Consider the following 107,690-nt stretch of genomic DNA (forward strand, 5'->3'; position numbering starts at 1 on the left):
TGCGGCCGGACGCGCACGCGGTGGCTGCGAAGCCGCACGCGCGTCATCGTCTCGAGGCCCGACTCCGCGGCGTCGACCCAGCGCACCGCCTTGATGGCTCGCGCTGGCCCATCCGCGACCCACCGTTCGAGCTCGTCGCGCGTGGCCAGTCGCAGGTGCAGCAACGAGTCGGCGACGACCACGATGTCCTCCCGGGTGCCGCAGCCCAAGAGGCAGCGGAAGGCGGTCTCGACGTCGTCGACGCCATGCTCGACGGGAGGCTCCACTCCCAGAACGCGACATGCGGCTCGACCGCCGGACCGAGCGCGACGGCTGCGTCGGACGTGACCCCGGCCGAGCGACTCGGGTACCCAGGCGCCGTGCAGTCGCAGCGCGTCGGCGCAGGAGACGCACCCGCCCGCAGCCACGGCCGCGACCACGCTGGCCTCTGCACCCTCGCGAGCGAACCAGCCGCGTCGCACGCGATGGAGCGTCCCGGCTGCGATCGCCTGCTCGACGTGCTGCCTCGTCCATCCCTGCGAGCGCAGGAAGGACGTCGACACGACACCGAATCGGTCGGGACTGCGTTGCCTCATGGGTCGGAGGGTTGCGCACCGTCGACGCCACGGATGCGGTCATGTGGAGTGCCGGGCGCACTGTGCGCCTGTGGAGCCTCATGTGGCGCTGAGCGCCGCGAGAGGCTGAGATCGCGCACATTCCAGAGATCGCGCCACGATTCAGCCATTGCTGTACTGTTCAGCACATGCTGACCCATCCCGCGCCCACCGACCGCGACCGCGCCGTCGACGCCATGGTGCGCGTCGGGCGGGCGATGGGGGATGCGACGCGGGCGCGCATCCTGCTCGCCCTGGTCGAGGCGCCGCAGCACCCGAGCGGCCTCGCCGACGCCCTCGCGCTCACGCGCCCGAACGTCTCCAACCACCTCGCGTGCCTACGCGGCTGCGGTCTCGTCGTCGCCCAGCCCGAAGGGCGGCGCACGCGCTACGCGCTCGCCGACCGCCACCTGGCCACGGCGATCCAGGCGCTCACCGACACCGTGCTGGCCGTCGACGCCGGCACGACGTGCGACGACCCCGACTGCCTGCAGCGCGGATGCTGCGCATGAGCGCCCTCGCCCCGGTCCGCCGCGCCATCCTCGAACGTCGCGTGCGCATCGTCGTCGCCATCACGATCACGTGGAACGTCGTCGAGGCCATCGTGGCGATCGCCGCGGGCACCGTCGCATCGTCGGCAGCGCTCGTGGGCTTCGGGCTCGACTCCATCGTGGAGGTGCTCTCGGCCGCCGCCGTCGCGTGGCAGTTCTCGGCGCGCGATCCCCAGCGGCGCGAGCGGGTCGCGCTGCGCGTCATCGCCATCGCGTTCTTCGCGCTCGCGACCTACGTCGGCATCGACGCCGCGATCGCCCTCGTGATGCAGGAGCGCCCCGACCCGAGCCCCGTCGGCATCGCCATCGCGGCGCTCAGCCTCGCGGTCATGCCGTTCCTCAGCTGGTTCGAGCGCCGCACGGGCCGCGAGCTCGGCTCGGCCACGGCCGTCGCCGACTCCAAGCAGACGCTGCTGTGCACGTACCTCTCGGCCGCGCTGCCCGTGGGCCTGCTCGCGAACGCGCTGCTCGGCTGGTGGTGGGCGGATGCGGTCGCGGCGCTCGCGATCGCCGTGATCGCCGTGCGCGAGGGCGTGCTCGCGTGGCGCGGCGAGGGATGCTGCGCCGTGCCTGGCGGGCACGGGCGCGCCGACGACGTCGACCATGAGCATGACGGCGACCAGGCGGCGCCGACATGCTCCTGCTGCGCGGTCGCCGACCCGCGTTGACGCGCTCGGCTCGGCAGTCGCCGCGTCAGGGCTCGCGCAGCAGCACGATCGCGCCGACGTCGAGCCGGTCGACCACGAGCGCGCGGATGGCGTCGACGTCGGCGGGGGAGCAGTCGAGCAGCACCTTCACCTCGGCGTCGCGCTTGCCGAGGTCGACCGACACCGTCACGCCGACGACGCCGGCCCCCGACGCCGAGCCGCGGAACACGTCGATGCCATCGCCGTCGCCCGCGGTCGTGCCCTCGAGGTAGCCGTAGTCGACGGGGTAGACGACCTCCGCGTGGCGGGGATGCGTCGAGCCCTTCGGGCGGTCGATGACGATGCTCGACGACTCGACGAGGGCGTCGAGCGTCGCGAAGAGGTCGGCCATGCGCCCATGCTGGCACGCCGAGGCGCGCTGGGCCGATCAGCGCAGCAGGTCGTCGAACGGCGCGATCGGCACGATGCCCTCGGCTGCCGCGATCAGCGCGGGGTCATCGGTCACGAGCGCATCCGCCTGCAGCCGTGCGACGGCGAGGTGCTCGGCATCGCCGATCTCGGAGCGCCCCTGCTCGAGCGCGATCGCCCACGCCGTGCCGCGAGACACCCGATCGCCCAGCAGTCGCACCTTGAGCGCCGTCACGCGATCGAGCAGCGCCTTCGCCTCGGACTCGGAGCGCGTGCCGGCGCGCACCTCGCGGTAGAGGATGGCCATCGCGTCGCTGCGCAGCGAGCCGCGGCCCACGAGGGCGTGGCCGTCGGCGGGCGGCGTCTCCGACGCCGCGAGGCGCAGCAGCGCGGCGCCGTCGAGCGCGAACCTCGTCACGCGGCACCACCCAGCGGCGAGCCGACGACGTCGAAGCGGAAGCCGCCCATGTCGCCCGACAGCAGCGGCATCGCCTCGTCGATCGCCGCGCGCACCGACGGCAGGCCGAGCGATGCGTGGTGCGACTCGGCGTCGACCCACAGCTCGACGACGAAGACGGTGTCGGGGTGCTCGGCCGAGACGCCGACGTCGTACCGCAGGCAGCCGGCGGCGGCGAGATCGGCGCTCGGGCGCGTGAGGATGGCGACGAGCGCGTCGCGCGAGCCGGGCTGGGCACCGAGGGTGCCGACGTTCGCGAAGGTCATGCGGGCAGCGTAGGCGCGACCGCCGACGCCGCGCCCGCGGTCGGAGGCTGCGTGGAGGCGGATGCGGCACGCGAGCGCGCGCGTAGCACAGCTCGCACCGCGGCAAGCGTTACCTGTTCGTTACCTTCGCGCTCGAATCCCCGGAAAGACGGGGCAGTCGGTGGCGCTGCACCGCTCGTGAAGATTCCTCGCCGCTCGACACGCGCCGCGTCGGCTGGCAGCGTCGAACGCGGCCCCCGCATGCCGGGGGTCGCGTCATGTCGGTCGGAACGAGTGGAGCACGTGGACATCTGGCAGTTCATCGCGTCGCGATGGGAGGAGATCCTGTTCGCGTCGGCCCAGCACCTGAGCCTCGTCGCCCAATCCCTCGTCGTCGCGACCCTGATCGCGATCGCCGTCGCCGCGCTCGTCTACACGAGCCCAGGTCGCAGCGGCGTCGCGAACGCCGTGAGCGCCATCGGCCTCACGATCCCCTCGTTCGCCCTCATCGGCCTCATGGTGGCCCCCTTCGGCTTCGGCGTCGCGCCCGCGGTCGTCGTCATCGTCTTCTTCGCCGTCATGCCGATCCTGCGCAACGCCGTCGTCGGCCTCGCGGGCGTCGATCGCAGCCTCGTCGAGTCGGCGAAGGGCATCGGCATGAGCCGCATCGCCACCTTCGCTCGCATCGAGCTGCCGCTCGCGTGGCCCGTCATCCTCTCGGGCGTGCGCATCTCGGCGCAGATGGTCATGGGCATCGCGGCCGTCGCCGCCTACGTGCTCGGCCCCGGCCTCGGCGGCTTCATCTTCCAAGGGCTCTCGCGCCTCGGCGGCGCCGGCGCGCTCGAGTCGATCGTCGTCGGCACCGTGGGCGTCATCATCCTCGCCGCCATCCTCGACCTCATCCTCGTCGGCATCGGCCGGCTCACGACCTCGAAGGGCATCCGTGTCTGACACCGCCACCACCGACGCCGCAGCCGCTGAGATCACCGGCAAGGCCATCCGCCTCGACAACGTCACGAAGCGCTACCCCGGCCAGGCGCGCCCCGCGGTCGACGGCATCACGCTCGAGATCCCCGCTGGCCAGATCGTCATGCTCGTCGGCCCGTCCGGCTGCGGCAAGACGACGACGCTGAAGATGATCAACCGCCTCATCGAGCCCACCGAGGGCTCGATCATCCTCGGCGACGAGGACGTCACGACGATCGACGGCGACGATCTGCGCCGCCGCATCGGCTACGTCATCCAGGCCGGCGGCCTCTTCCCGCACATGACCGTCGCGCAGAACGTGGCGCTCGTGCCGAAGATGCTCGGCTGGAGCAAGGAGAGGATCGAGGCGCGCATCGACGAGCTGCTCGACCTCGTCTCGCTCGACCCCGCCACGTACCGCGACCGCTACCCGCGCGAGCTCTCGGGCGGCCAGCAGCAGCGCGTCGGCGTCGCCCGCGCGCTCGCCGCCGACCCGCCCGTGCTGCTCATGGACGAGCCGTTCGGCGCCGTCGACCCCATCACGCGCCAGCGCCTGCAGGACGAGCTCATCCGCATCCAGCACGAGGTGCGCAAGACCATCGTCATCGTCACGCACGACTTCGACGAGGCCGTGAAGCTCGGCGACTGGATCGTCGTGTTCCGCGAGGGTGCGCAGATCGTGCAGTACGACACCCCCGAGCGCATCCTCGCCGAGCCCGCCGACGAGTTCGTCGAGGACTTCATCGGATCGGGTGCCGGACTCAAGCAGCTGAGCCTGCGCCGCGTGCGCGAGGTCGAGCTCGCCGAGGCCGTCGTCGTGCGCGCCGGCAGCGACGCGAAGGATGCGCTCGCTCGCATCGAGCGCGCCGGCCACCACCACGTCGTCGTGACCGACGACCGCGACCGGCCCGTCGCGTGGCCGTCGCGGCGCGAGCTCGGCCGCATCCAGACGCTGCCGACGTCGCTCGTGCCCGACACCCCGATCATCGGCTCGGGAGCGACGCTCAACGACGCGCTCGACACGATGCTCGTCTCGAGCGCCGGCGCCGCGCTCGTCACGGGGCGCGGTGGCGCGTTCATCGGCGTCATCACGGTCGAGACCGTCATGGAGGCCATCACGGCCGCCCGCGAGTCCGCCTCCGAGCGCCCCGAGGGCGCTCCGGTGGGCATCAACACCGGCACCCTCGCGGTGCAGCAGCCGGCAGGCTCGGATGAGTGAGGTCGCCACGGCCGCAGCCAGCACCGGCGAGGCGACCCAGCCGTCGCGCCTGCGCGCGTGGCGACCGCTCATCGTGCAGATCGCGGTGCTCGTCGGCATCCTCGTCGCGTTCGCGATCTGGCTCGCCGTCGCGCCGCTGAGCGCGACCGAGCGCAACACGCTCAACCCGGGCACGCTGCTCGAGCTCACGGGTCAGCACCTCGGCCTCACGTTCGTGGGCGCCGTGCTCGTGCTCGTCATCGCGATCCCGCTCGGCGTGCTGCTGACCCGCAAGCCCTTCCGCGGCGCTGCCGGCCCCATCCTCGCCGTCGCGAACTTCGGCCAGGCCGCGCCCGCCGTGGGTCTCATCGTGCTGCTCGCCGCGCTCGTGCCCGACGGGTTCCAGGCGTCGATCATCGCCCTCGTGCTCTACGCGGTGCTGCCGGTGCTGCGCAACACGATGATCGGCATCCGCGGCGTCGACGAGCGCCTCGTCGAGGCCGGCCGCGGCATGGGCATGACGTCGTTCATGGTGCTGCTGCGCGTCGAGCTGCCGCTCGCGGTGCCCGTCATGCTGTCGGGCGTGCGCACGGCGCTCGTGCTGCTCGTCGGCACCGCCGCGCTCGCGGCCTTCGTCAACGGTGGCGGGCTCGGCCTGCTCATCACGACCGGCATCAACCTCTACCTGTTCACCGTGCTCATCGCCGGTGCGCTGCTCATCGCGGTGCTCGCGCTCATCGTCGACTGGCTCGGCCGCGTCGTCGAGCACGTCGCCCGACCGAAGGGACTGTGATGGCTCGCCGCCGCATCCGCCCCACCCGCATCGTCGCGGCCCTCGCCGGGCTCGGCATGCTCGCCGTCACCGGCTGCGGCCTCCAGCCCGCGACGGCGTACGTGCCCGCCGTCGCGCCCGGATCCATCGAGCCCATCGAGGGGCTGCCGGAGGGCACGCCGCTCACGGTCACGAGCAAGAACTTCACCGAGCAGCTCATCCTCGGCAAGATCGGCGTGCTCGTGGCGCAGGCCGCTGGCTTCGACGTCACCGACATGACGAACGTGCCCGGCTCCGTGCCGGTGCGCGAGCTCATGACGTCGGGCACCGCCGACATGACGTGGGAGTACACCGGCACCGCCTGGCTCACGTACATGGGCGAGGAGGAGGGCTTCGACGACCAGCAGGAGCAGTACGAGGCCGTGCGCGACGCGGATGCCGAGATCGGGCTCACGTGGCTCGAGCCGGCCGCGCTCAACAACACGTACGCCATGGCGGTGCGCACGGAGGCCGTCGAGGAGCTCGGTGGCGTCGCGACCCTCTCGGACCTCGCGGCCCTGCCCGTCGAGGACCGCACGATCTGCGTCGAGCCCGAGTTCAACTCGCGCGCCGACGGCCTCGGCCCCATGCTCGAGCTCTACGGCATCCCGCGCGGCTCGGCCGACGGCGTGCCCGACGAGAACATCTCGATCTACGACACGGGTGCCGTCTATACGGCGACCGACCGCGGCACGTGCAACTTCGGCGAGGTCTTCTCGACCGACGGCCGCATCGACTCGCTCGACCTCACGCTGCTCGAGGACGACCTGGGCTACTTCCCGGCGTACAACGCGGCAGCGGTCATCAACTCGGAGACGCTCGCCGAGCATCCCGAGCTCGAGCAGATCTTCGGTGCCGTGTCGGAGGCGCTCACCGACGAGGCGCTGCGCGAGCTGAACCTGCGCGTCGACGAGGGCGGCGAGCTGCCTGCCGACGTCGCGCTCGACTTCCTCGTGCAGGAGGGGTTCGTCACGGCCCCGTGACGCGCGCCGAGCGACGCTGAGAGGCCCTTCGTCTGCGATGTGCAGACGAAGGGCCTCTCCGCGTCGCCACGCGCCAGCGGTGCGGGTCAGACGAGCGCAGGCACCGCCTCGACGCCGAGGGCCGTCGCGACGCCCACGTTCGTGATGGCGCCGGCGTGCACGTTGAGGCCGCGGGCGAGGGCGACGTCGCTGCGCGCCGCGGCCTCCCAGCCGAGGTCGGCGATGCGCGCCACGTACGGCAGCGTCGCGTTCGTGAGCGCGCGGGTCGACGTCTCGGGCACGGCGCCCGGGATGTTCGCGACGCACGAGTAGAGCGCGTCGTGGACGGCGTACACGGGATCGGCGTGCGTCGTGGGGCGCGAGCCCTCGAAGCATCCGCCCTGGTCGATCGCGATGTCCACGAGCACCGAGCCGGGGCGCATCGCCGCGACCATGTCGTCGGTCACGAGCTTCGGGGCGGCAGCGCCGGGCACGAGCACCGAGCCGATCACGAGGTCGGCGTCGGCCACCTGGTCGGCGATCTCGAGGCGCGACGAGTGGCGCGTCTGGATCGTGGTGCCGAAGGATGCCTCGAGCTGACGCAGGCGGGGCAGCGAGAGGTCGATGACGGTCACGTCGGCACCGAGGCCCACGGCGTTGCGGGCCGCGTGCTCGCCGGCGACGCCGCCGCCGATGACGACGACCTTCGCGCGGCGCGTGCCGGGCACGCCGCCGAGCAGGATGCCGCGGCCGCCCGCCGGGCCCATGAGGTGGTGGGCGCCCATGACGATCGACAGGCGGCCGGCGACCTCGCTCATCGGCGCGAGCAGCGGCAGCGAGCGGTCGTCGAGCTGCACGGTCTCGTAGGCGATGGCGGTCGAGCCGGCGGCCATGAGCGCGTGCGCCGTGTCGGCCGCGGCGGCGAGGTGCAGGTAGGTGAAGACGACCTGGCCGTCGCGCATCCGCGAGAACTCGGGCTGGATGGGCTCCTTGACCTTCAGCAGCAGGTCGCCCTTCGCCCACGCCTCGTCGGCGTCGGCGGCGATGCGTGCGCCCGCGGCGACGTATGCCTCGTCGGAGATGCGCGAGCCGATGCCCGCGTCGTGCTCGACCCACACCTCGTGGCCGCGGGCGACGAGCGCGTCGACGCCTGCGGGGGTGATGGCGACGCGCTGCTCGCTCGCCTTGATCTCTGCGGGGACGGCGATGCGCATGGGTGGGGCCTCTCGTCGTAGGGGGCGCTGCGGTGCGCCTGCGATGCCACCCATGATGGGAGGAAGTGGCAGGATGCACGAGAGCAGCCGAAGCATTGCCCGCATCGGTGGCTGATTCCGTCGAATCCTTCGGCGGATGCGCGAGCACGGCCGAGAGGTGACGCGGATGCTGCAGGACCGAGGCGACCTCGACGAGGTCGACGCCCAGATCGTGGGCGTGCTCGTGCGCGACGCGCGCGCATCCAACCGGCAGCTCGCCCGCGCCGTAGGGCTCGCGGAGTCGACGGTGCACGCGCGCGTGCGCAGGCTCGAGGAGCGCGGCGTCATCGACGGCTACGAGGCCGTCGTGCGGCAGGAGCGCGTGGGCCACGGGCTGCAGGCGCTCGTGCACGTCACGCTGCGGCCCGGCGCGCGGCAGACGAGCATCACGGCATTCTCGGAGCGCGTGCGCGCGCTGCCCGAGGTGAGCCAGCTGTTCTTCCTCGGCGGCGTCGACGACTTCATCGTGCACGTCGCGGTGGCGGACTCGTCGGGGCTGCGCCGCTTCGTCGTCGAGCACCTGTCGGGCGACCAGACGGTGGCGTCGACGCGCACGAGCATCGTGTTCGACTACCGCCGCAACGTGTCGACGGCGTCGTTCGGCTGACCCGGTCCCCCGCTCCGTCCCCACGCAGCTGGTCGAGGAGCGCGCGAGCCCTTGGGCGAGCCCGCGTCACGAGACCACGTGACGTGCCCGCGGACGCGACCATGCGCATGGCTGGACGGGAGCGGCGCTCACGTGGTCTCGTGACGCGTGCTCGCTACGCTCGCGCGCTCCTCGACCAGCTGGTGGGGAAGCCACTCAGGACGCAGGCAGCGCCACCGCCACCACCGCCTGCGGCCTCCCGGCCACGGGTACCTCGCGCTGCTCGAGCGTCGCGAGGTCGACGATCGTGAGCCCGTCCCACCAGCCGTCGCGCGTGTAGCCGCCGGCGAGCACCGCCGACCACGCATCCGCATCCGTCGCTCGCCACGTCGCCACGGTCTCGTGCAGGCGCGTGAGCGGCACCACCGCATCCGTGCCGTCGGCCGACACGATCTCGAGGCTCGGCCCCTGCGTCGCCGAGCCGAACGCGCCGGTGCCGACGACGAGCGTCGCGCCGTCGAGCGCGTCGCCGGGCGAGCGCACCTGCGCGGCGCCGTGCTGGTGCGTCTGCGCCGTGAGCGGCGTCGAGGTCGTCGCACCTGAGACGGGATCGACCTCCACCATCACCTGCCCCTGGAACGGCAGCAGGATCGTGCCGGCAGCGGTGACGACGCCGTAGTGCGGCTTCTCCCACGAGTCGAACCCGAGGTCGCCGAACGGCGCGACCTCGATCGTGCGGGCCGCGAGCGTCGCCGTGTCGACGATCGTGACGCCGTACGTGTCGTGGTCGACGGTCGCGACCCACGCGCCCGCGGGGTCCATGAGCACGTCGAAGGGGCGCACGCCCACCTCGACGGATGCCGTGAATGCGCCGGAGGCGACGTCGAGCACCTCGAGCCACGCCGGGTCCGGCCAGCGGTGCACCGCGACGTAGACCGTGGCGCCGTCGGGCGAGACGGCGAGGCCGAGCCCGCCGTCGCGGTACTCGCCGTACCCGATCGTCGTCGGCTGATGCTGGAACGGCACGAGCGCCGTGCGCGTCATCGTCGCGAGGTCGACGACCGCGAGGCCCTCGGCGGTCGCGACGAACGCGCGCTCGTGCGCGGCGTCGGCGACGACGCCCCACGGAGCCGTGCCGACCTCGATCGAGGCGACGACGGGCTCAGCCGCCGTCGGGTCGACGACGGCGAGGGCGTTCGACGCCGCGAGCGTCGTGAGCAGCAGCGAGCGCTCCGGCTCGGGCTCCGGCGTCGGTGCGGGCGTCGTCGACGGGGATGCCGTGGGCGAGGGGGAGGCGGTGAGCGCGCCGGGTGCGCAGCCGGCGAGCGCCGCGGTCGCCGCGACGAGCGCGGCGGCGCGGGCGAGCAGGCGGCGGGTGGGCATCCGCGCATCGTACGCCCGGCGCGCATGCGCATCCGATGCGCCCGCACGCGACGACGCCCCGCGACCCGAGGGCCGCGGGGCGTCGAGCGGTGGAGGCGTCAGCCCTCGAGCGTCGCGCTCGCGAGCGTGATCTCGATGCCGGCGAGCGCCTGCGAGACGGGGCAGCCCGCCTTCGCCTCGTTGGCGATGCGCTCGAACTCGGCCTGGTCGAGGCCCGGCACCGTCGCCGTGACGGTGAGCGTCGAGCCCGTGATGCCCTGGCCGGGCACGAAGCCGACCTCGGCGCTCGTCGAGATCGTCGACGGCGTGTGGCCGGCCTCGCCGAGCGCGTGCGACAGCGCCATCGAGAAGCACGACGCGTGCGCGGCGGCGATGAGCTCCTCGGGCGTCGTCTGGCCCGTGCCCTCGGCGCGCGCCTTCCACGTCACCTGCGTCTCGATGCCGGACTTCAGCGTCGTCGTGCCCGATCCGTCGGCGAGGCCACCGTTCCAGACGGTGCTCGCGCTGCTCGTGACTGCCATGGATGGCTCCCTTCGTCGGTCATCCCAGGCTACGTCGGGTCGCGCCCGACACGTCGGGGCTAGCCTCGAACGTGGGAGGCCGACATGGAGCAGCACCTCGTCGAGGAGATCACGATCGTGGCGGTGCTCGGCGTCGTCATCGTCGGCGCCGTCTCGGCCGTCGCGGGCCGCATCGGCGTCGCGGCGCCGCTGCTGCTCACGGTCGTCGGCATCGCGCTCGGCTTCGTGCCGGGCGCTGCCGAGGTCGTCGTCGATCCCGAGATCATCCTCACCGTCGTCCTGCCGCCGCTGCTGTACGCGGCGGCGCTGCAGGTGCCGTTCGTCGACTTCCGCCGCAACCTGCGCGTCATCGCGCTGCTCGCGGTCGTGCTCGTCATCGTGTCCGCCCTCGTCATCGGCGGCATCGTCGCCTGGATCTGGCCCGCCGTGGGGCTCGCGCTCGCGGTCGCGCTCGGCGCGGTCGTCGCCCCGCCGGATGCCGTGGCGGCGACGTCGCTCGGCAAGCGCCTGGGCCTGCCGCCGCGCATCGTGACGATCCTCGAGGGCGAGGGGCTCGTGAACGACGCGACGGCGCTCGTGCTGCTGTCCACCGCCGTGGGCATCGCGGCGGGCGCCGACGACGGCGGCGGCGCCGTCGAGCTCGGCGACGTCGCCGGCACGTTCGCGTGGGCGGTCGTCGGCGCGATCGCGCTGGGCCTCGTCGTGGGGTTCCTCGCGGTCGCGGTGCGCTCGCGCATCCACGACATCGTGCTCGACACCGCGCTGTCGATCGTCGTGCCGTTCGTGGCGTTCCTCGCGGCCGAGGAGGTGGGCGCCTCGGGCGTCGTCGCCGTGGTCGTGGCGGGCATCGTGGTCGGCAACGCCGGCCCGGGGCGCATCGGCGCGCGCGAGCGGCAGAGCGAGCGCACGAGCTGGCAGACGTTCACCATGGTGATCGAGCACGCCGTGTTCCTCTACATGGGCCTGCGTCTGCGCCCCGTCGTCGAGGCGGTGGAGTCGGCCGAGCAGTCGCTGTGGGAGGTCGTGGGCGTGGGCCTGCTCGTGACGGGCGTGCTCATCGCGCTGCGCTTCGCGACCATGCCGCTGCTGCTGTGGTCGATCCGCTTCCGCGCCCGCAAGCTCGAGCAGCAGCAGCAGCGCGGCGAGCAGCGGATGGCGCAGGCCGACGAGCGCTTCGGCGCCATCGAGGACGAGCGCGTCGTCGGCAGGCTCGAGCAGTTCCGCAGGCGCCTCGAGTCGCAGGCGAACGACGTGACGGCCGAGCGCGACCAGGCGCTGTCGTGGCGCGACGGCACGGTGCTGGGCTGGGCGGGCATGCGCGGCGTGGTCACGGTCGCGGCGGTGCAGACGCTGCCGCACGACCATCCGTACTATGCGGCGCTCGTGCTCGTCGCGTTCGTCGTCGCCATCGTCACGCTGCTGTCGCAGGGCCTCACGCTGCCCGCGCTCGTGCGCGGCCTGCGCCTGCGCAAGGACTCGACGGTCGAGGAGCGCGTCGAGCTGCTCGAGCTCACGCGCCGCTGCGCCGACGCCGGCAGCGCGGCGATGGCGAAGGAGATGGATGCGCTCGACGCGCCGCTCTCCGACGACATGCGCGACGAGATCCTCGCGATGCCCGCGCGCCGCGTCGAGCGGGCGGCGACGATGCTCGGCGTCGGCGAGGACGTCGACGAGGAGCAGACGCGCGCGTTCGTGCGCGTGCGCCGCGTGCAGCTCGCCGCCGAGCGGGCGGCGCTCAAGGCCGAGCGGCAGCGGGGAGCGTTCTCGTCGGAGACGCTCGCGGCGATGCAGCGGCAGCTCGACGTGTTCGAGGTGCAGCTCGACGCGATGGCGGGCGACGACACGGGCCACTGACGCCCCGTGCGGCCCGCGCCGTCAGTCGCGGCAGTCGGCGTCGACGAGATCGCGCACGTGCGCGAGGAACGCGGCGAGGCGCTGCGCCTCGGCGGGGTCGAGGTCGGCGGCGGCGGCGCGGATGGAGGGCGCGAGCGCGTCGGCGGTGTCGGGGGCGTTGCGCGAGGCGGGCTCGAGCAGCTTGCTGCGCCGGTCGTCGGCGTGCTGTCGGGTGGAGATGAGGCCGCCGTCGAGCAGGCGGCGCACGATCGCCGAGACCGAGGGCGTCGTGAGACCGAGGTGGGTCGCGAGCTCCGTCGGCGTCACGGGCCTGCCCGCATCCGCGCGCTCGGCGATGAACCGCATGGCCTCGCGCTCGCTGTGGCCGGGGCCGCACGAGGTCTGGCGCCGGCGCGAGAGGCGCGACTCCGCGAGCCGCAGCTCCTCGACCGCCCACGTGAGCTGCGTGACGGGATCGTCGCCCGGCACGTCGGGCTCGACGTCGAGCGACACGTGCGTCGTCGAGGTCGCCATGCCCATCGCCTCCGATTCCTGCATGTCCAAGGGATTGCTAGAGACTCTAACCACATGTCCGGGCGACGGTCACGGGGCTTGGCGTCGCGGCTCGATCGTGCTGGGGGGGGGTCAGCCCGCCATGAGCGGCGCGAACGGGCTCGCTGCCAGCAGGTCGTCGGATGCGGATGCCGCGCGGGCGTCGCGGAAGTGCGCCGCGACGGCGTCGAGCGAGGCGTCGGGCACGTCGTGCATCGCGTAGCCGGCGTCGAGATCGACGTGGCTGAGCTCGAGCCAGGCGAGCTGCTCGCGGGCGTGGGTTGCGGCCTCGGCGGCCGTGGGGTCGGCGACGACCGTCGCACCCGTGTGCTCCTGCAGCGCGCCGAGCACGCTGCCGAGCGCGGCAGTGAGGGCCGCGAGCAGGTCGGCGGGGGAGAGGTCGTGCAGGCGGTCGGCGGGCTCGACGCCCGACGCGTCGCCCTCGATGGCGCGCGCCGTGCGGTCGGCGTGCCGCGTCATGCGCGCGATGACGTGGCGGCGCGTGCCGAGTCCCGAGCGTGCGGGCACGACGAGCTCGGCGTCGCCGAGCCGCAGCACGGCCGTGAGCAGTCGCAGCGATGCGGCGCGCAGCTGCGGCAGCAGCATGTCGACGGTCGCGTCGGTGCGCGGCGTCGCGGCGGAGGCGATGGTCATGATGCGGGTCCCTCGTGGTTCGTGGTGCCGTGGCGCAGCGTCGACGGCGCGACGAGCGCGGCGTCGACCTCGTCCCATGCGTCGGTCATGGCGATCCTCAGGCGGCTGCGGCGAGCGCGCCGACGGCGTGCAGGGCTCGGGCCTCGCAGCGCACGGTGAGGCCGGTCGGGCGGTTGGTGTCGACGACCATCGCCTCGAGGCGGGCGCGGTCGAGGTCGATGGCGGCAGGCGTCTCGTAGCCGTAGACGAGGGTGCTGGCCTCGTGGATCCAGATCGACTGCCGCGTCGTCTCCGAGCGGCACGTGAGCAGGAACGGCTCGCGGCGCCGGAGCTTCGCGGTCACCACCGCCGCGAGGTGCGCCAGGTCGACGTCGTCCATCGTGAACGTCGCGTCGTCTCCGTTGCCGTACTTGAGCGTGCCCATCGCGATCTCCTCGCTCTCGCTCGACCGGTTTGCCCAGTCGATCTGATTGCTAGTTCATCAAGCAAACTATCCGACTCGTGGCATCGAAGCAAACCGATCTGACTCCAGCGGTCCGTCCGACGACGCTCTCGAGCCTCGCGCAGGGTGCTTCGAAGCGCCAGCACCCCAGGGATTGCAGGAGATATCCAGGTTCGATGGCCAGCATGGCCTGTGGCGGAGATGCGGTCGACTGCCGTCATCCCTGCGCGTCCTCGACCGTCGCAGGTGAACGAATCGCGTCGATCTGCCGAATCATCTGCCATCGACGTACGATGCTCGGCATGGGGAACGACGACCGCGCGCGCGGCTCCGGGTACTGGTATCCCGAGCGCGACGGCGCATCGACGGTCGACGTGCTGAACCTGCTGCGCCGCTACCGCGCGGCCGAGACGCGCATGCGCGCCCGCACCCGTGCGTCGATGGAGATGGGCGAGACCGACCTGCTCGCGCTGCGCACGATGCTCGCGGCGCAGCGGCGTGGCGAGCTCGTGCGGCAGCGCGACCTCGCGCAGGTGCTGGGCATCACCTCCGCATCCGTCACGGTGCTCGTCGACCGCCTCGAGCAGTCCGGCCACGTCGAGCGGAAGCCGCATCCGACCGACCGTCGCTCGACGATCGTCGTCGCGACCATCGAGACCGACCACGAGGTGCGCGAGACCCTCGGCGCCATGCATCAGCGCATGATCGCCGTCGTCGACGACCTCACGCCCGCCGAGCTCGAGGTCGTCGCGCGCTTCCTGTCGGGCATGGCCGCCTCGGTCGAGGAGGCGAGCGACCTCGACGCCGAGCTGCGCGACGTCATCCGCGACGACGCAGGCGACTGACGCGGGATCGTCCGCGAGGACGAGGGGATGCGGCCGCCAGGAGGACGCGGGCGAGCGGCGCGACGCGATGGGCTTGGCAGCATGCACTCCAAGACCCTGCTCGTCGCCGCTTCCGCCGCCGGCATCCTGCTGCTCGCCGGCTGCTCGTCGATCTCCGACGGCCTCCACGACCTGCACACCGAGGCGTTCGTCGACCGCGACGCCGCCGCGGCCGGCTGGGTCGGCGTCGACGTGCCCGAGTGGCTGCCGGTCGACGCGAGAGAGATCCGCACGACGGCGACGAACGACGAGACGCACGCCGTCATCGCGGTCACGAGCGACGACGAGCCCGTCGGCTGCGTGACGGCGCAGCGGGTGGCGCTGCCGTTCGACGGCCGCTACGGCGGCTTCGAGGCGGGTGACGCGCTGCCCGACGAGGTGCTGCGCTGCGGCGCATACGAGGTCGTCGCGACCGACGACGGCTGGCTCGGCTGGTTCACCGCGACCGAGCCCGGCCAGACGCCCGACGACGTCTGACGCGAGCCTCAGCCCTCGAAGACCTTGCCGGGGTTGAGGATGCCGGCGGGGTCGAAGACGGCCTTGATCTCGCGCTGCAGCCGCAGCTGCGTGTCGCCCAGCTCGAGCCCGAGCCAGCGGCGCTTCAGCACGCCGACGCCGTGCTCGCCCGTGAGCGTGCCGCCCATGGCGAGCGCGCCCTGGAAGATCTCGTCGGCGGCGGCCCACACCGCATCCGTCGGCTCGTCCTCGTCGAAGACGAACGTGGGATGCAGGTTGCCGTCGCCGGCGTGCGCGCTCGTCGCGACCGTGACGCCGTAGCGGTCGGCGACGTCGGCGCACAGCGCGAACATCTCGGGCATGCGCGTGCGCGGCACCGACACGTCCTCCACGAGCACGGTGCCGAACGAGTCGAGCGCGAAGTGCACCTGCCTGCGCACCTCGACGAGCATCGCCGATCGCTCGACGTCGTCGGTGAGCTCGGCGTCGCCGCCGTGCGCCTCGACGATCGCGAGCGCGTCGCGGGCGATGGCCTCGGCGCCCACGTCGTCGAGCTGCAGCAGCACGAACGCGCCCTGCATGGGGCGGCCCGTGTAGGCCGACAGCATCCGCACCGACACCGTGCCGACGAGCTCCATGATCGCGGGGCGGATGTGCGCGGCCGTGATCGCGGCGCACGCGGCGGCGGCGGCCACCTCGTCGTCGAAGAACGCGCCGATGGTCCACACGCCGCCCGGCACCGCGGGGCGCAGGCGCAATGTCGCCTCGACGATGATGCCGAGCGTGCCCTCGCTGCCGATCATGAGCGCGGCGAGGTCGAGGCCCGTGACGCCCTTGACGGTGCGGTGGCCCACGTCGATGCGCTCGCCCGACGCGAGCACGACGCCGAGCGCGAGCACGGCCTCGCGCGTGACGCCGTACTTGGCGCACAGCAGGCCGCCGGCGTTCGTGGCGATGTTGCCACCCACGGTCGAGATCGCGCGGCTCGCGGGGTCGGGCGCCCACCACATGCCGTGCTCCTCGAGCGCGGCGTTGAGGTCGGCGTTGAGGATGCCCGGCTCGACGACCGCGAGCTGGTCGGCGGCCGAGACCTCGAGGATGCGGCGCATGCCCGAGACGTCGATCGACAGCTCGCCCTCGCCGGTGTTGGCGCCGCCCGCGAGACCCGTGCCAGCGCCGCGGGGCACGACGGGCACGCCGTGCTCGCTGGCCCAGCGCATCGCTGCCTGCACGTGCTCGACCTCGGTGGCGCGCACGACCGCGATCGGCCGTCCCGTCGCCCGGTGCCCCGACTTGTCGGCGCGCGCGGCCTCGAGGGCCTCGTCGGTCGTGTCGACGACGATCCCGGGCGACGCTGCCCGGAGCGAGTCGAGGTCCATCAGACCAGCACCATGCCCTCGCTCGGCACCCAGGCGCCGGGCTCGCCCTCGAAGCGGATCGACTCCGCGTTGCGCGGCGTGCGCGTCTCGAGCCCCGTGACGGCGTCGGCGAACGCGCGGATGAAGGTGCCGTGCGTCACGATCACGAGGTGCTCGACCCCGTGGCGGGCTGCGACGGCGTCGACGGCCGCGACGGCGCGCTCCTGCAGCGCCTCGTACGACTCCTCGCCGGGCCACTCGGTGCCGAAGCGCTCGGTCGCCTGCGCCTTCGTGAGGCCCTCGACCTCGCCGTACGCGCGCTCGATGAGGGCGACGTCGCGCTCGAGCACCGGCATGCCGAGCCGCTCGGCGATGATGTCGGCCGTCACCGCTGCGCGCGAGAGCGTCGACGACACGATGGCGTCCCAGTGCTCGTCCGACAGCAGCACCGCCGCCTCGAGCGCCTGGCCGCGGCCGGTCTCGTTGAGCGGGATGTCGCTGGTGCCCTGCATGCGCAGGGTCTTGTTCCAGTCGGTCTGGCCGTGTCTCACGAGGGCGATCTGCACCCACCGAGCCTACCGGCGCGGTGCATGGACGCCTGGCGGGTCGGCGGGCGCGGATGCGACCGTGGGGCATGCGATTCGCAGGCGTGCTGCCCGAGGATGCACCCGATCCCGGCGTCGCGGCGATGGCGCAGGCGCGGGCGCTGCCCGTGCCGGTGCGCACGCTCGTCGCGCAGCCGACGCTCGCGCGCATCGCGCATCCGTCGCTCATGTCGACGGGCGAGCCGCCGACGGCGGCATCCGTCTCGTGGTCGTACACGCTGTGGCGCGTGCCGGGAGCGCCCGACGACCCCGCGAACCTCGCCGACCTCGACGACGCGACGCGGGAGTCGCTCGACGCCGAGCCCCCGTGGCCGCGACCCGCGTGGCTCGTCGCCTCGCTCGAGTGGATGCGACGCCCGATGCTGTGGGAGGCGGTGCGCACGACGTGGGATCCGCCGCTCGTGGCGCGCGCCGCCGATCCGCTCGCCGACGCCCTGCGGCAGCACGTGGCGTACGTCGCGGTGAATCGCTTCGACGAGGCACGTGGGCCCGATGCGCGGTGGGATCGGCCGGAGCTCGAGGCCGCCTCCGCATGGAACCCCGCCGAGGTGCTCGTCGACGGCGTCGCGGTCGACGGGGTGCGGCTAGACGGCGACCCGCACGTGCTCGGCCTCGGCGCCGTGCTCGCCGACGGCGCGATCCTCACGGCGGCGCTGCCGCGCGCGGAGCTCGCGCACGTGCGCGTCGCGTTCGAGACCGTCGCGTGGTGACGCGCGGCTGGTGCGTCCCTCACAGATGATCGACGTGCGCACCTCACATTCCGCGGCGCTCGTGCGTCAGCAGGGTGTGAGAGGAAGTGGAGCCATGACCGACACCAAGCACGCCATCGTCGACACCCCCGTCGGCGCCATCACGATCGTCGCCGGCGCCGCCGGCATCCAGGGCCTGTACTACGCCGAGCATCGCCCCGCGCCCGACGAGGCCGGCTTCGGCGACCGCGACGACGCGGCGCTCGCCGACGCCGCCGAGCAGCTGCGCGCGTACTTCGCGGGCGAGCGCACGACCTTCGACCTCGCGCTCGACCCCGTGGGCACGCCGTTCCAGCTGCGCGTGTGGGAGGCGCTGCGCGAGATCCCGTACGGCGAGACGCGCACCTACGGATGGATCGCCGAGCGCATCGGGCAGCCGACGGCCGTGCGCGCCGTGGGGCTCGCGAACTCGCGCAACCCCATCTCGATCGTCGTGCCCTGCCACCGCGTCGTCGGCTCGACGGGCAAGCTCACGGGCTACGCGGGCGGGCTCGTGTGCAAGCGCACGCTGCTCGACCTCGAGTCGGGCGCGCTGCTCGACGTGGTCGCGCGAGAATCCATTGCGTGACGCTCCCTCCCTTCGACCGCGTCGTGCAGCAGCACGGGCCGACGGTCTACCGCGTCGTGCGGGCGGTCGTGGGGCCGTCGGATGCCGACGACGCGTGGAGCGACGCCTTCCTGGCGGCGCTCGAGGCGTACCCGCGGCTCGACGCCGAGGCGAACGTGGCGGGCTGGCTCGTGACGATCGCGCATCGCAAGGCGATCGACGTGCTCCGGCGCTCGTCGAGGTCGCTGTCGGTGGCGGAGGTGCCCGATCGGGCGGCGCCGCACCGCGACCCCGACCTCGACCTGCGGCGGGCGCTCGCGGCGCTGCCCGAGCGGCAGCGGTCGTGCGTCGTGCTGCACCACCTCGGCGGGCTGCCGTTCGACGAGGTCGCGGCATCGCTCGGCGTCTCGTCTGCGGCGGCGCGCAAGGCGTCGTCGGATGGCGTGCGCAGGCTGCGCGAGCTGCTGGAGGCGGGCGATGAGTGACCTGTTCTCGGCCGTGCCCGCCGGCGACGCCGACGCGCTCGCCGCGGCGCTCGCGGCGCGGGCGACGGATGCGGGGCTCGTCGACGTGCGGCTGCGCACGATCGACACGCGCGTGGGCACGCTGCTGCTCGCCGCGACGCCCGTGGGCCTCGTGTCGGTGACGTTCGACGGCGCCGACCCCGACGCCACGGTCGAGCGCCTCGCCGAGCGGCTCGGCTCGCGCGTGCTGCGCGACGTGCGCGGCCTCGACGATGCCGCTCGCGGCGTCGAGGCGCTCGCCGACGGCCGCACGCGCACGTTCGACGGCGACCTCGACCTCGCGCTCGCGATCGGCTTCCGCGGCGAGGTCGTGCGGGCGCTGCGCGACATCCCCTACGGCGAGACGCGCTCGTACGGCGACGTCGCCCGCGCTGTGGGCTCGCCCGGTGCCGTGCGCGCCGTCGGCACCGCGTGCCGCCTCAATCCGCTGCCCATCGTCGTGCCGTGCCACCGCGTCGTGCGCAGCGACGGCTCCCTCGGTCAGTACGCCGGCGGTGAGGCGGCGAAGCGCACCCTGCTCGCGACCGAGGGTGCGATCGCCCGCTGACCCGGGTCGGTCGGCGACGCCGGCGTCGACTACCGTCGCTGTGTGCCTGCAGCGACCGATCCCGCATCCGACGCCACCGACCTGCGCCTCGCGCGCACCACGACCATCGCGGTCGTCGACCGCGACGGCTTCGTGGAGTCGCGGCACGAGGGCATCGCCGCGGCGGTGGCGCCCGACGGCTCGGTGCTCGCCGCCATGGGCGACGTCGACGCGCCGTTCCTCGCGCGCTCGGCGCTCAAGCCGCTCTTCGCCGCGACGATCGCCGAGCGCCTCGGCCTCGCCGGCGTCGAGCTCGCGCTCGCGTCGGGCAGCATCGTCGGCCGTGCCGAGCAGGTCGAGGTCGCCACGGCCATGGCCGCGCGCCTGGGCGTCGACCCGACGACGCTGCGCTGCCCGCCGCGCACGACGCGCTGGATGGCCGAGCACTCGCGCCTCGGCGCCATCTGCGTCGGCAAGCACGTCGCCGTCGCGGCGGCCGCGGCGCTCGAGTCCGACGCGGGCGACCTCGCCTACACCGACCCGGCGCACCCCATCCAGGTCGAGCTGCGCGCCGCGATCGAGCGCCGCACGGGCGTCGCGTCGACCGCGGCCGCGACCGACGGCTGCTCGGCGCCCGTCTACGCGTCGTCGGTGCTCGGCATGGCCCGGGCCGTGCGTGGCCTCGCGGGCACGACCGACGACGCCGTGCTCGGCGCCGTCGGCGCGGCGATGCGCGAGCACGCGTGGCTCGTCGAGGGGCCGGGCACGCCCGACACCGTGCTCATGGAGCGCCTCGGCGTCACGGCGAAGTTCGGGGCAGAGGGCACGGCGGTCGTCGTCGCGCCCGACGGCACCGCGGCGGTCGTGAAGGTCGCCGACGGCTCGCGCCGACCCGGCGCTCCCGTCGCGCTCGCCCTGCTCGAGCAGGCGGGCGCCATCCCCTCGGGCTCCCTCGCGAAGGTCGCGGCGGAGCTCGGCATCCTGCAGCACGGCGGCAGCGCCGTCGTCGGCACGCTCCACCCCCTCCTCTGACCGAGAGAGTCGAGGATTTCGGCCCGATGTGACCTCGCATCGGGCCGAAACCCTCAACTCGGGTCAGAGGCGGGCGCGGCAGGACTCGGCGAACGCCGCGAAGCCCTGCTCGGCGACGCGGTGCAGGGTCGCGTCGGCGCGGTACGCCGCCACGAGGCCCGCGACGTCGCCGCCCGGCAGGTGCTCGCCGAGCGGCGGCTCGGCCACGATGCTCCACCGCCGCAGCACCTCGACGTCGACCTCGAGGTGGAACTGCAGGCCGAGCGCCGAGCCGTAGCGGAAGGCCTGCACGGGCACGAGGTCGTTCGTCGCGACGAGCGTGGCACCCGTCGGCAGGCCCACGACGTCGGAGTGCCACTGCATGGGGCGCAGCTCGCCCGTGAAGCCGCCGAGCCACGGATCGGCGGCGACGACGTCGACCGGCAGCAGGCCCGTCTCGTCGACGGCGCCCGCGCGGTGCTCGGCACCGAGCGCGACGCCGAGGATCTGGTGGCCGAGGCACAGGCCCAGCACCGGCACGTCGGCCTCGACGGCGCGGCGCACGAGATCGGTCGTGACGCCGATCGAGGGATGCGCATCCACGTCGACGGCGCTCATCTCGCCGCCGAGCACGACGATGCCCGCGATCGCGTCGAGCTGCGGCACCCGATCGGGGAAGGCGACGATGCGCGTCGGCAGGTGCGCCGTGAGGCGCGCTGCATGGCCGCCGGTCTCGAAGTCGAGGTGGTGGACGAGGAGCACGGATCGCTGCACGTTGCGATCGTCGCACGTCTCCGACGTGCCGCACGCGACCCGACGCCTGGCGCCGTCAGGCGTCCGAGGCGTCCGCCCGCGCGGATCGATCGTTAGGCGTCCGAACGATTCTGAGCGTTCCTCGCTTTCTCAGGGATCGAGGTCTACCCTGGTCCGATGCACATCGCCCCGGAGGTCCGCGAGGCGCTCGACGCGGGCGCCCCGATCGTCGCGCTCGAGTCCACGATCATCAGCCACGGACTCCCCAGGCCGCGCAACCTCGAGGCCGCTCGCGAGTTCGAGCAGATCGTGCGCGACGCCGGCGCCGTGCCCGCCACCATCGCCGTCGTCGACGGCGTCGGCCGCGTCGGCCTCGACGACGCCGCCCTCGAGCGCATCGCGGGCGAGGGCGTCGCGAAGGCGAGCGTGCGCGACCTCCCCATCCTCCGCGCACGCAGGGGCACGGGCGCCACGACCGTCGCCGGCACCGTCGCGATCGCGGCGCAGGCGGGCATCCGAGTCTTCGCGACCGGCGGCCTCGGCGGCGTGCACCAGGGCGCCACCTCGTCGTTCGACGAGTCCGCCGACATCCCCACGCTCGCGTCGCACCCAGTCGCCGTCGTCTGCGCCGGCGTGAAGTCTGTGCTCGACGTCGGCGCGACGCTCGAGCGCATGGAGTCGCTGTCGGTGCCCGTCGTCGGCTGGCGCACCGACCGGTTCCCGCTGTTCTGGCTCTCGTCGAGCACGCACGAGCTCGACTGGCGCGTCGAGACGGCCGAGGAGGTCGCCGCGATCCTGCGCGAGCAGGATGCGACGCGCGCGAACGCCGGACTCGTCGTCGCCAACCCGTTGCCCGAGGATCGGCAGTGGGATCCGATCGAGCACGACGCCGTCGTCGCCCAGGCGAGCGCCGAGGCCGAGCGCGACCGCATCCACGGCAAGGCCGTGACGCCGTACCTGCTGGGCCGCATCGTCGAGCTCTCGCAGGGCCGCAGCCTCGAGGTGAACCTCGACCTCGTGCGCTCCAACATCCGACTCGCTGCCGCGATCGCGACGGCCTACGCGGCCCGCTGATGCGCGCGCTCACCTTCGGCGACGTCATCGACGACGTGCTCGTCTTCCCCGACGGCCGCATCCGCCCCGACACCGACACCGACGCGCAGATCGTGCGCCGTCCGGGCGGCAGCGCCGCGAACACGGCGGCGTGGATGGCCGCCGCCGGCGTGCAGACGACGTTCGTCGGCCGCGTGGGCGCGTTCGACGTCGCCAGGCACACCGCGCTGCTGTCGGAGGTCGGCGTCGACGCGCGCATCGTCGGCGACCCCGATCACGAGACCGGCACGATCGTGGTGCTCGTCGACCGCGACGAGCGCACGATGCTCACCGACCGCGGCGCGAACGCGTTCGTCGACCCCGACGAGATCGGCGACGCGCTCCTCGGCGCCGTCGACGTCGTGCACGTCACCGGCTACTCGCTGCTGTCGGGGCACGCGGAGGCCGTCGGCCGCCTCGTGGATCGCGCGCACGCGCTCGGCACGAAGGTGTCGTGCACGATCGGCTCGGCGGGCTCGATCTCCGATCTCGGCGTCGACGTGGCGCTCGACGCCCTGCACGGCGCCGACATCCTCGTCGCGAACCTCGACGAGGGCGCGATGATCACCGGCAAGCAGGGCGCCGCGGCGATCGGTGCCGCGCTCGCCGATCTCGCGCCCGTCGTCGCGCTGACGCTCGGCCACACGGGCGTCGTGGTGATCGACCGCGGCGCGCGGCAGTTCGTGCCGTCGATCCCGGCGCAGCTCGTCGATCCGACGGGGGCGGGGGATGCGTTCACGGCGACGTTCGTCGCGCACGTCGTGGGCGGCGTCGACCCGGTGAACGCCGCACGACGCGGCGTCGAGATGGCGGCCATCGCGGTGTCGGTGCGCGGTGCGCGCCCGGCCCCGGCAGCGCACGCCGCCGCTGCCTGACGCGCCGCTCAGCGCAGGTCGAGCCGCATGACGACGCGCGGGAACCCGTCGAGCCGTGACGTCGTGTCGGCGGCCTTCTCGAACCCCGCCGCCTCGAACAGCGCGCGCGTGCCGACGTACGCCATCGTCATCTCGACCTTCTCGCCGGCGTTGTCGACGGGGTAGCCCTCGATCGCCGGCGCTCCGGCCTCGCGCGCGATGCGCACGGCACCGGCGAGCATCTCGTGGGCGATGCCCTCGCCGCGGTGCCCGGGTCGCACGCGGATGCACCACACGCTCCACGCGTCGAGGTCGTCGACGTGCGGGATGCGCCGGTTCGTCGCGAACGACGTCGACGCGCGCGGCGCGAGCCCCGCCCATCCCACGACCTCGCCGTCGTCGTAGCCGAGCGCGCCGATGGGCTCGCCCGCGCGCAGCAGCGCGGACACCTTGCGGCCGCGCGCCGTGCGTGTGAGCGCCTGGTTCTCCTTCGGGGTCACGCGGTACGAGAGGCACCAGCAGACGTTGCCGTTCGGATCCTTCTTGGGCCCGACCATCGTCGCGACGTCCTGGTAGTCGGTCGCGGGCAGCACCTCGATCGCCATGCCGTCACGCTGCCACGCCCCACCGACGAGCGGCAGGGGCTGGACGCCCTCCGCCGGAGCCGGGTTGCGTCGTGCAGGCGATTCGGGGGTGCCGAGGGACGATGCCCCTCCGCTCCCCCGAATCGCCTGCGATGCACAGATCCAGCCGCGGCGTCAGGCGAGCGCCACGAACGACGCGACCGCCGACGACAGCAACCCCACGATCGTCGTGAACCACTGGATGGCCGCGAGCCGCGCGTCGCGGTGGTCGAGGGCCTGCGGATGCGCGCCGCGCAGCCGACGCGCGTTCGCGAGATGCGTGCGCACGGGCGGGCGCACGCGACCGGCGAGGGTGCCGAGCACCGACACGAGGTCGACGCCGCGGTAGCGGGCGCCGTCGAGCAGCGCGAGCTGGCCGCCGTCGGCGGCGATGAGCGCGAGGTCGACGCGGCGCTCGGCGGCGTGGTCGCGCCACGCGACGGGCAGCACCTCGTGCACGTCGGCGACGTCGAACGCGGGCCATCCGGCCACGCGCACGCCGCCGTCGGCGACCGTCACGTCGCCCCGAGCGGCGCGCACGGCGGCGAGCGCCACGACGATGACGAGGCCGATCGCGGCGGGCGCGATCGTCCAGATCGACACGAGCGCCGCCTCCACGTGCACGCCCGCGAGGTCGAGCACGATCGGCATGCCCACGAGCACCGTCGGCAGCGCCGATCGCAGCAGCACGGGCCAGCGCACGGCACGCGCCGACGCCGCGTGCGTCGCGTCGTGCCGCGACCGACCCACCTCGGGCAGCACGTCGGCCAGCCGCAGCCGTCGTCCCGTGCGCCCGGCCTCGGGCGTCGACGTGCCGGTCGCAGCCATGCCGCCACGGTACTGCGCGCACCCGCCGTCGGGGAGGGGTGCGCACGGGGCCAGGATGGATGCATGCCCACCGAGCCCCGCCCCGCACCCGGCGTCGTCGTGGCCGACGACGGCACCCGCCTCGCGGTCCACGAGCTCGGCGACCCCGCCGGCTCGCCCGTGCTCATGGTGCACGGCTTCTCGTCGAGCACGCAGCGCAACTGGCTCGACGCCGGCTGGGATCGTCCGCTCGCCGAGGCGGGGCTGCGCGGCGTCGCGCTCGACCTGCGCGGCCACGGCAGCAGCGACCGGCCGGGCGCCGGCCACTACGACGTGTCGCGATTCCTGGGCGACGTGGATGCCGTGCTCGCCGCGACGGGGCTCGCGGGCGAGCAGCCCGGCTACCTCGGCTACTCGATGGGCTCGCGGCTCGGCTGGCGCTACGCGGCCGTGCATCCGGAGGCGTTCTCGGCGCTCGCGCTCGGCGGCCTGCCCGCAGGCGACCCGTTCCGCGGCCTCGACGGCGACCTGGCCAGGCGTGCGCTGGCCGGCGAGGCCGAGCCGACCGGTGCCGCGGCGTTCGTGGTGCGGCTCGCGACGGCGCTGCCCGAGAACGACCCGACGGCGCTCGTGGCGCTCGCGACCGAGGTCGCGCGCACGCCCTTCGCGCCCGCGGCGCACGCCCCCGACGTGCCGACGCTGCTCATGACGGGCGACCGAGACGACCACGCGCCCGACACCGCCTCCCTCGTCGAGGCGCTCGCCGACGGCCGCTTCGCGCCCATCCCGGGCCGCAACCATCTCAACGCCATCACGTCCCGCCACTTCAAGGAGCAGGCGCTCGCGTTCCTCGCCGCCCACGCGAGGCCTTGAGTCATGCTCGGTTCCGTGCCAGCGTGTGCAGGTGCACATCCCTCCCGGCGCCATCGCGCGCGAGTGGTCGGCGCTCGTCGAGACGGCGCGCGTCGACGAGTACCTCGCGCACATGCGCACGACGTCGTACGACGACTACGTGACGCTCGACGGCAACCTGCGCACGAGCATCCATGCGCGGGATCTGGGCGACGGGCGCACGGAGGTGCGGGTGCTGTCGGTGTGGCGCGATCTGGCGGCGATCCGAGCCATGTCGGGCGACGACCTGACGCGGCCGCTGTCCTACCCCGACGACGACGAGTACCTGCTCGCACAGCCGCAGCGCGTGCGGCTGTGGACGGTGCGGCACCACGAACGAGGAGATGGCGGCATGCAGACACCCGTGGGCGCCGTCGTGCGCGAGGCGATCGCGCTCGTCGAGACGGTGCGCGTCGACGAGTTCATCGTGCACATGCGCGCGACGAAGCACGACGACTACAGCGGCTCGCCCGGCATCATCCGCTCGGGCATCACGACGCGCGACCTGGGTGACGGTCGCAGCGAGATCCGCGTGACGTCGATCTGGGAGGACGTCGAGTCGATCCACCATCTCGTCGGCGACGACATCTCGATCGCGCTCGCCTATCCCGACGACACCGACTACCTGCTCGAGATGCCGCGGCGCGTGCTGCACTGGGTGGTGCGCTGAGCACGGCTGGCCAGATGTTCCACTAGCGGGAATATCGCATCCTCGGTACCGTACCTGCATGGCGCAGCGCATGACCGAGTCCACCTTCTGGATCCTCGCCTCTCTCGCGGAAGGCCGCAGGCACGGCTACGCGATCCTGCGCGACGTCGAGCGGATGAGCGACGGTGCCGTCGCGCTGCGGGTCACGACCCTCTACGCCGCGCTCGAGCGCATCGTGCGCGAGGGCCTCGCGGCCCCGGACGGCGAGGAGGTCGTCGACGGTCGCGCCCGCCGCTACTACGTGCTCGCGGACGCCGGCATCGACGCGCTCGAGCTCGAGGCCGCGGCCCTCGAGGCGCGCGCGAAGGCGGCGCGCGGTCGTCTCGCCTCGCGGGAGACGCGCACGGCACGAGAGTCTCACGCATGACGCTGCTCGAGGAGCGGATGCGTGCGCTGCTGCGCTGGTACCCGCGGTCGTGGCGCGAGCAGCACGGCGAGGTGATGCTCGCGACCCTGCTCGACGACGCCGAGGCGCGCGGGCTCGACGAGCCGGCGCGCGCGGACGCGTGGTCGATCCGCGTGCACGGCGTCGCGGCGCACGCGTCGCCGACGGTGGCGGCGGTCCTCGCCGCCGCGACGCTCGCGGTGGTGCTCGTGGCCCTCGGTCTCGCGCGGATCGACCCCTTCGCGGGCCCGAGCATCCCGATCCCGCCGGGATCGCAGGCGTTCGTGCCGATCCCGATCGTCGACCTGGCGACGCCGGTGCTCCTGCTCGCCGTCGCGCTCCCGCTGGTGGCGTGGAGCCTGCTCGCGCTCGTCGGAGCCCGCCGCGCCGTCGCTGCCTCCCCACTGCTGCTCGCGGCGGCCGGGCCCGCGATCGTGGGCGTCGTCCTCGCGGTCGCGAGCATCGTGGCGACGCTCTACCCGACCGTCACCGAGCACGGCGACGGGTCGACCTCCGTGTCGGGCCTGGCGCCGTCGTGGGTGACGGTGCCGGCATGCCTGCTCGTGGCCGCGTGCGCGGTGCCGCTGCTGGGCGACCTGCTGCCCGTCGGCATCGCCGCCTGGCTGCGCTGGCCGCTCGCGTTCGTCGGCGCCTGCATCGCCGGCGCCGTGACCGTCGGCCTCGCCCCGTCGACGCTGCTCGCGCTCGTCGCCATGGCGCTGCTGCTCGTCGCGTTCGCCGCGATGCGCGCGGACCGCGTCGATGCCGAGCCGTGCGCGTCGTGGTCGCCGCAGCTCGTCGGCACCCTCGGCGGCGTCGCGCTGTGCATCGGCGTGCCGACGACGGTCTTCAGCATCGTCGCCAACCTCGGCATGGTGCCGGTCGACGGCGGCGCGATGCGGCTCGTGACGGCGCTCGCGACCGCGGGGTCCATCGCGATCGTCGTCGCAGGCGCCCACATGGTGCGCTCCGTCGTCGGCGCGTGGGCGTGGGCGCCTGCCGCAGCGCTGCTCGTCGCCGTCCTCGGGGCCTGCTCCGCCATCGTGCTCGGCGAGGCCCGGCTCGCGTACGCCGCCGTCATCGCGGCATCTGCCGCGTGCGCAGGCGCAGCGCTCGCCGGCACGGCGCTGCTCGTGCTGCCGCGCGCGTCGTGGCGCCTGCCTGCGGCGCTCGCGACGGGCATCGTCGCCGCGCTGCTGCTGTCGCAGGCGTTCGCGTGGCTCGTGCCGGTGACGTGGATCGCGGGCGTGCCGCTCGTGGTCGCCGCGCTCGTGCGCGCACGCCGTGACGCGCGTGCGATCCCCGAGCCCGCCTACGGCTGACAGACGGGGCAGCGGTACGCGACGCGCTCCATCGTCGGCGGGCCGAGGTGACCGCGCTCGATCGTCGTGCCGCAGCGGCGGCACGCCTCGTGCTCGCGGCCGTAGACCCAGTACCGGTCGCGGCGCAGCGAGCCCGTGAAGGTGCGCTCGACGCGGGCGCGGTTCGCGCCGATGATGCGCCGGGCGAGCGCGACCATGCCCGGCAGGTCGTCGACCTCGCCGACCGGGCGCCACGGCGAGACGCCGCGCAGGAAGCACAGCTCGGCGCGGTAGATCGTGCCGAGCCCGGCGAGGTTGCGCTGGTCGAGCAGCGCGACGCCGATCTCGCGCTCCGGATCGCTCGCGAGGTTGGCGGCCGCGACCTGCGCATCCCAGTCCCGGCCGAGCAGGTCGGGGCCGAGGTGGCCGACGACCGTGTCCTCGTCGGCGGTGCGCACGAGGTCGACGACGCCCAGCAGGTAGCCGACCGTCTGCCACTCGGCCGTGTCGAGCACCGCCCGCACCGTGTACGCCGGGCGCTGCCAGCGCGACCCGGCGCGGTAGCGATGCCACGAGCCGTCCATCTTCAGGTGGGTGTGCAGCGTCCAGGCGTCGCCGCCGGGCTCGTCGATGCGGTGCAGGATGTGCTTGCCTCGCGCCACGACCTCGCGCACGGTCGAGCCGGCGAGGTCGGCCGTCGCGTGCTGCGGCACGCGCAGGTCGAACGTCGTGAGCGTCTGGCCCGCGAGCACCTCGTGCAGCGAGCGCGCCGTGCGCCAGACCGTGTCGCCCTCGGGCATCAGGCGCTCCGCATCCGCGAGCCGCTCATCCGAGCCGCAGCCCCTTGGGCGTGAGCGCGAAGCCCGCCTCGCGCAGCACGGGGTCGAGCGCCGAGCCCAGCACCGAGTCGCCGTCGACCCTGTGCACGGCGAGGCGGCCGAGCGCGGGGGCGACCGAGGCGAGGGATGCGGCTGCCGCGGCCAGGCGCGCGGGCTCGTCGTCGAACGTCAGCAGCGTGCGCCCGCCGCGCTCGACGAACAGCGTGAGCGCGCCGTCGACGATCGTCACGAGCGCGCCCGCCTTGCGACCCGGCCGGTGCCCTTCGTCGCGCTGCGGCCACGGCAGGGCGGCGCCGTAGGGATTCGCAGGGTCGGTCGCGGCGAGCGTGCGGGCGACGAGCGGCGGCGCCTGGTCGGGGTCCATGCCGAACGCGCGCAGCCGGTCGACGGTCGCGGGCGTCGCGAACTGCGCGGCGCCGAGGCCGAGCACGAAGTAGCCGCGGCGCGTCTGCCCCGCCTCCTCGAGCTGCGTCAGCACGCGGTACGCCGCCGCGAAGCCGCCGACCACCTGCTCCGACTGCACGGCGCCGCGCGTGACGATGCCGTGGCGCTCGAGCAGCTGCTCGGCGTTCGCGAGCCGCCGCACCGTCGCATCCGTCTCGGGCTCGGGCGTGAGCGTCCACCGACCGCCGACCTCGGGGGCCGCGGCCTGCGACGTGCCTCGCGGCCGCATGCGACCCCGGTAGGCGCGCGTGCGCACGGGCTGGCGCACGCGCCGCGACGCCGAGCCGGTGCGGATGCGCAGGGCACCGAGGGTGTCGTTCGTCACGTGGCCGCTCCACACGAGCTGCCACAGCGTCGCCGTGAGCTCGGCGTCGGGCACGTCGAGCGACTGCTGCAGCTGCCGGAAGAACCAGCCGCCGCCGTTCGCCAGCGCATCCAGGACGGCCTGCCCGGCGACGTCGGGCGCCTCGGACGGCGCGTCGATCGTGAGGTGCGCCGTGTCGGCGAGGTGCAGCCGCACCCAGCCGTCGCTGCCCGCGATCGTGCCGTCGCCGCTCCACAGCACCTCGCCGGTGCTCGTGAGCTCGTCGAGCATCGCCGGCTGGTAGTCGCGCACGCGGCTCGGCAGCACGAGCGACTCCCATGCGCTCGCAGGTACCGCGACGCCCGCGAGCTGCTCGACGACCTGCAGCACGCCGTCGACGCCGCGCAGCGACCGGTCTGCGTGCTGCCACACAGGCAGGAAGCGCGCGAGCTGCTCGGGCTCGACGGGCTCGACCTCCTTGCGCAGCGCCGCGAGCGACCGCGACCGCAGCCGCGTCAGCACCTCGGCGTCGCACCAGTCGGTGCCCGTCGACCCCGGCCGGAACTCGCCCTCGAGCACGCGCCGATCGCCCGCGAGGCGGCGCAGCGCGTCGTGCACGACGGCGACGCCGAGGCCGAGGGATGCTGCCGCGTCGCCCGGCTGGAACGGCCCGTGCGTGCGCGCGTACCTGCTCACGAGGTCGCCGACCGCATCGGGCACGGGCGCGAGGTACGCCTCGGGCAGGCCGACGGGCAGCGGCACGCCGAGCGCGTCGCGCAGGCGCGCGGCATCCTCGACGACCGCCCAGCGCTCGGCGCCGGCGATCTGCAGCCGCATGACCCGCTGCTCGCGGCGCAGCCCGTCGAGCGCGGCGTCGAGGTCGACGTCGGCGATCGACGCGGGCTCGAGGCGCTCGCGCAGGGCCGCCGTGTCCATGGGGCCGAGCAGGCGCAGCAGGTCGACGGCGCCCTCGACGCCCTTGAGGCGTCGCTCGGGATGCGTGCGCTGCAGCTGCGCCTCGGTCGTCGCGATGACGTCGGGGTCGAGCAGCTCGCGCAGCTCGGCCCTGCCGAGCAGCTCGGCGAGCATCGTCGTGTCGAGCGAGAGCGCGGCGGCACGGCGCTCGGCGAGCGGGGCGTCGCCCTCGTAGAGGAACGACGCGACGTAGCCGAACAGCAGCGACCGTGCGAAGGGCGACGCGTCGGCCGTCTCGACCTCGAGCAGGCGGATGCGGCGGCTCGCGATCGACTCGGCCACCTCGCGCAGCGCCGGCACGTCGTAGACGTCCTGCAGCACCTCGCGCACGGTCTCGAGCACGATGGGGAACGCCGGGTAGCGGCGCGCGACCTCGAGCAGCTGCGCACCGCGCTGGCGCTGCTGCCACAGCGGCGACCGGCGACCGGGGTTGCGGCGAGGCAGCAGCAGCGCGCGGGCCGCGCACTCGCGGAAGCGCGACGCGAAGAGGGCCGAGTCGCCGACGCGCTCGGTGATGATCTGCTCGAGCTCGTCGGGGTCGAACACGAAGAGCTCTGGCCCCGGCGGGTCGGCGTCGGTATCGGGCAGGCGCACGACGATGCCGTCGTCGGAGGCCATCGCGCCGCCGTCGAAGCCGTGCCGCTCGCGGATGCGGGCGGTGATCGCGAGGGCCCACGGCTGGTGCACGCGGTTGCCGTACGGCGAGTGCAGCACGACGCGCCAGTCGCCCAGCTCGTCGCGGAACCGCTCGACCACGAGGGTGCGGTCGGAGGGCAGCTGCCCCGTCGCCGCACGCTGCTCGGCGAGGAACGCCAGCAGGTTCTGCGCGGCGCGCGGGTCGAGCCCCGCATCCGCGAGCCGCGTCTGCGCCGCCTCGGGGGTCCACTGCCCGGCCTCGCGCAGGAATGCGCCGATCGCGGCGCCGAGCTCGGCGGATCGACCCATGGCGTCGCCCGTCCAGAACGGCACGCGGCCCGGTTCGCCGAACGCGGGCGTCACGACGACGCGGTCGTGCGTGATGTCCTGGATGCGCCAGCTCGTCGCGCCGAGCGCGAAGACGTCGCCGACGCGCGACTCGTAGACCATCTCCTCGTCGAGCTCGCCCACGCGGCCGCCGCGCTCGGCGCCGGCAAGGAAGACGCCGAACATGCCGCGGTCGGGGATCGTGCCGCCGCTCGTCACCGCGAGTCGCTGCGCGCCCGGGCGGCCCGTGAGCGTGCCCGAGACGCGATCCCACACGATGCGCGGGCGCAGCTCGGCGAACTCGTCGGAGGGGTAGAGGCCCGACACGAGGTCGAGCGTCGCCTCGTACGCCGAGCGCGGCAACGAGGCGAACGGCGCCGAGCGCCGCACGATCTCGAACCAGTCGTCGACGTCGACGGGGCCGAGCGCCGTGTGCGCCACGGTCTGCTGCGCGAGGATGTCGAGCGGGTTCTGCGGCACCGCGATGCGTTCGATGCGCCCCTCGCGCATCCGCTCGGTCGTCACGGTCGCGTGCACGAGGTCGGCGCGGTGCTTGGGGAAGAGCACGCCCCTCGACACCTCGCCCACCTGGTGGCCGGCTCGGCCGACGCGCTGCAGGCCCGACGCGACCGACGGCGGCGACTCGACCTGGATGACGAGGTCGACGGCGCCCATGTCGATGCCGAGCTCGAGCGACGACGTCGCGACGACGCAGCGCAGGTGCCCGCGCTTGAGGTCGTCCTCGATCTGCGCGCGCTGCTCCTTCGACACCGAGCCGTGGTGCGCACGCGCGAGCACGGGCTCGGCGCCCGAGGTCTGCCCCGACTGGCCCATCATCTGCGCCGGGATGCGGTCGGGCGCCGGCGTCGCATCCACGTCGCCCGCCTCGACCTGGCGGCCGACCCAGATCTCGTTGAGCCGCGACGTGAGGCGCTCGGCGAGACGTCGCGAGTTCGTGAACACGATCGTCGATCGCTGCTCGACGACGCGATCGACGATCGCCTCCTCGACGTGCGGCCAGATCGACTGCTGCTGCGGGCTCGTCACGTCGGTGGATGCGCTCGTCGCGCCCTCGCGCGGGGGAGCGGAGCCGAGGTCGCTCATGTCGTCGACGGGCACGACGACCTGCAGCTCGACGCGGCCGCGCGACTCGGGCGCGACGATCGTGACGGGATGCGGTCCGCCGAGGAACCGCGCGACCGCCTCGGGCGGGCGCACGGTCGCCGAGAGGCCGATGCGCTGCGCCGGCCGCTCGAGCATGGCGTCGAGCCGCTCGAGCGAGACGGCGAGGTGCGCGCCGCGCTTCGTGGAGGCGACGGCGTGGATCTCGTCGACGATGATCGTCTCGACGCCCGCGAGCGTCTCGCGCGCGGCGCTCGTGAGCATGAGGAAGAGCGACTCGGGCGTCGTGATGAGCACGTCGGGCGGCGTCTTCAGCAGTCGCCGGCGCTCGACGGGCGGGGTGTCGCCCGAGCGCACGCCGACCGTGATGTCGGGCGCGGGCAGGCCCAGCTCGGCGGCAGTGCGCGCGATGCCCACGAGGGGGCTGCGTAGGTTGCGCTCGACGTCGACGCCGAGCGCCTTGAGCGGCGAGAGGTACAGCACGCGCGTGCGACGCAGCGGGTCGTCGGGCTTCGGCTCGCTCGCCAGCCGGTCGATGGCCGTGAGGAAGGCCGCGAGCGTCTTGCCCGAGCCCGTCGGGGCGATGACGAGGGCGCTGCCGCCGCCGCGCGCCGCCGCCCACGCGCCCTCCTGCGCCGGCGTCGGCGCCGAGAACGCGCCACGGAACCACGCCGCGGTGGCGGGTCCGAGGGCGTCGAGGGCGTCGGGCATCCACCCATCCAATCCCACGCGTCCGACACGACGGGCGGGGTTGCGCGGCACCATGCCGCGGACATGCGCAAGGGCCGGTCGAGTTCACTCGACCGGCCCCAGTCCCTTGCACCAGAGTGGATCTCGGATCACACCCTCCGCTGATGGCCACAGCACAACCATCAACGTGTGCCCCACGCTATAACGGATCGGTAACGAGCGGGGCATCAGGAGCCTGTGATTTCTCTGTGGCTCTTCGGCCGCGGCTGCGAGAGGCTGGATGCCGTGGGCGAGCAGCGGATGCGATGGACCGTCGCAGCCATGCTCGCCCCGATCCGTCCGGGCGTGTCGTTCGCGTGCGCGGCGTGGCCCGCGCACGTGACGCTCGCGTCGAACCTGCGGCTCGACGACCCGACGACGCTGCCCGGCGTCGTCGACGACGCGCTGCGCGACGTCGGCTCGCTCGACGCACGGCTCGGCCGCATGGCCTGGTTCGGCGAGCGCGAGGACGTGCCGGTGCTGCTCGTCGCCTCGACGGGCATCGAGCGCGCGCACGAGCGGCTCGCGACCGCCCTCGTGCAGCTGCCCGGGTTCGCCGCCGACGCCCCGCGGCAGTGGCGCGCCGGCTACCGGCCGCACCTCACGCTCGGCGCCGCCGTGCCGATGCCGACGGGCGACCGCGTCGCGATCGCGTGCGTCGCCATCGCGCGGCTCGACGGCGCGGATGCCGTGGTCGAGGCGGTGCTGCCGCCGCCCGCCGCTCGGCGCGCCGCCTCCTGACGCCGCCGCGGCGTCCCCCACCCGCTCGGGCATGTGGCGCGCGGGTGGAGGATGCTCGCACGTCGCGTGCGGCATGCGCGCTCGCGACGCCTCCGACCGAGGGCGGACCCATGACGCAGACGACGAGCCGGGCCGACGCCGACCGCGCCCCCGAGCCCGAGCGGCCGACGGCCGACCTGCCCGCACCGCTGCGTCGCCTGCGCGACTTCGGCAGGCCACCGCGCGTCATGGGCATCGACGTCGCCCGCGGCGTCGCGGTGATCGGCATGATCGGCGCGCACGTCGGCATGACGGCGCCCTTCGAGTGGGAGCGCATCGAGACGTGGACGGCGCTGGTGCACGGGCGCTCGTCGCTGCTGTTCGCGCTCGTCGCCGGCATCTCGATCGCGCTGCTCTCGGGCGGATCCCGCAGACCCGACGTCGCCGACCTCCCGCGCCTCCGCCTCAGCCTCGTCGGGCGCGGCGCGGTCGTCTTCGCGATCGGCTGCGCGCTCGAGCTCGTCGGCACGGGCATCGCGATCATCCTCACGATCTACGGCGTGCTGTTCGTCGCGATCATCCCCTTCCTTCGGATGCGCGTGCGGTCGCTGTGGATCGCGGCGGGCGCGTTCGCGCTGCTCGGCCCCGTGTCGCTCGCGTGCGTGCGCCTGCTCTCGCCCGACGTCTACGGCGAGGGCATCGCGCTCGTGTTCGGCCCGTATCCCGTCACGGCATGGATGCCGCTGCTGCTCGCGGGCATGGCCATCGGCCGCACCGACCTGCTGCGCGTGCGCACGGGCGTCGCGCTGCTGCTCGGCGGCGCCGCGGTCACGACGGCCGGCTACGGCATCGGCACGCTGCTCGCCGGCCCCGCCGAGGCGCTCACGGCAGCGGGCGCGAACCCGTCGCCCATGCTCGAGCGGCTCGCGGCCCTCGGCATCCCGCTGCGCCCGCTGTGGGCGCTCATCGAGGTCGCGCCCCACTCGGGCGCCACGCTCGAGATCGTCGGATCGGGTGGGCTGGCCGCCGCGATCGTCGGCCTCTGCCTGCTGCTCGCGCGCCCGCTGCGATGGCTGCTGCTGCCGCTCGCCGCGCTCGGCAGCATGCCGCTCACCGCCTACTCGGCGCAGATCGTCGCGATCGCCGCGAGCGGCGGGCTCGCAGCGGCCGAGGCCAGGGAAGGGGCCATGTGGCCGCTGCTGACGGTCGTGCTGCTCGTCGCGACGACGGCGTGGATGGTGCTGCTCGGCACGGGACCGCTCGAGCGGGTCACGCGCGCCGCATCCGCATGGATGGCGGGTGCTGCGGGCGTGCGTCGCTCGTGACGGCCGCGCCGGGCGGCGGCGCGAGGACTAGAAGCGGTCGGGCGACGCGGCGTGCGGGGCGAGCACCGTGACGTCGGCGTGGCGGTCGAACCGGTAGCCGGCGCCGCGCACCGTGCGCACGATGTCGGCCCAGTCGCCGAGCTTCGAGCGCAGGCGACGCACGTGCACGTCGATCGTGCGCTCATTGGGGCGCGCCTCGTCGTCGGAGTCGGGCCACAGCGCGTCGATGATCTCGGTGCGCTCGACCGTGCGGCCCTCGCGGAGCACGATGAACTGCAGCAGCTCGAACTCCTTGTACGTGAGCGGCGCGATGTCGTCGCCGATCGCGACGCGCTTGCGCGACAGGTCGATCGTCACGTCGAGCGCGGGCTCCTCGACGGGCGTCTCGGCCTTGCGCAGCGACGGATCCTGCAGCGCACGGCGCACGACGTCGACGTCGCGACCGCCGGCGCCTGCCGGGGCGAGGGCGACGGCGGCGTGCGTCTGCGCCGACGGCGACAGGCGGGCCGTGAGGCGCTTCAGCTCGGTGACGAGCTCGGCGAGCTCGATGCCGTCGGCCTCCGACGCGTCCTCGCCGAGGCCGACGTAGAGCACGAAGCCGCGCGCCTCCGTGCCTGCGGGCACGGCGCGGACGGGGGAGCGGCGCTCGGCCTCGGGGGCTGCGGGCTGCGGCGCGAGGGCGAGGTTGCCGTCGGTGGCGAGGGTGGACTGCTTGGACTGGATGTGGGTGATGGCGATGGACATCGCGGTGCCTTCCGGCTGGGCGTGCGACCGACGTCGGTCTCGCACGCGGGGTGTCGAGGTTCTGCGGACCCGAGGAGACTCGGGCGAGCGACCGTTGGGGCGCTCAGCGCTGGCGGCAGCGAGGCTGCGGCCGGCGGGCGGGAGTGCGGGGCGGAACGAGCCTCACGCGCACATTCGACACATGGCGACGGCCGGCATCATCATGCCGGCATCTCCCCGGGCCACGAGCGTGGTCGAGAGAGCAAGGGTCGTCGTCATGCGCACGATCCTTGCACTGCACGCGCGAATCCGTCAACACGGGCGTGCCCCGCGCATGACGAAGTGTGACGTCATCGGGCGTCGCGGGGCGTCGCCCGGCGTCATCCCGGCAGGTCGCCCCGTTGCGAGGCGAGAGGGGTCGAGTCAGTCGACCGTGCCGTAGAGGCGGTCACCCGCGTCGCCGAGGCCGGGGACGATGTAGCCCTGCTCGTCGAGGCGCTCGTCGAGCGCGCCCAGCACGAGCGTCACGTCGTGGCCCTCGACCTCGCGCTCGACCTTCGCGATGCCCTCGGGCGCGCCGAGGATGCAGATGGCCGTCACGTCGACGGCGCCACGGTCGAAGAGGAACTGGATGGCCGCCGCGAGCGAGCCGCCCGTCGCGAGCATCGGGTCGAGCACGAAGCACTGCCGGTCGGAGAGGTCGTCGGGCAGGCGCTCGGCGTACGTGTACGGCTGCAGCGTCTCCTCGTTGCGCGCCATGCCGAGGAAGCCGACCTCGGCGGTCGGCAGCAGCTGCATGAGGCCGTCGAGCATGCCGAGGCCCGCGCGCAGGATGGGCACGACGAGCGGGCGCGGCTCGGCGATCGCGACGCCGGTCGTCTCGGTCACGGGCGTCGAGATCTGCTTCTCGACCACGCGCACGCTGCGGGTCGCCTCGTAGGCGAGCAGCGTCATGAGCTCGTTCGTCAGCGCACGGAACGTGGGCGACGGCGTCTCGCGGTCGCGCAGCACCGTGAGCTTGTGCGTGATGAGCGGATGGTCGGCCACGTGCACTCGCATAGGCTCAGGCTACCGATCCGCAGCACCAGTCAGGAGCGCGCGTGCGCCACGCCCCCGAGCACGAGGTCTGGATGCGGCTCGCGATCGCCGAGGCGCAGGCCGCCGCGGCCGCGCCGCAGGCCGACGTGCCCGTCGGTGCCGTGCTCGTCGGCCCCGACGGCGCCGTGCTCGCGACGGGCCGCAACGAGCGCGAGCTGCACGCGGATCCCACCGCCCACGCCGAGGTCGTCGCCATGCGCGCCGCGGCCGCCGCACGGGGCGACTGGCACCTCGACGACTGCACGCTCGTCGTCACGCTCGAGCCGTGCCCCATGTGCGCAGGCGCGATCCTGGCCGCCCGCATCCCGCGCGTCGTCTTCGGCGCCTGGGACGAGAAGGCGGGCGCTGTGGGCAGCGTGCTCGACGTGCTGCGCGAGCGGCGCCTGCCGCAGCGTGCCGAGGTGGTCGCGGGCGTGCTCGAGGCCGAGTGCGCGAGCCTGCTCACCGACTTCTTCGGCGAGCGCCGCTAGCGGTCGTCGCGGCCCGGGCGCTCGTCGTCGGAGGCGTCGGCGAGCTCGGGCGGCAGGTCGCCGTGCGCCCATTCGGGCTCGCCGGGCGCCTGCGACTCCTCGCCCGCCTCCTCGCGCTGCTCGCGCTCCATGCGCGCGGCGTGCTCCGTCGGCCGCCACACCTCGTCGACGTCGCCGAAGCCGCCCGGGATCGTGCCGCGCACCCGCTGCCGCTCGCGCTCGCGGCGGTGCAGGCGCGGCGCGAGCGCGATCAGCACGACGATGCCGACGGCCAGCACGACCCAGGCGACCCACTCCATCCGCTCGTCCGATCCGCGAGGGTGCGTCAGCGCCAGAGGGTGGCGACGAGCAGGTTCACGACCGCGAGCCCGCCCGCGACGTGGAAGAGCGGCTTGAGGCGCGAGTCGTCGACGACGCCGACGACGCCCTGGCCGGCCGAGACCTGCGCGATGCCGCCGTCGGCGGTCGCGACGAGGCCGGCGCGCGTCGCCTGCAGGCGGCGCTGCTGCACGAACGCGACGAGCGACGCGACGAACACCGCGACCGCGATGAGCGTCTTGATGCCGAGCTTCATGTGGTTCGGGTCGTCGAACGCGATCTGCAGCCCGTAGAGCGCGAGGCCCGAGACGAGCTGGATGCTCGCGCCGATGAGCATGAGCGAGAAGCGGAAGCCGAGCTTCGCGCGCATCTGCACGAAGAACGTGCCGACGAGCAGCGAGACGCCGATGAGGTGCGCTGCGACGAGCAGGCTGTAGACGATCTCCACGGTGGGCTCCTAGTTGCCGCTCTGGATCACGATGTGGTCGGTCGACGGCGCGATGTCGGGGCGCGCCACGTAGATGTCGGGCTCGATGTAGATGACGCGGGCGACAGGCACCGCCTCGCGCACGTGGCGCTCGAGCGCGTCGATCGAACGGGCGACGTCCTCGACGTTCGCCGACGGCGGGAAGGCGACCTTCGCCGCGACCATGAGCTCCTCGGGGCCGAGGTAGAGGGTCTTCATGTGGATGACGGCCTCGACGTCCTCCGAGCCGTTCATCGCGGCGAGGATGCGCTGGTGGTCCTCGGGCGTCGCGCCCTCGCCGATGAGCAGCGACTTCATCTCGACCGCGAGGATGATCGCGACGACGATGAGCAGCGCGCCGATCGCGAGGGTGCCGATGGCGTCGAACGTCGGGTCGCCCGTGACGACCGACAGCGTCACGGCCGTGAAGGCGAAGACGAGGCCCGTGAGGGCGGCGACGTCCTCGAGCAGGATGACGGGGAGCTCGGGCGAGCGCGACGTGCGGATGAACCGCCACCAGCCGGCGTTCCCCTTCACCTTGCGCGACTCGACGACCGCGGTGCGCAGGCTGAACGACTCGAGCACGATCGCGATGCCCAGCACGACGAGCGGGATCCACGCGTTCTCGAGCTCGTGCGGCTCCTGCAGCTTGGAGATGCCCTCGAGGATCGAGAAGAGGCCACCGACCGAGAACAGGATGAGCGCGACGATGAACGCCCACACGTACCGCTCGCGGCCGTAGCCGAACGGGTGCTCCATGTCGGCCTTGCGCTTCGCGAGGCGACCGCCGAGCAGCAGCAGCAGCTGGTTCACCGAGTCGGCGAACGAGTGGATGGCCTCGGCGAGCATCGACGCGGAGCCCGAGAGCAGCCACGCGATCAGCTTCGTGATGCCGATCCCCGTGTTCGCGAGGAACGCGGCGATCACCGCCTTCGTGCCATGCGATTCGCTCACGCGCCCACCATACGCTGGACGTCATGACCACCTCGCTGCCGTCCATCGCCATCCTCGGAGCAGGCTCGATGGGTGGTGCGATCCTCGCGGGCCTCGTCGCCGACAGGTCGGCGACGTCGCTCACCGCCACGAACCGCTCGCGGGCGAAGGCGGAGGCCGCCGCGGCCGACGGGGTGCGCTCGATCGCGCTCGAGGACGAGCCGGGCGGCAACGCGTCGGCGGCGGCCGAGGCCGACGTCGTCGTGGTCGGCGTCAAGCCGTACATGATCGCCGACCTGCTCACCGAGATCGGTCCGTCGCTGCGGCCCGGCACGATCGTCGTCTCGCTCGCCGTCGGCACGACGTGCGCCGCGATGGAGGCGCTGCTGCCCGAGTCGGTCGCCGTCGCGCGCGCGATGCCGAACACGCCGAGCCACGTGGGCCGCGGCGTCACGGGCGTCGCCGGCGGCTCGCGTGCGACGGCCGAGCAGGTGGCGCTCGCCGCATCGGTGTTCGAGGTCGTGGGCGAGGTGCTCGTCGTCGAGGAGGCGCAGATCGACGCGCTCTCGACCATCTCGGGCTCGGGCCCCGCCTACGTGTTCCTGCTCATCGAGCAGCTCACCGGCGCCGCCGAGCGCATGGGGTTCACGCCCGAGCAGGCGGCGACGATGGTGCAGGAGACGTTCGCGGGTGCGAGCGCGCTGCTCGCCGACGCGAAGGAGCGCGAGCCCGGCATCGAGCCCGCCGAGCTGCGCCGCCGCGTCACGAGCCCCAGGGGCACGACCGAGCGCGCCGTGGAGGTGCTGCAGGACGCCGGCCTCGGCGCGATCTTCGATCGTGCGACGGCTGCGGCCGCGGCGCGAGCCGCGGAGATCGCGGCGGAGTAGCGATCCGCGAGCGCGCTCAGAGCGAGGCGCGCACCGCCTCCTCGAGCTGCGGGTGACGGAACGCGAAGCCCGATGCGACGAGCCGCTCCGGCAGCACCCAACGGCTCTTGAGGATGAGCTCGGTCTCGGTGCCGATCGCGGCGGCGCCCACCTCCGACATCCACCTCGGCATCGGCGGGCCCACGCGCACGCCGAGCGCCTCGCGCACATGGCGCATGAACGTGCGGTTGTCGGAGGGGTTCGGCGCCGCGGCGTTGATGGGTCCGGCGAGCGCGTCGTGCCGTTCGATGTGGTCGATCGACCGCGCGACGTCGTCGAGGTGGATCCAGCTGAAGCGCTGCAGGCCGTGCCGCGAGCCCTGACGATGCGCGGTGCCGGCGTCGAGCCGCGCGCGCGTCGTCGGCCATCGTCCGTCCCAGTTCGCGCCGCCGAGCCCGAGCCGCGCGAGCCGGCGGAGGGTGCCGAGCACGCCGCCGTCGCCGAGCACGATCGCGCTGCGGAGCGCGACCCGGCGCGTGCCAGGCAGGTCGTCGCGGAAGAGCCGCTCCTCCCACGCCTTGGCGACCTCGACCGAGAACCCCGTGCCGAGCTCGCCCGTCGACTCGGTCTGCGGACGGTCCATCGCGTGCCGGTAGATCGTCGCGGTCGACGAGTTCACCCACAGCGCCGGCGGGTTCTCGGCGCGCGCGATGGCATCCGAGAGCGCCGCGGTGGTCTCGACGCGCGATCGCACGATCTCGCGCCGCGCGTCGGCCGTGTAGCGGCAGCTGACGCTCTTGCCGGCGAGCCCGAGCACGAGGGCGGCGCCGTCGATCGCCGCAGCGAGACGAGCGCGATCGTGCCAGTCGACGTCGGCGCCCGCGCGTCCGACGGTCACGACCTCGCGACCGCTCGCGCGGTAGCGGTCCACCAGCACGGAGCCCATGAACCCGCCGGCGCCGCCGACCACCACCCTGCCGGTCATGCTGCCTCCTGCTCGATGCGGTACGCGAACGTGCCGCGGTACTCGAAGATGCGCCCGACGAGCGGTGCGGCGACCGTCACCGACACCTCCTGCAGGCCCGTGGCCTCGTCGTACCGCTCGCGCAGCGCGACGACGGGGGCCACGGCGCGCGGGATCGGCACGCGCAGCCTGCCGACGCGCACGCCGACGCGGGTGCTCGTGAGGTGCAGCGCGCCGTCGCGCACGTCGAGCGCGAAGGCCGCGGCGAGCGTCGCAGGGGTGCCCAGCACGTCGACGAGGGTGCCGCGTGCTGTCCGATGCACGGCGTCGCGCATCGTCCACGTGCCCGTGGGCAGCTCGAGGATGCGCTCGGCGACCGCCCGCCCGGCGACGGTGCGGTTGCGCACGCGGAAGGGCACGTCGCGAGCCCACGTCGCGGCGGCGACGCCGCGCCCCTGCAGCAGACGCAGCGCGGGCCACAGCCATCGGCGCGGCGTGCCGACGCATGCGAACGTGCCCTCGCCGATGCCGACCGAGCCCTCAGGGATCGTCGAGAAGTAGCGCTGCAGCGTCGGGTGCAGCTCGCGGGCGCGGTCGCCGATCGCACGCTCGTACGGCGAGGCGAGGTCGGCGCGCATCGCCGTCACCGCGTGCCGCCGAGGGCGTGGCCGTCGACGTAGCGCCACGCGTCCGTGCGGGCGAAGCGCGACCGCTCGTGCACGACGAAGCGCTCGCCGTCCTCGACGTACGACGCGCGGAACGTCACCGTGCCCTCGCGGTCGAACGGGCCGCCGGCCTCCGTCGCCTCGATCTCGAGCCCGATCCAGCGCTCGTCGCCCGTCTCGATCGTCGCGGGCCGCGTCGCCGCATCCCACGACGCGAGCAGCCAGTCCGTGCGGTGCAGCGCGAACGCCGAGTAGCGCGAGCGCATGAGCGCCTCGGCCGTCGGCGCGGGTCGGGCGCCGTCGTGCACGGGCTCGCAGCACTCCGCGTACGGCAGGCCCGTCGAGCAGGGGCAGCGCATGCGGCTCAGGAGCCGAGCGCCGCGAAGCGCTCGATGTCGGCCTGATTGCCGGAGATGATCACGAGGTCGTGCGCCGACACGACCGTCTCGGGCGTCGCGTACGTGAACGCGCCGCCGGGGCTCTTCACGCCCACGACCGTCAGGTTGTACTTCGAGCGGATGCGCGACTCGGCCAGCGGCACGTCGCGCAGGTGCTTCGGCGGGTACATCTTCACGATCGCGAAGTCGTCGTCGAACTGGATGTAGTCGAGCATGCGGCCCGAGACGAGGTGCGCGACGCGCTCGCCGGCCTCGGCCTCCGGGTACACGATGTGGTTCGCGCCGATGCGCGACAGGATCTTGCCGTGGCTCTGGCTGATGGCCTTCGCCCAGATCTGCGGGATCTTGAGGTCGACGAGGTTCGCGGTGATGAGCACCGAGGCCTCGATCGACGAGCCGACGGCGACGACGGCGATCGAGAAGTCCTGCGCGCCGACCTGGCGCAGCGCGTCGATCGAGCGCGCATCCGCCTGCACCGTGTGCGTGAGGCGCTCCGACCACTTCTGCACGAGCGAGATGTCGTCGTCGATCGCGAGCACCTCGCGGTCGAGCCGCGCGAGCTGCCCTGCCGTCGCGGCGCCGAACCGGCCGAGGCCGATGACGAGCACGGGGGCGTCGTGCGGGATGCGCTCAACCAACGATCGGCCTCTCCTCGGGGCGGGTGAACAGCTGCTGCGTCTGGCTCGCCGCCAGCGCGGCAGCGAGGGTAACGCTACCGATGCGGCCGACGAACATCGTCGCGGCGAGCACGGCCTTCGCCGCCCAGGGCAGGTCGCCGTGCGTGAAGCCCGTCGAGAGGCCGCACGTCGCGAACGCGCTGATGACGTCGAACAGCACGTAGTCGAGCGGCTCGTGCGTGATCTGCAGCAGCAGGATCGTGGATGCGGCGACGATCGTCGCGCCCCACAGCACGACCGAGACGGCGAGGCGCAGCACGTCGGAGGGGATGCGGCGGCCGAACGCCTCCATCGACTTGCGCCCTCGTGCCTCGGCGATGGCGGCGAGGAACAGGATCATGAGCGTCGTCACCTTGACGCCGCCCGCCGTCGAGGCGGAGCCGCCCCCGATGAACATGAGCATGTCGGTCACGAGCAGGCTCGAGTTGTTGAGCTCGCTGAGATCGTGCGTCGCGAAGCCGCCCGAGCGCGACATCGTCGACATGAACAGCGACTGCAGCAGCTGCTGCCCGAAGTCCGCGTCGCCCCATGAGTCGGCGTTGCCGAGCTCGAGCACGAGGTAGGCGAGGCCGCCGGCGACGAAGAGGCCGAGCGAGCCGAAGAGCGTGAGCTTGACGTGCAGCGACCACAGTCGCGGGTGCTTGAGGTTGCGCAGCAGCACGAAGTAGACCGGGAAGCCGAGGGCGCCCATGAAGACGCCGAGCATGATGACGCCGAGGAACCACGGGTCGGTCGCGTACGGCGTGAGGCCCTCGACCGTGGGGATGAATCCCGAGTTCGTGAACGACATGAACGCGTAGTAGACCGACTGGTACAGCGCATCCCAGAAGGGCACGCCCTCGAGCAGGATGCGCGGCAGCAGCAGCAGGATGAGCACGGCCTCGATCGTCAGCACCGAGAGGGCGATGATCTTCAGCAGCCCGCCGACGTCGCCGAGGCGGATGGCCTGCCCCTCCTTCACGACGCCCTTGCGCACGCGGGAGGGGTTGGTGTCGCCTGCGGCCATGAGGCGCTGCTTGAGGCCGAGGCGGCGCGCGACGGTCATGCCGAGCAGCGACGCGAGGGTCAGCACGCCGATGCCGCCCACCTGCACGCCCACGAGCACGAGCGCGTTGCCGAAGGGGCTCCAGTGCGTCGCCATGTCGACGGTCGCGAGGCCCGTGACGCAGATGACGCTCACGGCCGTGAAGAGCGCATCGATGAACGACGCGGGCGGCTCGTCGCCGCGCGTCGCGAGCGGCGTCATGAACAGCAGCGTCCAGATGATGTTGAGCACGGCGAAGACGACGATGGCGAAGCGTGCCGGGTACTGGCTCGCGAACGCCTCGATGCGGTCGCGGACGCGTGCGAGCAGAGGACCGTCGTCCCGCTGCGCGGCCGTCTCCAACATCGCGCTCCTCACGCTGGCGCACTCGCGTGCGACCCTGAGCGTAGACCTGCCAGGCGACGCCGAGGCTCAGGCGACGGCGTCTCGCCGGGGGTCGTCTCGCGCGCGGCGTTGGACGCGGCGCATGCCGCGCTGGCAATATGTCGCCATGGCCGACATCTTCAGCGTGATCGCGGACGCCACGAGGCGCGAGATCCTCGGCGTGCTCCTCGACCGTCGAGCGACGACGGGCGAGGCGAGCGTCAGCGAGATCGTCGAGGCGCTCGGAGTGGCGCAGCCGACCGTCTCGAAGCACCTCAAGACCCTGCGCGACGTGGGGCTCGTCGAGGTGCGCGAGGAGGGCCAGCACCGCTACTACCGCATCGATCCCGCGCCGCTCGACGAGGTCGACGACTGGCTCATGCCGTTCGTGTTCGCGGGCGACGACCAGGGCCAGGAGGGCGGCCTGGGTGCTGCGGCGTTCGCGGCATGGGCGGGTGCGAACGTGTCGTTCAAGTCGGCAGCCGAGCAGGCGCGCACCGCCGCCGAGCAGGCGCTCGAGCGCGCGAACCACATGGTCGAGAACCCGGCGCCCGTCGGCGAGTCGCTCGGCCGTCGCGTCGCGGACGCGGCGCACGAGGCGCGCCAGAAGGCCGCCGAGCTGCAGACGTGGCTCGACGAGCTGCAGGCGCGCATCGACGAGCGCCGCGGCGGTGCGTCGCGAGCGATCGAGCAGGCGCGCGACCGTCTGCGTCGTCGCGACTGACGGACGTCGAGGCCGCATCCGTCGAGCATCCGCGGGTGCGATAGGCTGGTCGGCAGTGTTCTCCGGCGCGCTCCGCGGTCGGCAGAGACGTCACGACATCGGAAAGCGAGGATCGAATGGGTTCGGTCGTCAAGAAGCGCCGCAAGCGCATGGCCAAGAAGAAGCACCGCAAGCTGCTGCGCAAGACGCGTCACCAGCGTCGCAACCGCAAGTAGGCGACTGCTTCGACTCAGCGCTCGACACCTCGGTGTCGGGCGCTTCGTCGTTCCCGGAGCGTGATCGACGCACCTACCCTGGAGGCATGGTCGAGGTCACGTTCGTCGCGAAGCCCGGCTGCCACCTGTGCGACGTCGCGCGCCCGATCGTCGAGGGCGTCGTCGGCGAGTTCCCTGGCCGCGCCACGCTCGTCGAGCTCGACATGACGAAGGATGCGGCGCTCGCCGAGCGATGGAGCGAGGATGTGCCCGTCGTGCTCGTCGATGGCCGGCCGCACGCCTCGTGGCGCGTCGACGCCGCGCGGCTGCGCGACCGCATCGAGCGCGCGCTCGCCTGACGTCCGGCGAGATGTGCGCGAATCCGGGCACTCGTGACGCTCAGCGCCGCGAGACCCTGGATTCGCGCACATCGCGCCGTGCGGCGCGAGCGACGGTCAGGCGACGGGCTTGAAGAAGGGGATCGAGCCCCGCGGCCGGTGCACCTCGCCGCGGCCGGCCTTCGTGCCGCCGAGCACCATGTGCACGATCGTCGCGATGCCGGCGATCGTGATGAGCACGAACCACGGGATGAACGCGCGCGGGTCGGTCGTGACGCCGGCGGTCTCGAGCACGAGCACGACGATGCCGGTGAGGGCGAACCCGCCGATCGTGATCGTCGCGAACGTCAGCTGCCAGTTCGCCGCCTGCCGCGACACCTCGGCTGCGAACCCGCCTGCGGGGCGCAGCCGCACGTGGGTCACGACGGGCGCGACCCACGACACGATCTGCGAGACGATCGGCACGGGCACGAGGGAGACGAAGCCGATCCACCACGCGAGCGCGCCCGTGACGGGCATGGCGTGCGCCTGCGGCTCGGGGCCGCCGACGGCGCCGGGCGCCACCTCGTAGCGGTCGTGCTGCTCGGGGGTCGTCACCGCATCCGCCTGTCGTGCGTCAGGGCTCGAGGCGCGTGGGGCCGCGGAACAGGTAGGTCGTCTCGCGGATCGACGGGAGGCCGAGCATGAGCATGACGACGCGGGCGAGGCCCATGCCGAAGCCGCCGTGCGGGGGCACGCCGTAGCGGAAGAAGTCGAGGTAGCTCGACAGCTCCTCGGGGTCCATGCCCTTCGAGCGCGCCTGGTCCTCGAGCACCTCGACGCGGTGCTCGCGCTGCGCGCCCGTCGCGATCTCCGTGCCCTTGTAGAGCAGGTCGTACGAGCTCGTCAGACCCTCGCCGTGACGCATGTGGTAGAACGGCCGCACCGTGTCGGGGTAGTCGGTGACGAACACGAAGTCGTGCCCCATCGTCTCGGCGACGTGAGCGCTGACCCGGCGCTCTGCCTCGGGGTCGAGGTCGCCGTCGGCGCGCTCGATCGTGTGGCCGCGGGCCTCGACGATCTGCTTCGCCGCGGCGTGGCTGATGCGCGGGAACGGCAGCGTCGGCACCTGCAGCTCGATGCCGAAGGCGTCGCGGATCTGGTCGCCGTAGCGCTCGACGACGGCCGTGATGGCGTCGGTGAGCAGCGCCTCGTGGTGCGCCATGACGTCCTCGTGGCTGTCGATCCACGACAGCTCGGCGTCGACCGAGGTGAACTCGGTCGCGTGGCGGGAGGTGAACGACGGGTCGGCGCGGAAGGCCGGCGCGATCTCGAAGATCTTGCCGAAGCCGGCGCCCTGCGCCATCTGCTTGAAGAACTGCGGGCTCTGCGCGAGGTACGCCGTCGTCTCGAAGTACGGCACCTCGAAGAGCTCGGCGCGCGACTCCGACGCGGAGGCCATGAGCTTCGGCGTGTGGATCTCGATGAAGCCCTCGTCGATCCAGCGCGTGCGGAACGCGTGCTCGATGGCCGTCTGCACGCGGAAGATGAGCTGCGCCTCGGGGCGGCGCAGGTCGAGCATGCGGTGGTCGAGGCGCTTGTCGATGCCGGTCTCGGCGTCGATGGGCGAGTCGAGCGCGGTCGTCTCGACGACGAGCGACGCGATCTTCACCTCGAGGCCGCCGAGCTTCACGCGCTCGTCGTGCTTCAGCTCGCCCTCGACGGTCACGAACGAGCCGTGCATGAGGGCCGAGATCGACGCGGCCGTCTCGGCGGTGTCGTCGTTCACGGGGTTCACGAGCTGGGCCGAGCCCGACTCGTCGCGCAGGATGACGAACTGCACGCGCTTCTGATCGCGCACCGTCTCGACCCATCCCTGGACCTTGACGGGTCCGGCGTCGTGGGCGGCGAGGTCGGCGATGAGGGTGCGTGCAGTCACCCGTACAGCCTACGGGCGCGCGCGTGCGCCGCCAGCCGCGGCCGTCCACCCCTCGCAGGACCGCGCGCGACCACCCATGCTGGCTGCATGACGGATGCGGATGCCGACGCGATCGACGCCGAGCGCTGGCTCGTGATCGACGGTCGCCGGTGGCGGCGCACCGACCCGTCGCTGCCCGACGACGTGCAGGAGGCGCTGCGGTCGCACCTCGGGCGCGGTCGCGCGGCGGTGCGCGCGGGCAAGGCTGCCGACGACGACCGCGCGATCGCCGCTGCCCGGCGCCGCGTCGACCTCGCGAAGCACGGCCTGGGGGAGCGCGGTCCGCGGTGGTGGGACGAGCCCGAGGCCGACCGCCTCGCTCGCGCCCGCGACGCCATCCGCGAGCTCGACCGGCTCGCGTGAGTCAGCGCCCGCGCGATGCGCGCCAGCGGGAGACGCCCTCGTCGACGGGGAACGCGGACGGCAGCATCGCGACCGCGCCATCGTCCTTCGCGACGAGGTAGGGGCCGGCGCCGATGAGCATGCGGCGCGCGTCGCCCGTCGCGACGAAGTCAGCGGCGTTCCACACGACGATCCACACGTCGCCGTGGTCGAGGATGCCGTCGATGCCGCGTTCGCCGTCGAAGATCGCGTACCGCGCTCCCGACTGCGCCTCGAGGGCGTCGAGCATGAGTCGCACGATCTCGAGCGCGCGCTCGCGCGAGATGCCGGGCGACGCCTCGCGCTCGGCATCCACGGCGGTCAGCCGGCTGCGCTCGTCGCGACGATCTGCCCACCGCCGACGGCGATGAACTTCGTCGGCTCGATCGTGATGATCACGCGCTCGGCGGCGTCGTCGATCGGGTAGTCCATCCCGTAGCGGTGCTGCAGACCCTTGTAGAAGGAGGCGACGTCGTCGTCCTCGACCACGTCGACGACGCGGCCGCGCACCTCGAGCGCGCGCAGCGGCGACGCCGGGTCGTGGATCGAGAACGAGACGCGCCCCTCGTGCTCGAGGTTGCGGAACTTCTGCCGCGAGCGCGTGTGGGTGATGCGCACGACGCGGCCGTCCCAGTCGAACCACATGACGCTCGACTGCGGTGCGCCGTCCGGGCGCACCGTGGCCATGTGGGCGTAGTGCGCCTCGACGAGCAGGTCGGCGTGCGACGCGGGCAGCACGGGGTTCAGCGGGGCTCCCATGCCTCCAGCGTGGCACGCGGAGGTCGGGAGCGGGGAGGCGGGAGCGGTCGGCTCGAGACGCGCTAGTCGCCGCAGACGCCGCCAGCCGGGGCCGTCTCCATCGCGAGCATGACGTCGACCGAGCCGGTGCCGAGGCGGCCGTCGACCTCGTACGTCAGGCGCACGCCCTCGGTGCGGCTCGCGGCATCCGACGTGGGCTCGAGCGCGATCGCGACGACCATCTCGTCGCCCGGCGCGACGGTGACAGGAGCGAACACCGGGTGGAGGCCGACCTCGTCGAGCGGGAACCCGACGTAGCCGACGTCGGGCGGCGCGACGGGGAGCAGGTCGAAGCCGACGACGCGCACCGCGTCGGGGTCGACGAGGGCCGCATCGGTCACGACGATCTCGGCGTTCGTCGCGTTGCGCACCATCGGGAGCGCGATCGCGACGCGGCCGTCGGCGTGCACGGGCGTGCACACCGTCACCGAGCCGTCGGTCATCGACTGCAGCGCCATCGACGGTGCCGCCCAGCCGAATGCGAGGAAGGCCCCCGCGGCGGCGAGGGCGACCGCCGCGCTCGCCGACAGCACGGGGTTCCGCGCGAGTGCGACACGAAGGCTCATGGCGTGACAGTACCGACTCGCGCAGGGCTCGAGCGGCAGCGGCGCGCCGCGACTCGGCCACGCAGTGACGCGCAGCGGCACGCCGAGGGAAGATCGCCCTCGAGACGCCGCTCAGCGTCACATCCGGCCGTCCGCAGCGTCGGCGGTGCCGCCTACCGTCGTGGCATGACCGCATCCGCGTGCCTCGTGCCCGACTGCGACGACGCCGCGCAGCCCGAGGCGCTCGTCGCGTTGTGCGCGCACCACCTCGCGCTCGCGGCCGAGTCGGCCGTCGTCGACGACGTGCTGCCGCATCCGTGCCCCGTGTGCGCGAGCCGCATCGGCATCCGGATGCCGTCGGGCACGGTGTGCGCCACGTGCGAGTGGCGCGTCGGCGAGGTGCCCGACGCCGACCTCGCCCCGCCGCGCGTCGACGTCGTCTACGCGCTGCGGTTCGAGGACCGCGTGAAGATCGGCACGACGTCGAACCTGCGGCAGCGGCTCGGCGCCATCTGGCACGAGGAGCTCGTGGCGCTCGAGCGCGGCGACCGCTCGCTCGAGCAGCGCAGGCACGCCGAGCTCTCGGAGGCGCGCATCGGCCGCACCGAGTGGTTCCGCATCACCGACGAGGTCGCCGCGCACCTCGCGGCGATCGGCGAGGGCCGCGATCCGTGGATGCAGCACGCGCGCTGGCGCAGCGAGGCGCTCGCGCTGCGCGGGCTCGCCTGACGCTCGCCTTGTGCTGTGTTCTCAGCACAAGTTGTGCTAGCTTCATCGCACAAGATGCATCTCGCGAACGGAGCGGCATGGGCCTCCTGCAGTACCTCCTCGGCAGCCTGCCGAGTCCTGATGTCGTGGCGCCATTGGTCGCCGGGATCGCCCTCGCGGGCATCTCGTTCGTGTGGCGTCGTCCGCTGGTCACGCTGCCTGAAGGCGCGCGTCGCAGGCGCCTCCTCGTCGCGATGGGCGTGGGTGGTTCACTCGTCGTCGTGGCGACGAGCGTCGTCGCGAACGCGCTGACCGCCTCGATCGGCCCGCTCGACGCGACGGGGTACTCGGGCTGGTGGATGCGCCCGCTCGCGCTCGGTGCCGCGGGCATCGTGCTCGCGGTCGCGGCGGCCGCGCTCGCGACCGAGCACGCACCGGCACCCGGCGAACGTGCGCTGCTCCCACGGCGATCGTGGCTCGCGTTCGCGTCTGGGCCTGCGCTCGTCGCCGTGCTGGCGGTGGCGGCGCTGCTCGCCGCGACGATCGCCTGGCAGATCCGGATCGCCGTCGACGCGCCGGAGGACGGCGCGTTCTACGGCCGCACCGGCGTGCATGTCGACCTGCCGGTGTGGATGCCGTTCACCACGGGCCAGGGCTACGTCGCGGGTGTCGGCTGGCCCAACCACCTCGCGACGGGCGTCGCGCTCGCCGCCGTCCTCGCTCTGCTGTGGGCACTGCTGCGCGGCGATGCGGCACGGCCGGTGCCGGCCAGCGAGCCCGCGGCGACGACGCGGTCGACGCGCGTCGCGACGGCGAGGGTGCTCACGCTCGTCGCGCTCGGCGGCGTGCTCGCGACGTTCGGTGCGGTCTGGGCGTTCGTGGGCTTCACCGGCCAGATCGTCGTCGGTGTCGGCGACGATCTGCAGCCCGACGTCTTCCTCGGCACGGGCTACGCGATGCTCGCGCGGCCGATGCAGGCCGCGGGGCTCGCAGCGCAGGCGCTGGCTGTCGCGGTCCTCATGCGGCTCGCCATCGACACGACCCGTGCCGCCGTGGCTCGCCGCGCCGTGCCGGTCGAGACGTCGGCATGACGCCGCTCGCGCCGGACTCCGCCGACGGCATCGCCGAGCTGCTGCGCGGCGCGATCCGATCGGGTCGTCTTGGCGATGGCGATCGTCTGCCGACGGTGCGGCAGACGGCTCGCGACTTCGGCGTCGCGCAGGCGACGGCAGCGAAGGCGTATCGGGCACTCGAGCAGGAGGGGCTCGTCGTCACGCGCACGGCAGCGGGCACGCGCGTCGCGCCCGGCGCCTCCCGCGCACCGGCAGACGTCGTCGCATCCGCCCGCGCACTGGTCGAGGTGTCGGAGCACGAGGGAGTCGCGTTCGACGACGTCGTCGGCGTGCTGCGCGCGCTCTGGCCCGCACCGAGCACGGACGATGCGTCGGATGCCTGACGTACCGACGGGCTCGGGGTGGCTCGAGCACGGCGCGATCGTCGTCGGCCTCGCTCGGTCGTGCGGAGACCGGGACGTCGCCACTGGTCGGGAGGCATAGGCGCGCTCGGTACCATGACGGCCATGTCCGCCCGCCTGCATCTCGTGCGTCACGGCGAGGTCGACAACCCCGAGCGCATCCTCTACGGACGCCTCCCCGGCTACCCGCTCACCGAGCGCGGCCACCGCATGGCGGCGCTCGCCGCCGAGAGCGTCGACCGCCCGGTCGCCCGCGTCTACGCGAGCCCGCTCATCCGTGCGCAGCAGTCCGCGGCACCGTGGGTCGAGCGCGCCGGCGTCGAGCTGCGCACCGAGCACCGCATCATCGAGCCGGTCAACGCCTTCGAGGGCAAGACCCTCGCGAGCATCCGCGCCCTGCGCGACCCGAGGATGCTGCGCCTCGTGTGGAATCCGTTCCTGCCGACGTGGGGCGAGCCGTACGCGGCGATCGCCGCCCGGGTCGAGGCGGCGATGACGGATGCGCTCGACGAGCTCGCCGAGTCGGGCGACGAGGGCGACGTCGTCTTCGTGAGCCACCAGGCGCCCATCTGGATCACCCACCGGCACCTCGCGGGCCAGCGCCTCTGGCACGACCCGCGCGCCCGCCGCTGCGCGCTCTCGTCGATCACGACGTTCGAGCGGCACGGCACGCACCTCGTCGAGGTGGGCTACGACGACCCCGCGGCGTCGATCGACGCCGTCGACCTGGGAGCAGTGTGATGCGCACCACCCGCACCGTCCGATCGGCGGTCGCCGCCGCCGCTGCGCTCGCGATCCTCGCGCTCGCCGCCTGCTCGAGCGGCGACGGCATCGCGAACCAGGGCGACTCCGGGTACATCTCGGGCAACGGCGCCGTCGAGGAGTTCCCCGCGAACGAGCGCATCGACGCGCCCGACTTCGGCGGCACGCTCACGAACGGCGACGAGTGGTCGTCGCAGGACCACGCCGACGAGGTCATGGTCGTGAACTTCTGGTACGCCGCATGCCCGCCGTGCCGCGTCGAGGCGCCCATGCTCACCGAGCTCGCGACCGAGTACGACGGCGACGTGACGTTCATCGGCGTCAACGTGCGCGACGGCGCAGCGCAGGCGAACGCGTTCGACGAGTCGTTCGACATCCCCTACGAGTCGATCCTCGACGCCGACACGAGCGACGCGCAGCTCGCATTCGCGGGCACCATCACGCCGACGGCCGTGCCGACGACCCTCGTGATCGCGGCCGACGGCACGATCGCGGCGCGCGTCACCGGGGCGCTGCCCGAGGCGAGCATCCTCGCGACGATCCTCGACGACGAGCTGGCGTGAGCCCGGCCGATCCGATCTACGCGGGCCAGCTGCTGCTCGCGCTGCCCATCGCCCTCGCCGCGGGCGTCGTCGCGTTCGCGTCGCCGTGCGTGCTGCCGCTCGTGCCCGGCTACCTGGGACTCGTGTCGTCGCTCGCCGGCGGCAAGGACTCGCGTCGCCGACTGCTGCTCGGCGTCGCCCTGTTCATCGCCGGCTTCACGCTCGTCTTCGTGCTCGGCTCGTTCGTCGTCGGCGCCTCGAGCGAGTTCCTCATCCGCTACCGCGACGTGCTCATGCGCGTGCTCGGCGGCGTGCTCGTGGTCATGGGACTCGTGTTCATCGGCCAGCTGACCGTGTTCCAGCGGATGTGGAAGCCGCGACAGGTGCGCGCGGGCGGCATGTGGGCGGCGCCGCTCGTCGGCATCGTCTTCGCCGTCGGCTGGACGCCGTGCATCGGCCCGACGTTCGCCGCGATCAGCGTGCTCGCGCTCGACTCCGGCACCGCCTGGCAGGCGGCGCTCCTCGGCCTCGTCTACTCGCTCGGCCTCGGCATCCCGTTCCTGCTGCTCGCGCTCGGGTTCGGCTGGGCGTCGAAGGGCGTCGCGTTCGTGAAGCGGCACATCCGTGCCATCAACATCGTCGGCGGTGCCATGCTCATCGTGCTCGGCGTGCTCATGCTGTCGGGCATCTGGATGCAGGTGTCCGACGCGATCCAGGGATGGGTGGGGAATGTCGTCACGGTCCTCTGACGCCGAGGCGCCCAAGAAGGCGACGGCGAAGACGGCGAAGGTGCGCACGCCCTCCGCAGGCGACCCGCTGCGCCCCTCCGACCACGTCGACGGCACGCCCACGACGGAGTCCGCCGGCGGTCCGCGCCTCGGCCCCGTCGGCTGGGCGCGCTTCGCGTGGCGGCAGCTCACGAGCATGCGCACGGCCATCGTGCTGCTGCTCATGCTCGCCCTCGCCGCGGTGCCGGGCAGTCTCGTGCCGCAGCGCTCGAGCGACCCGAACGGCGTCATCGCCGTGCGCGACGCGAACCCCGACCTCGTGTGGCTCTACGACGCGCTGCAGCTGCACGACGTCTACACGAGCCCCTGGTTCTCGGCCATCACGATCCTGCTGCTCGTGTCGCTCGTCGGCTGCGTCATCCCGCGCATGCGCCACCACTGGGCGGCGATGCGCGCTCGCCCGCCGAAGACGCCCGCACGCCTCTCTCGGCTCGTCGGCTTCCAGACCGTGCCGGGCACGGCCGCCGACGTCGAGCGGGCCGAGGGCGTGCTGAAGCGGCTCGGCTACCGCACCGAGCGCTACGGCGACTCGGTGTCGGCCGAGCGCGGCTACCTGCGCGAGACCGGCAACCTCATCTTCCACGCGTCGATCGTCGTCATCGTCGTCGCGATCGTCGCGGGCAGCGGCTTCGGCTTCCAGTCGCAGCGCCTCGTCGTCGAGGGCGAGGGGTTCTCGCTCTCGGGCGCGAGCCTCGACACGCTCAACACGGGCCAGTGGGTCTCGGCCGACGACCTGCCGGCGTTCGGCATCCACCTCGACGACCTCGACGTCGTCTACGAGACCGAGAACATGAACGCCATCGGGCAGCCGCTCGACTTCACCGCCTTCGTGCAGGTGACCGAGGACGGCGACACGCACCCCGGGCAGATCCGCATCAACGAGCCGCTGCGCGTGCAGGGCAGCGACCTGTACCTCATCTCGAACGGCTACGCGCCTGAGATCACGGTGACGAACGCCGACGGCACCGTCGTGTTCGACGAGATCGTGCCGTTCCTCGCGCAGGACAACGAGATGACGAGCCTCGGCGTCGTGAAGCTGCCGGATGGGCTCGCCGAGCAGGTGGGCCTGCAGGGCTTCTTCTACCCGTCGGCGGCGCAGCTCGAGACGGGTGCGTACGCGTCGTACTACCCCGACCTGCTCAACCCGCTGCTGTCGCTGCAGGTCTACACGGGCGACCTCGGCCTCGACGACGGCGTGCCGCAGTCGGTGTACCAGCTCGACACCGAGGACATGGAGCAGGTCGCCGGCCGCGACTCCGCCGAGCCCGCGCTGCTCATCGGACCCGGCGAGACGGTCGCCCTGCCGAACGGCCTCGGCACGATCTCGTTCGAGGGCATCCGCCGCTACGCCGTCATCGACGTGCACCGCGACGTCACGCAGGGCTGGGTGCTCGGCGGTGCGATCGCGCTCGTCGCCGGCCTGCTGTCGAGCCTGCTCATCCCGCGCCGCCGCCTGTGGGTGAAGGCGACCGACCAGGGCCTCGAGCTCGCGGGCCTCGCCCGCGGCGAGGACCCGAGGCTCGAGGGTGCCGTCGACGACCTGGCGCGCAGGCTGCGCGGCGACGACGCCGACGCGGAGCCCGAACCGCCGCGAAGCACCTGACGCCCGACCGAGCGCCACGCATCCCGTCAGCTGGTCGAGGAGCGCGCGAGCGCAGCGAGCACGCGTCACGAGACCTCGTGACGGCCGCTCCCGCCGAGTCGCGCGCATGGTCGCGCAGGGCGGGTCCGTCGCGAGGTCTCGTGACGGCTGCAGCCTTCGGCTGCGGCCTCCTCGACCAGCTGCCGGGGAGGCGCCAACCCTTCGCCACCACCGGGTCGGGCGTCGTGTCGCCGTCGTCGGCGGGCACGCCGCGCAGGCCGCCCGAGATGGCGTACTCCTCCTCGGGCGACAGCACGAGCCGGTGCCTGCCGTAGATCGCGAACCCGATGAACACGAGCACGTAGATGATGACGATCGCGACGATCGCAGGCAGGAACGACGGGTTCACGAGCACGCCCACGAACACGATGCCGGCGATGATCGCCGCCGAGTAGGCGCCCGGCAACCCCCACGGGGAGCGGTACGGGCGGGCCGCATCCGGGAACCGCCTGCGCAGCAGGATGAACGCGACCATCTGCAGGAAGTACGCGACGACGGCGCCCCACACGGCGATGTTCAGCACGATCGCGCCAGCGGGGCTCGCGCTGCCACCCGTGGCATCCACGACCACGAGCGCCGCGAAGCCGAGCACGGCGCCGACGAGCAGCGCGACCCACGGCGTCTGCCGCGCGCCCGTGACCGAGAGGAACCGCGGGTAGTAGCCGGCGCGCGACAGCGAGTACATGTTGCGGCCGTAGGCGAACATGATGCCCATGAGCGAGGCGAAGAGGCCGACGAGCGCGAGCAGCGCGAGCACGGCCGCGGCCTCGGGGCCGACGATCGCCGCGAAGCCCTCGAGCAGCGGCTCGCCCGAGACGCCCGTCGCCTCAGCGCCGAGCACGCCCGTGTTGAGGAACAGCACGATGAGGCCCGTGACGATGAGCGTGCCGCGAGCCCAGAGGCCGGCGCGCGGGATGTCGCGGGCGGGGTCGTGCGACTCCTCCGCGGCGAGCGGAAGCTCCTCGATGCCGAGGAAGAACCACATCGCGAACGGCAGCGCGAAGAGGATCGGCAGGATGCCCTCCGGCAGGAACGCGGAGGCGCCGAGGGCGTCGGGGTTCGGCGCCATGTCCCACAGCGCATCCCACGAGAACGCGCCCGAGACGAGCGCCATGACGCCGAAGGCGACGATGATGCCGATCGAGATGATCGAGACGACGATCGCGAAGCCGAACGAGATGTTGGCGCCGGCGGCGTTGAGCGCGATGAAGACGGCGTAGAGGATGGCCCAGCACACGGGACCGGGCAGGCTGAAGCCCAGCAGGGCGCTCGTGATGCCGTCGGCGTAGAGCGCCGAGAAGTACACGACGACCGCGGTGGTGGCGACGTACTCGATCGTCTCGGCGAGGCCGGTGGCGAGGCCGCCCCACGGCCCCATGGCGCTGCGGGCGAACGAGTAGGCGCCGCCGGTGTGGGGCATCGCGGCGGCCATCTCGCCGATCGAGAACGTGAGGCCGTAGTACATGACGACGAGCACGGCGAAGGCGATGAGCATGCCGCCGAAGCCCGCGAAGTCGATGCCGAAGTTCCAGCCCGAGAAGTCGCCGGAGATGACGGCGGCGACGGCGAGGCCCCAGAGCCCCCACACGCCGGCGCTGCGCTTCAGCCTCCGCTTCTCGAAGTAGCCGTCGGCCGCGCGCGCGTATGTGACGCCACCGACCTTCCTCTGCTCTGCCATGACGTCCCCTCGTGCGACCGGGATGGGAGGAGGCGTGCCGGCGGGAGACCGGGCGCCTTGGCGATGAGCATGCTCCTAAAGGACTGGCGTGTCTACCTTTGCGTGTGAACTCCCTGTTACGGTGCCTGCAGCGCGACGCCACGGCAGTCGCGCTCATGGTCGGGTTCGCCGTCGAGACGGGAGTGGACGATGGGTGCACGCACAGGCATGCTGACGACCGACGAGCTGGCAGCGCTCGTCGCGGCCGACGAGGTCGACACCGTGATCGTCGCCTTCGCCGACATGCAGGGCAGGCTCGTGGGCAAGCGCGTGAGCGCGCGCCTGTTCGCCGAGGAGGTCGCGGACCACGGCGCCGAGGCGTGCAACTACCTGCTCGCGGTCGACGTCGAGATGAACACCGTCGACGGCTACGCGATCTCGAGCTGGGAGAGCGGCTACGGCGACATGGTGCTGCAGCCCGACCTCGCCACCCTGCGGCGCCTGCCGTGGCTGCCGGGCACCGCGATGGTCATGGCCGACCTGCAGCGCGTCGCGGGCGGCGACGTCGCCCCGAGCCCGCGCGCCATCCTCAAGCGGCAGCTCGACCGCCTCGCCGAGCGCGGCCTCACGGCGTTCGTCGGCACCGAGCTCGAGTTCATGGTCTTCGACGACGGCTACCGCGACGCGTGGCGCAGCGGCTACCGCGGCCTCACGCCCGCGACCGACTACAACATCGACTACGCGCTGCTCGCCTCGAGCCGCATGGAGCCGCTGCTGCGCGACATCCGCCGCGGCATGGATGGCGCGGGCATGTACTGCGAGGGCGTGAAGGGCGAGTGCAACCTCGGCCAGCAGGAGATCGCGTTCCACTACGCCGAGGCGCTCGAGACGTGCGACAACCACACGATCTACAAGAACGGTGCCAAGGAGATCGCCGACGCGCACGGCAAGGCGCTCACCTTCATGGCGAAGTTCGACGAGCGCGAGGGCAACTCGTGCCACATCCACCTCTCGGTGCGCGGTGTCGATGGCGAGGCCGTGATGGCGGGCGACGGCGAGCACGGCTTCTCGCCGCTCATGGAGCACTGGATCGCAGGCCTGCTCGCGACGATGCGCGAGCTGACGCTCTTCAGCGCCCCCAACGTCAACTCGTACAAGCGCTACGTCGAGGGCAGCTTCGCGCCGACGGCGATCGCGTGGGGCCTCGACAACCGCACGTGCGCGCTGCGCGTCGTCGGCCACGGCCACTCGCTGCGCGTCGAGAACCGCGTGCCGGGCGGCGACGTGAACCCGTACCTCGCGGTCGCGGCGATCATCGCAGGCGGCCTGCACGGCATCGAGCACGAGCTGACGCTCGACGACGTCTTCGTGGGCAACGCGTACGGCTCGGATGCGCCGCGCGTGCCGACCACGTTGCGCGAGTCCGCCGAGCTCTTCGCGGGCTCGGCGCTGGCGCGCGAGGCCTTCGGCGACGACGTCGTCGACCACTACCTGAACTACGCCCGCGTCGAGCTGGCGGCCTTCGACGCCGCCGTGACCGACTGGGAGCGATTCCGCGGATTCGAGAGGCTCTGAACGCGTGACCAAGCCCATCATCGGCGTGACGACGTACCTCGAGCAGGCCGTGAGCGGCGTGTGGGACGTGCGCGCCGCCTTCCTGCCCGAGGTCTACCTCAAGGGCGTGACGGAGGCGGGCGGCGTCGCCGTGCTGCTGCCGCCGCAGGAGGCCGACCCCGAGACGATCGCCCGCGTGCTCGACGGGCTCGACGGCCTCGTCGTCACGGGCGGCAAGGACGTCGACCCGGCACGCTACGGCGCCGCGCCGCATCCGACGACCGACGAGCCGCGGCTCGACCGCGACGCGTGGGAGGACGCGCTGCTGCAGTCGGCGATCGCGCGCGACCTGCCGTTCCTCGGCATCTGCCGCGGCATGCAGCTGCTCAACGTGTCGCTCGGCGGCTCGCTCGTGCAGCACCTGCCCGACGTCATCGGCTCCGACCGCTACAACCTCGGCGGCGGCGTGTTCGCCGAGAACCCCGTCGACGTGCATGCGGGCTCGCGCCTGTCGCGCATCCTCGGCGACGAGGGCCGCGTCATGGTGCAGAGCTACCACCACCAGGCGCTCGACCGCGTCGCCGAGGGCCTCACGGTCACGGCGCGCGGCGACGACGGCGTCATCCAGGCCGTCGAGCTCGAGGGCGTGCCGTACGGCGTCGCCGTGCAGTGGCATCCCGAGGAGGACGCGCACGACCGCCGCCTGTTCGCGAGCCTCGTCGACGCCGCCCGCGTGCACATGGAGGCGCTCGCATGACGGCGCTGACCCTGATCGACCCCACCGACGAGTCGGTGATCGGCGAGGTGCCGATGGCGACGGTCGCCGACACGGATGCGGCCGTCGCGCGCGCCGTGCGGGCGCAGGAGGGCTGGTCTCGTCTCGCGCCCGTCGACCGCGCCCGTGCGCTGCGTCGCTTCGCAGCGGTCGTCGACGCGCACGTCGAGGAGCTCGCGCAGCTCGAGGTGCGCAACTCGGGGCATCCCGTCGGCAACGCCCGCTGGGAGGCGGGGCACGTGCGCGACGTGCTCGACTACTTCGCCGCGGCGCCCGAGCGGCTCATCGGCGACCAGATCCCCGTCGCGGGCGGCATGGACGTGACGTTCCTCGAGCCGTACGGCGTCGTCGGCGTCATCGTGCCGTGGAACTTCCCCATGACGATCGCGGCGTGGGGCTTCGCGCCCGCGCTCGCGGCCGGCAACGCCGTCGTCGTGAAGCCTGCCGAGTGGACGCCGCTCACCGCGCTGCGCATCGCCGAGCTCGCGCTCGAGGCCGGGCTGCCCGAGGGGCTGCTGCAGGTGCTGCCCGGCGCGGGCGACGTCGTGGGCGAGCGCCTCGTGACGCATCCCGACGTGCGCAAGATCGTGTTCACCGGGTCGACGGCCACGGGCGCGCGCGTCATGGCGGGCGCGGCGCAGCAGGTGAAGCCCGTCACGCTCGAGCTCGGCGGCAAGAGCGCCAACGTCGTGTTCGCCGACGCCGACCTCGAGCTCGCCGCCGCCTCGGCACCCGGCGCGGTGTTCGACAACTCGGGCCAGGACTGCTGCGCCCGCAGCCGCCTGCTCGTGCAGCGCAGCGTGCTCGACCGCTTCCTCGAGCTGCTCGAGCCCGCCGTGCGCGCCGTCACCGTCGGCGACCCGCGCGACGAGGCGACCGTCATGGGGCCGCTCGTGTCGCGCGCGCACCTCGAGCGCGTGCAGGGCTTCCTCGACGGCGCCGACGTCGCGTTCCGCGGCGACGCCCCCACGGGCAAGGGCTTCTGGTGCCCGCCCACCGTGCTGCTGCCCGCATCCGCCGACGACCGTCTCGCGCGCGAGGAGATCTTCGGCCCCGTCGTGAGCGTGCTGCCGTTCGACGACGAGGCCGACGCCATCGCGATGGCGAACGACAGCGACTACGGCCTCGCCGCGTCGATCTGGACGCGCGACCTCGGCCGCGGCATCCGCGTCGCCCGCGGCGTGCAGGCCGGCAACCTGTCGGTGAACTCGAACTCGGCCGTGCGCTACGCGACGCCCTTCGGCGGCGTGAAGCGCAGCGGCATCGGCCGCGAGCTCGGACCGGATGCGGCGCGCGCGTTCACCGAGACCAAGAACGTCTTCTTCGCCACCGAATGACCCCAGAAGGACCCCACGACATGGCCATCACCCCCATCGACCTCACCCAGCGCCTCGCGGGCAAGGTCGCCATCATCACCGGCGGCGCGAGCGGCATCGGCCTCGCCACCGCGCGCCGCTTCGCGGCCGAGGGCGCGACCGTCGTCATCGCCGACATGTCCGTCGAGGCGGGCGAGGCGGCGGCGGCCGAGGTGGGCGGCGCATTCATCCGCGTCGACGTGACCGACCAGGCCCAGGTCGACGACCTGTTCGACGAGACCGCGCGCCGCTTCGGGTCCGTGGACATCGCCTTCAACAACGCCGGCATCTCGCCCGACGACGACGACTCGATCGAGACGACCGAGCTGCCCGCGTGGGAGCGCGTGCAGGACGTCAACCTCAAGAGCGTCTACCTGTGCTCGCGCGCCGCGCTGCGGCACATGACGAGGCAGCAGTCGGGCTCGATCATCAACACGGCGTCGTTCGTCGCGCTGCTCGGCTCGGCGACGAGCCAGATCTCGTACACGGCGTCGAAGGGCGGCGTGCTGGCGATGACGCGCGAGCTCGGCGTGCAGTTCGCGCGCCAGGGCATCCGCGTCAACGCCCTGTGCCCGGGGCCGGTGAACACGCCGCTGCTGCAGGAGCTGTTCGCGAGCGACCCCGAGCGGGCGCAGCGCCGCCTCGTGCACGTGCCGAAGGGACGCTTCGCCGAGCCCGAGGAGCTCGCGGCCGCCGTCGCGTTCCTCGCGAGCGACGACGCGTCGTTCATCACCGCCTCGAGCTTCGTCGTCGACGGCGGCATCACCGGCGCCTACGTCACGCCGCTCTGATGGATGCGGGCGCGCACGAGCCGCCGTCGTCGCTCATCGACGACGCGCTGCTGGGGCCCGTGCGCGCCGTCAACGCGTTCGAGGAGACCGTCGGCAGGCTGCTGCAGCAGATCCGGCTCGGCATCGTCGAGCCGGGAGCGTCGCTGCCGCCCGAGCGCGAGCTCGCGACGCGCTTCGCCGTCAGCAGGGACACCGTGCGCGAGGCGATCCGCGCGCTGACGGAGGCGGGCTACGTGCACGCGCGCCGCGGCCGCTACGGCGGCACCTTCGTGGCGTCGCAGCTGCCGGCCCCGACGGCGCTCGACGGCACGGTCGACGTCGCCGAGCTCGACGACGTCTTCGGCGTGCGCGACGTGCTCGAGCCGGGCGCCGCGCGGCTCGCGGCAGCGCGTGCGCTCTCGGCCGCCGAGCGGGCGGCGCTCACGACGCACGCGCGAGAGTCGGCGGCGGCGAGCGCCGACGACTACCGGCGCCTCGACTCGCGGCTGCACCTCGCGATCGCGGAGCTGTCGGGCGTGCCGTCGCTCGTGACGCTCGTCGCCGAGAACCGCATGCGCGTCAACGCGCTGCTCGACGCCATCCCGCAGCTCACGCGCAACATCGAGCACAGCGACGAGCAGCACCGCGCGGTCGTCGACGCGATCCTCGCCGGCGACCCCGCGGCCGCCGAGGAGGCGATGCGCGAGCACCTCGCGGGCTCGGCCGTGCTGCTGCGCGGCTTCCTCGGCTGAGCGCCCGCGATCGGGCCGAGGTCGGGGATAGGTCGACGGCGTAGGATCACGGGCATGCCCGACGTCTCGTGGGACTCGTACTCCCTGCTCGCCGTCTACTCGTCGATGGCGGTCTACGCGATCGCGTTCATCGCGTTCGCCTTCGACGTCGCACGCCGCCGCGACCCCGCGGAGGTGCGCGAGCGCGAGCTCGTCGCCGCCGGCGGAGGCTCGACCACGACGACGGTCGCACCGGCGACGGTCGCGAAGGGCGGCCGCCGCAACCTCGCGAAGGTGGGCTTCGCGCTCACGGTGCTCGCGTGGGTGCTGCACGTCGCGGGCACCGTCATGCGCGGCATCGCCGCCGAGCGCGTGCCGTGGGCCAACATGTACGAGTTCGCGCTCACGTCGATCGGCATCATCGTCGGCATCTTCGTCTTCGCGCAGCTGTGGCGCGACCTGCGCTTCCTCGGCGTCTACATCACGGGCCTCGCGACGGTGTTCCTCGGCGTCGCGACCGTCAACTTCTACGTGTCGCCCACGCCGCTGCCGCCGGCGCTGCAGTCGTACTGGCTCGTCATCCACGTGTTCGTCGCCGCGCTCGGCACGGGCTTCTTCGCGCTCGGCTCGGGGCTCAGCATCCTGCAGCTCATCCGCTCGAAGGCGTCGGGGCTCGCGTACGTCGACCGCCTGCCGGGTGCGAGCGCGCTCGAGGACCTCTCGTACCGCGTCTCGGTGATGGGCTTCATCTTCTGGACGTTCACGCTCATCGCCGGCGCCATCTGGGCCGAGCACGCGTGGGGCCGCTACTGGGGCTGGGACACCAAGGAGGTGTGGACGTTCGTCATCTGGGTCGTCTACGCCGGCTACATCCACGCCCGGGCGACGCGCGGCTGGCGCGGCACGAGATCCGCGTGGCTGCAGCTCATCGGCTTCGCGGCGATCCTCTTCAACTTCACGATCGTGAACGTCTACTTCAAGGGCCTGCACACGTACTCGGGTCTGCCCCAGTGACCCGCGCGGCCTGACCCCGGCCGGGGCTCAGGCCTGCTCGGCGAGCACGGCGTACGACGCCTCGAGCCTGCGCCGCCACCACGCGGTGCGCTCGGCCGATGCGGCGTGCCACGCGAGGCGGTGCTCGTCGACCTCGACGCGGCCCACGGGGATGCTGCCGTCGACCGGCAGCAGCGGGCCGGCGACGTCCTGCTCGAGCAGCGCACCCGTGCCGAGGCCGCAGTCGTACGGCAGCTCGGGCAGCGCCGCGGCGAGCGCCGCGCCCTGCGACAGCCCCACCGACGTGTCGAGCGCGCTCGACACCACGGCGGGCAGCCCCGCCTCGGCGACGATCGCGAGCGCTCGGCGCACGCCGCCGAGCGGCTGCGCCTTCACGACGAGCACGTCGGCGGCGCCCGCCGCGACGACCGCGAGGGGGTCGGAGGCCTTGCGCACCGACTCGTCGGCCGCGATCGGCACGCCCATGCGGTGCACGCGCGACCGCAGCTCGGCGAGCTCGGGCACGGTCGCGCACGGCTGCTCGGCGTACTCGAGGTCGAGGCGCTCGAGCGCGCGGATGGCGGTCTCGGCCTCGTCGACGTTCCACCCGCCGTTCGCGTCGACGCGGATGCGCGCATCGGGCAGCAGCGTGCGCACCTCGCGCACGCGCGCGACGTCGTCGGCGAGCGTCTGGCCGCGCTCGGCGACCTTCACCTTCACGGTGCGGCAGCCGTCGTAGCGGGCGAGCACCCCCGCGACCGACGCGGGCGCGACGGCGGGCAGCGTGGCGTTGACGGGGATGCGGTCGCGCAGCGCGGGCGGCCGCGGCATCCACGCATCCTCGATCGCGGCGGCGAGCCACGTCGACGCCTCGTCGGGCTCGTACTCGAGGAAGGGGCTCCACTCGCCCCAGCCCTCGGGGCCGCGCACGAGGGCGGCCTCTCGGTGCTCGACGCCGCGGAAGCGGGTGGCGAGCGGCAGGTGCACGACATGGAGCGCGTCGAGCAGCGCGTCGATGGGCGGGAGCATCACGCCCATCCTGGCCGACGGGCCGCCTCCGCACCATCGATCGCTCCGCGGGTTCGCGGCTCGGCCTCAGGTGCGAGGCGCTCGCGTACGGCATGCTGGTGCGCATGACGACGACCGAGATGCCCTGGGTCACCGAGACGCGACTCGCGCCGGGGCAGCAGCTCAAGCGCAACACGGTCTTCGGGTGGATCGCCGCGGGGCTCGCGGCCATCGGCGGCGTCATCTTCCTCGTGACGATGGGCATGCTGTTCGCGGGCCTCGCGAACCTGTTCATCACGGGCCTGCCGTTCTGGGGCATCCTCACCCTCGCCACCGTCGGCTGCGCCGTGAGCGCCATCGTGCGCCGCGGCCGGCTCAACACGGCCCTCGGCGTCGGCTCGCTCGCGCTGCTCGTGCTCACGAACCCGCTCATCCCGCTCGTCGTGATCCTCGCGCTGAGCGGCGCGTGAGGCTCGCCGACGCGATCCGAGCACGTGCCCGCGGCCTCGGCCGCCTCTCGCTCGTGCTCGTGCCCATCGGGGTCGTCGGGCAGGTCGTCTCGTTCCTGCAGCAGGTGACGCACCTCTTCGCGCCCGTCGCGGGCGAGCGCCCCGGCGTCATCGCGGTGCTCGTGACCGTGACGGTGCTCGGCGTGCTGGGCGTCGGATGCGGGCTGCTCGCGGCCGCCTCGCCCGAGGGGCGGCGCACGGGGGCGCTCGGGGCGTCGCTCGGCGGCGCGACGCTCATCCTCTTCCTCGTCGCGAGCGCCTTCGCCTGGCGCTCGCTCGCCATCTTCTGACGCCCGGCGGCGCGCGGCGCCGTCCAGGAGGCGTCGGGGGACGTCTGGCATGCTCGGCGCATGTCCGCGCCGATGCCCGACTTCGAGATGCCCGAGGCGGCGTCCGAGCGTCGCGGCCGATGGCTGCGCCTGCCTCGCGGGCCCCGTGCGCGGCGCATCCTGGGCATCGGCGTCGTCGCCGCGGTGCTCGCTGCGCTCGCGATCGTGGGCGTGCCGGCGCTCGTCGACCAGCAGCGCGGCCGCGATGCCGTCGCCGTCGTCGAGCGCTACGCCGCCGACGTCACGGTGGGCGACGTGGATGCGGTCGTCGCGGCGCAGTCGCCCGATGCGACCCAGGCGTCGGATGCGCTGCTGCGCGACGACCTACTGACGCCCGCGGCGCCCTTCGCGGTCGACGACGTCGAGCTGCTCGCGCTGCAGGGCACGCGCGCCATCGTGCGCGTGCACCACACGATCGGGCCCGACGATGGCGCATCCATCGTCGAGCTGGTGCATCGCGGCGGCGAGTGGCGCATCGCCGAGGGGCTGCTCGGCATCGCGCAGGTGCCGCACGGGCTGGCGCTCGCGCTCGGCGACGAGGCGCTGGCGGGCCGCGCGTGGCTGCTGCCGGGCCGCTACAGCCTCGAGCCGGTGACGATCGGCGTCGTCGACCTCCGCAGCAACCCGTTCGTCGTCGTGCCGGGCGAGCGCGTCGACGTGTTCGCGCTGGCGTGGCCGACGATGGAGGGCTCGAGCGTGGCCTACACGGCGGTCGAGGCGTTCGTCGCCCAGCATCGCGCGGCCTGCGGCGACGCGTGCTCGGTGCTCGGTGCCGACACCGGCGTGCCGCCGAGCCTCGAATGGGACCTCGATCTCGCATCGCACTCCGGCACGATGACGGCCACCATCACGACCGAGGCACCGAGCGCGAACGCCGAGGCCATGGGGCCCATCACCGCCAGCTTCGTCGACTTCGACGTCGTGCTCGCCGACGACCTGCAGTCGCTCACGGTGACGCCCGCCAGCCCGGTGGCGGCGCCATGACCGAGCGCATGCCCGACTTCACGATGCCCTCCGACGAGGACCTCGCCGCCGAGCGCCGCGCCGAGGCGATCTCGCGCGCCCGCGCCGCCGATCCCACCTCAGGGCTGCGCGATGCGCTCGGGCTCGAGCAGGAGCCGCTCGACGAGGCGGTGCTCGCCGATGCGGCGGGAGCCGACGAGGCCGACGATGCGTCGGGGGAGCAGGGTGCTGCCGCGCTGCCCCCGCCCGACCCGAGCACCCGCATCCACTCCCGTCGCGCCGACCGACCGGTGCGCGTGCCCTCGGCCGTGCGCCGCCGCGTGCTGACGATCGTGCGCAACCCGATCGTCGCGTTCGCGACCGGCGCCTCCGTCGTCGCCGCGGGCTTCCTGGCCGCGCCGGCGATCACGGCCTGGACCGAGCGCGGCACGATGGCCGAGCTCGAGCGCGTCGTCGACGACTACGTGGCGGCGCTCAACCAGGGCGATGCCGAGGCGGCGGTCGCCGCCTTCCGCCCTGACGAGGGGATGGGATCGCTGGCACTCATCGAGGCCGGGGTCGCGCCGACGAGCCCGCCCACGGTGGCCTGCGGAGCGCCCACGCTCGACCGCGCCGGCGACGTGGCGACGGCCCGCTGCAGCCTCGAGGTCATGGGCTACGGCTCGGGCGGCATGGTCACCCCGCTGCGGATCGAGCGGGTCGACGGCAGCTGGCGACTCGGATCGAGCCTCCTGCAGCGCTCGTACGTCGCACCGGCGCTGTTCGAGCTCGTATCGGTGTCGGGCGTGCCGATGGCGGGCCTGCTCGATCCCGACGAGGAAGCCTACTGGCTGCTGCCCGGTGGCTACGACACCGAGACGCGCACCTCCGACCTCATCGACCTCACCGACTACGGCGGGCTCGTCGTCGCCGACGGCGGCGGCTACCTCAACGTCATGCCGCAGGTCTCCGAGGCCGTCATGGACGACGTCGAGGCGGCCGCGCTCGCCTTCGCGGAGGGCTGCGTCGTCGACGAGGATGCCGCCACCCGGTGCGGCATCGTGCCGCCGCCCGAGGGGCGGGGACTCTCGGCCAGCTTCTCGCAGCCGGGGTACCCGCACGACGCCCTGACGTTCGGCATCCCCGTGCGCATCGCCGGCTCGGGCGAGGCCGCCGCGCCGAACGTCGAGGTGCTCGTGCACTTCGACGAGACCTGGACGTCGTACGAGCTCGAGGTCACCGGCGTCACGGAGATGTACGGGTGACCGAGGGGATGCCCGACTTCGCGATGCCGTCGGAGGACGACGTCGCGCGGCAGCGGGCGCAGGCCGAGGACGACGCTCGGGAGGCGGCGGCGCGGGCGGCCCTCGGCGTCGAGCGAGGCCAGGCGGGCTCGGACGTGCCGTTCGCGCCCGCATCCGAGCCGGCGCCGCAGTCGGCCCCGGCCTCTCCTGGCAGGCGCCGCATCCTCACGCTCGTGCGCAACCCGGTCGTCACGTTCGTCGCAGGGGCGGCGCTCGTGGCGGCGGCGTTCGTCGCGGTGCCCGCCATCCAGCGCCAGTCGGAGGCTGGCTCGCTCGCTGAGCTGGACCGCGTCGTCGCCGAGTACGTGGGCGCGATCGAAGCGGGCGACCTCGAGACGGCGTCGCGCATGGCTCCGCCCGACCCGGCCTACGCCGACACGTCGCTCGTCGACGTCGCGACCACCACCGGGGCCCCGGCGTTCGAGTGCGCGGAGCCGTCGGTGGGCGACGACGTCGCGACCGTGTCGTGCACCGTCGCGATCCCGACGTTCGGCTCCGGCTCGACCATGCGCATGCGGCTCGTGCGCGACGGCGGCTGGCGCGTCGAGACGGGGCTCGCCGTCGCATCGCCGCTCTTCGTCGGCCTCGCCGACGTCGAGACCATCGGCGGTGCCCTCGTGCCCGACGGCTTCGACCTGTTCCGCGATCCCATCTGGCTCTACCCGGGCGCCTACGACCTCGACATCACCACGTCGCCGCGGCTCGAGACGGGCGACTCGGCACTCGGGGTGCTCGCCGACGGATTCCTCTGGTTCGGTGGCGTCTCGCCGGGGCCCGAGATGCTCGACGAGATGACGATCGCCGCCGTCGACTACGTCGCCGCGTGCTCCGAGACCGCAGCGGCCGGCTGCCCGACCGTCGCGCCGCTCGGCCCCGGCGAGCGCTTCGAGCCGCTCACCGACGGGTACTCGTCGTCGAGCGGCAGCCTCGAGCTCGTCGTCGGCATCGTCGTGCGGCGCATCGGCGGCGCGCCCGACCAGTGGGGCATCGACGTGCGCGCCGTGTTCGACGAGGACCTGCAGTCGTACACGGTCGTGCCCGCGGTGCCATCGATCTGAGCGCCGCTCGGAGATCGTTCGGAGCGCTGCCTCGGCGAGCCGTGACACCCCTGCGGCGTAGGCTGGGCGGGTGACCGTCTCCGAGCTCTTCGACCCGAGCGCGTGGGTCGTCTCGCCCGAGTCCGAGGGCTTCTCGGACATCACCTCGCACCGCTCGCACGACGGCCGCATCGCTCGCATCGCCTTCGATCGGCCAGAGGTGCGCAACGCCTTCCGGCCCTCCACGGTCGACGAGCTGCACCGCGCCCTCTCGGCCGCGCACCTCGACTCGAAGGTCGGCGTCGTGCTGCTCACGGGCAACGGGCCGAGCCCGAAGGACGGCGGCTGGGCGTTCTGCTCCGGCGGCGACCAGCGCATCCGCGGCCGCGACGGCTACCGCTACGCCGAGGGCGACTCCGCCGCCACGATCGACCCCGCCCGCGCGGGCAGGCTGCACATCCTCGAGGTGCAGCGCCTCATCCGCTTCATGCCGAAGGTCGTCATCGCCGTCGTGCCCGGATGGGCTGCCGGCGGCGGGCACTCGCTGCACGTCGTGTGCGACCTCACGATCGCGAGCACCGAGCACGCGCGCTTCAAGCAGACCGACGCCGACGTCGGCTCGTTCGACGCCGGCTACGGCTCCGCGTACATGGCACGGCAGACGGGGCAGAAGTTCGCGCGCGAGGTGTTCTTCCTCGCCCGCGAGTACTCCGCCGACCGCGCGCTCGCCGCGGGCGCGATCAACGCATCCGTGCCGCACGCCGAGCTCGAGACGACCGCGATCGAGTGGGCGCGCGAGATCCTCGGCAAGAGCCCCACGGCCATCCGCATGCTGAAGTACGCGTTCAACGCGCCCGACGACGGGCTCGTGGGCCAGCAGCTGTTCGCGGGCGAGGCCACGCGCCTCGCGTACGGCACCGACGAGGCGGTCGAGGGCCGCGACGCCTTCCTCGAGAAGCGCGACCCCGACTGGTCGCCGTTCCCCTGGGCCTACTGATGGGCGCACGCTGATGCCCGAGATCGTCGCGACGAGCGGCACCTCGGGCGTGCCCAAGCAGGTGCTGCTGTCGGATGCCGCGATCGCCGCGTCGACCGACGCCGCCAACGAGGCGCTCGGCGGCGCGGGCCAGTGGGTGCTGTCGCTGCCCGACTCGTTCATCGCCGGCCGCAACGTCGTGTGGCGCAACGCGCCGTCGGGGGCGCCGCTCGTGCGCACCGAGGGCTCGTTCACAGCCGAGGCGTTCGTCACGGCCGTCGAGTCGCTCGAGCACGAGCGCCGCTACACGTCGCTCGTGCCGACGCAGCTCGCGCGCCTCGTCGACGCCGCGCAGCTCGACCGCTCGTTCGCCGGCCCCATCCGCCGGCTCGACCGCATCCTGCTCGGCGGTCAGCGCGCGCCGATCGGCCTCATCGAGCGCGCCGCGCGGCTGGGGTGGAAGGTCACGCGCACGTACGGCATGACCGAGACGTGCGGCGGCTGCGTGTGGGACGGGCGGCCGCTGGGGCTCACGAAGGTGCGGCTCACCGACCAGATCGAGATCTCGGGGCCGCACCTCGCCGACGGCTACTCCGACGAGGAGCTCACGGCGCGACGGTTCGTGCAGGATGCGAGCGGCACGCGCTGGTTCCGCACGGGCGACGCCGGCTCGCTCGTCGGCGGCCAGCTGCAGGTCTCGGGCCGCATCGACGACGTCATCGTGTCGGGCGGCGTCAACGTGTCGCTCGCGGCCGTCGAGCACGTCGTGCAGGTCTTCGCGCCCGACGCCGTCGTCGTCGCCGGCCCCGACGCCGAGTGGGGCGAGGTGCCCGTCGTCGTGACGACGCTGCGCCCCGACCTCGCCGAGATCCGCCAGGCGGTGCAGCACGCGCTCGGCAAGCCAGCGCGCCCCAACCACGTCGTGACGGTGTCGGTGATCCCCACGACCCACACGGGCAAGCCCGACCGCAAGCGCCTCTCGCGCCTCGTCGCGAGCCGCATGCGCCAGCGCCGCACCTCGTGGTGGCGCTCGACCCCGTCGGCGCCCCGCCCGCCCCGCTGACCCGCGCGCGCGGGTCGCTGCGAACTTGCGCGTGCGCGGGTGCCGCTCGAGGTGCTCGACGAGCCGGCCACGCAGCTGGTCGAGGAGGCCGCAGCCGAAGGCTGCAGCCGTCACGAGACCACGCGAGGTGCCCGCTCGACGCGACCATGCGCATGGCTGGGCAGGAGCGGCGGTCGCGTGGTCTCGTGACGCGTGCTCGCCCAAGGGCTCGCGCGCTCCTCGACCAGCTGGTGGGAGCGCGGCCGACCCGAGCGGGGTGTACGGGTGCCGCCGGTACGCTCGATGCGTGGCGAAGACGAGCGCAGCACCCGGCGGACGCAAGCAGGACGAGCGCGCTCGCGCGCGCTCGGGCAACCCCGCCAGGCGCGGCACGACGGTGCGCGCCGCGAAGCGCCCGCCGACCTTCGGCGACTGGGTCGCCGCGACGCGGCCCCGCACGCTGTCGATGGCGATCGCGCCCGTCGCCGTCGGCGTCGGCGCCGCGTTCGCCGCCCAGGGATACCACCTCGCGATCGCGCTGCTCGCGCTCGCCGTCGCGGTCTTCCTGCAGATGGGCGTCAACGTCGCCAACGACTACTCCGACGGCATCCGCGGCACCGACGCCGACCGCAAGGGTCCGCGCCGCATCACGTCGTCGACCGCCGTCGACCCCAAGCGGGTGCGTACCGTCGCGATCGTGCTGCTCGGCCTCGGCGCCGCATCCGGCGTCGCGCTCGCGGTCGTGTCGCAGCAGTGGTGGCTGCTGCTCGTCGGCGCCGTGTGCGTCGCGCTCGCCTGGCTCTACACGGGCGGCCCGCGCCCCTACGGCTACTACGGGCTCGGCGAGCTCGTCGCCTTCCTCGTCTTCGGCATGATCGCCGTCAACGGCACCGTCTTCGCGACGCTCGGCCGCTGGACCGAGGACTCCCTCGTGCTCGGCGCCGCCATGGGCTGCTTCGCCGCGGCCCTCATGCTCGTGAACAACCTGCGCGACGTCGACTCCGACCGCGCCGCAGGCAAGCGCACGGTGCCGACGCTCATCGGCCGCATCGCGTCGAAGGTGCTGTACGGCATCCTCATGCTCGTGCCGTTCGGCATCCTCGCGATCTACTCGCTCGCGCTCGCGTACGGCCCGTTCGTGCTGCTCGTGCTCGTGGTGGCCGTGCCGGCCGTCGTCATCGTCGCGATGGCCCGCACGACGCGCGACTACGTGACGGCGCTGGGCCTCACGTCGCTCACGACGTTGCTCTACGGCCTCGGCACGGCGGTCGCGCTGTGGGGCGGCATCACGGGCTTCGCGTTCTGACCCCGCGTCGGCCGCGCGTCAGCGGTCGGTGCGGTCGTCGCGCTCGGCGGCGGATGCATCCTCGTCGGTGACGAGGTCGGGATCGGTCGTCGTCGTCGCGACGGTGCCATCCTCGGCGTCGTCCTCGGCGTCGGCGCCCGCGTCGATCGACTCGTCGTCGGTCTCGGTCGCGCGCACGGCGTCGACCGCCTCGTCCTCGACGTCCTCGTCGTCGCGGTGGCCGCGCTCGCCGCGCATCCGCGCGATCTCGGCGCTCACCGCGGCCTTCTGCCTGCGCAGGAACACGGCGCTCGCTGCGAACGCGAACAGCAGCGAGATGACGAGGGCGACGTACCACTCGACCTGCGCTGCGACGAGGATCGCGAACGGCGCGATGAACAGCGCAGCGCGCAGCAGGACGTAGGAGACGATGGCACGCACGCATCCAGCGTACGCGCGCGGCGGAACCGGCAGCATCCGCATAGCCGCGGCGCGTACAGTGTGCGGCATGGCGCGCTACCTCATCATCGGCGGCATCCTGGCCGTCGCGATGGCGGTGTACGCGATCGTCGACCTCACGATCACCGACGACCGTCGCATCCGCAGGCTCAATCGTGTGCTGTGGGCCGTGCTCATCGTGCTCGTGCCCGTCGTCGGCCCGCTGGGCTGGCTGTTCTGGGGCAAGGCGCCCCGCTCGGCCGCGCCGCCCGAGGGGCCGGAGGACTCGACGGAGTTCCGCACGCAGTTGGGCACGTGGGTGAGCGCCGACGAGTCGGATCGCCGCATCGCCGAGCTCGAGCAGCAGCTCGCCGCGCTCGACGACGAGGCGCAGGCCGATCAGGCTCGCCGCGACGAGCCCGCCGCCGAGGAGCCGACGGAGTCCGCCGACGACGAGACGGCCGAGACCGCCGACCACACGCTGCCCGCGGACGACCGCGACGACGACTCGCGCCGTGGCTGACGCGGCGGCCGCCGCCTACGCCGACCGCCTGCTCGCCGCCCTCGCCGACGCGGGCGTGCACGACGTCGTCGTGTGCCCGGGCTCGCGCTCGCAGGCGCTCGCCCTCGCTGCTGCGCGCCTCGCGCGCGAGGAGCGGCTGACGCTGCACGTGCGCATCGACGAGCGCTCGGCCGGGTTCCTCGCCGTGGGCCTCGCCCGCGAGACGCACGCGCCCGTCGCGGTCGTCGTGACGAGCGGCACGGCCGTCGCCGAGCTGCACCCCGCGATGCTCGAGGCGCACCACGCCGACGTGCCGCTCATCGCGATCACGGCCGACCGACCGCCGGAGCTGCTCGGCATCCGCTCGAACCAGACGACGACGCAGCCCGGCATCTACGCCCATGCGGCGCGTGCGGTCGTCGAGGCGCTCGCCGCCGCGGATGCGACGCCCGAGGCGGATGCGGTGCGCGCGGTGCGGGAGGCGCTCGGCGCCGACGGCACCCGCGAGCCCGGCCCGGTGCAGCTGAACGTGGCGTTCCGCGACCCGCTCTCGGGCGGAGCGGTGCACGCGCACGCAGCCGTCGAGCCCGTCGTCGTCGCACCGCGGCCGACGTTCCCGGTGTCGCCCGAGCCCGGCACCGTCGTCGTCGCGGGGGCCGACGCCGGCCCCGCCGCCTCCGAGCTCGCGATCGCGCTCGGCGCCCCGCTCATCGCCGAGCCGTCGTCGAACGCCCGCTTCGGCCCGAACCTCGTCGTGCCCGACGTCGCCGCGACCGAGCTCGCCGACGAGGTGCGCCGCGTCGTGGTGGTCGGGCACCCGACGCTCACGCGCATCGTCACCAGGCTCGTCCGCCGCGACGACGTCGAGGTGCTCGTCGCCGGACGCCGCGGCCTCGAGAACGTGCGCGGCACCGTCGTCGAGGGCGACCTCGTGGCCGAGGGCGCGCCGGGCGACTGGGCGCGAGCGTGGGTCGGCCGCTGGGTGCACACGTCGCGCCGCATCCTCGACGCCGGCGCCGAGGGCATCCCGGGCGCCGACCTGTCGCGCGAGCGCTACGCGCGCGCCGTGCTCGAGGATGCGCGCCGCCCCGTCACGCGCGCGATGCTCGCGAAGGCCGTGTGGGAGCACACGTGGCCGCACGATCGGCTCGTGCTCGGCGCATCCCGCCTCATCCGCGTGCTCGACGGCACCGTGGGCGGCAAGCCCCTCACGGTGCACGCCAACCGCGGCCTCGCAGGCATCGACGGCACGGTCTCGACGGCGATCGGCGTCGCGCTCGCCCACGACCGCGCCGGCGGTCGCGGCGTCACGCGGGCGCTCATGGGCGACCTCACGCTGCTGCACGACGTCGGCGGCCTGCACGTGCCTGCCGACGAGCCGCGGCCGCGGCTGCAGCTCGTCGTCGGCAACGACGGTGGCGGCACGATCTTCGACGACCTCGAGGTCGCCGCGACCGCCGAGCCCGCCGACTTCGCCCGCGTGCAGCGCACGCCGCAGCACGTCGACCTCGCAGCCCTCGCCGCCGCCTACGGCTGGCAGCACGTGCTGGTCGAGGACCGCGCGAGCCTCGAACGGGCGCTCACGGGAGCCGCGACGTGCATCGTCGAGGTGCGGCTCGCAGCCGACTGATCGCTCGGGGCGCGTCACTATGCTCTGGCCATGAGCGACATCCCCGCAGCAGTCCGGCACGCCCGCCGAGGCGTGCGCCTCGCCGAGATCGACCCGCGCTCGACGCCCGGCTTCACGGGCGACAAGGCCGCGGGGGAGGCGCTGCTCGCCGAGCGCGCCGAGCACCTCGCCGAGCTGCAGGAGCGGCTGCACGCATCGGCGTCGGCAGGCGACGGCCGCAGCGTGCTCCTGCTGCTGCAGGGCATGGACACCGCGGGCAAGGGCGGGCTGGTGCGGCACGTCGTCGGCGCCGTCGACCCGCAGGGCGTGCGCATCACGTCGTTCAAGCGGCCGACGCCCGCCGAGCGTCGCCACGACTTCCTGTGGCGCATCGAGCGCGCGCTGCCGCAGCCCGGCCAGATCGGCGTCTTCGACCGCTCGCACTACGAGGACGTGCTCATCCATCGCGTGCGCGGGCTGTCGAAGCCCGAGGTCATCGAGCAGCGCTACGGCCGCATCGTCGACTTCGAGCGGCAGCTGGCCGACCAGGGCGTGCACCTCGTGAAGGTCATGCCGCACATCTCGTACGGCGAGCAGGGCGCCAGGCTGCTCGAGCGCCTCGACCGGCCCGACAAGCACTGGAAGTACAACCCGGGCGACGTCGACGAGCGCACGATGTGGGCCGAGTACCAGCAGGCGTACACGATCGCGATCGACCGCACGGCGCGCGTCGCGGCGCCGTGGCACGTCGTGCCGGCGGATCGCAAGTGGTTCGCGCGCCTCGCCGTGCAGGAGCTGCTCATCGAGGCGCTCGAGGCCATCGACCCGCAGTGGCCCGTCGCCGACTACGACGTCGATGCCGAGCGTGAGCGGCTCGTGGCGCTCGGCGGCATCCCCGAGGAGGCGCTCGCGGCGTCGCCCGCGCTCGCTGCGCCGGTGGTCGCGAAGGGCGCGAAGCGCGCGAAGGCGAAGGATGCGAAGTCGAAGTCGAAGGCGGCGCCGAAGTCGAAGTCGACGGCGAAGTCCACGTCGAAGACCGAGTCGAAGGCCAAGGCAGCCCCGAAGTCCAAGGCGAAGCCGAAGGGCAAGGGCAAGCGCTGATGCTCGACCTGCGCCCCGGCTGCGAGTGCTGCGACGTCGACCTGCCGCCCGCATCCCTCGCCTTCATCTGCACGTTCGAGTGCACATGGTGCGCGTCGTGCGCCGAGCGCATGGCGCACGTCTGCCCGAACTGCGGCGGCGACCTCGCGCGGCGGCCCATCCGCCCCGAGCGCCTGCTGGCCGCGAACCCGCCGTCGACGACGCGCGTCGTCGCACCCGGCTGCGCCGAGCGGCTCGCGCTCGCGGGAGGCGCAGGGTGACCAGGAGCATCTGGCTCACGACGTGGCAGCTCGGCGACGACGGCGTGAACGTGGCGGTCGGCGACCACGTCGACTGGCTCGCCTTCCTGCCGACCCCGTGGGAGGGGCAGCGGCTGTTCGCCGGTCGTCGCACGATCGACCTCGCGGTCGACGCGCACCGGGCAGCGGGCATCTTCCGCGATGCGTACGGCGTCGTGGTCAGCGGCGACGGAGCCCTGTGGTCTGCGCGCGGGGTCGTCGCCGGCGTCGAGGCGGTGACGGTGGCGTACCGCCCGGGCGCCATGGGCGACGAGCCCGTCGAGGGCTCGGCCACGACCGAGCCGATCGAAGCCACCGACGATCGGTCGTGGGGCATGTGCCGCGCGCACGACGCCGCGGGCTTCGTCGTGACGCTGCGCGACGAGCACGTGCAGCCCATCGTGCCGACGCTCGAGCGATCGGTGTGGAACGCGGAACCGATCCCGGAGATCGAGATGGACACGTCGGACGACGGGGCGAGCACCTTCGCCGACGCGAGCGGCTGGCCAGAGACGCTCATCGACCCCGAGCCCTGGGTGCCGCTGCACGACGAGGTCCCGGAGCTCGCCGAGGGCGAGACGGTCGTGCTCGTCGCGTCGTACGACGAGCCCGACGCCGCCTCCTTCTGCCGCCACCCGTCGCACCGCGCCTGACCGGCGAGCGCACCGGGCGCATGCGTCAGTCGGCGGTCGTGTGCCCTGCAGCCGAGAGCACGCCGAGTGCGCGCTCGCGATCGTCGGCGGCGACGAGCACGAGGTCGGCCGTCGCGGTGCCGACGACGAAGACGGCGAGGCCCGCCGCCGAGAGCGGCGCCGCGATCGACGCCGTCATGCCCGGGGCGTCGAGCCCGTGCGCCGTGCCGCCGGTCCACAGCGCCACCCAGCGCTCCACGTCGGCGTCGACGGCCGCGCGGATGCTCGTCGTGCCGTCGGGCGCCCGCACGATCGCGACGACCCCCTCGGCGTCGACGTGCGCCGCGGGGTCGGCGTCGTGCTCGACGACGAGCTCGCCCGGCAGCACCTCGACGACCTGGGGCACGATCGCGAGCGTGATGGATGCGGCTGCGGCGTCGGGCATCCGACGACCCTAGCCGCGCGCCGCCCCATCTCGTTGCGCATTGCAGGCGATCGAGGGGGTCGGAGGGGCATCTTCCCTCCGCCACCCCTGATCGCCTGCGAAACGCAACCGACCCATCCCGCATTGGTTGCGTATTGCAGGCGATTCCGGGTCTTGGGGGGAATGTTCCCTTGAGAGGCGGAATCGCCTGCAGAACGCAACGAGCGAGCGGCTACTCCAGCACCGGGCGCGGGGGAGCGGGTCGCCGAAGGCGTCGACGATGGGGCGCAGCTTGATCGCCGTCTCGGCGAGCTCGTCGGCAGGCACGGAGTCGGCGACGATGCCCGCGCCCGCGAACGCGCGGATCGAGCCGTCGGGCGCGACCTGCGCGCCGCGCAGCGCGATCGCCCACTCTCCGCCGCCCGACGCATCCAGCCAGCCGACCGGCCCGGCGTAGCGGCCGCGGTCGATGCCCTCGAGCTCGGCGATGCGCGCGAGCGCGACGTCGCGCGGCGTGCCCGCCACGGCGGCGGTCGGATGCAGCGCGGCCAGCGCGTCGAGCACCGAGCCCTCGAGCGTGCCCGTGATGTCGGTCGCGAGATGCCACAGGTTCGGCAGCCGCAGCGGGTACGGGCCGCTCGTCGCGAGGTCGCGCGAGATCGGGCGCAGCGCCTCGAGCGCCGACTCGGCCGCGAGGCGGTGCTCGCCGACGTCCTTCGGATGCACCGCGAGCGCCTCGGCGGCCTCGCCATCGAGCTCGGGCGTCGCGCCGCGCGCGGCCGTGCCTGCGAGCACGCGCGTGAACGTGCGGCCGTCGCGGGCGGCGACGAGCATCTCGGGGCTCGCGCCCAGCAGGCCGTCGACCGCGTACGTGATGGCATCGGGGTAGCGGCGGCGCAAGCCGAGCAGCGCCGAGCGCAGGTCGGCGCCCGCGGGCAGCGCACCCACGAGGTCGCGAGCGAGCACGACCTTCTCGAGCTCGCCCGCGCGGATGGCCGCGACGGCCGAGCCGACGATCGTCGCGTACCGCTCGGGGTCGATGGCGCCGGGGGCGAGGGCGACGCGCACGTCGTCGACCTCGCGCTTCGGCTGCGGCTCGGGCAGCGGCTCGTCGTCGACGGCGATGCGCGTCGTCCACGCGTCGTCGCCGCGGCGGCCCAGCACGATGCGCGGCACGATGAGCACCGACTCGGCGGCCGAGTCGTCGGCGAACGCGAACGTGCCGAACGCCACGAGTCCCGTGCCGTGCGCGTCGACCTCGTCGGTCACCTCGGCGGCTGCGACGAGCGCATCCCACGCCGCGGCGGCATCCGCGATCCTGTCGGGTCCGGACACCGTGATGCGCAGCGCCTCGCCGACACCGACGAGCCCGTCGCCCGAGCGCACGAACGCGAGCGGCGCGCTCGCGTCGGCGTGGGCGATGAGTCGACCGTGGGCGGCGCGCGTCGTCACGACGCGCAATCGTCGCTGGGCCTGCACGACGACCAGCCTACGCTCGCAGCGCACGCTGGCGGATCGGCCCCGACGAGGGGATGCGCGCCACCGTAGGATGGATGCCGTGGGGGCAGCGGACCTGGGCAAGGACCCGAGCGAGGTCGCGGCGATGTTCGACGCGACCGCCAAGCGATACGACCTCATGAACGGGCTCTTCACGCTCGGCAACGACCGGCTCTGGCGACTGCAGATGAACCGCGCCGTCGCGCCGCAGCCCGGCGAGCGCATCCTCGACGTCGCCGCAGGAACGGGCACGTCGTCGGCGCCGATGGCGAAGGCGGGCGCGCTCGTGACGGCGCTCGACTTCAGCGCCGGGATGATCGAGGAGGGGCGCCGCCGCTACCCCGAGATCGAGTTCGTGCAGGGCGACGCGCAGGAGCTGCCGTTCGACGCCGACACGTTCGACGCCGTCACCATCTCGTTCGGCTTCCGCAACGTGCAGAACCCCAGGGCGGCGCTGTCGGAGTTCTTCCGCGTGCTGAAGCCCGGCGGTCGCCTGCTCGTGTGCGAGGCGTCGAAGCCGCCGCTCGGCGTCGCCCGCGCCGGCCACAAGGCGTTCATGCGCACCGTGCCGGTCATCGGCCGCCTCGCGTCGTCGAACCCCGAGTCGTATCGGTACCTCGTCGACTCGATCGAGGCCTGGCCCGACCAGGAGACCCTCTCGCGGTGGATCCGCGGCGCCGGCTTCACGCGCGTCGCCCACCGCAACCTCACGATGGGCGCGGTCGCACTGCACCGCGGCCGCAAGCCCACGGAGCAGACGATGCGCATGGCCATCATCGAGCGACCCGCCGCCGACGAGGCGACGGCGTGAGCGGCCTCGCCGCCTCGCTCGGGATCACGCTCGACGAGGCCGCCGGTCCCGAGCGCGAGCTCGTCGACGCCCTCGAGCACGGTCTGCAGCTCGTCGAGCAGGCGCTCGACCGCGACGTCGCGCTGACCGACCCCATCGCGCACTCGATGACGCGGTACCTGAAGGATGCGGGCGGCAAGCGCACGCGTCCCATGCTCGTCATGCTCGCCGCCCAGCTCGGCGACGGCGTGACCGACGACGTCGTGGCCGCCGCGGAGGTCGTGGAGATCACGCACCTCGCGAGCCTGTACCACGACGACGTCATGGACCGGGCGACGCTGCGCCGCGGCGTGCCCGCCGCGCAGGAGGTCTGGGGCAACTCCGTCGCGATCCTCGCCGGCGACCTGCTCTTCGCCCGCGCCGGCGCCGTCGGCGCCCGCCTCGGGCCGGAGTTCGCGGCCATCCACGCGAACACGTTCGAGCGCATGTGCCTCGGCCAGCTGCACGAGACCCTCGGCCCGCAGGGCGCGGACCCGGTCGAGCACTACATCCAGGTGCTCGCCGACAAGACGGGCTCGCTCATCGCCTCGGCCGCCGAGCTCGGCGCGCTCATGGGCAACGCCGACCCCGCGTGCCGCCAGCCGCTGCGCGACTTCGGCGAGCGCATCGGCGTCGCCTTCCAGCTCGTCGACGACGTGCTCGACCTGTCGTCGTCGCCCGAGACCGGCAAGGTCGCCGGCACCGACCTGCGCACGGGCGTCATGACGCTGCCGCTGCTGCGCCTGCGCGCCGCCGCGGCATCCGACGCCGACGCCGCGGCGCTGCTCGCCGACATCGACCGCAAGGGCGACGACTTCCCCGACGCCGTCGCGAGGCTGCGCGAGCACCCGGCGACGCTCGACACGCTCGCCGAGGCCGAGCGCTGGCGCGACGGCGCGCACGAGGCGCTCACGGCACTGCCCGCCGGCCCCGTGCGCGACGCGCTCGACGCGTTCGCCGCATCCCTCGTCACCCGCACCCGCTAGCCGCGCGCCGCGCGCGCTCGAGAGGACCCTCCATGCCCACCACGCTCCGCGTCGCCGTCGTCGGCGCCGGTCCCGCAGGCATCTACGCCGCCGACATCCTCAAGAAGGCCGTCGCAGAGACGGGCGGCGAGGTGTCGATCGACCTCTTCGAGCACCTGCCCGCGCCGTACGGCCTCGTGCGCTACGGCGTCGCGCCCGACCACCCGCGCATCAAGGGCATCATCTCGGCGCTGCGCGAGGTGCTCGAGTCGGGCGTCGTGCGCTTCTTCGGCAACGTGCGCTTCGGCGTCGACATCCAGCTCGAGGATCTGCAGCGCCACTACAACGCGGTGATCTTCGCGACGGGTGCCGTGAAGGACGCGCCGCTCGTGATCCCCGGCGTCGACCTGCCCGGTTCGTACGGCGCCGCCGACTTCGTGTCGTGGTTCGACGGCCACCCCGACGTGCCGCGCACGTGGCCGCTCGAGGCCGAGGGCATCGCCGTGCTCGGCGTCGGCAACGTCGCGCTCGACGTGGCGCGCATGCTCGCGAAGCACCCCGAGGACCTGCTGCCCACCGAGGTGCCCGCGAACGTCGTCGAGGGCCTCGAGGCGTCGCCCGTCACCGACGTGCACGTCTTCGGTCGTCGCGGCCCGCTCGACGTGAAGTTCACGCCGCTCGAGCTGCGCGAGCTCGGCGAGCTGCGCGACGTCGACATGATCCTCTCCGACGAGGACTTCGGCGTCGACCCCGACGAGGAGGCCCGCAAGGCCAACAAGCAGATCCTCGTGATCTCGCGCGTGCTCGACCAGTGGCGGGCGCGCGAGACGGGCTCCGCATCCCGTCGTCTGCACCTGCACTTCTGGTCGCGGCCCGTCGAGGTCGTCGGCGAGGATGGCGTGACGGCGCTGCGCATCGAGCGCACGCGTCCGGACGGTCAGGGCGGCATCGAGGGCACGGGCGAGCTGCGCGACGTGCCCGTGCAGGCCGTCTACCGGGCCATCGGCTACTTCTCGTCGCCGCTGCCGGGCGTGCCGTTCGACGAGCTGCGCGGCGTCATCCCGAACGAGGCCGGCCGCGTCGTCGACGGCATCCGCCCCATGCCGGGCGTGTACGCCACCGGCTGGATCAAGCGCGGGCCCGTGGGCCTCATCGGCCACACGAAGTCCGACGCCAAGGAGACGATCGAGCAGCTGCTCGCCGACGAGCTGTCGTGGTGGACGCCCGAGGACGCGAGCGCCGAGGCCATCCCGGCGCTGCTCGCCGAGCGCGGCGTCGACTGGACCGACATCGCCGGCTGGATCCGCCTCGACGAGCACGAGATGGGCCTCGGCGAGCCGCACGGCCGCGCGCGCATCAAGGTCGTGCCGCGCGACGAGATGATCGCGATCTCGCGGGCGACGGAGCGCGCCGAGCGCTAGTCGCTCGCGGCGGCTGCGTCGCCGGCGGTCGTGTCGGCGCGCAGCGATCGCGCCATGCGCTGCAGCGCGCCCAGCACCTGGCGCTGCTCGCCGGCCGTCAGCTCGCCGAGCATGCGCCGCTCGACGTCGCGCACCGCGATGGTCGCCACCGCGAGGCTCGCGCGCCCGCGGTCGGTGAGCCGGGCGGGGAGCGCCTTGCCGACCGCGTCCTCGGCGGGGCGCTCGACGGCGCCGTCGCGTTCGAGCGTCTGCAGCAGCACGTGCATCGACTGGCGGGTCACGAACGCGCCGCGTGCGAGCTCGGAGCCCGACATGCCTGGGCGCTGCGCGAGCAGCTCGAGGCACGAGTAGTGGGTGATCGTCATGCCCAGCGGGCGCAGCGCATCCTCCATCGCGGCGCGGAGCGCGCTCGACGCCTCCTTGAGCGCGTAGCCGAGCGACGTGTCGAGGTGGATGCCGTCGGCGGGTCGCTGCATGTCAGCAGTCTGACATAGGCTGGAGCATGTCAACCAACTGACATGAAAGAGAGCACCATGCCCGTCACCGGCCCCGACTTCGTCTCGCTGCAGGTCCGCGACCTCGCCGGATCCCAGGCCTTCTACGAGCGCTACCTCGGCCTCGAGCGCTCGCCAGCCGGCCCGCCCCACGCGGTCGTGTTCACGACGACGCCCATCGCCTTCGCGCTGCGCGACCTCGTCGAGGGCACCGATCTCGACGCCTCGCAGCCCGGCCTCGGCGTCGCGCTGTGGCTGCACGCCACCGACGTGCAGCAGATCCACGACGCGCTCGTCGCCGACGGCCATGCCATCGCCGTCGCCCCGTTCGACGGTCCGTTCGGCCGCACGTGCACGCTCGTCGACCCCGACGGCTACCTCGTGACGCTGCACGACCGCGCCTGAGCGTCGGAGGGCGTCAGAGGCCGAGCGCCTCGGCGCCCTCGGCGCTCGAGTCGCGCAGGAACGTGCGGCAGCGCTCGGCCTCGGTCGCGTCGCCGAGCGCCTCGGATGCGGTCGCGAGGGCCGCGAGCGAGCGCAGGAACCCCTGGTTCGGCTCGTGCGACCACGGCACGGGGCCCTGGCCGCGCCACCCGTTGCGTCGGAGCGCGTCGAGCGAGCGGTGGTAGGCCGTGCGTGCGAACGCGTAGCCCTCGATCGTCTCGCCCGAGGCGAGCGCCTCCTCGGCGAGCATCGCCCACGCGAGCACCGAGTCGGGATGCGCGGCCGCGACGTCGCGCTCGTGCGCGCCAGCCGCGAGCGCGTGGGCACCGGAGTCGGCGGGGAGGAGCGTCTCGGGCGGGCCGTCGAGCAGGTTCTGCATGCCTCGACCCTACGGGCGCGCTGGCGTCGGCAGCGCCGCGAACGCATCGGCGAGCGCCTGGCGCACGCGCACGACGGCGGCGGCGCCGCGCGACGAGACGCGCGTCGCCGCGAACACCTCGCGCACGGGCGAGCCCGGCAGGTCGAGCAGCCGCATGCCCTCGGTGCCGCCGACGAGCGCGAGGTCGGGCAGCAGCGCGACGGCGTGTCCCGCGGCGACGAGACGCGCGTGCGCGACGAGGTCGGTGGCGTCGAAGCGCACGTCGGGCTCGAAGCCCGCGGCGCGGCACTGCTGCACCGACCACGCGCGCACGGCGGCGCCCTCGGGCTCGAGCGCCCACGCCCGATCGGCGAGGTCGGCGATCGACGTGGCCGGGTCGTCGGCGGGCACGGCGATGCGGATGGGGTCGTGGCCCAGCAGCGTGCGCTCGATGCCCTCGCGCAGCGGCCGCGCGTGGCCGGGGTACTGCTCGGCGACGACGAGGTCGAAGCCGCGGGCGGCGAGCTCGTCGAGCGCGACCTCGGGCGGCAGCTCGGCCATCGTGACGCGCACGGGGTGCGCGTCGGCGGCGAGCAGCGTGAGCGCGGGCGGCACGAGGTGCTCGGCGGCCGTGGGCATGACGGCGAGGCGCACGACGGGCGTCGCGGTGGCGGAGGCGAGGGCGACGCGCGCCTCCTCGTCGAGCGCGAGCGCCCGCGCGGCGTGCGCAGCGAGCGCGTGGCCGGCGTCGGTGAGGCGCAGGCGGCGGCCGTCGGCCTCCGTGAGCGCGACGCCCGCCTCGCGCTCGAGCAGCGCGAGCTGCTGCGACACCGTCGAGGGGCTGTAGGACAACGCCGCAGCGACGGCGGCGATCGTGCCGCGCTGCGAAAGCTCCAGCAGCAGGCGCAGGCGTCGGAGCTCGAGCACGCCGTCTCCCATCGTTCGATGCCGTCGAATGGTCATCATCGTAGACGTGCGCTGTTCACGAACGGTTCGGCGGCGCAGGATCGCATCGAGGGCAGCGTGCGCCGCCCGGAGAGCGAGGGGACGCCATGACGAGCATCCAGCCCACCCCGACCCGCAGCGCCGAGGTCGCCGACCTCGCCGACGAGGCCGTCGCGCTCGTGCGCCGCTGGCTCGACGAGAGCCGTGCCGAGCCCGTCGACGCTGCGGCGCAGCGCCTCGCGGGCGTGCTCGGCGACGAGCACGGCCTCGCGTTCACCGTCGGCTTCGTCGACGGCGTCGTGCGCCCCGAGGACCCGGCGGTCGCCGCCCGCGCCCTGCGCGAGCTCGTGCCGCTCACGCCGCGGTTCCTCGCTCCGCCGCTGCGCTGGGCCATCGCGCTCGGCGGCGCCGTCGCGCCGCTCGCGCCCCGCCCCGTCGTCGCGATCGCGCGCCGCGTGCTGCGCTCGATGGTGCGCCACCTCGTCGTCGACGCGACCGACGCGCGCCTCGGCCGCACCATCCGCACGCTGCGCGAGACCGACGGCGTGCGCCTCAACGTCAACCTGCTCGGCGAGGCGATCCTCGGCGACGAGGAGGCCGCCCGCCGCCTCGAGGGCACGCGCGCCCTGCTCGCGCGCGACGACGTCGACTACGTGTCGATCAAGGTGTCGTCGACCGTCGCGCCGCACTCGCCGTGGGCGTTCGACGAGGCGGTCGACGACGCCGTGCAGGCATTGCTGCCGCTGTACCGTCTCGCCGCGACCGCGGGCGCGACGAAGTTCATCAACCTCGACATGGAGGAGTACAAGGACCTCGACCTCACGCTCGCGGTCTTCATGCGCATCCTCGACGAGCCCGAGCTGCGCGGCCTCGAGGCGGGCGTCGTCATCCAGGCGTACCTGCCCGACGCGCTCGGCGCCATGCAGCGCCTGCGCGCGTGGGCGACGGCGCGCGTCGACGCGGGCGGCGCCCCCATCAAGGTGCGCGTCGTGAAGGGCGCGAACCTGCCGATGGAGCGCGTCGACGCCGAGGTGCACGGCTGGCCGCTCGCGACGTGGGGCTCGAAGGTCGAGACCGATGCGTCGTACAAGGCCGTGCTCGACGACGCGCTGCACCCCGACCACGTGCGCGCCGTGCGCATCGGCGTCGCGGGCCACAACCTCTTCGACGTCGCGCTCGCGTGGCTGCTCGCCGAGCGCCGCGGCGCCGCCGCGGGCATGGACGTGGAGATGCTGCTCGGCATGGCGACGGCGCAGGCCGCCGTCGTGCGCCGCACCGTCGGGTCGCTGCTGCTCTACACGCCCGTCGTGCACCCCGCCGAGTTCGACGTCGCGATCGCGTACCTCGTGCGCAGGCTCGAGGAGGGCGCGTCGCACGAGAACTTCATGTCGGCGGTCTTCGACCTCGGCGACGACCCCGTGCTCTTCGCGCGCGAGCGCGAGCGCTTCCTCGCCGCCATCGCGGCGATGCCCGTCGACGTGCCCGCGCCCGCGCGCATCCAGGACCGCACGGCCGAGCCCGTGCCGAGCCTGCGCGGCGCGTTCGACAACGCGCCCGACAGCGACCCGAGCCTCGCGGCGAACCGCGCGTGGGGCGACGCGATCCGCGCCCGCATGGCCGACTCGCGCCTCGGCGTCGCCACCGCCGAGACGCACCTCGTGCACGACGCCGCGGGCGTCGATGCGCTCGTCGCCGAGACCGTCGCGGCGGGTGCCGGATGGCGTGCGCTGGGCGCCGAGGCGCGCGCCGAGATCCTGCACCGCGCGGGCGAGGTGCTCGAGCGTCGCCGGGCCGAGCTGCTCGAGGTCATGGGTGCCGAGTGCGGCAAGGTGCTCGAGCAGGGCGACCCAGAGGTGTCGGAGGCGATCGACTTCGCCCACTGGTACGCCGAGCAGGGCCTCGCCATGCAGCGCATCGACGGCGCGACGCCCGTGCCCGTGGGGCTCACGGTCGTGACGCCGCCGTGGAACTTCCCCGTCGCCATCCCCGCGGGCTCGACGCTCGCAGCGCTGGCGGCCGGCTCGCCTGTCGTCATCAAGCCCGCCCGGCAGGCGCGCCGCTCGGGCGCCGTCATGGTCGAGGCGCTGTGGGAGGCGGGCGTGCCGCGCGACGTGCTGCGCTACGTGCAGCTCGCCGACCCGCCGCTCGGCTCGCACCTCGTCGGCCACGCGGCCGTCGAGCGCGTCATCCTCACGGGCGGCTACGAGACGGCCGAGCGGTTCCGCGCGCTGCGCCCCGACCTGCCGCTGCTCGCCGAGACGAGCGGCAAGAACGCCATCGTCGTCACGCCGTCGGCCGATCTCGACCTCGCGGCGCGCGACGTCGCCGCCTCCGCCTTCGGCCACGCGGGCCAGAAGTGCTCGGCCGCGTCGCTCGTGATCCTCGTGGGCTCGGTCGCCACCTCCGAGCGCTTCCGTCGCCAGCTCGTGGATGCCGTGCGCTCGATGCCCGTCGGCCTGCCGTGGGACGGCACGAGCAAGGTCGGACCGCTCATCGGCCCGGCCGACGGCAAGCTGCTGCACGCGCTCACGACGCTCGAGCCCGGCGAGCGCTGGGTGCTCGAGCCCGAGCGCCTCGACGAGGCCGGCTCGCTGTGGCGGCCGGGCATCAAGGAGGGCGTGCGCGCCGGCTCGCCCTTCCATCTGACCGAGTACTTCGGCCCCGTGCTCGGCATCATGACGGCGGCGACGCTCGACGACGCCATCGCCATGGTCGACGCGATCGAGTACGGCCTCACGTCGGGCATCCACGCGCTCGACGACGACGAGGTGCAGCGCTGGCTCGCGGGCGTGCAGGCCGGCAACCTCTACGTCAACCGCGGCACGACGGGCGCGATCGTGCGTCGCCAGCCGTTCGGCGGCTGGAAGCGCGCCGCGGTCGGCGCCGGCACGAAGGCGGGCGGTCCGAGCTACCTCGTGGGGCTGAGCGGATGGGCGGATGCGACCCCCGCGCCGGCCGCGCAGGCGCCGGACGCGCTCGCCGAGGCGGCGGTCGCCGCCCTGCCCGACGCGACGGCCGCCGACGAGGCGTGGCTGCGCGCCGCCCTCGCGACCGATGCCGTCGCGTGGAGCGACGAGCTGGGCGCCGTGCACGACGCGACGGGGCTCGAGACGGAGCAGAACGCCCTGCGGCACCAGGCGGTGCCGGTCACGGTGCGTGCCGCGGACGCGTCGGTCGTCGAGGTCGTGCGCGTGGCCGCGGCGGGCGTGCGCGCCGGTGGGGCGCTGACCGTGAGCGTGCGCGACGCGCTGCCGGCCGGCGTCGTCGCCTGGCTCGAGGCTGCGGGTGCGGCGGTCGTCGTCGACGACGCCGCCGCGTGGGCGACCCGCGCCGCGCGCCTCGTCGAGACCGGCGGCCGCGTGCGCCTCGTCGGCGCGACGGCAGCCGCGACCGCCGAGGCCGTCGGCGGCTCGCCCGCCGTCGCCCTCTACGTCGGTCCCGTGCTGTCGGCGGGGCGTGTCGAGCTGCTGACGTTCCTGCGCGAGCAGGCGGTGTCGATCTCGGCGCACCGCTTCGGCACCCCGCGCCGCCACGACATCCCCACCCTGGCTCCGCTGGGACGGCGGTGACGCGCGCGCCTCGCCCCCGCGGCTACTGCAGCGCGGAGGTGAGGCGCGCCACGTTGTCGAAGATCTGCCCGATGCGCGGCCGGTCGAGCCATGCCTCGAGCGTGAGCTCGCTCGACGAGCGCCGGTACCGCTCCGCGATCTCCTGCAGCCGATCCGCCATCTCGGTCCCCTCGAGCAGCATCGAGATCTCGAAGTTCAGGCCGAACGAGCGCATGTCGATGTTCGACGAGCCGAAGATCGAGTGCTCGCCGTCGAACACCATGAACTTCGAGTGCAGCACGACGGGCTCGCGGTACAGCCAGATGCGCACGCCGGCCCGCAGCAGCGTCTCGTAGTACGAGCGCTGCGCGTGGAACGTCCAGAACTGGTCGCCGATCGCGCTCGCGAACAGGTCCACGCGCACGCCGCGCATCGCCGCCGACGTGATGGCGTACGACATGGCGTCGTCGGGCACGAAGTACGGGCTCACGATGGTGATGCGGTCGACGGCCGTGTGGATGCACTCGAGGAAGAGGCGCAGGTTGTTCTCGCCCTCGAAGCCCGGCCCGCTCGGCACGACCGACGCCTCCACCTCGCCCGGCCTCGCCGGATCGCCGACGCCCTGGTCGACGAGCTCGTTCGTCTCCGCCCACCAGTCGGAGAGGAACAGCACGTCGATCTCGCGCACGACGGGACCGCGCACCTCGAGCCACGTGTCCTTCCACTCGAGGCCGCGCTTCACGTTCTTCGCCCACAGGTACGACGGGTCGATGAGGTTGAGCGAGCCCGTGAAGCCCACGTCGCCGTCGACGACCATGAGCTTGCGGTGGTTGCGCAGGTCGGGGCGCTGCCACTGGCCGCGCAGGGGTCGCAGCGGCAGCATGTCCTGCCACTGCGCGCCCATCGCATCCAGGCGGTCGAACGTCTCCTTGCGGCGCGGGTACCGCACGCTCGTGACGTGGTCGACGAGCACCTTCACCTCGACGCCGCGACCGCGGGCGCGCTCGAGGGCCGCGAAGAACGGCTCGGTCGCCTCGCTCGAGACGATGAGGTAGAACTCGGCGTGCACGTAGCGCTGCGCGCCGTCGATCGCCGTCGCCATCGCGGCGACCTGCTCGGCGAAGTCGTCGTGGACGATGCAGGCGTTGCCGCCGAGGTGGGGGAGCGACGTCTGCGCGCGCAGCATCTGCAGCACGCCGGGCAGCCACTCGGCCGATCGCTGCGGATCCTCCTCGTCGGGGATGTCGCGCGTCACCTCGCCGATGACGTCCTGCAGCGCGAGCATCTTGCGACGCCGACCACGCGGGAGGCGGTTGTGGCCGAGCGTGCCGAAGATGAGCCAGCCCGCGATGGGCTGCACCATGATGAGCAGCAGCCACGCCATCGCCGCCGGCGGGCGCCGGTTGTACGGCACCACCATCACGGCCGCGATGCGCAGCAGGATGTCGATCACGAGGAACGCGATCGCGAAGCCCTGCCCGAGCCCCGTGTCGGGCAGGAGGTCGAGCATCAGCGGAAGTTGACGAACTGCAGCGCGATGTCGACGTCGGCGGCCTTGAGCAGGCGGATGGTGCCCTGCAGGTCGTCGCGCGACTTCGACGACACGCGCAGCTCGTCGCCCTGGATCTGCGACTTCACCGTCTTCGGCGCCTGCTCGCGGATGATCTTCTGCACCTTCTTCGCATCCTCGGTGCCGATGCCGTTCTTCAGCCCGATCTCGATGCGGTGCTCCTTGCCGGAGGGGTACGCGTCGCCCACGTCGAGCTGCTTCAGCTCGATGCCGCGCTTCACGAACTTCGACTGCACGACGTCGAGCACCGCCTCGACGCGCTCCTTCGTGGAGGCCTTGAGCAGGATGCGCTCGCCCTGCCACGCGACGTCGGCGCCGACGCCCTTGAAGTCGTAGCGCTGCTCGACCTCCTTGCGCGCCTGGTTGACCGCGTTCTCGGCCTCCATGGGATCGACCTTGCTGACCACGTCGAACGAGGAATCTGCCATGCCATCGAGTATGGCGGATGCGGGTGCCGCGACCCCGGGTCGCGGGGCATCGGGCGCATGTGGTCATCGGCGCCGCTGCGTGTTGCTATCCTGATCTCTGCCCTTCGTGGGCATCGGCGAGTTACCCAAGCGGCCAAAGGGATCTGACTGTAAATCAGACTGCTCAGCATTCGGGGGTTCGAATCCCTCACTCGCCACAGCCAAGGCCCCGCTCATGCGGGGCCTTCGTCGTTCTCGTGACCACTCCTTCGTCCATCCAGCTGGTCGAGGAGCGCAGGCGCGCAGCGCCTCCGCGGCACGAGACCACGCGACGTCCCCGCTCGACGCGGCCATGCGCGTGCTGGCGCGGGCGCGGTGCCCGTCGACCGCTCCTTGAGGTGCGAGCGAAGCGAGCCTCGAAAGGTGCCTCCACGCGCCGCTGCCCGCCGCGATCGTCGCGGTCCGACGCGGTGTCGGAACCCTGTGCATCCCCCAAGGAACGTCACTCGGCCTTGCCCTCGTCGTTACCATCCTGTTACCTTGGACGCTGCTGCCTTCCTGGGTCCCCGGTACCCTCGGGAGGCAGAAGACTTTTCAGCGAGCAGCTCCGAAGGACTCCACGACGTGACGCACAGGGACGAGTCGGCCAAGGCCGACGCCGACCTCGACGCGCCGTCGACCCGTCGCAGCCGCCGCGATGGCGAGCGCGAGGCCGCGCACCGCGCCCTCTACGCCGACTCCCCGCAGCCGTCCTCGTCGATGCGCGTCGTCGACGGCGGATCGCCGATGTACCGCACGCGCCGCGAGATGCGCGAGTCCGCGTCGCGCCTCGCGCGTGACCTTCCCGTGATCGTCGAGCCCGTGCTCGAGGTGCCGCAGCCGGAGGTCGTGGCCGAGCCCGCGCCCGCCGTCGAGGCACCGGTCGCCGAGCAGTCCGCTGCCGCCGGCCGGCGCGCGCGCCGCGCGGCCGACCGCTCGCCGGTCGAGCCGACGCCCGTCGTCGCCGATGCGGTCGCCGAGCCCGCCGCCCCGCTCGCACCGTCGTCGCGTCGCGCGCGTCGTATGGCCGTGCAGGCCTCGGCACCCGAGGCGCCCGTCGAGGCGATGCCCATCGTCGCCGAGGCCACGCCCGTCGTTGCCGAGTCCGTCGTCGCGCAGACGCCGATCGAGGTCGAGCCCGCGTCCGAGCGCGTCGCTCCCGAGCGCACGACGTCGTCGCGCCGCTCGCGTCGCGCGGCCGCCCAGCCCGTCGAGGCTGCCGCCGCCTGGAGCGACCTCGTGGCTGCGTCCGTGCCGCAGGAGGACCGCGCAGACGCGCCGACGGCCGAGCCCGTCGCGATCGAGACCGCCGTCGTCGAGCCCGAGGTCGCATCCGTCGCCGTCGAGCCCGAGCCCGCCACCGTCGCGCTCGCCGCACAGGCGGCCCCCGCATCCGCTCCCGCTGCCCCCGCATCCGCGCCCGCCGCATCCGACCGCGTCGTCACGCGCGCCGAGCGCCGCGCCGCGCAGGCCGCGAGCAGCGACGAGGTGTCGGCCGCCGTCGCCGCCGTGCTCGGTGGCGAGCAGGAGGACGTCGCCTCGACGCCCGTGCGCAGCCCGCTGCGTCGCGAGGCGCGTGCGCCGAAGCCCGCGACCGTCACGCGCCGCCCGGTCGCGCACGCGCCCGTCGTGCGTCCCAGCCGCCGTGCCCGCTCGGGAGCCGCACGCAAGGCCATGCAGCGCCTCGCCGCCGCCGGCGTCATCCTCAGCATCGGCTCGTTCGTCGCCGTCACGTCGCTGCCGGCCCAGGCGTTCTCGCCGTCCGAGCCGTCGTCGACGACCGGCGCGTACGGCGACGTCGAGGTCGAGCAGGAGCTCGACGTGACGACGGGCAGCGGCGCGCACGGCGCCGAGGAGGTCACGGCGGTGCTCACCCGCGACGACTTCGGCGTCGACGACGCGCTCGCGTCGGCCCGCATGAGCCCCGAGGAGCTCGCGTCGCTGCAGGCGGTCGCCGACTCCGAGGACATCGGCCCGTACTACGGCGGCGACCCGGCGATGCCCGAGGTCTGGTCGCAGCTCGAGACGTCGTACACGCAGTCGCCGTTCCCGTCGCTGGCCGAGGTGCCGGTGTCGAGCGGCTTCGGCTACCGATGGGGCTCGTTCCACGGCGGCGTCGACCTCATCCCGGGTGCGGGCACGCCCGTGTACCCGGTCGCGAACGGCGTCGTCGTCGCGATCTGGCAGGGCAACAACCCCGGTGGTGGTGGCTACGAGGTCATCGTCGAGCACAACATCGACGGCGAGTACTTCCAGTCCTGGTACCCCCACATGCAGGCGGGCTCGATCCAGGTCGAGGCCGGCCAGGTCGTCGACATCACGACGCAGCTGGGCGCCGTGGGCTCGACGGGCCGCTCGACGGGTGCGCACCTGCACCTCGAGATCAAGAACGGCGACTACACGTCGGTCGACCCGCTCGTCTGGCTCGCGACGCGCGAGCAGATCCTCGAGCCCTAGCCGCACGATGCCTCGTCTCGTGCCGCCGGGAGCGCGCGAGTCGTGGGTGCCGCTGCGCGGTGGGCGGATGCGCGTCCTGCGCGGCGCCGACGAGGGCGCGGGAGTGCCCGTGCTGCTCGTGCACGGCGGCGGCTACGACGCCGCTGGCATCTCGTGGTTCCGGCTCGTCGAGGCGCTCGCCCCGAGCCGACCGGTCGTCGCGCCCGACCTCCCGGGCTTCGGCGGCACCGAGGGCATCGAGCCCATCGGCGACGCGGATGCGCTCGCCGACCTGCTCGCGGAGCTGCTCGACGCCCTCGCGCTGCCGCGCGTCGTCGTGATCGGCGTCTCGATGGGCGGCGACGTCGCGCTGCGCCTCGCGCTGCGGCATCCGGACGCCGTCGCATCCCTCGTCGCGATCGCGCCCGGCGGGCTCGTGGCGCGCGTCGGAGGGTCGGCGCTGCACGCGCTCGCGTGGGCGGGCACGCGGCTGCCGGATGCGCTGCTGCGACCCCTGACGCGTGCTGCAGGAAGGTTCGCGGGCGCGACGATCCGCGGCTTCGTCAGCGACCCGGCGACGCTGCCGCCCGAGGTCGTCGCCGAGTTCGCGGCCGAGGGTCGGGCACCGGGATCGGGCCTCGCCTACGGCGCGTACAACCGGTGGGCGATCGCCAGGCGCGGCATGCCGCACCACCTGCGCGACCGCGTCGCCGGCATCCGGGCCCCGACGCTGCTCGTGCACGGCACGGCCGACCCGATGGTGCCGATCGAGGGCTCGCGGCTCGCGGCCGACCGCATCCCGCACGCGACGCTCGTCGCGCTGCCGGGCGTCGGCCACTGGGCCCAGCTCGAGGCGCACGACGCCGTCCGCGAGGCCCTCGCCCCGGCCCTCGCGGCGGCCGACGCCTCCCGCTGACCGCTCCGCGGGATGCGTTGTGCAGGCGATTCCGCCTCTCGAGGGAACATTCCCCTCAAGACCCGGAATCGCCTGCAATACGCAAACGACGACGGCGTCAGCGCACCAGCACCCAGGCCGTCTCGTCGGCGCGCAGCGACGCCGCGTGCAGCTCGGTGGATGCGAGCAGCAGCTGGCCGGAGGGCAGGTCGATGGCGTCGTGCCCGATGTTCGCGATCACCACGACGTCGCCGTTGCGGAACGCGATGCCACCGGGGCCCACGTCGAGCCACTCGACCGTGCCCGCGCCGAGGCCGTGCTCGCGGCGCAGGCGCAGCGCCTGCGTGTACATCTCGAGCGTCGAGCCCGCGACACCCGCCTGCCGGTCGCGCGCGTACTCGGCCCACGACGCCGGCTGCGGCAGCCACGACTCGCCCGTGGGGCTGAAGCCGTAGCCGGGGGCGTCGGCCTCCCACGGGATGGGCACGCGGCAGCCGTCGCGGCCCCACATCTCGCCGTTCGTGCGGTGGAACGTCGGGTCCTGCCGCGCCTCGGCGGGGATGTCGACGACCTCGGGCAGCCCGAGCTCCTCGCCCTGGTACACGTATGCGCCGCCGGGCAGCGCGAGCATGAGCGCCGTCGCTGCGCGGCCGCGGCGCAGCGACACCACGGGGTCGGCCTTCGACTCCGAGGTCGGGCCGATGCCGACGCCGTGCGGCGGCTGCGGCACGAGCGCGAGGCGCGTGCGGTGGCGGATGGTGTCGTGGTTCGACAGCACCCACGTCGAGGGGGCGCCGACCGCGCCGAACTCGGCGATCGACTCGTCGATGACCTCGCGCAGGCGCCTCGCATCCCACGGCGTCTCGAGGTAGACGAAGTTGAACGCCTGGTGCATCTCGTCGGAGCGCACGAACCGCGCCATCTTCGACAGCGGATGCACCCACGCCTCGGCGCACAGCATCCGATCGCCGTCGTACTCGGCGAGCACCTGGTGCCAGCGGCGGTACACCTCGTGCACCGACTCCTGGCCGAAGAACGGCGACTCCATCGAGCCCGTCGTCACGGCGTCCTCGTCGATGTCGGGCAGGCCGGGCGCCTTCATGAGGCCGTGCGCCACGTCGACGCGGAAGCCGTCGACGCCGCGGTCGAGCCAGAACCGCAGCACGTCGTCGAACATGTCGGGCACCTCGGGATTCAGCCAGTCGAGGTCGGGCTGCGAGGTGTCGAAGATGTGCAGGTACCACTGGCCGTCGGCGAGGCGCGTCCAGGCGGGGCCGCCGAAGACCGACTGCCAGTTGTTCGGCGGCTCGGCGCCGTCGGGGCCCTTGCCGTCGCGGAAGACGTAGCGGGCGCGCTCGGGCGAGCCGGGCGCGGCGCGCAGCGCCTCCTGGAACCACTCGTGCTCGTTCGACGTGTGGTTCGGCACGAGGTCGACGACGATCTTGAGGCCCAGCTCGTGCGCCTCGGCGATGAGCCGGTCGGCGTCGGCGAGCGAGCCGAACAGCGGGTCGACGTCGCGGTAGTCGGCGACGTCGTAGCCGGCGTCGTGCTGCGGCGAGCGGTAGAAGGGGCTCAGCCACACGGCGTCGACGCCGAGCGCGGCGAGGTGCGGCAGGCGATCGGCGATGCCGGCGAGATCGCCGATCCCGTCGCCCGACGCATCCGCGAAGCTGCGCGGGTACACCTGGTAGATCACGGCGGTGCGCCACCACTCGGCGCCGGACTGCGTCGTCGTCACGTCGGACATGCCCCCAGGCTACGGGGCACGCGGGCCGCCGTTCGAGCGCATCCGCCGATTCGTCGGCGTGTGGATGGATGCCTGCGCCTGCGTCGAGACACGGGGTACGGTGCCAGACAGGTAGTTCAGAGTCGAACGACACCCGAGTCGATCGGCGCCCTCGATGGAGAGAGCGAATCCATGACGACCCCAGACCACCTCGCCGACCGCAGCATCGCGGTCCAAGCCAGCCCGGAGTTCCAAGGTCTCCGGCGATCCTTCTTCACGTTCATCCTGCCGCTGACGGTGCTGTTCCTGCTCTGGTACCTCGCGTACGTGCTGCTGGCCGGGTTCGCGCCCGACCTCTTCGCGACGCGCGTCGGCGACTCGAACATCACGGTCGGCCTGCTGTTCGGCCTCGGCCAGTTCGTGACGACGTTCGGCATCACCATGGCGTACCGCTCGTGGGCCAACAAGCGCTACGACCCGCATGCGGCGGAGATCCGCGAGGAGATGGAGCGCGGCGAGCTGGATGCGCCCGCAGCAGGCGAGGAGGCGGCGCGATGAGCGACGAGATCAACCCGGTCATCAACATGGTCGTGTTCGGCATCTTCGTCGTCGCGACCCTCGTCATCGTCTTCCGCGTGTCGAAGAAGAACGCGACCGCGACGGAGTTCTTCGCAGGCGGCCGCTCGTTCTCGGGGCCGCAGAACGGCGTCGCCATCGCGGGCGACTACCTGTCGGCCGCGTCGTTCCTCGGCATCTGCGGCGCCATCGCCGTCGCCGGCTACGACGGCTTCCTGTACTCGATCGGCTTCCTCGTGGCGTGGCTCGTGGCGCTGCTGCTCGTCGCCGAGCTGCTGCGCAACACGGGCCGCTTCACGATGGCCGACGTGCTGTCGTTCCGCCTCAAGCAGCGCCCCGTGCGCATGGCGGCGGCGCTCGCGACCCTCGTCGTCTGCTTCTTCTACCTCGTCGCGCAGATGGCGGGCGCCGGCGGCCTCGTCGCGCTGCTGCTGGGCCTCTCCGGTCCCGTGCCGACGGGCATCACCGTCGCCATCGTGGGCGTCGTCATGATCGTCTACGTCATCGTCGGCGGCATGAAGGGCACCACGTGGGTGCAGATCATCAAGGCCGTGCTGCTCGTGGCCGGCGCCGGCATCCTCACGATCGTCGTGCTGGCCATGGTCGGCTTCGACTTCGGCGAGCTGCTGCAGCGCGCCGTGGATGCGTCGCCGCAGGGCGAGGCGATCCTCGCGCCCGGCCTGCAGTACCCGAACCCGATCGACTTCCTGTCGCTGGGCCTCGCGCTCGTGCTCGGCACGGCGGGCCTGCCGCACGTGCTCATGCGCTTCTACACGGTGCCGACCGGCAAGGAGGCGCGTCGCAGCGTCGTGTGGGCGATCTGGATCATCGGCGTCTTCTACCTGTTCACGCTCGTGCTCGGCTACGCCGCGGCCGCGTTCGTGGGCCCGGAGGTCCTCACCGACCCGTCGACGCCCGGTGGCCAGAACGCCGCGGCGCCGCTGCTGGCGCTCGAGATCGGCGGGCCCGTGCTCATGGCCGTCATCTCGGCGATCGCGTTCGCGACGATCCTCGCGGTCGTCGCCGGACTCGCGATCACGGCGGCGACGTCGTTCGCGCACGACATCTACGCCTCGGTCATCAAGAAGGGACAGGCCGACCCGAAGCAGGAGGTGAAGGTCGCGCGTCGCACGGTCGTCGTGATCGGCATCATCGCGATCCTCGGCGGCATCGTGGCGCAGGGGCAGAACGTGGCGTTCCTCGTGGCGCTCGCGTTCGCGGTGGCGGCGTCGGCGAACCTGCCGACCATCCTCTACTCGCTGTTCTGGAAGCGGTTCAACACGACGGGTGCGCTGTGGTCGATGTACGGCGGCCTCATCAGCTGCATCGTGCTCATCGTCTTCTCGCCCGCCGTGTCGGGCGGCCCGAAGTCGATGTTCCCCGGAGCGGACTTCGACCTGTTCCCGCTGTCGAACCCCGGCATCGTCTCGATCCCGCTCGCGTTCGTGCTCGGCGTGATCGGCACGTTCGTGGGCAAGCCCGAGGCCGACCACGACGCGAAGCAGGCCGAGATGGAGGTGCGCTCGTTCACCGGCGCCAACGCGGCGAAGGCGAGCGACCACTGATCGGCTGACCTGTTCCGAGGTGCGGTTGCTGCACCGAGGTGCGGTTGCAACCGCACCCGAACGCAGCAACCGCACCTCGCAACCGTCCGGTGGTCACGATCCGGACACGGAACCGCTGCAGACGTGCCCTACGGCTTGCCGTGGGGCACGTCGCGCGCTTGGATCGGGGCACGCGCGACGGAGCGCGGTGCATTCGACGATGAAGGGCACGAGCCATGCGACCCATGACGATGCGACGGCGGAGGCTGCTGCAGCTCGCAGCGATCGGCACGGCAGGAGCGGCGCTCGTCGCCTGCTCGACCGGCGGCGGAGGCGGTGACGCGGGCGGCGGCGAGGACGGCGGCACGATCACGGTCTGGATGGACCAGAACCGCGCGGATGCGCTCGGCGACGTGATCGCCTCCTTCGAGGAGGAGTCGGGCACGAGCGTCGAGGTCGTCATCAAGGAGTTCGGCGACATCGCGGGCGACTTCGTCACGCAGGCGCCCGGCGGCGAGGGTCCCGACGTGGTCATCGCCCCGCACGACGCGCTCGGCAACCTCGTCTCGAACGGCGTCGTCGCGCCCATCGAGCTCGGGGATGCGTCGGGCGACTTCCAGGACATCGCGATCGAGGCCATGAGCTACGACGGCTCGGTGTACGGCGTGCCGGTGTCGATCGAGAACCTCGCGCTCGTGCGCAACACGGCGCTCGCGCCCGAGGCGCCCGCGACGTGGGACGACCTCGTGGCCACGGGTCAGGCGGCCGTCGCATCCGGCTCGGCGCAGTACCCGCTGCTCGTCGGCCTCGACCCGAACAACGCCGACCCGTACCACCTGTACCCGCTGCAGGCGTCGTACGGTGGCCCGCTGTTCGCGCTCAACGACGACGGCACGTACGACGGCAGCGACCTGCAGATCGGCAACGAAGGCAACCTGCAGTTCGCCACGCAGCTCGCGCAGTGGGGTGCCGACGGCATCCTCAACCTCTCGATCTCGCAGGACATCGCGAAGGAGCAGTTCGCGGCCGGCGCGAGCCCGTACACGATCACGGGACCGTGGAGCCTCGCGCAGTTCGACGAGGCGGGCATCGAGTACGCGATCGACCCGATCCCGTCGGCGGGCGGTCAGCCCGCGACGCCGCTCGTGGGCGTGCAGGGCTTCATGCTCTCGTCGTACAGCGAGAACCCGATCGTGGCGACGCAGTTCATCACCGACTACATGGCCTCGCAGGAGGCGCAGACGGCGATCTACGAGGCCGGCGACCGTGCGCCCGCGCTGACGGCAGCGTTCGAGGCCATGCCCGCCGACTCGCCCACGGCGGCGTTCGGCGAGATCGGTGCCGACGCGGTGCCGATGCCGAACGTGCCCGAGATGGCGGCGATCTGGGACCAGTGGGGTGCGACCGAGGCGCAGATCATCGGCGGCCAGGGCGACCCGACGCAGCTGTGGACGTCGATGGCCGAGGCCATCCAGTCCACGATCGACGCCGGCTAGGCGCCTCCCGACGCGGGTCGGGATGCGGTCGGGCACGACCGCATCCCGCCTCCCGCATCCGCTCATCGACCGATGCGAAGGAGCACGGTGGCTGCACCCGACACGACGGGCCTCGTGAGGCCGCGACGGCTGAGCGGCTCGCTCGGCCTGCTCGCGAAGATCGCCCTGCTGGCGGTCGTCGACGCGATCGCGGTCTTCGCGGTCATGCTGCTCGCGGCGCAGGGGAATTGGGTCGTCGTCGCGGTCGTGGCGCTCGTCACGGTCGTCGTGAACGTCGTCTACCTCGTGCCCGGCCGGTTCCTGCCCGCCAAGTACCTCACGCCCGGCCTCGTGCTGCTGGGCATCTTCCAGGTCTTCGTCGTGCTGTTCTCCTGCTACATCGCGTTCACGAACTACGGCTTCGGGCACAACTCGACCAAGGACGACGCGATCTCGCAGCTCATCCAGCAGTCGACGTCGCGCGTCGAGGACTCGCCCGCGTACCGCGTGACGGTGGTCGAGAACCTGTCGGGGCTCGGGCTGCTCGTCACCGACCCCGACGGCGACGTCTCGGTCGGATCGGCCGAGCAGCCGCTGCAGCGGCTCGACGAGGGCCAGGTCGAGACGGAGGCGGGCGTCGCGGTCGCCGCGGACGGCTGGACGACGCTCACGACGGGGCAGATCGTGCAGCGCCAGTCCGACATCGCGAGCCTGCAGGTGCCGTTCTCCGACGATCTCGACGACGGCTTCCTCGTCACCGCCGACGCCCGCAACGCGTACGTCTTCGTGTCGAACCTGTCGTACGACGAGGCGACCGACACCCTCACCGACACCGACACGGGCGTCGTCTACGTCGACGGCGGCGAGGGGGCGTTCGTGTCGCCCGACGGCGAGGAGCTGCGACCCGGCTGGCAGGTGCTCGTGGGGTTCGAGAACTTCGCGTACCCGTTCCAGAGCCAGGCGTTCGGGCAGGCGCTCATCGGCGTCACCATCTGGACGTTCGCGTTCGCCGCCATCTCGGTCGGCCTGTCGTTCCTGCTGGGGCTCGCGCTCGCGGTCACGCTCAACGACCCGCGGCTGCGCGGCCGCAACGTCTACCGGGTGCTCGCGATCCTGCCGTACGCGTTCCCGTCGTTCCTGTCGGCGCTCGTCTGGCTCGGCCTGCTCAACACCGAGTTCGGCTTCGTGAACCAGGTGCTGCTCGGTGGCGCCGACGTGCCGTGGCTGTCCGATCCGATCATCGCGAAGATCAGCGTCATCGTCGTGAACGTGTGGCTCGGCTTCCCCTACATGTTCCTCGTCTGCACGGGCGCGCTGCAGTCGATCCCCGAGGAGGTGACGGAGGCCGCGACGGTCGACGGCGCGAGGGGATGGGCGATCTTCCGCCTCATCAAGCTGCCGCTGCTGCTCGTGTCGATCGCGCCGCTGCTCATCTCGTCGTTCGCGTTCAACTTCAACAACTTCAACATCATCTACATGCTCACGCGCGGCGGTCCGCGCATCGGCGGCATCGACGAGAACGTCGGCCACACCGACCTGCTCATCACGCTCGTCTACAAGGTCGCGTTCGCGGGGCAGGGCGCCGACTACGGCCTCGCCTCGGCGCTCGCGATCATCATCTTCGTCATCGTCGCCGTGATCTCCGCGATCTCGTTCCGGCAGACGAAGGCCCTCGAGGACCTCAACTAGGGACGGCCACCGATGAGCACCATGCCTCCCATCCCCACCGACGCGCAGGCGGTCGGCTCGCCCTCCGACGCCGAGCGCATCGCCCGCATCCGCCAGCCGCGCATGAAGCCGGGGCGGTGGATCGCCGAGATCGGCTGGCGCCACGTCGTCGGCCTCGCCGTGGTCGTGTTCGCCACGTTCCCGCTCGTGTACGTGCTGTCGGCATCCCTCAACCCCACGGGCACGCTCACGGGGTCGAACGTGCTGTTCCGCGAGATCAGCGTCGAGAACTACGTCGAGCTGCTGTCGGATCCGCGCCGCCCGTACGCGCGCTGGTTCCTCAACACCATGGTCGTCGGCGTGATCACGAGCCTCGCGACGGTGTTCCTCGGCGCGCTCGCGGCCTACGCGTTCTCGCGGATGCGCTTCACGGGCCGCCGCGTGGGGCTGCTGAGCCTGCTGCTGGTGCAGATGTTCCCGCAGCTGCTCGCGGTCGTCGCGATCTACCTGCTCATGCAGGGCCTCGGCGACGTCTTCCCGATCCTGGGCCTCGACTCGCTCGCAGGCCTCATCCTCGTCTACCTCGGCGGCGCGCTCGGCGTGAACACCTACCTCATGTACGGCTTCTTCAACACGGTGCCGGCGTCGATCGACGAGGCGGCGAAGATCGACGGCGCCGGGCACGCGCGCATCTTCTTCACGATCATCCTGCGCCTCGTCGCACCGATCCTCGCGGTCATCGGCCTGCTGTCGTTCATCGGCACGACGAGCGAGTTCGTCATCTCGTCGGCGCTGCTCACGAGCCCCGACAACCTCACGCTCGCGATCGGCCTGTTCCGCTACGTGTCCGAGGAGACGAGCACCAACTACCCGGTCTTCGCGGCCGGCGCCGTGCTCGCCGCGATCCCGGTCGTCGCCCTCTTCCTCTACCTGCAGCGCTACATCGTCGCGGGCCTGACGGCGGGGTCGGTGAAGTGACCTGACCTCGCTCGGCAAACGAGCACCGCGCGGGGGTTGCACCGCCTCAAGACCGCCCCTTGAGGTGCGAGCGCAGCGAGCCTCGAAAGGTGCCCACCCGAGACGTCGGCCCGGCTCCTCCGATCGCGTAGCGTCGACCCCATGCTCGCGCCCCACCACGACGGCTCGCCGCTGCACGTCTCGACCCAGCATCCGCAGCTCGGCGACGCCGTGCGCCTGCGGCTGCGCATCCCCGTCACGCACGAGGAGCCGCTCGAGGTGCTCGTGCGCTCGAATCCCGACCGCGAGCCGTTCTTCAACAAGGCCGTGCACGTCGGCCGGGTCGACGGCTGGGACTGGTGGGAGGCCGAGGTGCTCGTCGCCAACCCGCTGCACCGGTACCGCTGGCTCGTGCACTACGCCTCCGGCCTCACGGAGTGGCTGAACCAGGAGGGCGTGCACCGCATCGAGACGCGCGACGACAGCGACTTCGCGCTCGTGGCGCACCCCGCCCCGCCGGCGTGGGCGGGCGACGGCATCCTGTACCAGGTGTTCCCCGACCGCTTCGGGCGGTCGGCGCAGGCGGATGCGCGCGAGACGCCCGACTGGGCCGTGCCGGCCGCGTGGGGCGACCCGGTGGTGCCGTACGGCCCCGAGGTGTCGACGCAGTGGTTCGGCGGCGACCTCGCGGGCGTCGAGGAGCACCTCGACCACGTCGTCGAGCTCGGCGCGACGATCCTGTATCTGACGCCGGTCTTCCCGGCGAGGTCGAACCACCGGTACGACGCGTCGACGTTCGACGCCGTCGACCCGCTGCTCGGCGGCGACGAGGCGCTGATCTCGCTCGTACGCGCTGCGCACGCCCGCGGGCTCAAGGTCATCGGCGACCTCACCTCGAACCACTCGGGCGACGCGCACGAGTGGTTCCGCGCCGCGCACCGCAACCCCGGCGCGCCCGAGAGCGACTTCTACTACTTCCTCGACGACGCGAACGAGACGTACGCGTCGTGGCTGGGACACGCATCCCTGCCGAAGTTCGACTGGTCGAGCCCCGAGCTGCGGCGCCGCTTCATCGAGGGTCCGGACTCCGTCGTCGCGCGGTACCTGCAGGAGCCGTTCGACCTCGACGGCTGGCGGATCGACGTGGCGAACATGACGGGGCGCCTGGGCGCCGCCGACCACAACGCCGAGGTGCGCCGCACCATCCGGCAGACGATGGTCGACGTCGACCCCGACACGCTGCTGCTCGGCGAGTCGACGAACGACGCGACCGACGACTTCCAGGGCGACGCGTGGCACGGCGCCATGACGTACGCCGCGTTCACGCGGCCCGTGTGGGGCTGGCTGTCGGTGCCGGGCTCGGCGGCGTTCGGCGGCCTCGGCATGGCCCGATCCGTCATCCCGTCGTACACGGGCACCGACGTGCACGCGCAGCACGTGCGCTTCACCGCCGGCATCCCGTGGCGCACGCGCCTCCACACGATGCAGGCGCTCGACACGCACGACACCCCGCGCTTCGCGACGAACGCGCTGCCCGGCGCGCACCCCGTGGCGCTGGGCATGTCGGTGACGCTGCCGGGCATCCCGGTCGTGTGGGCGGGCGACGAGCTCGGGCTCACGGGCACGAACGGCGAGGAGTCGCGCACGCCGATGCCGTGGGACTCGCTGTCCGAGCACGAGGCCGACCTGACGCGCTACCGCGAGCTGCTGGGGCTGCGACGCTCGCACGTCGCGCTGCGGTCGGGCGGCATGCGCTGGCTGCACGTGGCCGACGAGGTGCTCGTCTACGTGCGCGAGGCCGAGGAGGGCTCGGTGCTCGCGGTCGCGTCGCGCGGCTTCTTCGACGTCGTGCTCGACGAGGGCACGCTGCATCTGCACGGCGCCGACCCGCAGCTGCTGTGGGGCGAGGGGCGGGCGGATGCGTTCGGCCGCGGCGGCGTGCGCCTGACGGGCTCGGGTCCGTCGTTCACGGCGTGGTCGCTGCCCGGCGTGCCGGTGCCCGTGCCGTCGCCGGATGCCGTCGCCGCCGAGGACGCGGCGCTGCTCGAGAACGCAGCCCAGGACGCCGCCCTCGTGGCCGGCGTGCAGGGCGCCGAGTCGACGGACACGGCGGCGTGGGCGCACGAGCTGCCGCCCGAGCCGGGAGCGGGGCAGCCCCAGACCTGACGCGCGCCCGTGATGATCGGCGACTTCGGCACCGATGAAGTCGCCAATCGCTGGCGGAAGTCGCCTATCCCCGGATCGCCCAACGTCGATTGGCCACCTTCTGCGGTGATTGGCCACCTTCTGCGATCGATTGGCCACGTCCTGCGACGGCGCGCCGCTCATTGGTCCACAAGTGGACCAATCGACGCCCGCGGCGACGCCGCCAGCCGAGACTACGAGCCTCAGCGCGCCCGCATCCCCGCCCACACGTCGGCGAGCGCACCGCGCAGCGTCGGATGCCGGAACACGTAGCCGGTCTCGGTCAGCACGCCCGGCAGCACCCACCGCGACTTCAGCACGAGCTCGCTCTCGGTCTGCAGCACCGCCATCGCCGGCTCGAGCATGAACCGCCAGGCGGGCATCCCGATCGGCATCCCGACCGTCCGCCGCAGCAGCCGCATGAGCTCGGCGTTCGTCACGGGATCGGGCGCGGCCATGTTCACGGGGCCGGTGATCTCGGGATGCGCCTCGACGTGCGCGATCGCGCCGACGACGTCGTCGACGTGGATCCACGAGAACCGCTGCCGCCCAGCGGTGCCGCGGCCGGCCGAGGGCGCCTTCGCGGCGGGGTCGTCCTTCGCGACGCCGATGCCGCGGTAGCGGGTGTGCGGCAGCCACGGCCCGTCGAACTGCGTGCCGCCGATGCCGAGCCGCGCGAGCCGGAACAGCATCTGCGACGCCGGCCCCTCGGCGCCGATCGCGACCGTGATGCGCATGGGCACGCGCCGCGTCGCGGGCAGGTCCTCCTCGGCGAGCGCCGCCTCCCATGCGCGCGCCACGTCCTCCATGAATCCCTGCTCGGTGGCCGGGTCGCGCTCGGTGCGCGGACGATCCGTCGCGTGCGCGTAGGTGCTCGCTGAGGATGCGTTCATCCAGAGCGGCGGGGGAGCGGTGGCGGATGCGATGGCTGCGCCGAGCTCGCGGGTCGTGTCGATGCGGGAGTCGAGGATCTCGGCGCGATTGGCGTCGGTGTAGCGGCAGTTCACGGAGCGGCCGGCGAGGTTCACGACGAGCGCGGCGCCGTCGACGAGCCGTGTCACGCCCGAGCGGTCGCCCCAGCGCGCGTCGGCCGAGGATCCGCGGCCGATGGTCGCGACCTCGCGCCCGTCGGCGGCCATGCGGGCCGCGATGGCCTGGCCGATGAATCCGGATCCTCCAGCGAGCACGACGCGACCAGTCATGCCTCCACTCTGTCGTGCTGCGCGGCACGCCGGGAGCCCCTCGCCGACGTGACGCGAGCCCTCGCGCCGGTGCTATGATCGTCCGGTTGCCTGCAGCGCTCTCGCGCGGTTCGGCTTCGCCCCGATAGCTCAGTGGTAGAGCACTTCCATGGTAAGGAAGGGGTCGCGAGTTCAATCCTCGCTCGGGGCTCGCTCCTGCTTGACGCTTCGTGCTCGGGCGGGCGCAGCGGCGGGGTAGCTCAGCTGGTCAGAGCGCACGACTCATAATCGTGAGGTCGCGGGTTCGAGCCCCGCCCTCGCTACGAAAGCCCCCGGATCTTCGCGGATCCGGGGGCATTCTTCATGTTCGGGGGTAGTGCCATCCCGCACAAACCCCGCAGATTCACTTTGGCGACAGCGCCTCACCGAGCGCGGCAGCTGCGCGCGTCGAGTCCGACCGCTTCGCCATGTACACGTCCTGCGTCATCGACGGCTGCTCGTGACCGAGGTACTCGGCGATGTCGCGTGCCGACAGGCCGGCACGGTCGAGGGCCGTGGCGACCGTCTTCCGAAACGAGTGAGTCGTGACGGTCGGGAACCCGAGTCGGTCGCGGGCCTCGGCCCAGTCTCGTGACGTGTTCCGCGGGTCGCGCAGGTTGCCCAGCACGGTCGGGAACACGAGCGACGAGCCGTGCAGCGTGCCGCGGATCCTTCGATCTCCGAGGCGGCCGGCGAGCGATTGGGGGAGCGTGATGGTGCGCTGGCCAGCCTTCGTCTTCGTGTGCTCCTGCCGGATGAGTCCCTGGCCGCGAGCGCGCACGACATTCGCGCGGATCGTCACGGTGCCGGCGGCCAAGTCCACATCGCGCCAGTCGAGGCCACACGCCTCGCTCACGCGCGCGCCCGTGCCCGCGAGGAACACGATCAGGTCGGCGACGTCGAGCTGCCGCAGACGTTCGTCCGCGATGACGCGCTCGACGAGCACGGGCAGATCCGCGAGGGGAATGGCCTCAGCACCGCCGCGCTCGGGTCGCGCGATCGCCTCGAGGTCTCGAACCGGGTTCGTTCGCAGGCTGCCCGACCGCACTGCGAGGCCGAGCATCCCGCTCAGCACGCTCTTGCACGCCTTCGCGGCGCCAGGCCCACTCTCGGCCTGCACCGACAGCAGGAAGCGCTGCAGGCGGTCGACCGTGGCCTCGCCGACTGACACCCGGCCGACGCGCGGCCGGACGTGGTGGTCGATCGTCTGCCGGTATGTGTCGATGGAACGAGGGGCGAGGTTCACCTTCGACGCGAGGAACCTGTCGGCGAGCTCATCGAGCGTCGTCGTGCGCGTCAGATCCGCAGTCGTCGACTCGGCGATCGTCGCCACGGCCTGCAGGAGCGCCGCCCTCGCCTTCGCCTTGGACGTCGCGAAGCGCTCGAGCTGCCTCAGGCTTCCGTCGTCGAATCGGAAGCGCGTGCGCGCCCGCCAGCGCTTCGGCGCGACCTCGACTGCGCTGATCGCGCCGTAGGTGCCGATCGGCGTCCTAGGCCGAGCCATCGTCGCCCTCGTACAAGGGATCGGGCTTCTCTCCTGGGGCCAGCGGGGGAGACGGGAATCGGCGATCGATCTCGAGCATCCGATGGTTGATGTCCGCGTCGACCTCGAGCCACCACGGATATGACCGCAGCTGGAAGTCGCGCGTCGCGTTCGCGACGTCGGAGAAGTCGTTCGAGCTCGCTTCACCTAGTGGAGCGACGCCCAGCGCCCAGCGCCAGACATCGAGAGCAGGGACCTGCGTGCCGATCGTGTCGGTGTCGATGTAGTCCGCCCAGCGCTGAGTGAACGGCAGGAGCAGCGAGAGCGGGGACACGTCGAGGGCGAGGGCCAAGGCGAGCAGGTCGTCGACGTCGACCTTCCGCTGGCCGCTCTCGATGCGCCCGATGCTCGAGACGGGAATGGGTCGGCCGCGGTCAGTGAGGACACGCGAGAGGTCGTGCTGCGTCCACTCGAGGCTCTCGCGGACGCGTCGAACACGATCGCCCACCGTCTTGCCGGCGGGCCCGATGTCGTTGCCCCGGACACGATCTCTCTCTTGCATACGGATGAGGCTAGTTGAGTTCTAACGCAAGTGCGAGTACCTTCGTTCTAACGCAAGTCCATCGATTGGAAGGCAGGTCTCGATGAAGATCGAGGATCTCCCCGAGCTCGCGACGCGGCAGGACCTGGCTGCGCTCACGGGCATCTCTGTGCCGACGTTCGCTCGCTGGGCAACGGCCGGCCGAGGCGAGGGGCCGCGGGTCACGAAGCTCGGCCACGCCTCGCGGTACAGGAAGGCGGACGTCGTCGAGTGGCTCGACGGAAGCCGCCAGGCGGCCTCCGCGTGAGCCCGCGCAAGAAGAAGGCCCGGCTCGCTGGTGCAACAGCGGCCGGGCATCAGTCCAAGCCTCAGGAGGCGATTCAGACCATGACCATCGTATCCAACACCACCCGCAAGGCACCAGAGAGCGCGACGCGTCTCGTCGGTCCCGGCTTCAAGGTCGAGAGCGCGCGCCACGCGACCGAGCAGCCGCGGGTCGTGCGCACCTCCGACACCGAGCGGGTCACTCGTGTCGGCTTCATCTACGGCGACTTCCTCACGCGCACGCTCCGCGCCGTCGCGTTCGGTTCGCACGAGCACTACGTGACCGACGTCGCGAACGACATCAGCAAGGGCCTCATGGCTGTCGAGTGGCGGCTGCAGGAGCTCGCGATCGGTGGCGAGTCGATCGGCGCCCGCCCTTTCGTCGACGTGGGCTTCATCGAAGACGGCGGGATCTGCGCCGAGCCGGCCTGCGTCGACCATGGCACGTTCGAGCCGTTCGACCGCGATGAGGACCGCCACCACCGTTCGGACTTCGGCGAGCGCTGCTACCTGTCGAAGATCGGCGACGAGCCGTGGTCGCTGATCGTGACCTCCGACGACGTCACCGGCCAGGCCGCGATGCAGTCGTTCGCTGACGACGTGCAGCGCGCGGTCACGCGTGCCAACGTGCTCAACCAGGGCCTGCGCTGGCGCTGCGATACCTGCTGGGGCAGCCCCGACGAGGGCCACTGCATCGAGTGCGGCGCGGTCGCGAGGGCGGCGTGACCGACGCATGAGCTGGACCCGACTCGACGACAGCTGGACCGAGCGTCAGGACATCACCGACCTCACGTTCGAGGATCGGTGGCACTACCTCGGCATCATCCAGTTCTGCTCGCGCACCGACCTCGTCGACGGGGTCGTGCGCGCAGTCGACGCGCGTCGAGCATCCGACCACCCGAACCCGGCCGCGGCGGTCGAGCGACTCGTCGCGGCCGGGCTACTCGAGGAGGTCGTGCGCGGCGTCCGCGTGAAGCAGATCGACCAGCATCTCCCCGCGCCGCACGTCCGGCGCCAGACCGAGCAAGCCAAGATCCGCAAGCGCCGCGAGCGCGCCCACCGCGCAGGCGACCACAGCCTGTGCAGCCCCGAGCGCTGCGAAGCCCTCGGAGCCCCCGCTCGTGACGTCACGCAAGAAGTCACGCCCCATGTCACGCGTGACGTCGGGACGGGACGGGACGGGACGGGCCTGGACGAACACCCACCTGCACACGCGCACGCGCGAGAGCACCCCGGCTGGCCAACAGCGGTCCCCGGGCAGAGAGAAGACGAGGAGCCGTGGAGCGCATGAAGACCATCACCCTGACCGTGCCCGACCGCATGGCCGAACGACTCGAGGGCGCCGACTGGACGATCAGCGTCGGCCAAGGCGTGCGCGTGCCGATCGTGCTGCGCGACTTCGAGGCCCGACTGCGCGACGCGCTCGGCGTGAACCGTCGAGCACGACGCCGGCAGCGACAGCGCTACGTGCTCGGCGACGCGGAGAGGCAGCGGTG

115 protein-coding genes, 3 tRNA genes and 3 pseudogenes (2 of these 121 cut by a window edge) are annotated in these 107,690 nt (G+C 73.1%); 75 read left to right on the forward strand and 46 right to left on the reverse strand.

The window, feature by feature from the left end:
• A protein-coding gene (locus BLQ67_RS16440) for a DUF559 domain-containing protein (RefSeq protein ID WP_157674799.1) crosses the window boundary here: on the reverse strand, positions 1-266 show its beginning. 277 nt of this gene lie to the left of the window's left edge; the window shows 266 of its 543 coding nt (coding positions 1-266); the start codon lies at positions 264-266; its stop codon lies off the left edge, out of view.
• A gap of 476 nt (positions 267-742) precedes the next feature.
• On the opposite strand from BLQ67_RS16440, the gene BLQ67_RS10550 reads away from it, so the two are divergent.
• Both BLQ67_RS10550 and BLQ67_RS10555 read left to right on the forward strand, forming a co-directional pair.
• Positions 743-1,105 carry an ArsR/SmtB family transcription factor gene (locus BLQ67_RS10550; RefSeq protein ID WP_092504886.1) on the forward strand — a complete coding sequence of 121 codons (363 nt, stop codon included), beginning with the start codon at positions 743-745 and terminating at the stop codon, positions 1,103-1,105.
• Entirely contained in the window at positions 1,102-1,812 is a 711-nt protein-coding gene (locus tag BLQ67_RS10555; RefSeq protein ID WP_092504888.1) for a cation transporter, read from the forward strand. The genes BLQ67_RS10550 and BLQ67_RS10555 overlap by 4 nt, the downstream gene beginning before the upstream one ends.
• 25 nt (positions 1,813-1,837) lie before the next feature.
• Here the strand turns inward: BLQ67_RS10555 and BLQ67_RS10560 are convergent, their stop codons facing one another.
• The 3 genes from BLQ67_RS10560 to BLQ67_RS10570 are packed head-to-tail and all read right to left on the reverse strand — an operon-like array spanning position 1,838 to position 2,922.
• Positions 1,838-2,182: an inorganic pyrophosphatase gene (locus BLQ67_RS10560; RefSeq protein ID WP_092504890.1), complete on the reverse strand. Its 345-nt coding sequence runs from the start codon at positions 2,180-2,182 to the stop codon at positions 1,838-1,840.
• A 36-nt stretch (positions 2,183-2,218) separates the two neighbouring features.
• Complete coding sequence (locus tag BLQ67_RS10565) at positions 2,219-2,617, reverse strand: PIN domain-containing protein (protein ID WP_092504892.1); 399 nt, start codon at positions 2,615-2,617, stop codon at positions 2,219-2,221.
• Entirely contained in the window at positions 2,614-2,922 is a 309-nt protein-coding gene (locus BLQ67_RS10570; RefSeq protein ID WP_092504894.1) for a putative quinol monooxygenase, read from the reverse strand. The genes BLQ67_RS10565 and BLQ67_RS10570 overlap by 4 nt, the downstream gene beginning before the upstream one ends.
• 288 nt (positions 2,923-3,210) lie before the next feature.
• Here BLQ67_RS10570 and BLQ67_RS10575 point away from each other — a divergent pair, with 288 nt between their 5' ends.
• The 4 genes from BLQ67_RS10575 to BLQ67_RS10590 are packed head-to-tail and all read left to right on the forward strand — an operon-like array spanning position 3,211 to position 6,859.
• Entirely contained in the window at positions 3,211-3,852 is a 642-nt protein-coding gene (locus BLQ67_RS10575) for an ABC transporter permease (RefSeq protein WP_092506894.1), read from the forward strand.
• The gene (locus BLQ67_RS10580; protein ID WP_092504896.1) at positions 3,845-5,086 is read left to right on the forward strand and encodes an ABC transporter ATP-binding protein; all 1,242 of its coding nucleotides are present in this window, start codon (positions 3,845-3,847) and stop codon (positions 5,084-5,086) included. Before BLQ67_RS10575 ends, BLQ67_RS10580 begins: the two co-directional genes overlap by 8 nt.
• A complete protein-coding gene (locus BLQ67_RS10585) occupies positions 5,079-5,858 on the forward strand; it encodes an ABC transporter permease (RefSeq protein ID WP_092504898.1) in 780 nt (259 codons plus the stop codon). The genes BLQ67_RS10580 and BLQ67_RS10585 overlap by 8 nt, the downstream gene beginning before the upstream one ends.
• Positions 5,858-6,859, forward strand: coding sequence for a glycine betaine ABC transporter substrate-binding protein (locus BLQ67_RS10590; RefSeq protein WP_092504900.1), 1,002 nt, complete (start codon positions 5,858-5,860; stop codon positions 6,857-6,859). The genes BLQ67_RS10585 and BLQ67_RS10590 overlap by 1 nt, the downstream gene beginning before the upstream one ends.
• Positions 6,860-6,945: 86 nt before the next feature.
• Here BLQ67_RS10590 and ald read toward each other — a convergent pair whose 3' ends face one another.
• Positions 6,946-8,052 carry an alanine dehydrogenase gene (gene ald / locus BLQ67_RS10595; RefSeq protein ID WP_092504902.1) on the reverse strand — a complete coding sequence of 369 codons (1,107 nt, stop codon included), beginning with the start codon at positions 8,050-8,052 and terminating at the stop codon, positions 6,946-6,948.
• A gap of 166 nt (positions 8,053-8,218) precedes the next feature.
• Between ald and BLQ67_RS10600 the strand changes: the two genes are divergently transcribed.
• Positions 8,219-8,698 (forward strand): Lrp/AsnC family transcriptional regulator, encoded by a 480-nt coding sequence (locus BLQ67_RS10600; RefSeq protein WP_092506895.1) that lies wholly within the window; start codon positions 8,219-8,221, stop codon positions 8,696-8,698.
• A gap of 195 nt (positions 8,699-8,893) precedes the next feature.
• Here BLQ67_RS10600 and BLQ67_RS10605 read toward each other — a convergent pair whose 3' ends face one another.
• Both BLQ67_RS10605 and BLQ67_RS10610 read right to left on the reverse strand, forming a co-directional pair.
• Entirely contained in the window at positions 8,894-10,060 is a 1,167-nt protein-coding gene (locus tag BLQ67_RS10605) for a YncE family protein (protein WP_092504904.1), read from the reverse strand.
• 98 nt (positions 10,061-10,158) lie between these two features.
• Positions 10,159-10,581: an OsmC family peroxiredoxin gene (locus BLQ67_RS10610; protein ID WP_092504906.1), complete on the reverse strand. Its 423-nt coding sequence runs from the start codon at positions 10,579-10,581 to the stop codon at positions 10,159-10,161.
• A gap of 84 nt (positions 10,582-10,665) precedes the next feature.
• On the opposite strand from BLQ67_RS10610, the gene BLQ67_RS10615 reads away from it, so the two are divergent.
• On the forward strand, positions 10,666-12,435 hold the full coding sequence (locus tag BLQ67_RS10615; protein WP_092504907.1) for a cation:proton antiporter: 1,770 nt from the start codon (positions 10,666-10,668) through the stop codon (positions 12,433-12,435).
• A gap of 21 nt (positions 12,436-12,456) precedes the next feature.
• Here the strand turns inward: BLQ67_RS10615 and BLQ67_RS10620 are convergent, their stop codons facing one another.
• The 3 genes from BLQ67_RS10620 to BLQ67_RS10630 all read right to left on the reverse strand — a co-directional run bounded on the left by BLQ67_RS10620 (position 12,457) and on the right by BLQ67_RS10630 (position 14,044).
• A complete protein-coding gene (locus BLQ67_RS10620; RefSeq protein WP_172802303.1) occupies positions 12,457-12,948 on the reverse strand; it encodes a MarR family winged helix-turn-helix transcriptional regulator in 492 nt (163 codons plus the stop codon).
• A 111-nt stretch (positions 12,949-13,059) separates the two neighbouring features.
• Positions 13,060-13,620 (reverse strand): DinB family protein, encoded by a 561-nt coding sequence (locus BLQ67_RS10625; RefSeq protein WP_092504911.1) that lies wholly within the window; start codon positions 13,618-13,620, stop codon positions 13,060-13,062.
• A gap of 97 nt (positions 13,621-13,717) precedes the next feature.
• Positions 13,718-14,044 (reverse strand): DUF7882 family protein, encoded by a 327-nt coding sequence (locus BLQ67_RS10630; RefSeq protein ID WP_092504913.1) that lies wholly within the window; start codon positions 14,042-14,044, stop codon positions 13,718-13,720.
• A gap of 320 nt (positions 14,045-14,364) precedes the next feature.
• Between BLQ67_RS10630 and BLQ67_RS10635 the strand changes: the two genes are divergently transcribed.
• A complete protein-coding gene (locus tag BLQ67_RS10635; protein WP_092504915.1) occupies positions 14,365-14,907 on the forward strand; it encodes a MarR family winged helix-turn-helix transcriptional regulator in 543 nt (180 codons plus the stop codon).
• Positions 14,908-14,988: 81 nt separating this feature from the next.
• Positions 14,989-15,423: a hypothetical protein gene (locus BLQ67_RS10640; protein ID WP_092504917.1), complete on the forward strand. Its 435-nt coding sequence runs from the start codon at positions 14,989-14,991 to the stop codon at positions 15,421-15,423.
• Positions 15,424-15,431: 8 nt separating this feature from the next.
• Here BLQ67_RS10640 and BLQ67_RS10645 read toward each other — a convergent pair whose 3' ends face one another.
• Both BLQ67_RS10645 and BLQ67_RS10650 read right to left on the reverse strand, forming a co-directional pair.
• On the reverse strand, positions 15,432-16,781 hold the full coding sequence (locus BLQ67_RS10645) for an FAD-binding oxidoreductase (RefSeq protein WP_092504918.1): 1,350 nt from the start codon (positions 16,779-16,781) through the stop codon (positions 15,432-15,434).
• The gene (locus tag BLQ67_RS10650) at positions 16,781-17,326 is read right to left on the reverse strand and encodes a histidine phosphatase family protein (protein WP_092504920.1); all 546 of its coding nucleotides are present in this window, start codon (positions 17,324-17,326) and stop codon (positions 16,781-16,783) included. The genes BLQ67_RS10645 and BLQ67_RS10650 overlap by 1 nt, the downstream gene beginning before the upstream one ends.
• 68 nt (positions 17,327-17,394) lie before the next feature.
• Between BLQ67_RS10650 and BLQ67_RS10655 the strand changes: the two genes are divergently transcribed.
• From BLQ67_RS10655 to BLQ67_RS10675, 5 genes are all read left to right on the forward strand, one after another.
• Positions 17,395-18,075: a hypothetical protein gene (locus BLQ67_RS10655; protein WP_157674801.1), complete on the forward strand. Its 681-nt coding sequence runs from the start codon at positions 17,395-17,397 to the stop codon at positions 18,073-18,075.
• Between the two features lie 94 nt (positions 18,076-18,169).
• Positions 18,170-18,682 carry a methylated-DNA--[protein]-cysteine S-methyltransferase gene (locus tag BLQ67_RS10660; RefSeq protein WP_092504923.1) on the forward strand — a complete coding sequence of 171 codons (513 nt, stop codon included), beginning with the start codon at positions 18,170-18,172 and terminating at the stop codon, positions 18,680-18,682.
• The gene (locus BLQ67_RS10665) at positions 18,679-19,146 is read left to right on the forward strand and encodes an RNA polymerase sigma factor (RefSeq protein ID WP_092504925.1); all 468 of its coding nucleotides are present in this window, start codon (positions 18,679-18,681) and stop codon (positions 19,144-19,146) included. Before BLQ67_RS10660 ends, BLQ67_RS10665 begins: the two co-directional genes overlap by 4 nt.
• Entirely contained in the window at positions 19,139-19,732 is a 594-nt protein-coding gene (locus BLQ67_RS10670) for a methylated-DNA--[protein]-cysteine S-methyltransferase (RefSeq protein ID WP_092504926.1), read from the forward strand. The genes BLQ67_RS10665 and BLQ67_RS10670 overlap by 8 nt, the downstream gene beginning before the upstream one ends.
• A 42-nt stretch (positions 19,733-19,774) precedes the next feature.
• Positions 19,775-20,743, forward strand: coding sequence for an asparaginase (locus BLQ67_RS10675; RefSeq protein ID WP_092504928.1), 969 nt, complete (start codon positions 19,775-19,777; stop codon positions 20,741-20,743).
• Positions 20,744-20,806: 63 nt separating this feature from the next.
• Here the strand turns inward: BLQ67_RS10675 and BLQ67_RS10680 are convergent, their stop codons facing one another.
• Positions 20,807-21,496: a type 1 glutamine amidotransferase gene (locus BLQ67_RS10680; RefSeq protein WP_092504930.1), complete on the reverse strand. Its 690-nt coding sequence runs from the start codon at positions 21,494-21,496 to the stop codon at positions 20,807-20,809.
• 156 nt (positions 21,497-21,652) lie between these two features.
• On the opposite strand from BLQ67_RS10680, the gene BLQ67_RS10685 reads away from it, so the two are divergent.
• Positions 21,653-22,549: a pseudouridine-5'-phosphate glycosidase gene (locus tag BLQ67_RS10685; protein WP_092504932.1), complete on the forward strand. Its 897-nt coding sequence runs from the start codon at positions 21,653-21,655 to the stop codon at positions 22,547-22,549.
• Complete coding sequence (locus BLQ67_RS10690; protein WP_092504934.1) at positions 22,549-23,442, forward strand: carbohydrate kinase family protein; 894 nt, start codon at positions 22,549-22,551, stop codon at positions 23,440-23,442. Before BLQ67_RS10685 ends, BLQ67_RS10690 begins: the two co-directional genes overlap by 1 nt.
• 8 nt (positions 23,443-23,450) lie before the next feature.
• Here the strand turns inward: BLQ67_RS10690 and BLQ67_RS10695 are convergent, their stop codons facing one another.
• Together BLQ67_RS10695 and BLQ67_RS16445 are read right to left on the reverse strand one after the other, a co-directional pair.
• Positions 23,451-24,026: a GNAT family N-acetyltransferase gene (locus BLQ67_RS10695; protein WP_092504936.1), complete on the reverse strand. Its 576-nt coding sequence runs from the start codon at positions 24,024-24,026 to the stop codon at positions 23,451-23,453.
• 153 nt (positions 24,027-24,179) lie between these two features.
• A complete protein-coding gene (locus tag BLQ67_RS16445; RefSeq protein ID WP_157674802.1) occupies positions 24,180-24,872 on the reverse strand; it encodes a hypothetical protein in 693 nt (230 codons plus the stop codon).
• Between the two features lie 63 nt (positions 24,873-24,935).
• Here BLQ67_RS16445 and BLQ67_RS16450 point away from each other — a divergent pair, with 63 nt between their 5' ends.
• From BLQ67_RS16450 to BLQ67_RS10715, 4 genes are read left to right on the forward strand one after another with little or no spacing between them, the layout of a single operon-like run.
• Positions 24,936-25,724: an alpha/beta fold hydrolase gene (locus BLQ67_RS16450; protein ID WP_157674803.1), complete on the forward strand. Its 789-nt coding sequence runs from the start codon at positions 24,936-24,938 to the stop codon at positions 25,722-25,724.
• A gap of 31 nt (positions 25,725-25,755) precedes the next feature.
• Positions 25,756-26,412: a hypothetical protein gene (locus tag BLQ67_RS10705; RefSeq protein WP_092504940.1), complete on the forward strand. Its 657-nt coding sequence runs from the start codon at positions 25,756-25,758 to the stop codon at positions 26,410-26,412.
• Positions 26,413-26,470: 58 nt separating this feature from the next.
• Positions 26,471-26,818 (forward strand): PadR family transcriptional regulator, encoded by a 348-nt coding sequence (locus BLQ67_RS10710; protein ID WP_092504942.1) that lies wholly within the window; start codon positions 26,471-26,473, stop codon positions 26,816-26,818.
• The gene (locus BLQ67_RS10715; protein ID WP_092504944.1) at positions 26,815-28,158 is read left to right on the forward strand and encodes a hypothetical protein; all 1,344 of its coding nucleotides are present in this window, start codon (positions 26,815-26,817) and stop codon (positions 28,156-28,158) included. The genes BLQ67_RS10710 and BLQ67_RS10715 overlap by 4 nt, the downstream gene beginning before the upstream one ends.
• Here the strand turns inward: BLQ67_RS10715 and BLQ67_RS10720 are convergent.
• Together BLQ67_RS10720 and BLQ67_RS10725 are read right to left on the reverse strand one after the other, a co-directional pair.
• Entirely contained in the window at positions 28,149-28,937 is a 789-nt protein-coding gene (locus tag BLQ67_RS10720; protein WP_092504945.1) for a DNA-formamidopyrimidine glycosylase family protein, read from the reverse strand. The genes BLQ67_RS10715 and BLQ67_RS10720 overlap by 10 nt on opposite strands.
• A gap of 25 nt (positions 28,938-28,962) precedes the next feature.
• Entirely contained in the window at positions 28,963-33,495 is a 4,533-nt protein-coding gene (locus BLQ67_RS10725; protein WP_092504947.1) for an ATP-dependent helicase, read from the reverse strand.
• Positions 33,496-33,795: 300 nt separating this feature from the next.
• Between BLQ67_RS10725 and BLQ67_RS10730 the strand changes: the two genes are divergently transcribed.
• Positions 33,796-34,254 carry a 2'-5' RNA ligase family protein gene (locus tag BLQ67_RS10730; protein ID WP_157674804.1) on the forward strand — a complete coding sequence of 153 codons (459 nt, stop codon included), beginning with the start codon at positions 33,796-33,798 and terminating at the stop codon, positions 34,252-34,254.
• A 110-nt stretch (positions 34,255-34,364) separates the two neighbouring features.
• Entirely contained in the window at positions 34,365-35,558 is a 1,194-nt protein-coding gene (locus tag BLQ67_RS10735) for a heparan-alpha-glucosaminide N-acetyltransferase domain-containing protein (RefSeq protein WP_157674805.1), read from the forward strand.
• Between the two features lie 27 nt (positions 35,559-35,585).
• On the opposite strand, the gene BLQ67_RS10740 is transcribed toward BLQ67_RS10735, so the two are convergent.
• Both BLQ67_RS10740 and upp read right to left on the reverse strand, forming a co-directional pair.
• Complete coding sequence (locus tag BLQ67_RS10740) at positions 35,586-36,302, reverse strand: winged helix-turn-helix domain-containing protein (protein ID WP_092504951.1); 717 nt, start codon at positions 36,300-36,302, stop codon at positions 35,586-35,588.
• Positions 36,303-36,704: 402 nt separating this feature from the next.
• Positions 36,705-37,340, reverse strand: coding sequence for a uracil phosphoribosyltransferase (gene upp, locus BLQ67_RS10745; protein ID WP_092504953.1), 636 nt, complete (start codon positions 37,338-37,340; stop codon positions 36,705-36,707).
• Positions 37,341-37,381: 41 nt separating this feature from the next.
• Between upp and tadA the strand changes: the two genes are divergently transcribed.
• The gene (tadA, locus tag BLQ67_RS10750) at positions 37,382-37,849 is read left to right on the forward strand and encodes a tRNA adenosine(34) deaminase TadA (RefSeq protein WP_269457081.1); all 468 of its coding nucleotides are present in this window, start codon (positions 37,382-37,384) and stop codon (positions 37,847-37,849) included.
• Here the strand turns inward: tadA and BLQ67_RS10755 are convergent.
• Genes BLQ67_RS10755 through BLQ67_RS10765 form a run of 3 tightly spaced genes read right to left on the reverse strand, consistent with a single transcriptional unit; the run spans position 37,846 to position 39,587 of the window.
• Entirely contained in the window at positions 37,846-38,148 is a 303-nt protein-coding gene (locus tag BLQ67_RS10755; RefSeq protein WP_092504955.1) for a hypothetical protein, read from the reverse strand. The genes tadA and BLQ67_RS10755 overlap by 4 nt on opposite strands.
• 26 nt (positions 38,149-38,174) lie before the next feature.
• The gene (locus BLQ67_RS10760; RefSeq protein WP_092504957.1) at positions 38,175-38,615 is read right to left on the reverse strand and encodes a hypothetical protein; all 441 of its coding nucleotides are present in this window, start codon (positions 38,613-38,615) and stop codon (positions 38,175-38,177) included.
• A gap of 9 nt (positions 38,616-38,624) precedes the next feature.
• A complete protein-coding gene (locus tag BLQ67_RS10765) occupies positions 38,625-39,587 on the reverse strand; it encodes a cation diffusion facilitator family transporter (RefSeq protein ID WP_092504959.1) in 963 nt (320 codons plus the stop codon).
• 23 nt (positions 39,588-39,610) lie between these two features.
• On the opposite strand from BLQ67_RS10765, the gene proC reads away from it, so the two are divergent.
• Positions 39,611-40,453, forward strand: coding sequence for a pyrroline-5-carboxylate reductase (gene proC, locus BLQ67_RS10770; protein ID WP_092504961.1), 843 nt, complete (start codon positions 39,611-39,613; stop codon positions 40,451-40,453).
• Positions 40,454-40,469: 16 nt separating this feature from the next.
• Here the strand turns inward: proC and BLQ67_RS10775 are convergent, their stop codons facing one another.
• The 5 genes from BLQ67_RS10775 to BLQ67_RS10795 are packed head-to-tail and all read right to left on the reverse strand — an operon-like array spanning position 40,470 to position 44,526.
• On the reverse strand, positions 40,470-41,417 hold the full coding sequence (locus tag BLQ67_RS10775; RefSeq protein ID WP_092504963.1) for an epimerase: 948 nt from the start codon (positions 41,415-41,417) through the stop codon (positions 40,470-40,472).
• A complete protein-coding gene (locus tag BLQ67_RS10780) occupies positions 41,414-42,034 on the reverse strand; it encodes a DUF4166 domain-containing protein (RefSeq protein ID WP_092506898.1) in 621 nt (206 codons plus the stop codon). Before BLQ67_RS10780 ends, BLQ67_RS10775 begins: the two co-directional genes overlap by 4 nt.
• A gap of 5 nt (positions 42,035-42,039) precedes the next feature.
• Positions 42,040-42,420 carry a YchJ family protein gene (locus tag BLQ67_RS10785; RefSeq protein WP_092504965.1) on the reverse strand — a complete coding sequence of 127 codons (381 nt, stop codon included), beginning with the start codon at positions 42,418-42,420 and terminating at the stop codon, positions 42,040-42,042.
• Positions 42,421-42,425: 5 nt separating this feature from the next.
• Positions 42,426-43,097 carry a potassium channel family protein gene (locus tag BLQ67_RS10790; protein ID WP_092504966.1) on the reverse strand — a complete coding sequence of 224 codons (672 nt, stop codon included), beginning with the start codon at positions 43,095-43,097 and terminating at the stop codon, positions 42,426-42,428.
• Positions 43,090-44,526, reverse strand: coding sequence for a TrkH family potassium uptake protein (locus BLQ67_RS10795; protein ID WP_092504968.1), 1,437 nt, complete (start codon positions 44,524-44,526; stop codon positions 43,090-43,092). The genes BLQ67_RS10790 and BLQ67_RS10795 overlap by 8 nt, the downstream gene beginning before the upstream one ends.
• A 145-nt stretch (positions 44,527-44,671) precedes the next feature.
• Here BLQ67_RS10795 and BLQ67_RS17030 point away from each other — a divergent pair.
• From BLQ67_RS17030 to BLQ67_RS10810, 3 genes and pseudogenes are all read left to right on the forward strand, one after another.
• Positions 44,672-44,950 (forward strand): annotated as a pseudogene (locus BLQ67_RS17030) (ArsR/SmtB family transcription factor); the annotation flags it as partial.
• A 434-nt stretch (positions 44,951-45,384) separates the two neighbouring features.
• Positions 45,385-45,483 carry a 30S ribosomal protein bS22 gene (locus tag BLQ67_RS10805; protein WP_021011861.1) on the forward strand — a complete coding sequence of 33 codons (99 nt, stop codon included), beginning with the start codon at positions 45,385-45,387 and terminating at the stop codon, positions 45,481-45,483.
• An 86-nt stretch (positions 45,484-45,569) separates the two neighbouring features.
• Positions 45,570-45,821: a glutaredoxin family protein gene (locus BLQ67_RS10810; RefSeq protein ID WP_092504971.1), complete on the forward strand. Its 252-nt coding sequence runs from the start codon at positions 45,570-45,572 to the stop codon at positions 45,819-45,821.
• Between the two features lie 96 nt (positions 45,822-45,917).
• Here the strand turns inward: BLQ67_RS10810 and BLQ67_RS10815 are convergent, their stop codons facing one another.
• Positions 45,918-46,397, reverse strand: coding sequence for a DUF4870 domain-containing protein (locus BLQ67_RS10815; RefSeq protein WP_092504973.1), 480 nt, complete (start codon positions 46,395-46,397; stop codon positions 45,918-45,920).
• A gap of 19 nt (positions 46,398-46,416) precedes the next feature.
• Positions 46,417-47,718, reverse strand: a complete 1,302-nt coding sequence (gene aspS / locus BLQ67_RS10820) for an aspartate--tRNA(Asn) ligase (RefSeq protein ID WP_092504975.1) — start codon at positions 47,716-47,718, stop codon at positions 46,417-46,419.
• Positions 47,719-47,805: 87 nt separating this feature from the next.
• On the opposite strand from aspS, the gene BLQ67_RS10825 reads away from it, so the two are divergent.
• Entirely contained in the window at positions 47,806-48,120 is a 315-nt protein-coding gene (locus tag BLQ67_RS10825; RefSeq protein WP_092504977.1) for a biopolymer transporter Tol, read from the forward strand.
• Between the two features lies 1 nt (position 48,121).
• On the opposite strand, the gene BLQ67_RS10830 is transcribed toward BLQ67_RS10825, so the two are convergent.
• The 3 genes from BLQ67_RS10830 to BLQ67_RS10840 form a co-directional block, all read right to left on the reverse strand.
• Positions 48,122-48,454, reverse strand: coding sequence for a YrhB domain-containing protein (locus tag BLQ67_RS10830; protein WP_092504979.1), 333 nt, complete (start codon positions 48,452-48,454; stop codon positions 48,122-48,124).
• Between the two features lie 5 nt (positions 48,455-48,459).
• Complete coding sequence (locus BLQ67_RS10835; RefSeq protein WP_092504980.1) at positions 48,460-48,897, reverse strand: PPOX class F420-dependent oxidoreductase; 438 nt, start codon at positions 48,895-48,897, stop codon at positions 48,460-48,462.
• 62 nt (positions 48,898-48,959) lie between these two features.
• Entirely contained in the window at positions 48,960-49,502 is a 543-nt protein-coding gene (locus tag BLQ67_RS10840; RefSeq protein ID WP_157674806.1) for a hypothetical protein, read from the reverse strand.
• Between the two features lie 165 nt (positions 49,503-49,667).
• On the opposite strand from BLQ67_RS10840, the gene BLQ67_RS10845 reads away from it, so the two are divergent.
• From BLQ67_RS10845 to resB, 7 genes are all read left to right on the forward strand, one after another.
• Positions 49,668-50,210 (forward strand): GIY-YIG nuclease family protein, encoded by a 543-nt coding sequence (locus BLQ67_RS10845; protein ID WP_092504984.1) that lies wholly within the window; start codon positions 49,668-49,670, stop codon positions 50,208-50,210.
• 77 nt (positions 50,211-50,287) lie between these two features.
• Positions 50,288-51,280 (forward strand): hypothetical protein, encoded by a 993-nt coding sequence (locus BLQ67_RS10850; RefSeq protein ID WP_157674807.1) that lies wholly within the window; start codon positions 50,288-50,290, stop codon positions 51,278-51,280.
• The gene (locus tag BLQ67_RS10855; protein ID WP_092504988.1) at positions 51,277-51,645 is read left to right on the forward strand and encodes a GntR family transcriptional regulator; all 369 of its coding nucleotides are present in this window, start codon (positions 51,277-51,279) and stop codon (positions 51,643-51,645) included. Before BLQ67_RS10850 ends, BLQ67_RS10855 begins: the two co-directional genes overlap by 4 nt.
• 123 nt (positions 51,646-51,768) lie before the next feature.
• Complete coding sequence (locus BLQ67_RS10860) at positions 51,769-52,404, forward strand: histidine phosphatase family protein (protein ID WP_172802304.1); 636 nt, start codon at positions 51,769-51,771, stop codon at positions 52,402-52,404.
• Complete coding sequence (locus BLQ67_RS10865) at positions 52,404-52,988, forward strand: TlpA family protein disulfide reductase (protein WP_092504992.1); 585 nt, start codon at positions 52,404-52,406, stop codon at positions 52,986-52,988. Before BLQ67_RS10860 ends, BLQ67_RS10865 begins: the two co-directional genes overlap by 1 nt.
• The gene (locus BLQ67_RS10870; RefSeq protein ID WP_092504994.1) at positions 52,985-53,716 is read left to right on the forward strand and encodes a cytochrome c biogenesis CcdA family protein; all 732 of its coding nucleotides are present in this window, start codon (positions 52,985-52,987) and stop codon (positions 53,714-53,716) included. The genes BLQ67_RS10865 and BLQ67_RS10870 overlap by 4 nt, the downstream gene beginning before the upstream one ends.
• A gap of 40 nt (positions 53,717-53,756) precedes the next feature.
• Positions 53,757-55,358, forward strand: a complete 1,602-nt coding sequence (resB, locus tag BLQ67_RS10875; protein ID WP_157674808.1) for a cytochrome c biogenesis protein ResB — start codon at positions 53,757-53,759, stop codon at positions 55,356-55,358.
• A gap of 229 nt (positions 55,359-55,587) precedes the next feature.
• On the opposite strand, the pseudogene BLQ67_RS10880 reads toward resB, so the two are convergent.
• Positions 55,588-57,075, reverse strand: a pseudogene (locus BLQ67_RS10880) (amino acid permease); the annotation flags it as partial.
• A 189-nt stretch (positions 57,076-57,264) separates the two neighbouring features.
• Here BLQ67_RS10880 and BLQ67_RS10885 point away from each other — a divergent pair.
• From BLQ67_RS10885 to ccsB, 6 genes are read left to right on the forward strand one after another with little or no spacing between them, the layout of a single operon-like run.
• On the forward strand, positions 57,265-58,629 hold the full coding sequence (locus BLQ67_RS10885; protein ID WP_092504998.1) for a glutamine synthetase family protein: 1,365 nt from the start codon (positions 57,265-57,267) through the stop codon (positions 58,627-58,629).
• A gap of 4 nt (positions 58,630-58,633) precedes the next feature.
• Complete coding sequence (locus BLQ67_RS10890; protein ID WP_092505000.1) at positions 58,634-59,365, forward strand: gamma-glutamyl-gamma-aminobutyrate hydrolase family protein; 732 nt, start codon at positions 58,634-58,636, stop codon at positions 59,363-59,365.
• The gene (locus BLQ67_RS10895; RefSeq protein WP_092505002.1) at positions 59,362-60,720 is read left to right on the forward strand and encodes an aldehyde dehydrogenase family protein; all 1,359 of its coding nucleotides are present in this window, start codon (positions 59,362-59,364) and stop codon (positions 60,718-60,720) included. The genes BLQ67_RS10890 and BLQ67_RS10895 overlap by 4 nt, the downstream gene beginning before the upstream one ends.
• A gap of 20 nt (positions 60,721-60,740) precedes the next feature.
• Positions 60,741-61,529, forward strand: a complete 789-nt coding sequence (locus BLQ67_RS10900) for a 3-oxoacyl-ACP reductase (RefSeq protein WP_092505004.1) — start codon at positions 60,741-60,743, stop codon at positions 61,527-61,529.
• On the forward strand, positions 61,529-62,260 hold the full coding sequence (locus BLQ67_RS10905; RefSeq protein ID WP_092505006.1) for a FadR/GntR family transcriptional regulator: 732 nt from the start codon (positions 61,529-61,531) through the stop codon (positions 62,258-62,260). Before BLQ67_RS10900 ends, BLQ67_RS10905 begins: the two co-directional genes overlap by 1 nt.
• A 54-nt stretch (positions 62,261-62,314) precedes the next feature.
• Positions 62,315-63,253, forward strand: a complete 939-nt coding sequence (gene ccsB / locus BLQ67_RS10910) for a c-type cytochrome biogenesis protein CcsB (RefSeq protein ID WP_092505008.1) — start codon at positions 62,315-62,317, stop codon at positions 63,251-63,253.
• A gap of 27 nt (positions 63,254-63,280) precedes the next feature.
• Here ccsB and BLQ67_RS10915 read toward each other — a convergent pair whose 3' ends face one another.
• Complete coding sequence (locus tag BLQ67_RS10915; protein WP_092505010.1) at positions 63,281-64,261, reverse strand: o-succinylbenzoate synthase; 981 nt, start codon at positions 64,259-64,261, stop codon at positions 63,281-63,283.
• A gap of 104 nt (positions 64,262-64,365) precedes the next feature.
• On the opposite strand from BLQ67_RS10915, the gene BLQ67_RS10920 reads away from it, so the two are divergent.
• The 8 genes from BLQ67_RS10920 to BLQ67_RS10955 all read left to right on the forward strand — a co-directional run bounded on the left by BLQ67_RS10920 (position 64,366) and on the right by BLQ67_RS10955 (position 71,685).
• Complete coding sequence (locus tag BLQ67_RS10920; RefSeq protein WP_157674809.1) at positions 64,366-64,710, forward strand: hypothetical protein; 345 nt, start codon at positions 64,366-64,368, stop codon at positions 64,708-64,710.
• On the forward strand, positions 64,707-65,039 hold the full coding sequence (locus tag BLQ67_RS10925) for a hypothetical protein (RefSeq protein ID WP_092505014.1): 333 nt from the start codon (positions 64,707-64,709) through the stop codon (positions 65,037-65,039). The genes BLQ67_RS10920 and BLQ67_RS10925 overlap by 4 nt, the downstream gene beginning before the upstream one ends.
• A 60-nt stretch (positions 65,040-65,099) precedes the next feature.
• The gene (locus BLQ67_RS10930; RefSeq protein ID WP_092505016.1) at positions 65,100-66,062 is read left to right on the forward strand and encodes a hypothetical protein; all 963 of its coding nucleotides are present in this window, start codon (positions 65,100-65,102) and stop codon (positions 66,060-66,062) included.
• Entirely contained in the window at positions 66,059-67,285 is a 1,227-nt protein-coding gene (locus BLQ67_RS10935; protein ID WP_092505018.1) for a nuclear transport factor 2 family protein, read from the forward strand. Before BLQ67_RS10930 ends, BLQ67_RS10935 begins: the two co-directional genes overlap by 4 nt.
• Positions 67,282-68,382 (forward strand): hypothetical protein, encoded by a 1,101-nt coding sequence (locus BLQ67_RS10940; RefSeq protein WP_092505020.1) that lies wholly within the window; start codon positions 67,282-67,284, stop codon positions 68,380-68,382. The genes BLQ67_RS10935 and BLQ67_RS10940 overlap by 4 nt, the downstream gene beginning before the upstream one ends.
• Before the next feature lie 70 nt (positions 68,383-68,452).
• Positions 68,453-69,358, forward strand: coding sequence for a 1,4-dihydroxy-2-naphthoyl-CoA synthase (locus tag BLQ67_RS10945; protein WP_092505022.1), 906 nt, complete (start codon positions 68,453-68,455; stop codon positions 69,356-69,358).
• Positions 69,359-69,371: 13 nt separating this feature from the next.
• Positions 69,372-70,400, forward strand: a complete 1,029-nt coding sequence (locus BLQ67_RS10950; protein ID WP_092505024.1) for an AMP-binding protein — start codon at positions 69,372-69,374, stop codon at positions 70,398-70,400.
• 286 nt (positions 70,401-70,686) lie between these two features.
• Positions 70,687-71,685: a 1,4-dihydroxy-2-naphthoate polyprenyltransferase gene (locus BLQ67_RS10955; protein ID WP_231945028.1), complete on the forward strand. Its 999-nt coding sequence runs from the start codon at positions 70,687-70,689 to the stop codon at positions 71,683-71,685.
• Between the two features lie 18 nt (positions 71,686-71,703).
• On the opposite strand, the gene BLQ67_RS10960 is transcribed toward BLQ67_RS10955, so the two are convergent.
• Positions 71,704-72,105 (reverse strand): DUF4229 domain-containing protein, encoded by a 402-nt coding sequence (locus BLQ67_RS10960; RefSeq protein WP_157674810.1) that lies wholly within the window; start codon positions 72,103-72,105, stop codon positions 71,704-71,706.
• Positions 72,106-72,172: 67 nt separating this feature from the next.
• Between BLQ67_RS10960 and BLQ67_RS10965 the strand changes: the two genes are divergently transcribed.
• From BLQ67_RS10965 to BLQ67_RS10985, 5 genes and pseudogenes are all read left to right on the forward strand, one after another.
• A complete protein-coding gene (locus tag BLQ67_RS10965) occupies positions 72,173-72,625 on the forward strand; it encodes a PLD nuclease N-terminal domain-containing protein (RefSeq protein ID WP_157674811.1) in 453 nt (150 codons plus the stop codon).
• Positions 72,618-74,234, forward strand: coding sequence for a 2-succinyl-5-enolpyruvyl-6-hydroxy-3-cyclohexene-1-carboxylic-acid synthase (gene menD, locus BLQ67_RS10970; protein WP_092505028.1), 1,617 nt, complete (start codon positions 72,618-72,620; stop codon positions 74,232-74,234). Before BLQ67_RS10965 ends, menD begins: the two co-directional genes overlap by 8 nt.
• A gap of 30 nt (positions 74,235-74,264) precedes the next feature.
• A pseudogene (locus tag BLQ67_RS10975) lies at positions 74,265-75,095 on the forward strand (PPK2 family polyphosphate kinase); the annotation flags it as partial.
• Positions 75,096-75,313: 218 nt separating this feature from the next.
• A complete protein-coding gene (locus BLQ67_RS10980) occupies positions 75,314-75,574 on the forward strand; it encodes a DUF1272 domain-containing protein (RefSeq protein WP_092505030.1) in 261 nt (86 codons plus the stop codon).
• A complete protein-coding gene (locus BLQ67_RS10985) occupies positions 75,571-76,245 on the forward strand; it encodes a DUF6578 domain-containing protein (RefSeq protein ID WP_092505031.1) in 675 nt (224 codons plus the stop codon). The genes BLQ67_RS10980 and BLQ67_RS10985 overlap by 4 nt, the downstream gene beginning before the upstream one ends.
• 25 nt (positions 76,246-76,270) lie before the next feature.
• Here the strand turns inward: BLQ67_RS10985 and BLQ67_RS10990 are convergent, their stop codons facing one another.
• Positions 76,271-76,669: an ACT domain-containing protein gene (locus tag BLQ67_RS10990; protein ID WP_092505033.1), complete on the reverse strand. Its 399-nt coding sequence runs from the start codon at positions 76,667-76,669 to the stop codon at positions 76,271-76,273.
• Positions 76,670-76,678: 9 nt separating this feature from the next.
• Positions 76,679-78,100: an isochorismate synthase gene (locus BLQ67_RS10995; protein WP_331711970.1), complete on the reverse strand. Its 1,422-nt coding sequence runs from the start codon at positions 78,098-78,100 to the stop codon at positions 76,679-76,681.
• Between the two features lie 106 nt (positions 78,101-78,206).
• On the opposite strand from BLQ67_RS10995, the gene BLQ67_RS11000 reads away from it, so the two are divergent.
• The 3 genes from BLQ67_RS11000 to BLQ67_RS11010 are packed head-to-tail and all read left to right on the forward strand — an operon-like array spanning position 78,207 to position 81,360.
• Positions 78,207-78,956 carry a class I SAM-dependent methyltransferase gene (locus BLQ67_RS11000; RefSeq protein ID WP_172802305.1) on the forward strand — a complete coding sequence of 250 codons (750 nt, stop codon included), beginning with the start codon at positions 78,207-78,209 and terminating at the stop codon, positions 78,954-78,956.
• Positions 78,953-79,960, forward strand: a complete 1,008-nt coding sequence (locus BLQ67_RS11005) for a polyprenyl synthetase family protein (RefSeq protein WP_172802306.1) — start codon at positions 78,953-78,955, stop codon at positions 79,958-79,960. The genes BLQ67_RS11000 and BLQ67_RS11005 overlap by 4 nt, the downstream gene beginning before the upstream one ends.
• A gap of 32 nt (positions 79,961-79,992) precedes the next feature.
• Positions 79,993-81,360, forward strand: coding sequence for an FAD-dependent oxidoreductase (locus BLQ67_RS11010; RefSeq protein WP_092505039.1), 1,368 nt, complete (start codon positions 79,993-79,995; stop codon positions 81,358-81,360).
• Here the strand turns inward: BLQ67_RS11010 and BLQ67_RS11015 are convergent.
• A complete protein-coding gene (locus BLQ67_RS11015; protein ID WP_092505041.1) occupies positions 81,357-81,836 on the reverse strand; it encodes a MarR family winged helix-turn-helix transcriptional regulator in 480 nt (159 codons plus the stop codon). The genes BLQ67_RS11010 and BLQ67_RS11015 overlap by 4 nt on opposite strands.
• Positions 81,837-81,893: 57 nt before the next feature.
• Here BLQ67_RS11015 and BLQ67_RS11020 point away from each other — a divergent pair, with 57 nt between their 5' ends.
• Positions 81,894-82,259: a VOC family protein gene (locus tag BLQ67_RS11020; RefSeq protein ID WP_092505043.1), complete on the forward strand. Its 366-nt coding sequence runs from the start codon at positions 81,894-81,896 to the stop codon at positions 82,257-82,259.
• A gap of 13 nt (positions 82,260-82,272) precedes the next feature.
• On the opposite strand, the gene BLQ67_RS11025 is transcribed toward BLQ67_RS11020, so the two are convergent.
• Together BLQ67_RS11025 and BLQ67_RS11030 are read right to left on the reverse strand one after the other, a co-directional pair.
• Positions 82,273-82,677 (reverse strand): DUF3151 domain-containing protein, encoded by a 405-nt coding sequence (locus tag BLQ67_RS11025; protein WP_092505045.1) that lies wholly within the window; start codon positions 82,675-82,677, stop codon positions 82,273-82,275.
• Positions 82,678-82,686: 9 nt separating this feature from the next.
• Positions 82,687-83,583 carry a LysR family transcriptional regulator gene (locus tag BLQ67_RS11030; RefSeq protein WP_092506902.1) on the reverse strand — a complete coding sequence of 299 codons (897 nt, stop codon included), beginning with the start codon at positions 83,581-83,583 and terminating at the stop codon, positions 82,687-82,689.
• Between the two features lie 125 nt (positions 83,584-83,708).
• Here BLQ67_RS11030 and BLQ67_RS11035 point away from each other — a divergent pair, with 125 nt between their 5' ends.
• Positions 83,709-87,170 carry a bifunctional proline dehydrogenase/L-glutamate gamma-semialdehyde dehydrogenase gene (locus tag BLQ67_RS11035; protein WP_092505047.1) on the forward strand — a complete coding sequence of 1,154 codons (3,462 nt, stop codon included), beginning with the start codon at positions 83,709-83,711 and terminating at the stop codon, positions 87,168-87,170.
• Between the two features lie 22 nt (positions 87,171-87,192).
• On the opposite strand, the gene BLQ67_RS11040 is transcribed toward BLQ67_RS11035, so the two are convergent.
• Positions 87,193-88,659 carry a phospholipase D-like domain-containing protein gene (locus tag BLQ67_RS11040; RefSeq protein WP_092505049.1) on the reverse strand — a complete coding sequence of 489 codons (1,467 nt, stop codon included), beginning with the start codon at positions 88,657-88,659 and terminating at the stop codon, positions 87,193-87,195.
• Complete coding sequence (locus tag BLQ67_RS11045; protein ID WP_092505051.1) at positions 88,659-89,147, reverse strand: YajQ family cyclic di-GMP-binding protein; 489 nt, start codon at positions 89,145-89,147, stop codon at positions 88,659-88,661. Before BLQ67_RS11045 ends, BLQ67_RS11040 begins: the two co-directional genes overlap by 1 nt.
• A 115-nt stretch (positions 89,148-89,262) precedes the next feature.
• Between BLQ67_RS11045 and BLQ67_RS11050 the strand changes: the two genes are divergently transcribed.
• The 3 genes from BLQ67_RS11050 to BLQ67_RS11060 all read left to right on the forward strand — a co-directional run bounded on the left by BLQ67_RS11050 (position 89,263) and on the right by BLQ67_RS11060 (position 92,517).
• A tRNA-Tyr gene (locus BLQ67_RS11050) sits at positions 89,263-89,344 on the forward strand.
• 406 nt (positions 89,345-89,750) lie between these two features.
• Positions 89,751-91,622: a M23 family metallopeptidase gene (locus BLQ67_RS11055; RefSeq protein ID WP_092505053.1), complete on the forward strand. Its 1,872-nt coding sequence runs from the start codon at positions 89,751-89,753 to the stop codon at positions 91,620-91,622.
• A gap of 7 nt (positions 91,623-91,629) precedes the next feature.
• Entirely contained in the window at positions 91,630-92,517 is an 888-nt protein-coding gene (locus BLQ67_RS11060) for an alpha/beta fold hydrolase (protein ID WP_092505055.1), read from the forward strand.
• Between the two features lie 97 nt (positions 92,518-92,614).
• Here BLQ67_RS11060 and BLQ67_RS11065 read toward each other — a convergent pair whose 3' ends face one another.
• Positions 92,615-94,243: a glycoside hydrolase family 13 protein gene (locus tag BLQ67_RS11065; RefSeq protein WP_092505057.1), complete on the reverse strand. Its 1,629-nt coding sequence runs from the start codon at positions 94,241-94,243 to the stop codon at positions 92,615-92,617.
• 171 nt (positions 94,244-94,414) lie between these two features.
• On the opposite strand from BLQ67_RS11065, the gene BLQ67_RS11070 reads away from it, so the two are divergent.
• The 6 genes from BLQ67_RS11070 to BLQ67_RS11095 all read left to right on the forward strand — a co-directional run bounded on the left by BLQ67_RS11070 (position 94,415) and on the right by BLQ67_RS11095 (position 102,608).
• On the forward strand, positions 94,415-94,780 hold the full coding sequence (locus tag BLQ67_RS11070; protein WP_092505059.1) for a DUF485 domain-containing protein: 366 nt from the start codon (positions 94,415-94,417) through the stop codon (positions 94,778-94,780).
• Positions 94,777-96,363, forward strand: coding sequence for a solute symporter family protein (locus BLQ67_RS11075; protein WP_092505061.1), 1,587 nt, complete (start codon positions 94,777-94,779; stop codon positions 96,361-96,363). Before BLQ67_RS11070 ends, BLQ67_RS11075 begins: the two co-directional genes overlap by 4 nt.
• Before the next feature lie 224 nt (positions 96,364-96,587).
• A complete protein-coding gene (locus BLQ67_RS11080; RefSeq protein WP_092505063.1) occupies positions 96,588-97,838 on the forward strand; it encodes a sugar ABC transporter substrate-binding protein in 1,251 nt (416 codons plus the stop codon).
• A gap of 72 nt (positions 97,839-97,910) precedes the next feature.
• Positions 97,911-99,506 (forward strand): ABC transporter permease subunit, encoded by a 1,596-nt coding sequence (locus BLQ67_RS11085; protein ID WP_092505065.1) that lies wholly within the window; start codon positions 97,911-97,913, stop codon positions 99,504-99,506.
• A 12-nt stretch (positions 99,507-99,518) separates the two neighbouring features.
• Complete coding sequence (locus BLQ67_RS11090; protein WP_407922469.1) at positions 99,519-100,463, forward strand: sugar ABC transporter permease; 945 nt, start codon at positions 99,519-99,521, stop codon at positions 100,461-100,463.
• 141 nt (positions 100,464-100,604) lie between these two features.
• Positions 100,605-102,608 (forward strand): glycoside hydrolase family 13 protein, encoded by a 2,004-nt coding sequence (locus tag BLQ67_RS11095; protein WP_092505067.1) that lies wholly within the window; start codon positions 100,605-100,607, stop codon positions 102,606-102,608.
• Between the two features lie 221 nt (positions 102,609-102,829).
• Here the strand turns inward: BLQ67_RS11095 and BLQ67_RS11100 are convergent, their stop codons facing one another.
• Entirely contained in the window at positions 102,830-103,828 is a 999-nt protein-coding gene (locus tag BLQ67_RS11100; protein WP_092505069.1) for an epimerase, read from the reverse strand.
• A gap of 118 nt (positions 103,829-103,946) precedes the next feature.
• Between BLQ67_RS11100 and BLQ67_RS11105 the strand changes: the two genes are divergently transcribed.
• Together BLQ67_RS11105 and BLQ67_RS11110 are read left to right on the forward strand one after the other, a co-directional pair.
• Positions 103,947-104,018: transfer RNA gene (locus BLQ67_RS11105), tRNA-Thr, on the forward strand.
• 38 nt (positions 104,019-104,056) lie between these two features.
• A tRNA-Met gene (locus BLQ67_RS11110) sits at positions 104,057-104,130 on the forward strand.
• 80 nt (positions 104,131-104,210) lie between these two features.
• Here BLQ67_RS11110 and BLQ67_RS11115 read toward each other — a convergent pair.
• Together BLQ67_RS11115 and BLQ67_RS11120 are read right to left on the reverse strand one after the other, a co-directional pair.
• The gene (locus tag BLQ67_RS11115) at positions 104,211-105,350 is read right to left on the reverse strand and encodes a tyrosine-type recombinase/integrase (protein ID WP_092505071.1); all 1,140 of its coding nucleotides are present in this window, start codon (positions 105,348-105,350) and stop codon (positions 104,211-104,213) included.
• Entirely contained in the window at positions 105,337-105,891 is a 555-nt protein-coding gene (locus BLQ67_RS11120; protein ID WP_092505072.1) for a helix-turn-helix domain-containing protein, read from the reverse strand. Before BLQ67_RS11120 ends, BLQ67_RS11115 begins: the two co-directional genes overlap by 14 nt.
• A gap of 82 nt (positions 105,892-105,973) precedes the next feature.
• On the opposite strand from BLQ67_RS11120, the gene BLQ67_RS11125 reads away from it, so the two are divergent.
• The 4 genes in view from BLQ67_RS11125 to BLQ67_RS11140 are tightly spaced (at most 7 nt apart) and all read left to right on the forward strand, a layout consistent with a single transcriptional unit that may run on beyond the window.
• Positions 105,974-106,177, forward strand: coding sequence for a helix-turn-helix transcriptional regulator (locus BLQ67_RS11125; protein WP_092505074.1), 204 nt, complete (start codon positions 105,974-105,976; stop codon positions 106,175-106,177).
• Positions 106,174-106,920: a hypothetical protein gene (locus tag BLQ67_RS11130; protein ID WP_157674813.1), complete on the forward strand. Its 747-nt coding sequence runs from the start codon at positions 106,174-106,176 to the stop codon at positions 106,918-106,920. The genes BLQ67_RS11125 and BLQ67_RS11130 overlap by 4 nt, the downstream gene beginning before the upstream one ends.
• Before the next feature lie 7 nt (positions 106,921-106,927).
• Positions 106,928-107,485, forward strand: a complete 558-nt coding sequence (locus tag BLQ67_RS16455; RefSeq protein ID WP_157674814.1) for a hypothetical protein — start codon at positions 106,928-106,930, stop codon at positions 107,483-107,485.
• On the forward strand, positions 107,482-107,690 hold the 5' portion of the coding sequence (locus BLQ67_RS11140) for a hypothetical protein (RefSeq protein WP_157674815.1). The gene runs 1 nt beyond the window's last position; the window shows 209 of its 210 coding nt (coding positions 1-209); its start codon is at positions 107,482-107,484; its stop codon straddles the right edge of the window (only 2 of its three bases are visible, at positions 107,689-107,690). Before BLQ67_RS16455 ends, BLQ67_RS11140 begins: the two co-directional genes overlap by 4 nt.

This window comes from Agrococcus jejuensis (genome assembly GCF_900099705.1).
Taxonomy (GTDB): Bacteria; Actinomycetota; Actinomycetes; order Actinomycetales; family Microbacteriaceae; genus Agrococcus; species Agrococcus jejuensis.

What these genes read in the sequence shown, in the direction of transcription:
- BLQ67_RS10550 (WP_092504886.1), top strand. Translation starts at nt 743, where the DNA reads ATGCTGACCCATCCCGCGCCCACCGACCGCGACCGCGCCGTCGACGCC.
- BLQ67_RS10555 (WP_092504888.1), top strand. Translation starts at nt 1,102, where the DNA reads ATGAGCGCCCTCGCCCCGGTCCGCCGCGCCATCCTCGAACGTCGCGTG.
- BLQ67_RS10560 (WP_092504890.1), bottom strand. Translation starts at nt 2,182, where the DNA reads ATGGCCGACCTCTTCGCGACGCTCGACGCCCTCGTCGAGTCGTCGAGC.
- BLQ67_RS10570 (WP_092504894.1), bottom strand. Translation starts at nt 2,922, where the DNA reads ATGACCTTCGCGAACGTCGGCACCCTCGGTGCCCAGCCCGGCTCGCGC.
- BLQ67_RS10585 (WP_092504898.1), top strand. Translation starts at nt 5,079, where the DNA reads ATGAGTGAGGTCGCCACGGCCGCAGCCAGCACCGGCGAGGCGACCCAG.
- BLQ67_RS10590 (WP_092504900.1), top strand. Translation starts at nt 5,858, where the DNA reads ATGGCTCGCCGCCGCATCCGCCCCACCCGCATCGTCGCGGCCCTCGCC.
- ald (WP_092504902.1), bottom strand. Translation starts at nt 8,052, where the DNA reads ATGCGCATCGCCGTCCCCGCAGAGATCAAGGCGAGCGAGCAGCGCGTC.
- BLQ67_RS10600 (WP_092506895.1), top strand. Translation starts at nt 8,219, where the DNA reads ATGCTGCAGGACCGAGGCGACCTCGACGAGGTCGACGCCCAGATCGTG.
- BLQ67_RS10605 (WP_092504904.1), bottom strand. Translation starts at nt 10,060, where the DNA reads ATGCCCACCCGCCGCCTGCTCGCCCGCGCCGCCGCGCTCGTCGCGGCG.
- BLQ67_RS10610 (WP_092504906.1), bottom strand. Translation starts at nt 10,581, where the DNA reads ATGGCAGTCACGAGCAGCGCGAGCACCGTCTGGAACGGTGGCCTCGCC.
- BLQ67_RS10615 (WP_092504907.1), top strand. Translation starts at nt 10,666, where the DNA reads ATGGAGCAGCACCTCGTCGAGGAGATCACGATCGTGGCGGTGCTCGGC.
- BLQ67_RS10620 (WP_172802303.1), bottom strand. Translation starts at nt 12,948, where the DNA reads ATGGCGACCTCGACGACGCACGTGTCGCTCGACGTCGAGCCCGACGTG.
- BLQ67_RS10625 (WP_092504911.1), bottom strand. Translation starts at nt 13,620, where the DNA reads ATGACCATCGCCTCCGCCGCGACGCCGCGCACCGACGCGACCGTCGAC.
- BLQ67_RS10630 (WP_092504913.1), bottom strand. Translation starts at nt 14,044, where the DNA reads ATGGGCACGCTCAAGTACGGCAACGGAGACGACGCGACGTTCACGATG.
- BLQ67_RS10635 (WP_092504915.1), top strand. Translation starts at nt 14,365, where the DNA reads ATGGGGAACGACGACCGCGCGCGCGGCTCCGGGTACTGGTATCCCGAG.
- BLQ67_RS10640 (WP_092504917.1), top strand. Translation starts at nt 14,989, where the DNA reads ATGCACTCCAAGACCCTGCTCGTCGCCGCTTCCGCCGCCGGCATCCTG.
- BLQ67_RS10645 (WP_092504918.1), bottom strand. Translation starts at nt 16,781, where the DNA reads ATGGACCTCGACTCGCTCCGGGCAGCGTCGCCCGGGATCGTCGTCGAC.
- BLQ67_RS10655 (WP_157674801.1), top strand. Translation starts at nt 17,395, where the DNA reads ATGCGATTCGCAGGCGTGCTGCCCGAGGATGCACCCGATCCCGGCGTC.
- BLQ67_RS10660 (WP_092504923.1), top strand. Translation starts at nt 18,170, where the DNA reads ATGACCGACACCAAGCACGCCATCGTCGACACCCCCGTCGGCGCCATC.
- BLQ67_RS10670 (WP_092504926.1), top strand. Translation starts at nt 19,139, where the DNA reads ATGAGTGACCTGTTCTCGGCCGTGCCCGCCGGCGACGCCGACGCGCTC.
- BLQ67_RS10685 (WP_092504932.1), top strand. Translation starts at nt 21,653, where the DNA reads ATGCACATCGCCCCGGAGGTCCGCGAGGCGCTCGACGCGGGCGCCCCG.
- BLQ67_RS10690 (WP_092504934.1), top strand. Translation starts at nt 22,549, where the DNA reads ATGCGCGCGCTCACCTTCGGCGACGTCATCGACGACGTGCTCGTCTTC.
- BLQ67_RS10695 (WP_092504936.1), bottom strand. Translation starts at nt 24,026, where the DNA reads ATGGCGATCGAGGTGCTGCCCGCGACCGACTACCAGGACGTCGCGACG.
- BLQ67_RS16445 (WP_157674802.1), bottom strand. Translation starts at nt 24,872, where the DNA reads ATGGCTGCGACCGGCACGTCGACGCCCGAGGCCGGGCGCACGGGACGA.
- BLQ67_RS16450 (WP_157674803.1), top strand. Translation starts at nt 24,936, where the DNA reads ATGCCCACCGAGCCCCGCCCCGCACCCGGCGTCGTCGTGGCCGACGAC.
- BLQ67_RS10710 (WP_092504942.1), top strand. Translation starts at nt 26,471, where the DNA reads ATGGCGCAGCGCATGACCGAGTCCACCTTCTGGATCCTCGCCTCTCTC.
- BLQ67_RS10715 (WP_092504944.1), top strand. Translation starts at nt 26,815, where the DNA reads ATGACGCTGCTCGAGGAGCGGATGCGTGCGCTGCTGCGCTGGTACCCG.
- BLQ67_RS10720 (WP_092504945.1), bottom strand. Translation starts at nt 28,937, where the DNA reads ATGCCCGAGGGCGACACGGTCTGGCGCACGGCGCGCTCGCTGCACGAG.
- BLQ67_RS10725 (WP_092504947.1), bottom strand. Translation starts at nt 33,495, where the DNA reads ATGCCCGACGCCCTCGACGCCCTCGGACCCGCCACCGCGGCGTGGTTC.
- BLQ67_RS10730 (WP_157674804.1), top strand. Translation starts at nt 33,796, where the DNA reads ATGCTCGCCCCGATCCGTCCGGGCGTGTCGTTCGCGTGCGCGGCGTGG.
- BLQ67_RS10735 (WP_157674805.1), top strand. Translation starts at nt 34,365, where the DNA reads ATGACGCAGACGACGAGCCGGGCCGACGCCGACCGCGCCCCCGAGCCC.
- BLQ67_RS10740 (WP_092504951.1), bottom strand. Translation starts at nt 36,302, where the DNA reads ATGTCCATCGCCATCACCCACATCCAGTCCAAGCAGTCCACCCTCGCC.
- upp (WP_092504953.1), bottom strand. Translation starts at nt 37,340, where the DNA reads ATGCGAGTGCACGTGGCCGACCATCCGCTCATCACGCACAAGCTCACG.
- BLQ67_RS10755 (WP_092504955.1), bottom strand. Translation starts at nt 38,148, where the DNA reads ATGGAGTGGGTCGCCTGGGTCGTGCTGGCCGTCGGCATCGTCGTGCTG.
- proC (WP_092504961.1), top strand. Translation starts at nt 39,611, where the DNA reads ATGACCACCTCGCTGCCGTCCATCGCCATCCTCGGAGCAGGCTCGATG.
- BLQ67_RS10775 (WP_092504963.1), bottom strand. Translation starts at nt 41,417, where the DNA reads ATGACCGGCAGGGTGGTGGTCGGCGGCGCCGGCGGGTTCATGGGCTCC.
- BLQ67_RS10780 (WP_092506898.1), bottom strand. Translation starts at nt 42,034, where the DNA reads ATGCGCGCCGACCTCGCCTCGCCGTACGAGCGTGCGATCGGCGACCGC.
- BLQ67_RS10785 (WP_092504965.1), bottom strand. Translation starts at nt 42,420, where the DNA reads ATGCGCTGCCCCTGCTCGACGGGCCTGCCGTACGCGGAGTGCTGCGAG.
- BLQ67_RS10795 (WP_092504968.1), bottom strand. Translation starts at nt 44,526, where the DNA reads ATGTTGGAGACGGCCGCGCAGCGGGACGACGGTCCTCTGCTCGCACGC.
- BLQ67_RS10805 (WP_021011861.1), top strand. Translation starts at nt 45,385, where the DNA reads ATGGGTTCGGTCGTCAAGAAGCGCCGCAAGCGCATGGCCAAGAAGAAG.
- BLQ67_RS10810 (WP_092504971.1), top strand. Translation starts at nt 45,570, where the DNA reads ATGGTCGAGGTCACGTTCGTCGCGAAGCCCGGCTGCCACCTGTGCGAC.
- BLQ67_RS10825 (WP_092504977.1), top strand. Translation starts at nt 47,806, where the DNA reads ATGACGGATGCGGATGCCGACGCGATCGACGCCGAGCGCTGGCTCGTG.
- BLQ67_RS10835 (WP_092504980.1), bottom strand. Translation starts at nt 48,897, where the DNA reads ATGGGAGCCCCGCTGAACCCCGTGCTGCCCGCGTCGCACGCCGACCTG.
- BLQ67_RS10840 (WP_157674806.1), bottom strand. Translation starts at nt 49,502, where the DNA reads ATGAGCCTTCGTGTCGCACTCGCGCGGAACCCCGTGCTGTCGGCGAGC.
- BLQ67_RS10845 (WP_092504984.1), top strand. Translation starts at nt 49,668, where the DNA reads ATGACCGCATCCGCGTGCCTCGTGCCCGACTGCGACGACGCCGCGCAG.
- BLQ67_RS10850 (WP_157674807.1), top strand. Translation starts at nt 50,288, where the DNA reads ATGGGCCTCCTGCAGTACCTCCTCGGCAGCCTGCCGAGTCCTGATGTC.
- BLQ67_RS10855 (WP_092504988.1), top strand. Translation starts at nt 51,277, where the DNA reads ATGACGCCGCTCGCGCCGGACTCCGCCGACGGCATCGCCGAGCTGCTG.
- BLQ67_RS10860 (WP_172802304.1), top strand. Translation starts at nt 51,769, where the DNA reads ATGTCCGCCCGCCTGCATCTCGTGCGTCACGGCGAGGTCGACAACCCC.
- BLQ67_RS10865 (WP_092504992.1), top strand. Translation starts at nt 52,404, where the DNA reads ATGCGCACCACCCGCACCGTCCGATCGGCGGTCGCCGCCGCCGCTGCG.
- BLQ67_RS10885 (WP_092504998.1), top strand. Translation starts at nt 57,265, where the DNA reads ATGGGTGCACGCACAGGCATGCTGACGACCGACGAGCTGGCAGCGCTC.
- BLQ67_RS10895 (WP_092505002.1), top strand. Translation starts at nt 59,362, where the DNA reads ATGACGGCGCTGACCCTGATCGACCCCACCGACGAGTCGGTGATCGGC.
- BLQ67_RS10900 (WP_092505004.1), top strand. Translation starts at nt 60,741, where the DNA reads ATGGCCATCACCCCCATCGACCTCACCCAGCGCCTCGCGGGCAAGGTC.
- BLQ67_RS10905 (WP_092505006.1), top strand. Translation starts at nt 61,529, where the DNA reads ATGGATGCGGGCGCGCACGAGCCGCCGTCGTCGCTCATCGACGACGCG.
- ccsB (WP_092505008.1), top strand. Translation starts at nt 62,315, where the DNA reads ATGCCCGACGTCTCGTGGGACTCGTACTCCCTGCTCGCCGTCTACTCG.
- BLQ67_RS10915 (WP_092505010.1), bottom strand. Translation starts at nt 64,261, where the DNA reads ATGCTCCCGCCCATCGACGCGCTGCTCGACGCGCTCCATGTCGTGCAC.
- BLQ67_RS10920 (WP_157674809.1), top strand. Translation starts at nt 64,366, where the DNA reads ATGACGACGACCGAGATGCCCTGGGTCACCGAGACGCGACTCGCGCCG.
- BLQ67_RS10930 (WP_092505016.1), top strand. Translation starts at nt 65,100, where the DNA reads ATGTCCGCGCCGATGCCCGACTTCGAGATGCCCGAGGCGGCGTCCGAG.
- BLQ67_RS10935 (WP_092505018.1), top strand. Translation starts at nt 66,059, where the DNA reads ATGACCGAGCGCATGCCCGACTTCACGATGCCCTCCGACGAGGACCTC.
- BLQ67_RS10950 (WP_092505024.1), top strand. Translation starts at nt 69,372, where the DNA reads ATGCCCGAGATCGTCGCGACGAGCGGCACCTCGGGCGTGCCCAAGCAG.
- BLQ67_RS10965 (WP_157674811.1), top strand. Translation starts at nt 72,173, where the DNA reads ATGGCGCGCTACCTCATCATCGGCGGCATCCTGGCCGTCGCGATGGCG.
- BLQ67_RS10980 (WP_092505030.1), top strand. Translation starts at nt 75,314, where the DNA reads ATGCTCGACCTGCGCCCCGGCTGCGAGTGCTGCGACGTCGACCTGCCG.
- BLQ67_RS10990 (WP_092505033.1), bottom strand. Translation starts at nt 76,669, where the DNA reads ATGCCCGACGCCGCAGCCGCATCCATCACGCTCGCGATCGTGCCCCAG.
- BLQ67_RS11010 (WP_092505039.1), top strand. Translation starts at nt 79,993, where the DNA reads ATGCCCACCACGCTCCGCGTCGCCGTCGTCGGCGCCGGTCCCGCAGGC.
- BLQ67_RS11015 (WP_092505041.1), bottom strand. Translation starts at nt 81,836, where the DNA reads ATGCAGCGACCCGCCGACGGCATCCACCTCGACACGTCGCTCGGCTAC.
- BLQ67_RS11020 (WP_092505043.1), top strand. Translation starts at nt 81,894, where the DNA reads ATGCCCGTCACCGGCCCCGACTTCGTCTCGCTGCAGGTCCGCGACCTC.
- BLQ67_RS11025 (WP_092505045.1), bottom strand. Translation starts at nt 82,677, where the DNA reads ATGCAGAACCTGCTCGACGGCCCGCCCGAGACGCTCCTCCCCGCCGAC.
- BLQ67_RS11035 (WP_092505047.1), top strand. Translation starts at nt 83,709, where the DNA reads ATGACGAGCATCCAGCCCACCCCGACCCGCAGCGCCGAGGTCGCCGAC.
- BLQ67_RS11040 (WP_092505049.1), bottom strand. Translation starts at nt 88,659, where the DNA reads ATGCTCGACCTCCTGCCCGACACGGGGCTCGGGCAGGGCTTCGCGATC.
- BLQ67_RS11045 (WP_092505051.1), bottom strand. Translation starts at nt 89,147, where the DNA reads ATGGCAGATTCCTCGTTCGACGTGGTCAGCAAGGTCGATCCCATGGAG.
- BLQ67_RS11060 (WP_092505055.1), top strand. Translation starts at nt 91,630, where the DNA reads ATGCCTCGTCTCGTGCCGCCGGGAGCGCGCGAGTCGTGGGTGCCGCTG.
- BLQ67_RS11065 (WP_092505057.1), bottom strand. Translation starts at nt 94,243, where the DNA reads ATGTCCGACGTGACGACGACGCAGTCCGGCGCCGAGTGGTGGCGCACC.
- BLQ67_RS11070 (WP_092505059.1), top strand. Translation starts at nt 94,415, where the DNA reads ATGACGACCCCAGACCACCTCGCCGACCGCAGCATCGCGGTCCAAGCC.
- BLQ67_RS11075 (WP_092505061.1), top strand. Translation starts at nt 94,777, where the DNA reads ATGAGCGACGAGATCAACCCGGTCATCAACATGGTCGTGTTCGGCATC.
- BLQ67_RS11080 (WP_092505063.1), top strand. Translation starts at nt 96,588, where the DNA reads ATGACGATGCGACGGCGGAGGCTGCTGCAGCTCGCAGCGATCGGCACG.
- BLQ67_RS11085 (WP_092505065.1), top strand. Translation starts at nt 97,911, where the DNA reads ATGCGAAGGAGCACGGTGGCTGCACCCGACACGACGGGCCTCGTGAGG.
- BLQ67_RS11090 (WP_407922469.1), top strand. Translation starts at nt 99,519, where the DNA reads ATGAGCACCATGCCTCCCATCCCCACCGACGCGCAGGCGGTCGGCTCG.
- BLQ67_RS11095 (WP_092505067.1), top strand. Translation starts at nt 100,605, where the DNA reads ATGCTCGCGCCCCACCACGACGGCTCGCCGCTGCACGTCTCGACCCAG.
- BLQ67_RS11100 (WP_092505069.1), bottom strand. Translation starts at nt 103,828, where the DNA reads ATGACTGGTCGCGTCGTGCTCGCTGGAGGATCCGGATTCATCGGCCAG.
- BLQ67_RS11115 (WP_092505071.1), bottom strand. Translation starts at nt 105,350, where the DNA reads ATGGCTCGGCCTAGGACGCCGATCGGCACCTACGGCGCGATCAGCGCA.
- BLQ67_RS11120 (WP_092505072.1), bottom strand. Translation starts at nt 105,891, where the DNA reads ATGCAAGAGAGAGATCGTGTCCGGGGCAACGACATCGGGCCCGCCGGC.
- BLQ67_RS11125 (WP_092505074.1), top strand. Translation starts at nt 105,974, where the DNA reads ATGAAGATCGAGGATCTCCCCGAGCTCGCGACGCGGCAGGACCTGGCT.
- BLQ67_RS16455 (WP_157674814.1), top strand. Translation starts at nt 106,928, where the DNA reads ATGAGCTGGACCCGACTCGACGACAGCTGGACCGAGCGTCAGGACATC.